The sequence below is a fragment of the Paenibacillus sp. QJM3NY_38 genome (assembly GCF_056173265.1).
The window spans coordinates 2,930,760-3,039,502 of record NZ_CM149665.1 but is presented as its reverse complement, the minus strand read 5'-3'; the positions used below and the strand labels follow the sequence as shown (position 1 = coordinate 3,039,502).

The window sequence follows — 108,743 nt, the reverse complement described above, 5'->3', positions numbered from 1 at the left end:
CTATCCTTATCTTCCAGCAAAGTTATACCCGTCCTGCCGCTCAGGTCCTCCCGATAGCCGGAGTGCCAGATGGAAGAGCCTCCACGTGATTCATATACCTGAACGAAGGAATCCAATGTAAACTGGATGCTGTTGCCCCTGCCATCATTCCAGGCATAAGGAATTTTTGGGGTCCATCTGTGCTCCACGAGCTCCTCCCCATACGCGTTGGTGAAGGTTTGTGAAACATACATATAAAACCCGTCATAATCCAGAACAACGATAGCAGGAATATACCACCACAGAGCAGACTGCGCAGCCGGATCATCCGCGATCCCCATATTGATGTACAGCGTCCGGGAAAAGGACTCCAGCGCTCGTTCTTTATCCGCACGCATAAATTTCAAAGAATCATATGCCGACTCTTTGTCCTGAGTCTCATTATCGTTCAGCATCATCCCGCCGTCTTGAACGGCTGTACGCAGAGCAGCCGAGTATTTCATTTCTACGTACCGGACATCCTCTAAACTCTCGGCACGCATGCCCAGAATAATAAACATGGGGAAAAACACGGCGGTAAATACGATGGCAAGATCAGTAATCTTCATTCAGTACCAAACCTCCGTATGGAAATGCGATTGCTGCTTTGCCACCTGAATTTGATCCGGTCAACGCATCGAACATGATCAATCCGGGTGTTCGATTCAGAGTACTGACACTTACCTGAAAGTGATCTCCGGCCGTTAGACGGTATCGGCGCCTTTCATCCTGTTTATCGACATTCGACTGCGGGAATAGATAACCCATAACATCTTCCTGATAATAAGCATCATATACGACGGAATAGCGGTTCAAGAACGTTCCAGGATCTGAAGGATCGGCATATTCCGGGTGGTATTTCTTATGATGATGTTCCATTTCCACATTGTAAATGTTCCCGGTGGCTGCCAGCTCTTGCAGGAAGTCATTGTACATGATCGGAGTAATATACCCCTTCGTACGAACACTGTCCACGAATTTGGTAACGGATTGATAAACAACGAGTCGTGACAGATCATCCTGTCTTCTGGCCATCTCGCCTGCGGGAACCAAGTACAGCAGAAGAAGGGCCAGAAAGGCAGCAAACCATTTCGAAACCGAGTTTGACATTGTTGTTACCTCACTTTTACAAACTGGATGCTCTCCACTTCTCCATCGATCCTCCGAACGTACTCCGCATCATAATGGGCTTCCATATCTATGATCGAAAGATCCAGTTCCTCCGGATTACTGCCTGATTGGAACAGCACGCCATCCACATACATATTGAAGCCGCCAGCTTGAACCTCTCGCAGCGTGAATAATACTTCGCTTCCCTTATAAATGAGCTTTCTGTTCTCGTTCGTCATCTCTACGGTGATCACACCCGCATGCTGCTCCTGAGTCATTCTGCCTACGGCTGATATACCGCCATCCACCATCGTCTGAATATGGAAGGCATACAGGGCTGCGCCAAGAAATAATGCCACCGCTGCTGCCAATTCAAGTGCGCTTATCGTTTGTCCACGCAAGGCAAGTCACCTATCCATTCATAACTATTGATCGAATTTAATGCCTCTGATTACGTTAGAATCATCCTTAACGATGGTTGCCTTAAATTTCCCGCTTGGATTGACGTACTCCGGGCTTTTCTCATCCATGACGAGTTCGATATTCCCTTGTCTTGAATCCGGATTGAGAATCGAACCGTCCTTCTCCAACACATTGCCGTACCATTGCCCTGCTTTATTTTTCCCTGTTGCTATAAAAACGCCAAATTGATCCTTATCCTTGTATTTGCGCAGTGCGTTTGTCACCTGAGAACCGCTGATGGTTGTTCCGTCATACACGGTAAATGCTGCCTGGGACAACTCTGTCTGAATATCCGAAAAATTGTTTTGAGCGGTTTTGGTTGCCTCCTGCGCCGAAATAAACAAAATAACAACAATGGTAATCAGTGCTATGGTCAGAAATATGCCTGCTGCAACCTTTAAAGCGGATGATGCATTATTCATTGAAATCTCCCTCATTCTTTCAATTATTTTTTGATCCTGTTGATCATGATTCCAGCTGACCAATCCACGTAATGTTATAATCGTTGAATTTGCTCATAATACGTTTCCATCTGGGAGAAACTCATGCCGATCAGCGGGATGACAAGATACATAAAGATCAACGCATACATCGGAGTAAAACCGATCATTCGCCCCCATGCGGCCTTCGTATCGATCATCGCTTCGTACTCCTGCTTGCGTCGCTCGAAACTGTATATCATTTCTCCATCGAGGTCATCAAAAACATCCTTGATCGGTACTTTATCTACCGCAAGCAGCAGCTTGTCCACCAGCCGCTGAAATTCAGGAAACCAGACGTCTTCCTTCAGCTCCAGCAATGCCAGTTGAGCGCCATGTTCGTAATGAAGCAAGCTTTTTTGAATGGGAATCTTAAAAATAACAGCAAACCGATTAAGCCATTCCAATATGGCCTCAACCGAGATGCGCTCCATTCCTCGCAGTATGGATATGACCGTCTGATATTGATAAATTTCATGCCTCATTTCCATATTGCGTACTTTCCGGTGAAAATGCAGCAGCCATAATGGCGCCGCATATGCAGCCACACCTGCCAGAAAGGATAGCAGCAGCTCCCACCATTTCAAATACTCGCTATCATAGCGCTGCAGTTTGGTCATAATTCGATCGGTTATGATCTCAACTTGTTCCTTGGTCAATGAAGTAGGATCTGCCTCACTAATCATCTGCTTGACCTGATCATCGGTCACATCCGGCGACATATGCAATTGTTCCATTAGCAGCCGATCGCGTTCAACCGTTTCCTCTGCCTGCCGACGCTCGATCTCATTCATCTGGCCGAACAGGGAATGATTCAAAGAAACGGGGACATACAGCAGATGATGTTTAGCCTGCACATGCAGACCTGCAGCCAGCGATAGCGACAGGAAGAAAGCCAGGAAGAAGAACGTCACCCTTCTGATATAGAGCCATTCGAACTTGATTCTCGCGTTGCTTTCCTTTAGTAAACGTATCTGCCTGTTATATTTCACCGTACCGGGTGTCGGAGCCATTACCTTCACAAGCCAACGCATAACAGGAATCCTGTACATTCTTTCTTCCAGGGTCATCTTCTGTACCTCTGCGCGGTAATCCGTTTCCCGATTTTGCTGGAGCTTCTGAAGCAATATGTAAGAGATTAGAATGATGACATAAATCGATATCTTGGTCATAAACCCGAGCTTGCTCATATAAAACTCATCCATCGACGGAAAACTGCTTCTGGCCCATCGTTCAATCGGTTTGGTGAAAAAGACCGGAGCCAACGCAATCACATTCAAGCCCTTCATTAAATAATCCAGCTTGTCTCTGCGCAATATTTCCAATTGGATTTCCTTGGTCAACCCGCTTAGGCCATGCAGATAGATAGAGCCTTGTTTTCTCGCATGATCACCAAACTCCATGACAAGATGTGAAATACCCGCAAACGCTTTAAGATATCGGTTCGGCGCTACCTCATAATACCTCTCCAGCTCGTCATCAGGATCGTTGGATACCAAGGCATTATAGATCCGATGACCATGCATAGAAATTTCATGCCCTGAAGTCTCCGCTCCCTCGTACAAAGCTTCCTCTACCATTCCATGCTGCTGATAGTGATGGCGGACGGAGGAGAACAATTCAACCGATTGAATAAGTATTTTTCGTTCCAGTCGGTTAATGAACATCTCAACAAGCATATTGTTAATAACCGCTGCTGCAAGAATAACAATGACAATAAACCCCAGGTCCGGATGACTCCAAATAAGGAGCATGGCGGTTAACCCGATCGTACCGGTAATCGCGAAGGCTAATCTCACGGTTTCAAACCGGAGTGAAATTTCGTCATAGGGATGCATGATCGCGATCCGCTGTCTGATCCGTTTAAGATAGGCTTTGATTATAGGAAGCTTCATTCCACACCTATAGGCCAATTGAAACCATTGCCGGTACATCCCGCGCAATGACCTTACCTCGCCCGCATCCACCTTTACGACAGCTACCTCACGATACCCTCGTCTTCTGTTCATCCACGACACGATACCGAATGTGATGGAAAACAGTGCCAAAGATATGATTAAAATCAGAATTAATACATCTTTAGAGGACACTTTGTTCCCCCCAACCCGAAGCCAGAAACACTCTGAATTCCTCGGCATCTTCCGGATGCATATGCTCCGTCATTTCGCGAACACTGCTTTCGGATAACTTGGCGGCAGCGATATAGCTACCGTCCCGGTATTCAATCACATTACGAGATACGAAATAACTTACTTCGTTCAATCTCCGCATATGTTCTGTACTTAACTGAAAATATTCCTCCATACTGTTCTTCCAGCGCTTTTCTGAAGTTCCCTCGAATGGTGGCAGGGATCCCTTCTCAACCGGGATGCACTCTGTAATACGTTCTATGTAACGGTTACCGTAAGCGTCTCTTCTTAGATGAATGTCAAAGTTGATCACGCTGACCACCTGCTGCTCCGCAATATGCTCTTGCCTGAAAACGCCGCTCTTGAGCAAGGAGTTGCGCAAGGATTGTACAAGGTCTTTGAATGTCTTGGCATGATGGGTAAACACGGTAAACAAACTTGCCACTTGAGACATCTGTATCATCCATGACGCTACCTCGTCACTGGCAACCTCACCAAGAATATTAACGGTACCGTCCGTCTTCTTCTGCAGATCCAGCCCGGCCTGCCCACTAATATGCTCGGTTTCCCTGAAGCTGAGAATATTTCTGCGGCTATAGATTTTCCTTAAATGCAGCTCAAAGGCCATCTCTTGCACCCGAAGGGTATAGGAGGCATAAATATGACCCACCATCGCCATGAGCAGCGTTGTTTTTCCGGAACCCTGCGCACCGGTGATTGCCGTAATCCGGCTGCCTTTCATTAAATACCTCAACAAACCGATCACCAATTCCGAACCGTTTCCCGTAATTAACTGATCTAGCGAAGCCTTGGGCAGATCAAACTTGCGGACAAAGAACGCCCAGGACTCGGCAAACGGGGGCCGAACCACAACGACCCTGGAGCCATCTTTCATCTCATTCACTTTATAACCGCTGGCTTCTGAAAGCTGCCCGGGATGATTGTATTTGTATATGTTTTGACATACTCTCTTCAGTTCCAGCATCGAACCAAACGATAAAAAAGCTAGATGCAGCGACACCCCTCGATAAAAAATCCAAACACTCTCGCAGCCTGTTGCTGGCGATTCGGTATTTGAAAAGCTTAGCCCCAAAAACTCATCTTGGGTGTGAAAGATATTCTGTCCGCTGTCATGGTTGACAGGAATGCCACTTACCCCGCCACTGATCCCGTCGATCCGTTGATCCCTGATTTCATCCACGACGGAAAAGCCTTTGTACTGCTGATAAATGCGCTGAACAACGATATCAAGCTTCTCCGGAAACAAGAGCGGTCGCTGCTCTGACTCATAGATATACGCAATATCCTCTGCGGTTACCGCATACACGCTGCCCTCTCCATAACCGGGAATCACGCGAGGCCCTGCAAGATCATACGTCTCAAGAAGTACGGATAAAGCATTCTCTCCGTGCCTCTGCTTATACAGGTATAAGATGATCTCGAATTGATCCTGGGCTGTTAACTCGGTCAAGTTTTCGAATGGAATGGCAGCATGAATGTTGGACTCGTTCAAACCCAGATCTCTGACCAGCAGCTGCTTTAAAAAATCCTTTACATATGCTTTATCCAGCACATCTCCGGATACGCAGCCCTTGAGGGCACTTCTCAATTCACTTCGCTTGTTCAGCCTTCGGCGATACTCCTCTTCGTGCAGTCCTAAATCAGACAACTGGCTGTGCGTCAGCTGATGGAGGCTTTCTTTAACAAACGCAGTCATGGCTTCAAGAGAATAGGGGTCGGATCCCTGCGAAATAGCAGCCGCCGGTTTTCGGGTATCCAAATAACGCAGATATACAAACAGCAGTACAAACAAAATAATGACGATGATCCATATCGTATTGAAGGAATTACCCAAGAGCATGCTGGCCTCCCGCTTTCGAACCACCGGAAGGAAGACCAAGTTGTTCAGCCGCGGCATCCGCCAAATTACGAACAGCATCATACAGTGAGCTCATCCGTTTCATGTCAGCGCCTCCCCGACTTCGCTGCATATAAGGCATAACGGAGCGCATATTCCATGCATCCGTCATGCCGGAACAATATGGAACACCAAGCACCGTCGTCTTGATGCCAAAGCGGCGCTTGATATTTTGTAGTGAACAATGGCTCTCCCGGTCATATTTGCCGACGATATACAGGCTTGCCTTGTCCCTCAGTTCAGGGGGCAGCCCCTCCTGTTCAAGCTTATTCTCCAGTACATGCAAATTTTGATTCAAACCAACCACAATGAAGTCGGCAGCTTGAAGTATCGCGCGATCTACCGCTCCCGGAACTCCATTACCTGCATCGGCCACCGTGACGTCGTAACTTCGCTTGGAGAACTCCATAACTCTGGTCATAAGTTCCGCCTGTTTTCTGTCCTCCGCACTGCTTGCAGTCTGTATATCATCAGCGGACATTGGTTTCGGTCCACATAAAAGATCCAGCCGATCAGACAGGAGCGGCAAAGTATAATTGCGTACATTCTCCGGGTTCAGCCTCCCGCTTGTACGAAGTCGTTCCAAGGCATCCATTCCGGTATCTTGAAATGCCGTCATATAATCAAACGATTCCCGCTTAAAGGAAAAAGCTTGTTCCACTCGCTCCCCTGCATGTCCACCATGGGCGAGCAGCACTTTGACCGGATATTCAATCGCCAATACGATAGGTAAACTCGAGGCCAGCATCGTACTGCCGCTGCCGCTTTTCAAGGGACTCCATACAGCAATCAGACTCATGCATGCCTCCGTCCTGCTTGCCGAAGTGCCCGGCGAATATGCCGCTGCTCCATTTCCGTTAACAGGCGGATAAGTTCGGTAAGCGATCGTTTATATTGTCTGGATAATGGCTTAATACCCAGTCTTCCTGCATGTTCATTTTTTATTTTCAAGGCGAAGAACAATTCATCCCACGGCATTTTCACGGGAGGACCCAGCCACTGAATCCGGCTGTCTTCCAGATAGCCTTCTATGTAGGACTCATCCATCAAATCTTCAATGACCTGAACATATACCCGATGAAAAGGAGGGAGCGGATCATCTGTTCTTGCGGCTCTTAGTTCATCAAGCAAAGCCGTACTCTTGCGCAGCCCGGTTACCTCGAACCCGCTAACCCAAACATGGGCATCTGCTGTATCCCACTGCATCTTGTCCAGGAATTCCGACTTCTCCACGTCCATGACGATATAGTCGTACTTCTTCTCGTCTGTTTCTTCCAGATAGTTCATGAGCGAGGTATAGTTCTCAAATCCGGTTGCCACGTCGAATCCGGCAAACTCCATAACCGGCAACTTCGGGTGCATCACGCCTATGCAATGTTTGTACTTCGCATCCATCGCACCATCCACGAGCAGTACCCTGTTGTCTCCATTGGCTAATATTTTGCACATGTAGAGGAGCATGTCGCTCTTATCACAGATGCCTGTAAATATCCATGTCTTCACTTTGATTACACTCCTTCAATCGCTCATCTGTTCTTAGGGCTTAGCTTTGTCTTTACTAAGGACTTGAGAATATCAACTCCGCTTCTTCTGATTCCTTATCACTGCCCGCCTCGGCTTCTGGCGGTCCGGATGACCCCAGAATCTGCTCCGCCTCTGAATCCCGCTCTTCACGGAGCGGAGTCTCTGTATTATCCTCGTCGTCAGGACGGATGTCAGCAGTATTCCGTTTTGTATCCGTTGAAGATTTCGTTTGGGAGCTTAAATTGGACGCAGGACTCCAGGAGTCTGGACTTCTTGCCCCACTAGCGAAGATGGAGTTGTGATGCATGTCGGATACCTGTGCCTGCTGATTCGGCTGAAGCTTGCTTAAATCCTCTTCCAGCGTGTTTCGCAGCGTAACCTCGAAGTGTTTCTCGGCTTTCTTCACAATATTCGGGTTGCTTCCAATCAGCTTCGTTACTTCAGCGTTCGGAGGATAATTAGGTATTGCTCTCTCTTGCAGCTCCGGCTCTACATAGGTGAGTGCATAGAGTGTGGCATTATGCAGATAAGCATCCACCAAAGCGCTGGAAAGCAATAAAATCTCCTGTTCGCTTAACGTTGTCCAGAACGCCGGATATTGAAGCCTGTCGATCTTCTTCTTGGATAAAATGATGTAATCCTGTCCGCTTGGAAACTGGACCCTTACATCGATCACGTCCCCTTGGCGTAAATCGCTTGGCAGATATACGGACTTCATCTCCCGATGACGAAGATCGGACGGTGTCGGCTCTTCTTCAAAGAGCATCGAGCGGGTAATCGGTGTTCCCTGCAGCAGCTCGATCTTGGCCCCCTTCCCGGCAATCTCTTCCTTGACCGAGAACAGATTGCCGGAAGAACCGTCATCAGGCAAACGCACCTCCTTAATATCTTTCGCATCGATGAAATGACCAGGCGGAATATCTTTTAACGGGACCCATGCAACCTTCATTGAATTGAGCTGCTGAAGCTGCGTCTCTTCAAGCTCCGTGATTCGCTGCTCGTATTTAGTACGCTCTATACTCTGCTGCTCTTTATAGCCGTGCACATAATACAGCATTGCGCCGGCACATACGGCAGCTGTTACGGCTGCGCCGGCTAGTCCAGCAAATATCAGTTTGCGGCTGCGCCTCCTGATAATCGGCATTGCTTCATCTCCTTCAGTTCATATGCAGTTAATTCTTTAGAAACCTGAATCTTCGCTTCCTTTCTGCCGGCGGCAAGTAGTCCTGAAATAACTGTGCAAATGCCTCCCGGCTGCTGTCAGGCAATTCAAACGGATCCAATTGCAGGGGCAAGGAATGAACTCTATTCGTTTCTAGCGTTCTTCTCATCTCTTGAATCGTTTCTTCCCCAGCAAGAGGCAGTGCGTAGATCCTGGCCGGCTGAGGATGTCTTGACAGCATCCGGGCCAGCGTTACCACATCATGCTGTCGCCACTCCGCTCCTGATCCGATAACGATAGGGAGATCGGCCCGAAGAAACTCCTCAAGCCGTTCGCTGTCCCGGTATGCTCCCAAATCCAACACCACCGCATCGTAACTGCCCCCGAGCAGCGAAATAACTTCCGTTCTGGCTGTTTGCCGCCAAAAGTGAATCCCGTTAATTTCGAACTTTCGGATAGACCCCAGCTTCCCGCCCTCGGCAATTTCCTGAATCCGGGTAAAGGCGGTGGATTTTGCGCTCATTTCTACGATCGCTACCTTCCCGTACCTTGAAGCCAGGTAATGCCCGAATGCGATACAGCTATGGGTTGTTCCTACACCGGATGATGCCCCCAATACGGCTGCCACAAGCGTCCCGGCTAGCGTGTTGGACTGAGCACTTGATATATTCGCAGTGATCGACTGATGCCTACTGAGCGCTGAACGAACTTCTGCCGCGGATTGATATCGATGCTCCGGAGCATATTGCAGCAGCTTTCGAATAACGGGCACAAGTGCTCTTGGTAAATCGCCACGGATATGTCGCTCCACGCCCGTTATCCATTCACTGAATTTACCGCCGGTTGAGAGATAAAGCAGAAGCGCTCCAAGCCCATACAGGTCCGATCTTGCATCGCTTTGCCTTCCTCCGTACTGCTCCGGCGCCGCAAATCCAACCGTGCCCAGCTTGACGGTATCCTCGCCACTCTCCTGTTTATAGCTTCTGGCGATTCCAAAATCGATGAGTCGAACCTCCAGCTGATCGGTCAGCATAATGTTTGATGGCTTTAAATCCCGGAATACAACCTGAGGTTCGTGATTATGGAGATACTCCAAAACATCCAGCAGTTGCTCCGTCAGTTCCATGATGAAGTCCGGATTCACATTCCCCCGATATCCCCGGAAGTACTTCTCCAATGTCATGCCCTGAATATAATCCATAACTAAATAGGTGTAGCCGCTAGCCTGAGCATGAAAAAAATCGACAATGCGCGGCAGCCGCGGGTGACTGAGTTTAATCAGAAGCTGTGCCTCGTCCTGAACGGTGCGCTGCATACCGGGTTCAGACAAACTCTCCTTCACTGCCCATTTCTTCCCGGGCAGCTTCAGATCCTCAGCCAGATATACACAACTCATGCCCCCTTCACCGATCACGCGGTCAATCACGTAACGCTCGCTCAACACTTCCCCATGTACCAATCTGCAAGGCTGATTCATCTCAACGCCCTCTCCCCTGACTTACAAGCACAACAAAAAAAGGAAAGCACTCCGCCACATCACTGAATCGTGATGAATAGCGGGATGCTTTCCCTATCGTTGTCGTTGGTTAATTTTGGAATCATTATAGAACAAAATACATTGACTTGTAAAGACTTTTTTAATACTTAATCATATATAGCGTAATCTCGTCCCGATTGTGGAACAGCTGCTTTGCTCCCTGAATCTGCATTCTGGACTCTTCAAACACCGACATGATCTCTTTCACCAGCGCCATCGGTTTCTTAGTCAGCAGCTTAACCGTAATGACAGCCGTGCCGCCCGTCTGAAGACTGTGCAGCAGCCCGGTTACCATTCTGGCCATTTGTTTAGGACTCCAGCTCATATCACACACCAACATGTCAAACTCAGAGTCTCTAAACGATACGTCCGCTGCATTCTTGTGAATCACGCGGAGGTTTTTGTGACCATCGAGTGATGGATGCATTTTCGCCGGATCAATGGCCGTAACTTGCAGGCCGCGCTCCAATAAAAAGGAGGTCCATCCGCCAGGCGCTGCTCCGATATCGACAGCCTTGCGAAAGGAATCAAACGGAATTCCGAACTGCTTCTCCGCCTCAAGGAGCTTGAATTTGGCTCTTGAGATTTGTCCCTCTTCCCGCTGAAAGCGGACGGCGCCTCCGTTCCAATCCGACAGGTTGTCCTCCGGCCGTGACACGCCAACATACCAGACACTGTCAGCAGCGAATAGTGAAATGATCCACTCCGGTGCCTGTACCGTGTATTCAAGTTCTAGCGCAGCCAAGCGATGCTGTAATTCATCCCGAAGGGCCGCGGGGTTTTCCTTCCACGAGCTGTTCTCCGTCTTTCGGATCTGGATGGATACACGGCTGCGGCCGATTTCCTCCCGCTTCATGACATGCTCAACGACAGCATGCAATGCATCGCCAGCGGTATCGGCTGTCACCTCCAGATGTACCGGAAACAAATGCCGCAGAAAAATAGGCGGGGAAGACGTAATCAGCCGCTTCGCCTCATCTTCGGAGCTGCCGACTGTCGCTAAAAACACCTCACCCGGTATCATCATCGTGCTCTTTATACTGCCAAACATCCGGCGCAGCTCTTCTTGGGCGTAAGGAGCAAACCCATGGTTTGCCGTACATACCCACTTGCTGTGAAAATCCCGGTGACTTTGATTCTGTTCCTCATGCTCTTGCATCACATTTAATTCATCCAAACGGATTAACCTCCAGAAATAACTTTGATCCAGGGACGTCCGCCATCCCATTCCAGCTGAGCGTCGATATCATAAGTTTGTTTGATAAGTTCATGGTTTAATACTTCTTCTTTTGTTCCCGCACCCGTTAAGCGGCCGTCTTTCATGAGCGCCACATGAGTAAATAAAGGGACAATCTCCTCGATATGATGCGTGACATACACAACCGTAATTTCGCGCTGCCTCAGCTTGTCAATCTCCTGCAGCATCTTCTCCCGTTCATACAAATCCAGGCCCGCACACGGTTCATCCATAATCAGAATCTTCGGATCGGCCATGAGGGAGCGTGCCAACATTACCTTTTTACGTTCACCCTGTGACAATATCCCGAGCGGCTGCTCCGCCAGATGGCCGAAATTCATTTCGTTCAGCAGGGCATGGGCCTGGTTCCTGGCCTCTTCCGGTATGTCCTGGTAGAAGCGCAGAAAGGCGTAAGCCCCTGTTGCCACAACCTCCCAGACGGGGTCGCTCAGCGTCAATTTCTCCAATAACGACTGGCTAATATAGCCGATCGATTTGCGGACCTCGCGAACGTCGCATTGTCCGTAAACATGGCCAAGGACCTCCACACGCCCGCTGGAAGGAAACATATATCCTGTCATCATTTCCAGCAGCGTCGTTTTGCCTGATCCGTTCCTGCCCAAGATGGCCCAGTTCTGACCCGGCTTCATCTCGATACTAACATCATCCAGAATCTGACGGCTCCCTCTGACGAGCGACAAATGCTGTAGCGAAATCATGGCTGCACACTCCTCACAAAACTCACGATATCCTGCACGGAACCCATCCGGTACAGCACCTCCGGTGCCGGGAGGGGACTCGACTGAATAGCCAGCAATGCAGGAACGCTGCGGATTTGATACCGTTCCACAATGTCCGGAAGAAAGTTCACATCGGCTTCGAGCAGCTGCACGTCCGGCACCACATGTTCTACAATGTTGATCATCTTACGCGCTGCGGCACATGTGCCGCAGAATGGCGTATGTAAAAATACGATGACAGGATCCGCTTTCGCATCCCGTTTCGTCAGACGCTCGTGCCATTCAAGCCTCTCCGTCAATTCACGCTGCGTTACCTCAATCATCTTGAACCCTGGGCGACTTCCCGCAGAACGGATTCCGGCATCGGACCATTGTGAACCCGGACACTTTCCGGCATATGCTCATAGAGCAGCTCATACATTTTTCTTCTGCCTGATGGGCTTGAGGTATGCAAATATATTTCTCGGGCCTGCAGTTTTTCCGCGATCATGGCTGCAACCACGTCTCCGCCGTTCATTTGGCCATGTCCCAATTCAAAGTCAAGGGACAGAACATCCACTTCACATTCACGGAGCATCAGCAAACACTCTTCCCCGCTTCGTGCCAGCGCAAATCCTTTCGGATTGGGGCGCCAGTCGTCTAAATACAGATGAATCATATTACTCTCTCCCTTAATCAGGACCAGGACAGCACCTTGGCGATGTCTTCCCGGTGCGTGCCGTCAGCCCCTTTTTCACTTTCCAGGACAAAAGCCTTGCCTGCAAGTTCCGGTGCCAGAACCAGACGTTTCAGAGCTTCTGTTCCTATCATACCTTGTCCGATGCGGGCGTGGCGATCTTTTCTTGAGCCGGCCCCATATTTCGAATCGTTCAAATGAACGGCAACGGCAGATTCCCAATAGCCCAGCGATTTGCCCCTGGCAAGGAGCTCATCCGTATTCGAAATGTCCCAACCTCCGGCGGCAAACAAGTGGCAGGTATCCAGGCAAAAGCCTATTTTCTCCGGATAATCAGCAAGCTGTCTGACCTTCACGCTCTCTTCAAGCGTCATCCCCATTGATCCATGATCCCCCGCCTGATTCTCGATCAGCAGCTTAGCCCTTCCCGTCCAGGAAGACAACACATCATTCATGCAGCGGATAATATTCTGATACCCTTCAAGGATATCCTGGCTCTTGAGATGCCCAAAATGAACCACGATACCCAGCGATCCGCAAGCCTCGGCAATCATGAGATCATTCTTCAGGGAATCTACCGTCAACTGGTAAAACGCTTCTCCCCGGGTTAAGCCAACCGCCATATTCGTCGGATATGGGGTGTGCGCGATCGAAACGAGTCCTTGTTCCTGACAAAACTCGGAGCAGGCGGCGGCATTGCGGACGTCCGGCATCTTTAAGTGAAGACTGCGCGGATTTTTCGGAAAATACTGATAGGCTAGTGAACCGATCCCGGCTGCATGCTGGGCTGCTGCGAGAAATCCGCCCCGTGTGCTGACATGGCTCCCAATTCGGACTTTAGACTTCATGCTGACAGTTCGGACAAAAGAACACTTTGCGCGAGGTATGCTCCATCTTTACGATCGGAGCACCGCAGCGAACACAAGGCTCTCCTTCGCGATCGTACACCTTGCACTCGTCGTTGTATGCCCCCGTCAGGGTATCCCCTTCCTGAAACGGCATTTCCATATATCCGCCGCCATCCGTCGCCTCGCGCATCACTTTAACGGTACTCTCGTATAACTGCTCTAAAGACTGCTCCGATAAATCCTGGATTTTGGACAGCGGGTGAATGCGGGCATCAAAGGCAATCTCATCCGCATAACAGTTGCCGATCCCCGCGACAACCTGCTGATTGACCAGCGTAGTTTTTAAAGCGCCCCGCCGTTTTCCAATCCGTTCGACAAAGCGCGCTTTGGTCATTCGCCGATCCAGAAGTTCAGGACCAAGCTCTTTAAGCGCATTTTCCGTCTCTCTGGCTGTCAGGAAATGCAAGTAACCCAGACGCAGTCCGATAAAATACAGCACCTGATCACCAAAGGTGATCTCGACCTGGGTCGACCTTGATGGACGCTCCTCATCTTTATGCCCTAAATACAAAATGCCGCCCAGCATCAGGTGAAGCAGCAGTCTGCCTCCGTTATGCAAATGGAATATGAGGTGCTTGCCTCTACGTTCCACAAAAATGACCTTGCTTCCCTTTAACACGGAAGTAAATTCGTCAACGGTCACATTCAGTGATTTTTCACGGTTCACGACGACATTCGTGATCGGCACATTCAAAATGCTCTGCGATAACAATCTTCGGTAATTTTCCATTTCCGGCAGTTCCGGCATCATTCATCTTCCCTTTCGTCAATCACAAAAGTTTATATGTACACTCTCACTCATCATGAACACAGCAGATCTTTCACTTCACTCAAATCCCGGCAGATAAAATCGGGTGTGACACCAGTGGCTTCCATATGGGCTTCCATATTGAGATCGGTCGTGATTCCGGTCATAACGAGCACCGTCTTACAGCCGGCATGCGCGCCAGCCGCGATATCCGTACGTATATTATCTCCGATTACATAAGTGTCCTCCGGAGCCAAACCAAGGCGATCCGAAGCAAATTTCATTAATATCGAGGACGGCTTTCCGATGACCGTCGGTTTCACTCCGGAAGCGGCTTCGATCGCAGCGCCCAGCGAACCTGCACCGGGCATCAAGCCGGTATCCGATGGAAGCTGCAAGTCCGGATTGGTCAATATCGACGCGGCTCCCTCCTGAATCCAGCGAACGGCACGGGTTAACTTCTCGTAATGGAACGAGCGGTCGATTCCTTGAATGACATATTCAGGGGACTGCTCCACGATGTTCAGACCTGCAGACAATAGCGCTTCACGAAGCCCCTCTTCGCCAAGCATCGCCACTCTGGCACCCGGCGACTCCTCAGCAATATATTTAGCAGCAGCCAGGGAGGAGGTGCATACTTCCTCCGGCAAGGCAGGTATTCCCATCTCCATCAGATGCGCGGCCACTTGCTCCGGTGTTCGTGATGAGTTATTCGTTACATACAGAAACGGAATCTGCATTTCCTTCAGCCGCTCGATGAGAAGGTCTGCTCCCTCAATCCGATAACGGCCATGATACAGCGTTCCATCCAGGTCAATCAGCAATCCTTTTGGTTTTGGTTTTTCCATGAATTGATAGCACCTTCTTTATTTCTTTCCTTCACGCCATAAATGATTCATTGATTAAAGTATTAGCGTTCTCGGCATCGCCGTGTCGTTACTCATCGTCATATATCAAAATAAATATGTATAACCATGGTTCATACTCTGTGCAGATGTTTGCTTACGTAGAAACCCCGGTTAGTATTATTGTAAAGAAGGCTACTTCCGGTTGCAAGGTTCGTGGACAGCTCTTCAGTCCGGCAGCTAAATAGTCGAAAGAGATCGAAGACTGTCCAAGGGTTAGTGATTATAAACCGCTTTGTCATTTCCTGCGCTTTCCCGGAAAATAATTCACTCAATCCCTCGATATTTCCCTGTAAATAGCAGCTGTTCCTGCTTATGATTTGCGCTGGATTGGGTACAAGCCAAAGTCCTCTGCCAAGCGTGTATTCTCAAAAATCTCCTGCGCTTCCTTGAGCAGCGGCTGCAAATGCTCTATATCCTTATACCGGGAGCTGAAATGGGTCAGGAATAACGATCTTGCTTCAGCCCGTTTCGCTGCTTCCGCCGCCTGTTTAGCCGTACTGTGATAGTATTCGTGCGCGAGCTCCGACAGATCCTCCATGAAAGTGGCTTCATGAACCAAAAGATCGGCTCCTTTGGCCAGAGTCTCCACGCCAGCGCATGGCCTTGTATCCCCGAGAATCGTGACCACTCTCCCTTTTTTCGGTGTCAGGAGCACATCTGAGGCATGAATCCATCGTCCGTCGCCGAGTTCCACGCTTTCCCCTCTTTTCAGCTTGCCATAAAGCGGTCCTGGCTTGAGTCCATAATCCGCCAACCGTTTCAAGTCCAGACTGCCGGGAAGATCCTTCTCCACGATACGGTATCCGTAACTCTCGGCCCTGTGATCCAGCTTTGCCGATTCCACGAGGAAGTGATCGTCTTCAAACAACACGCCCCCGGTATGCTCAATGACCTCCATCGTATAGGGTACGCGCGATTGGCTGATGCTCAGCGTAGTTTCAATGAAGAGCTTTAAACCTGGGGGACCATATATCGTCAGGGGTGAAGTTACCCCTTGGGCACCTCGACTGGACAGCAAACCTGGCAAACCGAACACATGATCACCATGCATATGGGTAATAAATACCTTCTCAAGCTTGGAGAGCTTGAGCGGGGATTTCAATATTTGATGCTGCGTGCCTTCTCCACAATCAAACAGCCACAGACTTCTTCGTTCTTCCAGCAAACGCAGTGCAATCGAGGTCACGTTACGCTGCAGCGTAGGAACCCCCGCATTTGTCCCTAAAAAATAGAGTTCCATCCCTCTTCTCCCCTTTCGGTTGTAAACCGGAGAAATCCCCCGAAACAATCGGAGGATTTCAAACCGGCTGTACCGGTATTCAAATGTTAAGCTTTATCCACGTTAAAATAATGAGCCTCCGGGTGGCTGAAGACCATAGCGGATACCGATGCCTCCGGTTCCATCATGAAACCTTCGGTAAGATGAACGCCGATATCCTCTGGCTGCATCAATTTAAATAACGGTTCCTGATCCTCCAGATCCGGACAGGCCGGATATCCGAAGGATACGCGAATGCCTTGGTATCTCGCACCCAAGCGCTGTTTCATTGTCATGTCTGCCGGATCGGGGTATCCCCACGTATCCCGCATCATATGGTGAATCCGCTCCGCCAGCCCTTCTGCCGTTTCCAGTGCGACCGATTGAAGTGCATGGGAGCGCAAATAGTCACCCTTGTCCTTCCATTCCCCGGACAATTTTCCGACGCCGTGACCGGCTGTAACGACAAGGAATCCAACGTAATCCATAACCCCGCTGTCTACGGATTTCAGGAAATCCGCCAAGCACAGGTACGGCTCAACCTGCTGTCTCGGAAACGTAAAGGTATGCAATACTTTTGTTGTATCTTTTGGATCGTATATGAGAATGTCATTTCCTCTAGACTGTGCCGGGAAGAAACGGTACATCGCATGAGCCTGTATGATCCCCGATTGAACGGCCTCTTCCAGAATCCCATCAACGGTTTCCTTAAGCGATACCGCCTTGGGATCCTTGGCTTTAAGCAGCTGTTCCACTGAACCTTTCAGACCTAAATGATGTCCTAACAGCATCTGCATGTTGATATATGGCAGAATATGCGAAATCGGATAATTTCGGAGCACATGCCGCTCCATATCCGGTGGTAAATATACAGGAGCGTCGGTCGAAATTTTGGAGCGCAGTCCTTCTGACAGCTTTGGCATTACTTTAACCACTTGCGGAGCCGCAGCATCGGCTTCCTGCTCTGCCTTAATCTCTTCCGCGATTCTCGTCCGCTGGACCGGATCGCTGAGCTGGTTGGCCAAGGCAAGACCATCCATTGCGTCCTTCGCGTAAAGCACCATGCCGTCATACTCGGGACGAATGCGGGTCTTCGTGAATTTTCGTGTAAGAGCCGCCCCGCCTACCATGATCGGAACGCTAATCCCCGCGTTCTTCAAATCCTGAGCGGTGGATACCATCTGTTGGGCTGACTTCACGAGCAATCCGGACAAGCCGATAGCATCAGGCTGCTCGCGGCGGTATGCCTCGATAATTTGCTCCGGTGGTACTTTTATACCCAAATTAATGATTTGGTAACCATTGTTGGATAAGATGATCTCCACCAGGTTTTTACCGATATCATGCACGTCCCCCTTCACGGTGGCAAGCATGATTTTCCCTTTGACAGACGACTCGTTTTTCTCCATAAAGGATTCGAGATAAGCCACGGAGGCTTTCATTACTTCGGCGCTTTGCAGCACCTCCGCGACAATCAGTTCGTTGTTGTTGAACAAACGTCCAACCTCGGTCATCCCGGCCATCAGAGGTCCATTAATGATTTCCAGCGCGCCGTATTTGGTTAATGCTTCATCTAGATCCGGAATGAGTCCTTCCTTGGAACCTTCCACCACATAGGATGCAAGTCGCTCCTCAAGCGTCAGGTTGGATACCTTAACCTTCTTCTCTACCTTCTTATCCCGGAATGCCGCGACAAAAGCCGCCAGCGTCTCATCATTGGTTCTGTAAATCAGATCCTCGGCTAGACGACGCTCTTCTTCAGGGATCGAGGCATAACGCTCCAGCTTCTCCGTATTCACGATTGCGTAATCCAATCCGGCCTTCGTACATTCGTACAGATATACAGAGTTCAAGACTTCACGACCCGCTTCCGGCAATCCAAAGGAAACGTTGCTGATACCGAGAATGGTATGCACTTTTGGCATGGCTTCTTTAATTATGCGGATGCCTTCAATCGTTTCCTTGGCTGATCCGATATACTGCTCGTCCCCCGTACCTACCGGGAATACAAGTGTGTCGAAAATAATGTCCTCTGGCGAGACCCCATATTTGTTCACCAACAGATCATATGAACGCTGGGCCACCTTGAGCTTGTCATCGCGATGGATTGCCTGACCGGACTCATCAATAGTTCCAACGACAACCGCGGCACCGTATTTATGCACCAACGGGATCACATGCTCAAATTTCTCTTCACCGTCTTCAAGGTTAATGGAGTTAATAATCGCTTTCCCTTGCGAATATTGCAGCGCCAAGTCAATGACTGCCGGATCCGTCGTATCGATCATAAGCGGCACTTTAACCTTTTTAACTACGAGCTCCAGGAACTTAATCATATCTTCCGATTCTTCACGATCCGGATCCTGTACGCACACATCAATGACATGCGCGCCATTCTTGACCTGTGCACGGGCGATCTCGGAGGCCTCCTCGTATTTACCTTCTACGATTAAACGCTTAAACTTTCTGGAACCCAGAACGTTCGTTCTCTCCCCTACCATGTACGGTCGATTTTCCTGCTCGATATATACCGGCTCGATACCGGATAATGCCGGCAAATGTCCACCATCCAGCGGTCGTGGGGAGAAGCCATCCATCGTTTGTTTTAATGCGCGAATGTGGTCGGGTGTTGTCCCACAGCATCCGCCGGCAATGTTAAGCCAGCCTTTTTCAGCAAAAGCACCCATCTTTTGAGCCAACGATTCAGGAGATTCATGGTACTGCCCATTCTCGTCCGGGAGACCCGCGTTAGGGTAACAGCTGATCGCGCTTCTGGACATTTCGGATAAGGAGCGAATATGGTCACGCATGAATTCCGGGCCCGTTGCACAGTTTAGGCCAATGGATACGGGATTCAGATGTTCTAATGAAATGTAGAAAGCTTCAATATTTTGTCCGGCCAACGTCGTGCCCATCGGCTCAATCGTTCCGGATATCATGATTGGGAGCGTGACTCCCGTTTTATCAAACGCTTGGCGGATCCCAATGCTCCCGGCTTTCACGTTTAATGTATCCTGCGATGTTTCAAGCAGAAGTGCATCAACGCCGCCTTCAATCAAGGCAACGGCTTGCTCCTCGTAGCTCTCAATCAATTCGGCAAAGGTCACACCGCCGGTAACCGAGAGCGTCTTCGTTGTCGGCCCCATCGCTCCGACCACATAACGCGGGCTGTCCGGCGTGGAATATTTTTCAACCGCTGCGCGGGCCAAGTGAGCCGCTTTCAGGTTAATTTCTCGGGCAAGTTCAGGTATATCGTATTCAGCAAGCACAACCGAGGTTGCGCCAAACGTATTGGTTTCAATCAGGTCGGCACCTGCTTCAAGATATTGTTCATGTATTTTCTGAATGACATCCGGCCGATGAATGACCAGCATTTCATTACAGCCATCAAGATCCGGACCGCCAAAATCTTCAGCTGAGAGGTCCTCCTGCTGGATCATTGTGCCCATGGCACCATCAAGAATTAATATTCGTTCTTTAAGTACTTCTTGTAAGCTAGGCTTGTTCAACTCATAAACCTCCCCCGAAAACGTTAAATCTTAGTGTATCAGAATATTTTTCAATAGAAAAGCCGAAATATTGCGTTGCAATGGGTACAAATCAACATTTGCAGATGACAAATGCTGTGAGGGGGGCTATAATACATATTAATCCAACGGGAGAAAGAGGGTTAAAGCTATGGCAGAGATTGTGATTCGCAACACGAACGAACGCATTACTGGGGAAGAGAATGTTCGGGAATTCCTGAATAACCAAGAGGTTGTTTACGAGCACTGGAATATGGAAAAACTCCCGGCAGCGCTTCAAGAAAATTTCAAGCTGAGTGATGACGATAAGAAGCGCATTTTGGACATCTTTGATGAAGAAATTCGTGACTTGGCTGCAAGACGCGGCTACAAAATCTGGGATGTCATCACACTATCCGAGTCCACGCCTAATATAGAGGACCTGCTGAAAAAATTCGAAGAGGTTCACACCCACTCGGAAGACGAAATCCGTGCGATTGTCGGCGGAAAAGGAATTTTCATTATTAAGGGCTCCGACGATGTCGGTTATTTTAATGTAGAGCTTGAGCCAGGCGATGTCATTTCCGTACCGGAAAACACACCTCACTTCTTCACATTGATGGAGAACAAGCAAATCATCGCCGTTCGTCTTTTCATTGAGGAGAACGGATGGGTAGCCACACCGGTAGAAGATCCTCAATTCCAATAAGCCCTAAGGTTCATGGAAGCTGATTGAACAGGAAAATGGAATAAGGCAGCGCATCAATCCGCTTACCGGGATCATGCGCTGCCTTATTTATTTGCAATGCGTTACTCTGTTACCTTCAGTTCCTTTAACGGCATGGAATGTTGTCCTCTCGCCGTGACATGTGAAACAATCCGATAGGTTCCTGCCTCATCGAAGGTTTTCTCCATTTTGTATACCCCGCCTTGATCATGCTTAACCGGGACCTTCGCCTGAACGCCGCCGCCTTCCAGCGTGACTTCAAATTCCACAGCGTTCGCATCTTCCACCGGACTTCCGGCTTGTGTCACCTTCGCTTCGATCAATACCTTCTCGCCAGCCTTAATGCTCTCCGGTGTCAGAGACAGCTCGACGATGATGGGTTCCGCCATCACATCGTCACTGGATTCTGCCTTGCTGTCATTGCATGCGGCAAGCGCAACCGCCATCAGCACCATAGCTGCAATTAGGGCCATCTTTTTTCGGGTCATGCTCTACACCTCTTTTACAAAATAGGGCTATGTATGGTTCAAACACGTAATGGTCATTTCCAAACCTCGTTAAATTTCCTATTCCATTATATCGCATTATTCTGTTACTTCTATCTCATGCAGCTTACAATTGTGTGACGTTTATCATAGCCAGGCTGCAAGGTTGTAGTCCGATCGTATAACTAACAAAAAAACAGCCGATAACCGCAGAATTCCGCAGTTATGGCTGTTCCTATGTACAATCGAATACCCAAATATAAGGGTGTAAGCTCTTTATTGCATAGTTTATAGGGATGCTATGATGGCATGCAGCTCCGATAAATGTTTGATCTCAAACTTCGGTTGAATGGAAGGATCATGAGGTCGGTTTACCCGATTGATCCAAACGGTATGCAGTCCAGCCGCATTTCCGCCTTTAATGTCTGTGGTCAGCTTATCTCCCACCATCACGGCCTGATCCGCCTCGACACCTAACAAATCGAGTGCATGCTGGAAGATGGAAACATCCGGCTTTCCTCTGCCAAAATCGCCCGAGATGATAATATGATCAAAATAAGGAACCAGTTCTGGAACACCGTCCAGCTTCTCCTGCTGCAGATCTGGACTTCCGTTCGTAAGAAGCAGCAGCTTTACATTCCCCTGCAGTTCCTTCAGAACTTCAAACGTTTCTTCATATACGTATGGTCTTGTTCTGCGTTCAGCAGCGAATTGTTCGGCCAACGTTTGGGCCAATGTTTCATTATCAACGCCCAGGCGCTGAAGTCCGCGCCGCCATGATTCCTTGCGGTATACGGGTGCCAGCTCCTGCAGCTGTCTGAATTCAGGCTGCGATCCAGCCGTAAAATTAGCCCACAAGCCTTCAAAAGGGTTAATTCCGATCATTTTGGTAAAAGCAAAGGTATCATAGGATTCATATAATGCTCTCGCTTCTTCCCGTACTGCGGCCAACAGTGCTTTGGCATCAACGCCGGTCTCGTACGCTCCGGCCTGGCAAGTCACTTCAAACGCTTCTTCCACACTACGTTCATCCCACAACAAGGTATCGTCCAAATCAAACAAAACCGCAGCTATCGGCATGTCTCTCCCACTCCTCATATACACTGTGATCTATTTTATTTGTTAATTATGCTCCACTGGAATTTGATGAGTCTTTGCGAACTCTTCCAATCTTTCGCCCATCGCTTTCGTATCATAAAGATTCATCATGCGCGAGAATACCCAGTTGCCTGCTTTTCCCTTGCCTTGGATCACAACAGAGCCCGAAGCCAATTTGATTTTCTCGATTTCCGATACAGCCAAACGACGTTCCCGATTGAACTTCATCGTGGATACGGAAGCACGCTCAATCTTCAAGTAAGGCTTGCGCAAGAAAATCATAAGCGCCAACAGAATATACAAGCTGACACCAACCCAATTCAACACGTCATTACTTCCGCCGGCTGCCTGTGACGTCGCCGTTCCGAGAAGCGCATACAAACCAGCCAATGCAACAAGCACTAATGGAAGTACATACTTACGTCCTTTAAACACGTCATGCTTATCATTAACGGCAGAGCCTTGGTACGAGGTCAGCCCCTGCTTCTTACGCTGCTTGTTGAGCTGTGACATATTTTTGTTGACTTTTCTTTCCCATGATCGTGACATATGGTTCCCCCTGAACTCAATTTCAAAATATTGCCAATCCATATAAACTTGGGGTAACCGTATTCGATTCCCACGAATACCGGCACCCCAAGTATTATAATTCTATCCTTCTATCTGGTCCCTGAATCCACTGTTGTAGATCCAGATGCCAGTTCATCGACTAATGCTTTAATCGCGGGCCGCCTTTTTGTTCATTTTCATCAACCCATTCGATCGATTCCAGCTGTTGTCTAAAGTTACTGCGAATATTGTTAAGGTATATTTCCCGAAGCTCAGCCCGTTCTTTGAGCTCATCCGCGGTCAATCCCTCACTCTTCTGTTTTCTTGCTAGTACATTGATGCGTTCAACCAAAGTATCGATGTCCATGACTTCTCCTCCAATTCCGATATCATGTATAACTTAAACATGTGAAAAAGAGCTTGTCAAGGCAACAGCGCCCTTGCAAACTCTTATTAAGAACAAATATGAACATATGATGCCCATAAATGGGTTCCTCATTGTTAAGAAATCAATACTCGTCTATTATAAACACGCTTACACTGCGTGAAATCACATCGTCAGGCAATACTACAAATATGAAGCGAGAAGTAGGGACATATATAAGGAAAGAGTTTCTGTTAGTGTCATCCCATTACCAGACTGGTAAAGACAACACCTCTCCGGCCTGTATATCCGGACCTTTCAATCCATTCATTCTTCGGATGCTATCCAGATATACTCGTGTATCCATATCTGCCGGTTTATGAAGGGAAGCAATCCGCCACAAACTATCACCATATTGAACAATAACCTGCTTCTCCCCTGTGGGCTTGTCCATCCCCCCAGCAAAAACAGAGTATGCCCCTGTCCAAAAAGAAGCTACGATCAACAGGATGAATAAAAGCTTTATAAAAGGAATGGATTCAATTCTGGACTTTAATTGATGGATCCAAGTCTCCGGGGACTTCATCGTTTGCACTGGAACGTTCTCATAAATGCTGCGGTATGTACTGTATTTCAACATGGAATCATCATCTCCCAAACAAGTGTTCTCTTATGGATCTATAATAACACGAACACTTGTTTGATTCAATACCTAAAAGAACATTTGTTCTATTTATATTTAGAACTTATGTTTGTACGAACGGAAGTTCTATGTTATAATTTTCCCAAACGTTACTAAATGGGGTTGATACGGCATGTCGAAAATATCCAGCCGCCAGCTGGCGATCTTAGAGTTTATCCGCAACGAAGTTCGTAGCAAGGGTTACCCGCCTTCTGTCCGGGAAATCGGAGAGGCTGTCGGACTAGCTTCCAGTTCAACGGTCCATGGACATCTTGACCGTTTGGAGAAGAAAGGCCTAATTCGCCGTGACCCTACGAAACCAAGAGCAATCGAGCTGCTTGGCCAAGAAGAGTCCGATAGCGCGAATCTGTTTACCCACACCATTGCCAGAGTGCCTGTTGTTGGTAAAGTCACTGCAGGTGTTCCTATTACAGCCATGGAGAACATTGAGGATTATTTCCCGCTCCCGCAGCATTATGTAGGCGACGATAAGGTGTTCATGTTGTCGGTTGTCGGTGACAGTATGATCGAAGCTGGCATTCACAGCGGTGACTATGTCATTGTGCGCCAGCAGCAAACTGCAGACAATGGCGACATTGTAGTAGCGATGACAGAGGAAGACGAAGCAACTGTAAAGACCTTCTATAAAGAGAAGGATCATGTACGATTGCAACCGGAGAATCCTACCTACGAGCCACTGCGCCTGAACCATGTTACTATTCTCGGTAAAGTAATCGGACTCTTCCGGGATGTCCACTAATCTCATAGATCTATGAATAAGAGGTTACCTCCCTTAATTGGATGGTAACCTCTTGCTTTTTCTATATAGATCACAAAAACTTGATCATAGCTAGTTTGTTTGCTCCATAATGCCTTGTTTAAGATCCAGCCGATACAGCCGTAAAGGTTTATAATCCGGCGAGCCTTCCCCACCCGGCCCCTCCGTGGACTGCAGAACAAGCTTATTGTCTTTCACCATGGGTGCAGTACCTGGTCTGTAATAGGAAGTATAGGACACCGTTAATTCATCTTGAAACCTGAGCTGCACAGCCTTGCCCGTATCATGCTCCACGGCGAATGCGTAGATCTGTATGGCATGACAGTCCTGATATTGCGGTGTAAGAATAAATACATCCGCATCCTGAAACGGCAATCGAACCATATGGACAGCTGCAGAAGTTGGCTGAATAAAAGTAAGATCATCCAGCGTGGTTACTTCATCCGTAACTTCATTATAGCTATATCGTACGATGTAGTTTCCGGTAAACGATTGGTCCGTTTCGATACCGAAGCAGCTAGGAGCTCCCAGTGTCGTGATTTTTTCGTTTTCCACAGCAACCACAATGAGCCTTCCCTGATCTGTAAAGCCTTGTGCCCGAATTATCTCCTCCTTATGTGTTGGTACATCCTCAGCTCTCTGTTGTTCCTCAACGTCAAAAGGCAGCTGTATGGCAAGTAACATAACCAGAAGCAGCAGCACGCCTATAAAGCCAACTTGTAGATACTTTCGGCGCTTAGGCTTGCCTTCGTCACGGATCACGGACATCTGGACGTTTTTTTTCATTTCAGCCGTAAATTTTTCAATTGGAAAAGGTCCCTTTGAAACCCGGGAATACCAGTCTGGTTTATCCTCATTCATCTCCATTCTCCTTTAACAGGTTCTGCACTTTTTTCCTTGCCCGATACAGTCTGGATTTTACGGTACCCGCCGCTAGGTTTAGGAACTCCGCAATCTGATTGATTGACATCTCATAGTAAAGGTCCAAGATGAGCACCTCCCTAAACTTCCTGGGTAAAGTCATAATCATGGCCCATATTTCATCCGTGTACTGCCCGTCCAGATACTCCAGTTCCGCGGACCGACTTGACGCATCGATGTGCAGTCTGTCCTTAAGGGTCACTTTCCGAAAGAAAAACGCCTTTTTGTACCGGAACGCGGTTTGTCGTGTGATCGTGAGCAGCCACGTTTTTAACGACGCCTGACCGCGAAATGTATGTATGCCAAAATAAGCTTTAATAAACACATCTTGAGCAATATCGTCTGCCAGTGCTTGCTGTTTGGTCAGAAAATAAGCGTAATTCCAGATATCATTTCCGTACAAGTTCATGATTTTATCCAGTGTCTGTGTGTCCATCACCGTCATCTGCTTCAAGTAATCCAGCTCCAACCGATTCACCTCATCTAATTAGAGTCATGGAAGTGAGCAAAGGTTCCCCTCTTCCGAAAAGAACAAAAAAAGAGAATCTCCCCTTATATAGAGGGTGATTCTGTAGTAGGTTGCATTCTATAAACGATTCTCCATAACCATGAGTCAAAATGATTACTTTTATTAAACTAGCGGAGCCTCATCCCAGTCCTGTTTAAATTGGGAACCAAATCTCCGGACAGATTCCTTGTCGGCCTTTAACTGAAAATCCTGCTCCGATCCGTAAAAACGCAACTGATAGATTCCTTCTTGTTCCATGGGTTCCCAGCTCAGCTGGTATAAATGTTTTTCAAATGACATAAATAAACCATCTAATTTAAAACCATTTAAGTACTCCAAGGGGAATTCAGCAGTTACCGAAATAAAATTCCGGATCGTCAAATTCGTCCACCCAAAATTCAAATCATAAATGATTCGGCTAGCCTCATAAAACTTAAAATTGATCTGGCATCCTTCATCCTCACTAGGAATACGAGATATAAAGGTGAACTCTGCTCGGGTCCCTTTCTCTTCATGGTCGTTTAGAATCGCCATTTACTGATCTCCTTTTGTTTCATCCACTACATTCATCCTGCCCCACTACTTTATATGACTTCAACTAAATCCCACAAGCCCTGTTTGGAAAGCAGCTACCCATTCTTAAATGGGGGCATTTCGGGGGTGAAACAAGAATAGCTATCATTCCACATCATCTGCCCAAAAACAAAAAACCCTCACGCCATACGGCGCAAGGGATTCCTCTATTAATACATCGTAATGTACTGATCGCGTTCCCATTGGTGAACTTGCGTGCGGTACATATCCCATTCGATCTCTTTCAGCTCATAGAAGTGAGCCAGCGCATGATCACCGAGTGCATCGGAGATGACTTCGCTGCGGATCAACTCGTTGAGCGCTTCTTTCAGGTTTGCAGGCAAGCTAGGGATGCCTTCCTCAATGCGCTCTTCTTCCGTCATCACGTAGATGTTACGGTCAATTGGAGAAGGGAGCGACAGCTCGCGCTTAACGCCGTCCAAGCCTGCTTTCAGCATGACAGCCAGAGCCAGATACGGGTTAGCCGCCGGATCCGGGTTACGCACTTCGATGCGCGTGCTGAGGCCACGGGATGCAGGGATACGAATCATCGGACTGCGGTTACTTGCAGACCATGCAACGTAGCAAGGTGCTTCGTAACCAGGCACGAGACGCTTGTACGAGTTAACCGTTGGGTTCGTGATCGCGGCAAACGCGCGTGCATGCTTAAGAATACCCGCCATATAGTGCCGAGCCGTTACGCTCAAGCCAAGCTCATCACTCTCGTCGACAAACGCGTTCTCTCCGCCTTTGAAGAGCGATTGGTTACAGTGCATACCGGAGCCGTTCACACCGAATAGCGGTTTCGGCATAAATGTTGCAATCAGTCCATGCTGACGAGCGATCGTCTTCACTACCAATTTAAACGTTTGAATCTGGTCAGCCGCTTTAACCGCATCTGCATATTTGAAGTCGATTTCGTGCTGGCCGGGAGCAACCTCATGGTGAGAAGCTTCGATTTCGAAACCCATCTCTTCCAGCGTCAGCACGATATCGCGGCGGCAGTTCTCGCCAAGATCCGTAGGCGCGAGGTCAAAGTATCCGCCTTGGTCATTGAGCTCCATGGTCGGGTTGCCTTTTTCATCGGTTTTGAACAGGAAGAATTCAGGCTCCGGACCGACATTCATGGAAGTGAAGCCCATCTCTTCAGCTTCTTTCAGCGCTCTCTTCAGAATGCCGCGCGGATCTCCTGCAAACTGAGTGCCGTCAGGCATGTAGACATCACAGATCAGACGCGCAACGCGATCCTCGGATACCCAAGGGAAGATCATGAAGGTATCCAGGTCCGGGTACAGGTACATATCGGATTCTTCGATCCGTACATAACCTTCGATGGACGAACCGTCGAACATCATTTTATTATCAAGCGCTTTAGGCAGCTGGCTTACAGGAATTTCAACGTTTTTAATCGTTCCAAGCAAATCTGTAAATTGCAAGCGGATAAATCGAACATTTTCTTCTTTGGCAATGCGTAGAATGTCCTCTCTGGTATAACTCACTTTATCCTCTCCTTTTTAAATAAAAACTAGATTGAATGAAGAATTACAGCATGGCAATCCTTATTTATTAAAAAACCGGGATAATTCCCCTTGAATCAATGAAACCTGACCCGGTCTTTTAGCGGTAATCAATTCCTGCTTCAGCAAACGTCGCAACTGGGATTCAGACATCTCACGGCGTCTGTTCTCGGTATCAGGAGTAATGACGGTAGCCTCTTCTGACTCCTTCGTGACAGGGTTCATTACTTGCTTAATGCCGGCGATATTAACACCTTTTTCAATCAAAGCCTTAATCTCTAGCAGTCGCTCCACATCATTGAAGGAAAACAGGCGTTGGTTGCCCGACGTACGGGCTGGGACAATTAAGTTATGCTGCTCATAATAGCGAATTTGTCTGGCAGATAGATCCGTAAGCTTCATAACTATGCCTATCGGAAATAACGCCATATTCCTCCGAATCTCATCACCCATATCTCATCAACCTTCCAAGTGGTCTATTCTGATCCTATTGTACATTTCCTGATCAACCACGTCAACCGCATGTAAGGATAACTCACAACAATTTACGATCTTTCATGCTTTGGAGGGCCATAAGCACACCATATTTAACATGGGAGTAGGTTAAGCCGCCTTGCATATAACCGATATAAGGTGATCGGATCGGCGCGTCCGCTGATAATTCGAGGCTTCCTCCCTGAATGAACGTACCTGCCGCCATGATTACGGGATGTTCATACCCAGGCATATCCCAAGGTTCAGGCACCACATGACTATCGACCGCCGCAGCCCGTTGAATCCCTTGAACAAAAGCGATTAGATGATCCGCTCCGGTAAACGATACCGCCTGGATCAAATCGGTTCGCTCATCCTGCCAGCCCGGCTTGGTTGTGAATCCCACCGCCTCAAACATCGCGGCAGCATAGATGCTGCCCTTAACCGCTTGTCCAACCGTGGATGGTGCCAGGAATAATCCCTGATAGATGCCTCGGGTCGTCCCCAGCATAGCCCCCACTTCTCGTCCGATGCCGGGAGCAGTCAGCCGATAGGCAGCCTTATCGACATAGGCTGCTTTACCGCATATGTAGCCGCCGGTTTCAGCAATGCCGCCGCCAGGGTTTTTGATAAGCGAGCCTGCCATCAGGTCAACGCCCACCTCCGTTGGCTCCAATCGCTCCGTGAACTCGCCGTAACAATTATCAACGAAAATGATCAAATCCTGACGTATAGACCTGATCCGGCTGACCATGTCACCAATCTGCGATACCGTGAACGAAGAACGCCAGTCATACCCTCGGGAACGCTGGATACCGATCACCTTAGTTGAAGTCGTGATGGCCCTCTCTACCCGCTCCCAATCAATCTCCCCTTGTTCGGTTAGCGCAACCTCCTGATAACCGATTCCGAAATCCCGAAGGGACCCGGTGCCGTCCCCGGGTTCGCCAATCACTTTATGGAGGGTGTCATAGGGACGGCCAGAAATATACAGCAGCTCATCTCCAGGCCTTAACACACCAAACAGTGCTGTTGAGATCGTATGGGTACCGGAAGCAAAATGCGGCCTTACCAGGGCAGATTCGGCTCCAAATACGTCCGCATAGACTTCATCCAGCACTTCACGGCCGCGATCATTGTATGCATACCCGGTGGAAGCCGCAAAATGAAAATCACTCACCTGAAACTTCTGGAAAGCATCAATCACCTTCCACTGATTAAAATCAACAATAGCGTCGATCTCCCGTATACGCTGACCGATTTTGGACTCAATCTCACTGCTCAATTCGAGTATATCTTGCGAAAATCTTGCCATGACTAACTGCTCTCTCCTCTTATACACATGATGTCTCACATCTTAACATATATTTTTGTTGCATAGAACTCATCCACGTCGAGCCGCCCTGAACACGCAATATAAGCCCCTGTACAGGGGCTTATATTGCATTTCCTACCTATGCCTAAGATCCATTCTGAACGTAATCATGAAGCAAATAACCCATTTTCTCATAATCCGCTTTATTGATCCGAACCTCATAGAGGATATCATTCTCATCAAAAGACTGCTCCAGCACGTCTCCGACACGGTATACAACCGAATTCAGATCCCCGCGGTCAGCCGGAATCCGGAACGTCACGTTCCCTCCGGACAGCTGGTCCTGAATCGCTTCGCGTACCGTTTCCAAATCCTGATCCTCATACGCGCTGATCTTTAATTGTCCATCTCCCGTCGGCAGCATTTCCAGCTGGCCCGGCTCACAAGCATCCTTTTTGTTAAACAGAACGATCTGCGGTTTATCCGCCGCCCCCAGATCCTGAAGGATGGATTGAACGACAGCCATCTGTTCGTCCCGCATAGGCGAAGAAGCATCTACCACATGAAGGATCAGATCGGCTTCGTTGGCTTCTTCCAGCGTCGCACGGAACGCCGCTACCAGATCATGAGGAAGGTTCTGTATAAATCCTACGGTATCCGTAAGGACGACTTCTTTGCCGCTCGGCAGCTCCAGCACGCGCGAAGTGGGATCCAGCGTAGCAAACAATTGATTTTCAATATATACGTCTGCTGCCGTTAAACGGTTCAACAATGTCGACTTCCCGGCATTGGTATAACCGACCAGAGCAACCTGCACGGCCCCGCTCTTCTTCCGGCGCTCCCGATGGAGCGTCCGGTGCCGGGTGACTTCATCCAGCTGCCGCTTCAGATCGCTGATTCTGTCCCGGATATGCCTGCGGTCGGTTTCAAGCTTGCTTTCGCCCGGTCCGCGTGTCCCGATCCCTGCTCCGAGCCTGGACAGATTCTTGCCATGTCCCGATAACCGCGGGAGCAAATAAGTAAGCTGCGCTAACTCCACCTGGATAATCCCCTCACGGGTCTTCGCCCGCTGAGCGAAAATATCCAGTATCAATTGAGTCCGGTCGATAATTTTTACATCGAGTGTCTCTTCCAAATTCCGAACTTGTGCTCCGGACAATTCCTGATCGAATATGGCCGTTGTTGCGCCCAAGCCATCAATTGCCATGCGCAGCTCTTCGACCTTTCCTTTGCCAATAAACCACTTGGAATCCGGAACTTCGCGATTCTGCGTAATGACATCCAGCACCTCCACTCCAGCGGTTTCAGCAAGCTGAACCAACTCCTGCAGCGAGTGTTCCGGGTTTATTCCCGAGCGTTTAACCGCATCCGTCACCAAACTGACCAAAACGGCTTTATCTTCGATCTCTGTCCGGGTATCATGCGTTATATTTGTCATATAGCCAACTCCTTCTACCATTACGTCTCCTAATTTAACTAACCGCTGCTGCCCGCAATAAACATTATGATCCAAAGAAAGCAGCGCTACCCCTTCATTATGTTCGAAGACAAGCTTAAAATCATTGTATTTTTCCGTTTAACTTAAAGTCCTCCGGCCGCAGGGTCATAAGCTCCAGCTTGCCGGGATTACCGGTTACGTACTGATTCAGCAGCCGAACCGATTGATTCCTTATCGATTTCTCGATGACATTCCGTACATAACGCGCATTACTAAAAGCGTGCAGCCCGTGATCCTTCTCCATCTGCAGGTGTTCCTTGAGCTTGTTCAGCGACTGCGGCATCAAGATATAATCCCTCTCCTTCGCCATCAGCTCCGAAATCTGGATCAATTGATCCAGATTATAATCCGGGAAGTCCATCTGGATCGGAAAACGGGAATACAGGCCGGGATTCGAATCCATAAAAAAATCAATCTCATCGCTGTAGCCTGCCAGAATAAGAATGAACTGGTTTTTATGATCCTCCATCGCCTTGACCAGCGATTACATTTTCATGTGTATTGTCAGACATCTTCTCGTGTTTCTTTTTAGAAAAATTCAGCTTAATCTCAATCTTTGTTCCTTCATTAAGTGTTACCCTTTCAATAAAGACTCTAGTTATTTTTCTCTTGTCCTCAATGGTTAGGTGTTTACTGTTTACAATGTGTTCATAAGATTGTAGTGTCTGCATAATTAAGTCAGCATTATCTTTTTCGCCAAGTGCAGCAGTAAGACCCTTTTCAATGAAGAGAAGTTCCTCTTTCAATCCCTCAATCTGCTTGTCTACTGCATGAACCTTATCTTCTACATCTTTTAATGCCTTGATTATCCCAGCAGCATACATTTCTGTATAGCGGTCACGTTCTCCTTCTTTGTCTTTTATCATTTTAAGAAGAGTCTTTTTCTTATCATATAGAATTTCACTATTTTGGGTATCGGCTTGCTTCTCAATTACTTTCTCAATAAACACTTTCGGGTTAGATAGAATACTTAGTACATACTTCCAAATATATTCATCAACAATATCAACCCTCCAATTCCTCCCCCTACAGAGTCGATTAGAATTACCTGTTCCAACTTCGAAAGATTTTTTAGCTTTTCTCTGGCATGTGTAATACTTTAGAATGCCTGTATTAGTCTTAGTCGTTACGCCCGATGATACCGCACCCCCACATCTACCACATCGAGCAATCCCTCTTAGCAAATAATCTTCTGACGGTCTTCCGGTTTTTTTAGTGTTTAGATCCTCTAATTTGGACAGAATCTGCTTATATATCCCCTCGGTAATAAAACTCGGAACATCAATTTGACGCCATTCCTTCCGAGGTTGGGGAACCTGTTTTTTCGTTCCGTCTGCATTTTTAACTACTTGAGTCTTGCCATGATAGTATGTACCTTTATACGTCTCATTCCTTAGAATTCTACTCACAGTTGCCTGATACCACTTTCCCCCTAAAGGAGCAGGGTAATTCATCAGAGACAGTTCTCTTGCTATTTGGGATACGCTGTAGTCCTTAACTAAAAGCATTTCGACCATTTTTAAATATACAGCTTTTTCATTCTCATTGACAACTAAGGTATCTTCCTCTGTATCAAATGTGTATCCATAAATTCGATTAATTCCAGGAATCTTTCCACTCTTAATCTTCGTAATTCTTCCTCTCTTAGTGTTTGCCAATATCTTGGCCTTATTGTATTCTGCGATTGATCCCTGGATGTTAAAGTTCAGCATTGATTCGGGATTAGACTTATCCAGATCAAACTCAACAAACCGCATGTCTTTACCCAAGCCCCATATCCGATTTGAAATTTGGCCCTGTAAATGGAGTAATCGGCTCATTCTGTCTGGATGTAAGAAGATAACATAATCACCTATACCATACTCTAACAAAAAACATACATAATTGATCATTGGGCGATTAGGGTTATCTCCAGATTCCCCATCCTCAATAAGTACAACTAATTCATCTTCACCAATACCATTTTTTTTAGCTAAAGCAACACAAAGCTCAATTTGTGAATCAATTGAGTATTTCTCAACCTGTCCATCACTTGAAACTCGCGCATAAACAATAGCCTTGATTTTAGTAATCAAGGCTTCAAGTTGTTCTTTATTAAATTTATCTGAACCTTTGAGAGTGTACATTTCTCTCTTCCTCCAGTTTTTATCTAGTTTAATTATATTTATATTATATATTAATTTCAGTGATTTTTGAATACTTTTTCAAGATGAACTCCATCCAATTGACAACTTCACCATCTATACTCCAATTACCTTCGTGCTCTTCATCTGCATAATGAGTTACTAATTCGAAGTTATTGGCTTCGCTCCGTGTCATTTCCTTTGTGATATATAAACCTCTCCTTTTAAATTAAATGCATTACTACTCTTCATATCTCTTAATTGCACTCAAAACAAAGTCTTTCAAATGATAATGCCATTTTACCCTCTTTTTAAAGCCCTTGATCTCTAGACCTATCTCTTCGCAAATTGCCAATGAAATACTACTTTTATGAAGATTTGTTTTTTGTTTCTTTATAACCTGAGCATTCATTGTTGTTTATTTCGTCTTGCACGTATCCTTCTGTTGCAGCCTTCAATATAGAACAATTACGTTTATAACGAGTACAGCCTTGACATTTATTTGTGAACTGCCTATAAGATTCCTCGTTATCAAATATTCCTATGTATTCAACTGGTGTAAAAGTAAGTTCAACTCTTGGGTTATTCTTATCGTATAAAATCCTTTGTGTTCTTGTGAGTATTCTACTATCGTTGTCATAGACAATCTTCTCTAGTGCATCATTGTTTAGTTTATATATATTGTTATCATCTCTTCCTTTTCTATTGAAGAAAATATTAGAGTCCATATATAAGTAGTGATCTTTAGTATATTCATAATCCCAGCTTTGTTGAGAAACTTGCTTACGTGCAGCTTCTACTATCTCACCTTTAACCTTCTCGCCTTCTTTACTTAAGATCCTTTTTCCACTTGGAACTCGTCTTCGGGCTTTTGCATCCCAAATATATTGATTTATGTATAAGTCATTTATAGAAACAGGCAATGGTAGAATAAGTTTAAGCAAATAATCTCTCCTTATATATGAATTGTTTTAGCCTGAACAGCTATTTTAATGCAATCAATATTATCGTGTACACACATTCCGTATATGTCCAAAACTTCCCCCAATGCTACATCTGACTCGGTTAAGGGTTCCTCACAGCCTGAGCATGAAGAATACTCTTGTGACTGTTGCTCTTGAGGATCTGGAAATCTAATGGCTAGATAAGGTGTTTGAAATCTATCAAAGCTGCTCATTAGCTTGTTCATTCTCCTCAAGTAATTGAAAGAGAATGGGGGAAACTATCTCTCTATATTCTTCATCGGTGATTGATCGCTCTAGCAGTTCCTCCACCTTCGGCTTACTTAATCTACTATCAACGCTCATTCAAATTCTCCTTATCGGTATACTTGATGTATCCAGTAATCCAATATTCTATTTGATCTGTTGGTTTGAATCCACCTGTTCCATCAGGTAATTGTTTATATTTCTTTTTAAAATCGGTGATTTTGATTAAGTCTCCCTTATTAATTTTCAAGGCAGTATCCTTTGTGTTGAAAGTTTTTCTATCCATTTTAAACTGTCTTTCTTCACCACGTTTAAGGGAGTAGAGTTTTAATTTTGGGCTATACTTTGTATCCAAGTCAGTCACTACACACCAGGCGCTATTTACTTCTGGATATAATGAGTTTGCATAACCTAGCACTTCATATTCAAACATTACCGTTTGATTAGGCATAAGTTCATAATTTACTTCAGAATTCCTTAGTTGCTGCTCAACTTGATTCAATTCCTCAATACGTTTAGCTTTAGTCTTATCTACATACGTCTTTTTGTATTGACTCTTTCCGCTAGAGAATTCATTGTAAATAGCAAGGAGTAAGCCATTATTTCCAAACATCGAGAAGAAGTTTAATCGGATAAGGATATCTAATTGACGAGAATTCACGGTTGTTTTTTGAGATATATCGACCAATAGATCGACAAACGTTTCATATGTATTCTTACTAAGTTCGAGGAGTTGGTCTGCAATTGCAGCATTGAGAAATTTTATTGATTCCAATCCTTTATAGATTGCATTTTCGCTTTCACTATACGAGTATGTGGCACTCGATTTACCAAATTTAATTGGTAGAATATCAATACCTATAGATTTGGCATATGATATAATCTGACCTGTTTTATCAATGTTGTCTCTATTGATATTCAGCATTACCGTTAAAAACGCTAAAGGATAATAATATCTAAGATAACCATTTCCATAACCGATGTGTGAATAAGGGTTAGAGTGATTATCAGAAAACCCATACCGCTGTGCATCATCAATTACTTGCAAGAAAGGTTCCAGTACTGATATTGAAGATTCTTCAGTTTCGTTATACTCAGCCATCATCTTTTCTACAAAACGCTTCCTAATTTCAGGTAGGAACTTTTCCGTTCCTTCCTTCTTAGACAGTCCCCGTCTTACGTTATCGCTCTCTGCCATTGAGAAGTCACAGAACTCTACCAAGAAGTTCATTATTTGCTCCTGATATACTAGATAGCCGATCGTATTTTTGAGAAAATTATTGAGCGCTCCGTGTCCATGATCTTTAAATATCCCGTTAGCAAGCGCTTGTCTGTATGAATCTCCAGATGGTCGAATTGCTCCATTTCCAATTGAAAACAACTCGATATAACTAAAGTTCGGATGCTGCTTCTTAATTTTACTTATTGTCTCCGGGCTCAATAAATCTTTTAGATATGCTCCTGCCGATTGTGACTCCCATTGAAATATTCCTAAACCAGACTCTCTAATAGATTCCCAAACCTTTTCATCATTTACATCCATATTGTCGGGCACAAGCCGTTCGATTCCAGCTAATTTACACGTTTCATTTATTATTTCAATATTATCAAGACCAAGAATATCAAGTTTTACATAGTTTAATCCATCCAGCTCTTTCATGTTTATCTGACTTACTGGGTATTTGCTTTCTTTTGTGAAGCAAAGACCGATATTATCTTCTAAGCTAATTGGAGATACTACATATCCAGATGGATGAGAGCCGATGCTCATAATGACTCCTTGAACTAGATCAACATACTTGAATAGCTCAGGATATTGTTCTCTATATCGACTATCAACAGCATCCTTCTTCTTCTCATCTTTAAAAACTGACTTTGCTATCTCATCGACTAAAGACAACTCCATGCTCAAGGCTCTACCAACTTCTCTGATGGCTCCCTTAAGAGCTATAGTGTTAAACGTTATAATTTCTGAGAAATGGATGCCCGGAATCGAAGCTACATAATCAATTACATCCTGTCTTTTGCTTGGAGGCCAATCAAGATCTATATCGGCCAATGAAATACGTTCGGGGTTGAGAAATCTAAAGAAGTTCAGTTTATGTTTAATGCTATCCATTTCAGTAATCTTCAATAGATAAGCAATTAGACTTCCATTTACTGATCCTCTTCCATACCCTTGGTAGATACCGTTTTTATGCGCCCAATCTACAACGTCTTTTTGAAGTAACATGTAGTCGATTGCACCGACTGTTTTATATGTATCAAACTCTTCACGAATTCTTTTGAAATACTCATTCCGCTTTTCTGTTGGGAAATTATTCACACCGCGTTCTTTAACTCCTATGTTGATCTTCTCTTTAAAAACCTTTTCCGAATCATCATGGAGTCTTGGATATTTAGCTTCTTTATTTAAAGTAAATACTTCCACCATATCTGCCATCACATTTGTATTGTATATAGCTTCTAAATAGGCACTTCTTGGAATTGCACTCTGATTCTCAAACATTTTTACTAGTTCAGGAAAAGTTTTGAATGTTAAATCAAATGAGTCTTCATCTCCATACGTTGCGCCTTTTGCTTTCATGAGTATCTTTCTAGCTTCTGCTTGATCCCTGTTTAAGCAATGAGTATCTGTCCCAGCAATTAAAGGAATACCAGTCTCTTTGGATAACTCATACAGGTGTTGATTGAATAATTTCTGCTCTGGATGCATGTGATACTGGATCTCGAAAAACATACGATGCTTATTACTCACAAAGAAATCCATGAACTTATTGAGCATTTGCTTGTTATCTTTTTTGATTGCTCTCCACAAAGGCGAAGCAAGGCAGGCTGAAGTCATAATAATATTGTCGGAGGTGCTAAACAGTTCATCAAAAGTTAGGCGTGGATTGTAATAGTAGTGACCGTCTTCTTTGTTATTTGAGGTTGATGTTAATTTGTTTAGCTCCTTAACCCCGTCCCAATTCTTTGCGATGAGCATATAATGATAATTATCTCTGATTAAACCACGCTCTCTATCGTTATGCTCAGTAAGATATACTTCATTAGCATGTATGTATTTTAATCCCTTAGATTCGACAGTCTTCTTTTTATTAACCCAGTTGAAGATATTGCCATGTTCCGAAAAGCATATAGCGCTCATTCCATTTTGTTCTGCAGCATCTATGTACTCTTCAAACTTAGTAATTGAATCCATAGACATTGAGGTCGTTGGATTGCTTGTATCGGAATGTAGATGGTATAGGACATAGTTATTATCTATTTATATCTACTCCTTTCTTGATAAAAGATTGGTTTCATTAAAAAATTCTCCAATGCTTTTTCCCTAAATGAATATATAAAAACTGGAACCCACAATCCGTAAACCATCTAAATTGAAACAACTTAGACTTGATAACAATTAAATCCCATCCTTGAAAATCTAACTGTCCTCCAAATTCTACATAATACTTTTGAAACAATTTCACACTCAGTTTTATCACCTCCTTTAATCAATTTTCTATATATGTATAAAGTAGGCAAAGCCTACTCTTTAATAAAGTCATCTAACTTCTCATCAAGATCATCATTGTCTGTTTTGATTTGACTTAAAGAAATATCTTCACTATATTCAGTCTGCATTTCTAGGGTAGAAGCATCTTGATTGCGAACTAGTAGTGGCTGTATTTCCTTATGTCCAAATAAGAATTGTCTCAATGCTGCTCTTAAAATGTCACTCTCGTCATGGTACGGTGGCAGTTCTTGCAATGCTTGCCTGATGTCATCATCCTTACCTGGTCTGAGCCTTGCGATAATTACTTTCTTCCCCATAGTCTCACCCCTATTTTTTCATATCCGTTTATTTGGGATATTTGATCAAATAAGAATTTATTGGGAAGATTGAGATTATCAAATATTTGGAATGCAGCACCTCCACCGATTAAATAGTAATCAAACTTGATGTTTAGTCCATCGATTTCGTTTTGAACCTGTATAGTCAATGATCTAAACGCTTTTTGGATTAACGGTCTGATGTCATATCCTTCATAGATTCCACTAATAACATAGGGATCGAGCTCATAAATGGCTGGAGCTTTACCTATCTTTTCAAGTAAAGATTTGCGCAATAACTTATAGGCTTTCTCAACTCCAAGAAAAACACTTACTGATTCTTTCATGATCTCTAACTTGTCTAAGCCCAATAAATTTAGTGTGTAGAATCCTAAATCAACAACAAGAACTCTTTTTCGAGCTACATCACGGCGACCAATCTTTCCTGATCTATCAAGAATATAATCCATCGCCACACCATAGCCCTGTGGAACAATCTTATATTTATTTATGTTTAGATTAATATTCTGGTATGCACCTTTTCCTTTCTTAATGGAATACACGTTTGAACTACTTATCGAATTTAACATTTGTTCCATATCACTTAATTGATTAAAGTAGAAGGATATTGGTAATCCAGTAACCATATTAAAAGGCTGGCTCTGATTCAGATATCCCAACCCAGTCTTTAGCAAAACTTCAGATGTCATAGCTTCGCTCTTATTGTCTTTCAATGTGAAATATTTGATTTCGCTGTGTCTTAGAGCAAGATTCCCAACGAATAACTCTTCATTGTAAAAGAAATCGTTTGGTTTAATGTTTTGTTCAAACAGTGGTTGTGCTTCACCTGAAATCGATGGCTGTATATATGTAATCCCTCCCTTTTTTGCTTTAGTATAACTAAATCCAAGATCAATAACGCTTAAGTCAACGTTTGACATGGTACAGCCTCCTAATCAATTGGTCACAGTTCGTCACAACTTATTGACGATGTAATACAATTTTACACACTAAGATTGTACCATGTTAAATTATATTTGTATATGTTTATTTAATAAGAATAGCTATTATATTGCGCTGTGTATTCCATAAATAACTGTTTATTTCCCATATCTAAAGCTAGGTCAATTAAGTGTTTTAGATCCACTTTTGATGGAAGTATTTCATTATCCAGGTCAACGGTTACCTTCAAATTCATGAGACCAATCATCTCATCAATTGTACTAGTCTTCAAAAGACTGCTGTCATCTTTGACACGGATGTCAATATGTATTGTTTGAGCATCAGGGTATTCATTTAAAATCAATCCTCTTACTGCTTCGACCGTTAAGAACCTGTTGAAGTATCCATCCTGAAATTTTACTATGTATTTCCAATCTCTTTTGATGGTGTCAAAGTACCATTCTCTATTGGACTTGTCATAGTCGATGAAGTCCCAATCTACATGCAAGTCGATATTTTTAGGAGTTTTTTTAAACTCTTTAGTAATTTGTTTATTCAGAATATTGAATAACTCTGTCTTACCAAGTACAGGCATTTTAATCACTTCTCCTCGCTTAATAATTTTCGCTGGTTCAAAACCTCTTCTTTTCTTTTGGTTAAGTCTTCAATTAATATTTCTTCTGGAATCAGGTTTCCAAATTCAACTTTTTCTTTAGTAAATATACTATCTATGCCTACATTGATTTGATTAATCATTCTGGATGGCATACCGTGGATGTGACCATGTACCGAGTACGTATTGGGTGTTAAACCAATCTCAATGGGATGGTGAAATAAAAACAGATGCTGTTTATCGATATTCTTAACAATCATATTCTCAACAGACTCAAAATAGTGAGACAGTTTCTTTACGACCTTTTGGTCATCATGATTACCTATTACAAGATGTATTTTACCTTTCAACTGTGAAAGGATTTTTTCCCACTTAGTAGCTCCACCAAAAACAAAGTCTCCAAGGTGATAGACCGTATCATTCTTACTTACAACATTATTCCATTTCTCAATTAATGCTGCATCCATTTCCTCAGTATCTTGATACGGTCTATTCTCATAACGAAGAATATTTTTATGGCAAAAGTGTGTGTCTGCAGTGTAGAATACAGTCATTTCTTTAATCCTTCCTTTCTTTATAAAATCTGGATTTCATTCTTCAAATAATATTTTTGTTGGCAAACAATCTTTCTAACCAATTTGTATTTAAATTAAACAAGGATTCCTTGGTTTCAATTAATGATTTCCAAACAATATTCTGTTCTACGTCCTCAATTTCTTTTATTAAATAATAGTTATAGTGCTGCATCATCCAGCCCCATGTATGATCTACAAATTTGCCTTCTTCATTTTGATTTATAAAATGTACTACAACACTCGTCTCATCCTCTTTATCAATAGCGACACATGAGAATACTTTAATAGCCTTACCTTCTCTTATCTTTTGGACTGCATTTAGGTGGCACCTATGTGTATAATTAATTTCACCCAATTTAAAATCCTCCGGATTAATTTTTCTAAAATGAGTTTTTACATAAGTTCCAATCCGCTTTTTAATTTTGTCTTTGATGCTAATATCATTCATTCCTTTCTTCATAAAATGGAGATTTCATCAGAATTTAAGCCTTAAAAATAAGAGCATTCACGAGTATTAGCGAGAATGAGAGAGGTTGGTTTTCATCTCTTATGTTCTTTGTCTGTGATCGGCTTAATATCGAGATACCAAAAACCAGGAAGAGCAACTAATGGTGTAACAAGCGGTAAAATTAATAAAAAGATTGTAAGTTCTCTTAATAGCCAATGATCTAATAAATATGCAAATCCAACACAAAGGGCAATAACTATATAACAATGTATCAACCTTAAAGTAACAAACTTCCTTAGCCCTCCGAAATGTTCATCCAGCTCATAAATCATTCGTTTAAACAAAATATCTTTCTCCCTCGTTATGAAAAATCGATAAAACAATCCTTGGGAAAGTATCCGATAGGCGTATCATAAACTCTTCGAGACGATTCAAAAGATTTGAGTACATGCAAAATGTCTCGGGCATCTCTGCTGCTTAGGTCTATAAATTTAACAACATTATAGTTTCCTTCAATGCACACAACTGTCCAGCTAGAATTGCCATAACGATTAGGATTAACATCAGCACCTACCGACACAACATTAGAAAGTGTATCGTGAAGAGTTGCAATTTTATTATCGTGCTTATTCAGTATTTGGGCATGTAATAAAGACTTTGTTTCGAAAGAAGATACCCGACCATTATTTTCATTTATGTATATTTTAAGTTTGCCCTCTAATTCGTTAATACCTAGAAACAACTGAAGCTTCTTTTTAATTTTTTTCTTAAGCTTATGTATCATTCTTCAATTTCTCCTCATTTCTTCTGTAAAGGTCGCCTTTCATTTGCTCACATTCCTGTCTTTCATTTTTTCTTCGTATGCCCATAAAGCATCAACAACTCCACGAAGATAAAAATTGCCATTGTCTTGCGTGAATGGTCCATAATCTTCCTTAAACTTGCATATTAACTTATCGATTATCTCTTGTTTTATAGTGATGTCCATCTTGACTCATCCTTTTCAAGTTTTAGTAAAATGCATCTTTTATTAAATTTTATCGTACTTGCGATGCCAACCGCATTTTGTACAGGTAGCAGAGATCCTTGTTTTAGCAGTTGTTCTATTATAGTCAGGGTGATATGTGGTAAACAGACATTCCTGTCGCTCCCATTCGTGCTTACAGAACCATGTCCGAATTGACCAAATTAACCATTTCATTTTTTCATTCTTCTCCCCTACCTACAAAATAAGTTTTATAACCTTCTTCATTTATTTCAAGACAATTCATCTGTCTTCCATAAGCACAAGCACCATCTATTCCAATCTTGTCTCCAAGTGGACTAAACCATATATCCGAGGAGGAGTGCAAATGAGCACATGGAGTATGGCCGAACACAGCAGTCTTTTCTTGACCTGTTAAATTGTTAAAGAACATATCCCTTATCCATAAAAAATCGTCTTCAGATTGCTTCTTCCAATCCTCATAAAAAGGATTAATTCCAGCATGTACAAATATATGCGTATCTGATTCATGATACAAAGACAAAGACTCTAGAAAATCAATGTGATGTCTATAATGTTTCAATATAAATTCTTTCGCCCTTAAGTATGTATCCCATTCAAACTGCTCTTCAAAAAAATCGAATCCACAATAACTTTCTATTGTTTGATAAGCTCCATTATTTAACCAATGACTGTCCAATCCTTCATCATTACCAAGGAGTGCTTTCACCATCATATCATCGTGATTGCCTTTAAGAACAACAACTCCCCACTCATCATGCAGCTTCTTCACATGCTCAACAACTTCTCTACTTTTTATTCCACGATCAACATAGTCACCCAATAAAATTAAATCATCATCTTGAGGCTGATAGTTGACTTTATTCAGCAACAGGTTAAATTCATCGTAACAACCATGAATATCACTGATCGCCAATGTTCTAATATCCATTCCTCCATTCTTGATGAAACAAGTGTTTTATCAAATTGTTTCTAAATGTACATCCCTTTTTCAAAACCTATAATAATACCTGCGTTCTGTAGTTTTGATAGTATATTGTTTACTTTGTTATATGTATTCCTAGCCTTACCTGAGATGCTTCCATTCAGAATTTGCTGCTGATAATCGTAAGGTTGAAGCCAATCCTCATCAAGAACATCAATAGTTTTTACTTCTAATGAATCAGCTGCTACAGATAAGTTGAACGATATATTACGATCAACCATTTCCATATAGTATAAAATTGGCTTATTGTAATTAGTGAATCCGTACTCCATGAGTGAATTTTTAGTTTGAGTTGGGTTAATCTTAATACGATTAGTAAACCCTTTACTTGTTAATTCTTCTTTGTTTGGTTTTTTAATTATAACGGTCATATAAGGACTCCCTTTGTGTATTTAGATAAAACAGGTATTTTATAGAGATTTTTTAAACTACATATGCATGTTCTTCAGCGATAATAAAACTATGTATTTCTGTATCCAGCTTTTCTAATAGACTCATAATATTCTTATACAGTTCTTTGACTTCACTTGATGACACGGTATGGTCTTCATTTATTAACGATGGTATCCATATTTTATCTAAGGATTGCTTAATCTCTTTTTTAGTAATCCCTACTTGGGATGCAACTTCTAAAAATTCCAATGCAACTTTTTCAAGTGGCTCTTTATCTACTAACAGTCTCTTATAAAGGGGTCTTTTAGTTTCCTTCTTTTCAATTTTAGGTAAAATAACCTTATATGTATTCCATTCCAATTCATCCAAAGTAAAAGATAACTCATCATCGTCCATGAATTGAATATTGTATTTTGGTCTATATTTTTTAATATAATAAACTTCATAAAAATCCATCTCAGTGTTATTTTTCACTCTAGTGTACTCAACTCTTAGTGTATCCTCATAGCATTTAAGTGGTAAGTGTCCTGTTTTAGTAAAATGCTCTCTATTGATTCGTCTATCTATATCCTTTGTTTTCCCAAGATATATAATATTATTATTATTATCTATAAATCTATATAAGTAAGACATAAATCCTCCTTTTTCTATAGAACTAGAATTTTATTAAGTTGTTTTAATCCAAATACTTCAGACCCCATGCCCACTCTTTTATTATTGAAATCAACTTATTGTATACTCTTTTCATGTTTCCTCCCCTGGAAGGTTGATATCCTCTCTAAAAATGTTCACTAAAGTATGATCCTTGCTCGTGCCCGCACTTTGTACAAATGATGTATATCCGATCTCCACGTAAATTCTGAAACTTGCTTACCTTCTTGAAATGTTGGTAATCGTGTTTGCAAAATAATCGCTTTATCCAGTTGATCATGCCTCTTCCTCCTCTAATACTGCCAGTAATGCGGCCTTACAACGTTGTTCAGGCGAGGCATGAACTAAATCAAATCCTGTATTTCCAACAATCAGAATTAGCTCTGTCATGTAGTAACCGATCATTAGGCCGCCGATCTCTTTTATTTTCTCTTCCACTTCCCATGCAGCTGAAATATTCTCAACGTAGATAGGCATTCTATATTCGTAACCTGTCTCTTTATGGGTTATGAAATGGCCGATCCAGTCAACACTTTTAACAGGTTGATCGAATATAAACTCGGAAACCCATTTGCTTTTTTGAGTTGATGATGCCTTATTCCATCTCTTCAACAGCTCTTCCCGTTTCATTTTTTTCCTCCAAATCAAAGTTAATCGGACCAGCATTCATTGATTTCACGATGTCGTCATCCTCTAATACTGCCGGTTTTGTTTCCTCCTTTGGGTAAAGGATAGATAGGATGTTGTTCATGTAATCGACCATCAGCGTTCCTGCAATCTCTTTTGAATCCCATTGAGGAAATTCCTTGATGCAGTGCTCCAATGATTCCTTCAATTTCTGCTCTTTGCGTTCTGCCTTATCTGCCCGTTCTTTCTCTGCTGCAGCTTGTGATTTCAGTTCATCAATCCAAGCACATATATCACAACGATGACGACCATGTTCTACGCAAATCTGATTTTCTTGCCATATGTCTCTACTCATTCCACTACCTCCAAACTGGAAAATGGCCAGTCTCCCAGGAAGTTCTCTAGTCTTGCGCTATAAGGCGCTGAACCACTGATATGGGTTACAATGTCTTCTTTACCAATACAAGATCTATTCAAAGCATCTGTAATTCGAACCTTATCTCCCGGCTTAATGGTGGGTACTCGATCAATTACGCAGTCACACGGCTCTTTTGCGATCTCTTTGATACGCGTTCCCTCGTCTACAACTCCGGTTTCGTACTCAAAATAGCCTTTGTAATCGCATTCTGAGCAACCTATTGTAGGTACTGGTGGGGTGTCAGATTTGTGTTTTGCTATGTCTAGAAGCTGCGCAAAGGCTCCACCCAAAACCACGGTTTGATTTGTCGGAAAGTTGCTGAGTTCGTGACGAATGACTTTCTCAAGGTCTTCTATTAGCTTTACTTGGTTATTCATATCCACCCTCCCGAACTTCTTTCAATTCGTCTTTGAGTGCATCAGCGCATTTAGCGCATAGATAAAAGCAACCGCTGCTTCCGTACCTAATTTCAATCGCATAATGCGAAAATCTAAGGCAGTTGTGACAATTACATTGACGTTCTTCTGTTACTCTCATTTCTTTCCCCCTTTTTTTTAACTTTTGAAAAAAACGGCTTTCATCAAGAAATATGCTTCAAAAAACCCTTATAAACATTGACTTTTTTAAACTACAATTTTGAGAAATTTACGATCATACGCACTTTTTACGTGTTCTTTGACATACCAGTAGTTTTTACGATCAATATATAGGTCTACGACACGATTTCCTTCAACCACAAAACAATTATGATAATAGTTGATGTATGTTCTTCCGTTCTCTGTTCTGGAAGTTCTTCCAGTATGTATGGCTCGCATAATCTTGTCATTAATCTCTCTAAATGATTCACATTTATTAGTGCTGGTTGGGCATTGAACCATATACCTTTCGATTACACTATTGTCAATTTTCAATCAGCCCACCTTCCTTCCAATTACATTAACTACCTTGCCAAAGCGAATAACTTTATAGGGTTTACTCGATAATTCTTCGTTTTTAACCAATTCATCATATGTATTTTCTGTAGCCTTAAATTCCGTACCTCTAAAACTATATGTATCTCCGATTACAAAACTTGTGCCCCTTGGCTCCTCGCCTTCCCAACAAATTGACAAAATCGTATTTGCAGCATGGCTTAATTTCATATGAATCATCCTCTCTAAAATGATTGAATTAGTAAGGTAAAATAGTTGAACAAAAAATGGCTGAAAATTGGCACAAAGATATTCCCTGTTTTCTTGTAGTAATACCCCCACACAAGACCAATAAAGAAGTGTCCCAGGAAAGCTGATAAATTAAAATGTAATGTTGCGAATATCAAAGCCGAAATAGTTAACGAATAATTGTTTTGTATATATTTGTTTAATTGATCTTGTATTACCTTTCTGCATATCAATTCCTCGAATACTGGACTGAAGAAGACCGCATATACGTAGATGATTGGTGTAGTTGTAGACATTTGATTAACAATCGGTGATTCTATGTATAGACTTGAAATGCTGGCTAAGATACAAAATCCAAAGAGTGAGATAATAAATGATTCTATAATTTTTGCTTGGATGCCAGGTTCTCTGGCTCTGTTCAGATCATCGCTAATCCATCGTTTACTATGTAGTAAGATAAAGTACATGATTACAGTAGGGACTAAACTTATTAGGACTTGTACTATTCACACTCACTTCCTCTCCAAATAAAAAAGCACATGATTAATTTCATGTACTTAGTGTAACACCTATATTTAGTTGTGTAAATAGTTTAATTATATTTATTTTATTAATTCTTTAATGATGAGATCATATGGGGTCTTATCTCCTTTGGGAATATAAGCTGCATTGGTTAAGAACCATTCGTCTGAATTAAATGCTGGAAAATAAGCATCGCCTACAAAAGTTGCGTCAATTTCAGTTATGTACATTTTATTCACATAAGGCAAAAATTGTGTGTATAACTCGCTGCCACCAATAATAATTACTTCCTCTTCAAGACTGTTGGCTAAATTTAGCACACCCTCAACACTAAAGAGCGTTAAACAGCTAAGTGCGGTATAGTTGTTATCTCTGGTTAGAATTACGTTATTACGTTGTGGTAAGGGTCTTCCTATCGATTCATACGTTTTTCTACCCATCACCACAGTTTTGTTAATAGTTGTGTTTTTGAAATGAGCCATGTCTGCAGGAACAGTCCAGGGCAGAGAGTATTCTGCCCCAATTAGACGATTCCGGTCGTATGCCACAATTATAGATAACGTCAAATAGCTACCTCCATTGAAATTTTTCCATGGTGGACATAATCAATCAATTTAAAATCTTCTATTGTAAAGTCATCAAAATTTTTAATTTCTGGGTTAACCCATAACTCGGGAGCTTCATATGGCTCTCTTTGTATTTGCTCTTGAAGAGGTTCGATATGTCGTTCATAAACATGTGTGTCATTAATATTAAAGGTAAGTGTACCTATTTCATATCCAGAGACTTGCGCAATCATGCGCTGTAGGACGTAATATTGAAAGATGTTGAATGGTTGTCCCAACGCAACATCGTTACTACGAACTCCGACAATTAAGTGAAGCTTACCTTCCTTGACTAGCCATTGATTATGCCAAACACAAGGATATAATGACATTTCATGAAGATCATCAATATTCCAGAGTGATATGACATGTCGGCGTGACGCTGGGTTATTTTTAGCTCATATATAAGATTATCCACTTGATTAGTAACACCTTGTGGTTTGGGAATTGGCTTGCCTAGTTGGTAACCATATGCTTTGCCAATTGTTCCATCTGTCCTCGTCCACTCTTCCCATATCTTCACGTTGTTTTCTTGAAGATATGCAACATCGCTTGTACGTTGCACATAAAACCACAACAATTCATGAATTGCTGTTTTCCAGGCCACACGTTTTGTGGTAAGAATCGGAACTTCATGATTATCAAATTTTAATTGCTTAGATATTATGCTTTTAGTATATGCAGACGAACCATCTGCCCATTTTGTGCGCACCTTTTGATCTTTATCCCATAATCCATTTTCAATTATATCCTCTACTAAACCTTTATAGATAATGTCATATCTACTCATTGTGAACTCCCCTAAAAATAATTATAGACAGTGATATTATACCACTGTCTTATTGAATTTCAGTTTTTAAATCGCTTCGAACTTAGTTCAACTTGTCTTTCAATTTCTTTTTCAATATGTTTTTCTGGTGCAAAATCATGTTCCCAGTTGTCAGGCTTAATAACCTTACCGACTTCATTATAGCGAGGCTTCCCGTCAGGGAAAATTTTCCCCATATTTGCCTGATGCACAATGTTAAAGATTTTATCGGGAACAACACCCATTTCAGTAAATCCTCCATTAGCAAAATAAAGGATATCAGTAAAGGCATCTACTTGACCGATTAGTTTGTTTTTAGGATATGCCTTAGTTAATTGTTTTTTATAAGACTTTTGTGCTCGATTGATGAGTTCATTATAAAATTCCTCGAAACGTTCATCATCACCAGCAGTGGCATGTAGCAGCTCAATGACTTCTTCTACAATATATGCAGCACGATTGATTACAAGTTTATCGCTCAAAGGAGTTGGTACATCAGGCGCAGGACAATTGAATGCTTTATGAAACTCTCTCACCTGTTCAAATTGAGTCTTAGGTGTCCGGTTCAAAATAGCATCAGCAGCAACCAACAAACACTTAGCAATCTCTGATGCTGATACAGCAGTATGGTTGGCAACTTTATTCAATGCAACTGCTACTTGTTTCAATTTCTTAGGTCTATACCCCTCAACTTGACCAACATTAAACCAGGCTGTAATACGCTGATCATTTTCACGAGAGAAATAAGTCAAAAGCAACTTATCTCCCTCAATTTGTTTGATGATAGCTTTCTTGTTAATGCCCTTGATGAAGCAAGGTTTATCGATTTCTGGATGAAATGGTTGTTTCATATGTATTTTGTCCCCCTAAAAGCCTTAATTAAAAGGCTTTTTTTATAATGTTTATTTTAATATATTATAAATATTATGCTTCGCAGGATGAGCAAAGTTTATCTTTACTAAATTGTTGAGCCGCATTAGTACTGTGTTGGTAGTAAAGTGTTTTAACTTTATTTTCCCATGCAAATAAATATAGTTCGTTGATTTCCTTGGCTGACATCTTTGGGTTAACTGTAATATTCAAAGATTGACTCTGATCTAAGAATAATTGTCGAGTTGAAGCCTGATCCAAAATGACATACTGGTCAATTTCACTAAATGTTTTGAAAACTTCTTTTTCATTTTGACTTAAGAAGTTGAGATGCTGCACCGAACCATCATTGTCTCGAATGCTATTCCATGTCTCTTTTGTATCTTTGTCATATGTTTTTAAAACTTCTTTTAAATATGGATTTTGAATTGTTACCTTAATTTTAGCAATGTCTTTAACGTAGCAATTAGACCATATTGGCTCAATACTTTGCGAAACTTGACCCAGAATAAATGCAGATGACGTAGTTGGCGCAATAGCCGTGAGCGTTGCGTTTCGTCTGCCGTAGCCTTTCAACACTTCCGGTTCCCCGTAAATTGTCGCCAATTCTCTCGATGCTTCATGAGCTTTCTTCTGAATGAAACTAAAAATATGAGAGTTCAATTTAGATGCTTCTAGGCTCTCAAATGGGATCATTTTTGATTGAAGGTAAGAGTGCCATCCCAATCCCCCAACACCTAACGCACGATTGGCCTTAGCAAAGTTATATGTCTTCTCCATAAAGTTAAACGCCAGGTTATCTTCTCTGTGCTCAGAGTCGCGCATCTTCTCTAGCTTTTCGATAAAGTCAGTCATTACGGCATCCAAGAAGAACACCATTGTTTCAACAGCATCTGTATTTTTCCATTCATCATAATGCAAAATATTCATTGAAGAGAGATTGCAAACAAACGACCAATCCTCATTACTTGGTAAAGCTATTTCACTGCAGAGATTACTTGCATAAATTTTTAGATTTTTATCCTTATAAACATCGACCGTATTTTTATTAACTGTATCTGAGAAGAAAATATATGGGTAGCCAATCTCAACACGCCGCTGAATAACTTTGGCCCACAGAGCACGTTTTTCGCTATCGCCAGAGATCATCTCTTTCATCCACTCATCTGAAACAATTACTCCGTGAGTCAATTCCTGAATGGGATCGCCTTCTGTACCAATCTTTAAAAATTCTTCGATATCGGGGTGGTCAATAGGTAGATACGGAGCAAATCTTCCACGTCTTGTACTTCCTTGGCTAACAATATCCATAGCGGATTCGAACAGTTTCATGAAATGAACAGCACCAGAGGATTCCCCATTGTTTTTAATTGGCGCTCCTCTATGTCGAAGTTCACCAAAATATCCAGAAGTTCCTCCACCAAACTTACTCATCATTCCAACCTCAGATGTGGTGTATAGAATGTCTCCCATATTGTCCGAGAGATAAGATCCGAAGCAGCTAATTGGAAGACCTTTGTCAATTCCAAAATTAGCCCATACAGGAGAAGACAGTGAGTAGTATCCCTTTTCCATATAGTCATAAAATTTATCGGCAAATCCTTCAATGTCGAGAATTTTTTCCGCTGTGTCTGCTATTGTGCAAATTCGCTGCTCTGCAGTAACTCCTTCTGTTAGATAACCTCTCGATAAAAAACTTTTGCTGTTTTCATTTAACCATTTCATTGTGTGAATGTCCTCCAATGCAACCTCTTTTATTTTCATTCCTAAATATGATTTTCTTTCTCCTGTAATAACACGTCTAATACTAGCCCTTATGTGACTTTTGCTAGAAGATCCAGATAACTTATTATTGTAAACATAGTCTACAAGACTTTGTATGGTATTGACTTCCGCCATCTTTTTGTTATCAAATATAACCTCGACAAAGAAATAGTTTCCATACAGAATCTTTAAGTCTTCTATACTATCCGGTAATCCTAGTACCCTGCACCAGTGCTTAACTCCATTGCCACTCATCCCATACTTCTTCCCTGCTTCTTTGAAATTAAGTGTGGCAACATCTTTGATCAATTGTTCTTTATTCATTTCAAGTATTTCAGCACTTCTATCTTTGAGTGGATACTCAATCCCCTCAATCTTCCAAGCTTTTCCGTTATTAACATTTCCAATTGCAGCAGGCGTACATCCATATTTTTCTGCTATTTCATATATATAAAGATCGCTTTTTAAGTCTCTTATTACTTCTGGTATTAAGTCGTAACTTAGAACAGAGCCATACCCCTTAACCCCATCTCCACCTAGTGTCATATTATAGCCACCACCGAGTGTCTTAAAGCACTTTATATAATATGTTTCTTTGCTGTCTAGCTCACTAGGTGGGCACTCTTCAATAACTTCGAACTCGAAATTCTCCTCACCGTACTTCTGGATCGCCTGACTAATTACGGAGTTTTCACGCCCAGAGGTGTGTTCAGTCCAACGTCTTTTTATGTTGCGAGATTGACCAATGTAGGATTTTCCATTTATTTTATTGGTTATTTTATATATGCCAGATATGTAATTACTCATTGCTAAAATAAATCATCGCCTGAAATGCTCTGTGTACGTTTACTGTAGTTAACTGATCGCTTTACAAAGAAGTCCACATGTTTTGTCGAAAGTAACTCTTCATTAAACCAATCGGTTTCTTCTACTAGTTTCTCATTAACTTCAAAGACAGGTTTATATCCAATACTTTTTAAGGAGTTATTGAGACGATTCTTAACAAATTCTTTGACGATTTCTTTTGGTAAAAAACTTAATTCGCCTGATTCGTAAATCCAATCAATGACCATTTCTTCGGAATTGTAAGCTTCAATACATGATTGTACCACTGTCTTCTCTAATTGCTCATTAAACCACTCAGGATTTTCTTTACGAATGATATTGATAAGTTCAATTCCAAACAACCCATGAACCTGCTCTTCTTTGGATGTAGCTTCAATTACATTGGACATTCCTTTGAATATGTTTTTATATTTATTAAAAGACATGATAATCAGGAATTGAGAAAATAGTGATACATGCTCAATAAACAATGAGAATAACAGGACTGAGAGAGCAAAGTCTTTCTCATTGCCTGTACGTGCCAAATGAGCTGCTTTAGTCAAATATTCTACACGATGATTTAGAGCAGGGATTTCCTTGATTTTTTCAAACTCCTCATTCAAACCCAGGATCTCAAGCAGATGCGAGTATGCATCGTGATGACGAACTTCACTCTCTGCAAATGTATGTCCTACAGCACCGACCTCTGGCTTCGGGAGACGGTGATATAAATCTCCCCAGAATGTCTTTACTGCAACTTCAACTTGTGCAATAGCGAGCATTACATTTTTGATTGCGTTTCTCTCACTGTCGCTTACGCTAGATTTAAAATCATGAATGTCTGAAGTGTAATTAAATTCAGTGTGCAGCCAGTAAGAATGTTGGATGGCTTCTTTATATTCAATAAGTTCAGGATATTCATATGGCTTCAAGTTCAAGCGATATTTAAAAATATCTGGTTTTCTTGCTTGCATTCGCTTTTCACGATAGATGATATATGCTTTAGCAGTAGTCTTGTATTCGGATTTCAGTAATACCGTCTCTACTAAATCCTGTACATTTTCAACAGTCAAACCATCATATGTATCATTTTTCATCAACTCTAATACATCTAGAGTCAATCTTTTTGCTTCTACTGCGTCAAACTCTCCTGTTTGAATTCCTGCTCTCTGAATGGCATTTGTAATTTTCTCAGTATTAAATTCAACTGTGGCTCCATTACGTTTAGTGATCAATTTCGGCAACCTAATTCATCATCCTTCTTTTATGTATTTTTATCTATTTAATTACTCTTACAGGTTATACATGAACTCATCATATGTATTACCGTAAGAGTAATTCACGATTCTGATTCCACTGGAATACTTATGAGTCAGATCTTCATTATATGTATTCTTGTAATAAGCGAGCTTAGTATCGATATTTGCTTTCTCATTAATGATGACTTCTGGCTTTTCGAAACCATCCATTTCAATTTTTACTGCAATGTAGTTAGCCCCAAACTCTTTGGCATCTTTAAAAATCTCGATCATTTCACTCATTGTCGGGTTAATATTCATATCGTCCTCCATCATTCCGTTATGCATTTATTTGCTTCTTCCACTTTCTTATCCCAAACTCTAACCAGGCATTACGCCAAGTCTGCTCATCAAGTACATCGTATTCCTTGAATACTTTTGTTCCTAGTTGCTTCTTTAGTGCAGATGTGACGTATCTATCATCATGCAACAATTCTTCTCTATCGGTGCCTACATCTTTCTCAAAACAATTCAGCAACACATCCAATAACTCATACTCAGTCCTCATTTATCAGCCTCCTTACACCACCATACTCTCCAACTTCATAGCCAGGAGGCAAGTCAACGATGTCCCATTGATTTAGAATGTTGTCTAAACGTTGACCCAAACCTTTACAAAAGCAGCCATCGACATCGTACCAATGAACACTTCCACCGAACATTGAATATTCAAGTGTCCCAAGTTGCCCTGTTGTCTTGTTTTTAAGAATTGTTGCGATACTCATCACCACCTTTATATTTATAGAACTTAATTATATTTATTCTATTGATTGGAGTCAAGCTCGTATTTGTTATTATTTATCAAGGACTCATTGTCATTATATTTTTCGTTAACATTTTTCATGTACTCGGTCAACTCGTTAATGTATTCTGTCTGCTTATTGATCAATGTTCTTGCATCAATAAATGCTTCAAACAACTCATCGTATGTTTTATTAGTTCTATGGGTATTAATCAATGTAGAGAGTAATATGACAAACAGTACGATGATGACTCCATACTTTCTCGCGTATCGCATTTAACCCCTCCTACTTTTCTCAATAAAAGGTACATTTCATCAGATTTCTAAAAAGTGTTTACTATAGAATGTATCAAGCCTATCAGAATCAATTTCTTTGATGATATGTCTATCGCCCTGATTATTCTTAGCACGAATCACTCTTTTGAATGTGTACATATCGCGCAAACTTGTTTTGTATCCTTTATACTCTTTGCCTTCACTAAAGGCCAATGTTCCATCGTTCAATACGACATTGTTAATACATAAAAGCTTGATAATTGCCACCTCAATTCTCTTAAATTTGATACTCGTCTTCTTCATCCTGAGAAACTAAAGACTCTAGGTGCTTATCCCAAATATCTATAACATTATCCCAATCACCATTTTTGTTGTGTTCAGTAAAACCGTTTCTTGTGCCTATCATGACGGAAATTGGAGACATTTTGCTTTCTCTAACTGCCATGATCATTGCTAGTTCCTCTTTGTTTAATTCATACATTTATTCGTACTCCTTCTTGTATAAAATGTGCATTTCTTCAATCTTGCTTATTCTCACCATAAAACTTATTCGGAACTTTGCTAGTTCTTTTTGTATATTCAAGCATATTCAAAACTCCCCATATCGTATTCACAAAAGGAATGAAAACTACTAGCACCAGGAACCAGTCAGGTTCCCATCTTTCATGCTTAAGCATCTTCTTATTGCCAACATAGCATAAAAGCGCTGATAGGAAATATCCAACTATTAAACAAATTACTAAGATCATATGTCTCCTTATTCTTTATAAAATTTGACTTTCATGCTTTAATTCTCACTGATTTTTTGTATTTTATAATCAGCCATATCATCAATTCTCTTGTGTGCCCATGCCCTCATGTTTTCTATTTCTTCGACATCATCTGATAAAATTATTCTTGCTATATTACCCATCAACATTTGCTTTTCATTTTCCATTGTTTATTCTCCTGTATTTTTATTGTAAAATGCTGCTATTATCAAACTACTTCAACAGTTCCTCAATTTCATCAATTTCTAATTCAACTTTCTTCTCATCGGATAGCAACTTATCTAGTTTCGCTTCCATTGATTTCAGTTTCTGTTCTTCATTTTTTCGATTAATGTAATCAAGTTTAGCTTGCAAGTCTTCAATCCATTCTGTCACCTTGTATCCACTAATAGTATATTCATCTAATAAGCCAAGATCCGTGGCAGAAATAGCATAGGCATTTAGTTTGATCAACATCTGAATTAATTGTTCTTTGGTTAATACCTGGATATTGTGTCTGACACCATCAAGTTCAATCGAACAGTTTGTAACTGGTGAGAATTTTTTAGACTTGCTAACCATTTTCTTTTTCTCTTCAATTTGTTCTTTCAACTTAAGAATTTTTTGATCGTTTTGATTTGCCATATTAATCTTCATCTCCGTTTTGATATAGTTTTCCATTCACTAGATATTTGTTTCTGAATCTAGGCTTATATCTTTCCCAAATGTCCTCAAGTGAACCAGAGAATAGAGCGACTTTCTTTTGTTCATATCCTCCCCACCTGCTAGGGACTTTTTGATTTTGTTTAATTTGATAAATCCCACTTTCTCTATCAGCACCGCAAACTTCAACATTTCCATTTTCATTATTATCAATATAAACAGAAGTTGAGTAATGCCAATAGTATTTGTCAATTTTCGCCTTAACCTTTTCGCAAAATCTATCTTTGGCGTAATAAACATATTCATCTTTACTACTGTCGTATGGCGAGTAGCATGATTTGTGCTCAAGCATCTCAAACATATCTGCATATCGCTCATGACACTCTCCATTAACACATTCAATGATTTTATCGCCCAATGATTTTAAATTGACAATGTGAAGATCAGGTTTCTTACGGTAGGTTGTGGTTTCTTGTGCGAAGTAATAATGCTTTCCTTTATTTACATTTTCGTAAGAGTTATTGTCACGATTCCATTTCGTTCCCCAATAATCGAATCTGCCCATATATATTAGTTCTTGGTTATCTTTGGTTTTGTAAGTTGCCCCAAGTACAAGTTCTTTTGACTTAATGTATTTTTTCTCATGTAAGATTTTATTGAATGAGTTGATTTCTTGATAATCAGGGGAGTCAGTTGGAATTAAAACAAGCTCTTTTCCATCCCATCCATATACAAACTCACCTTCAAGCCCTTTGCCTTTGATTGAGTTTGCGTTTTCCAGGATATACAGCAGATTCTCAATGGTGATTTCAAACTCAAATCCTCTTGGGTCATACACTCGCACATATGCCTGACGATGATTCCAGTCAGAAACATAGTCCCCTACCTTTTTATTTAGTACAAAGCCCGATAATGGCTCATTATCATAATCAATTGGTTCGATTTTTTCATCCCGCCAACCTTGCCATGATGCTTCTTTCCTCAGTTTATTCTTGTGATCGTAATAGATTACATAGGCAAGTTTTTTGGTATATGTATTTTCTCGATTTTGGAATCCCACTTTAATTTTCTGTGGGATGAATATATTGGACTTTATTTTTCATCATCCTTCCTAATGAAATACGCCTTTCATTGGGCATCTACCATTCTCCGGTTTCGTGATAATCGTCAATGCATGGCTGACAAAACACCTGATCCTCATCTTCTGATGTGTACGGAGCTTTTTGATTTACATCTCTTGTCTTCAAGCAGTGATCACAGATGAATTTACGTTCGTTTTTCTTTCTTGCTAAATACTCTTCTTTATGTTGTTCTATGTATTCCATCGTTTTCTTTAAACTCATCTCTCCACCTCCATTTCCTATGAAATCTCACATTTATTAAAATTACTCATCTGCATATAAAAACGATGCTGGCAATCGTGGTTCAACAATATTAAATAAATCCTCAATAAACTCATATGCATTTTCTATTACATGGTCACTTTGAGCAACATATTCGTCACATTTAATTCCGTTATCAATCATGAACTTAACTACTCTATCAAATAGCTGTTTTTCGAGATCCATTCTTACCTCAACCTTTCCCTATGACATACAATATTAGATTTCTAAAGAACTAATTGTCTCAATAACATCAATGTAGATTGCAATTTCTACATCAATATCTGCTACATCCTTGAATACAACACTAGAGTGTTTGGCTACATCCTTGTCTTCAAGGGTTGATAAAGTTAACTTTCTCTTTTCTTCCAATTCAGCTATTCGAGCTTCATACTTTTCGATGGCTTCGTATTTATCCATTAAGCACCTACTTCGTGAAGAAAGGTTTCAATTTCTAAAATTAGTGATTTAGTTTCTTCAATTGCATCTGCATTGAAACTCATGTCTCCCTCAATTGCATCAAGCCACTCCTGTAAATCTTCTTTTGCCTGTGTCAAAAGTCTAAATGTTTCTTTCATCTGATCAAGAATCCCCATATTCATAACTCCTCTTCTCGATAAAATATTTTGTATTTCAGTATCTGACAATTGGTTTCTTATATGTATCTTTTGTTTCTAGTACATAGTAACCACGATATTCTTCAGCAATCGCCCGCTGTTTCATGTTTTCGTAATAGTCGATCATCTCATTAATGTGTGCTCTTTGCTCACGTAGTTTCTGCAACTTCTCATTGATTTCGTTTTGAGATAGCAACATCTATCATTCCCTCCTTTCTTAATGAAACTAGTATTTCATCATCTTTATAACTGTCTTAAAATTTTGCTTTTCATATTACTGATTACCTTCCCGAGTCTTTGCTTATCTAATCTCGATTTCTGAAGTTCTATAGATATAGTATTACAGTCATCCAACAAGTCATTAAAAGCTTCTCTATTTTCCTCTAAAGATAATTCATATGATAGTAAATCACTCTCTGCTCTTATATGTTCTCTTTCAGACTCTTTAACTAACTCTCTGATCGACTCCGCAGCATCATACCCAAGTCTTTCTTGGATCAACTGTGCCAAGTCATAGTTATCAGATATTATTTCATTTCCACCTTCAGGAAGTCGAATTATCTTCATATATTTACCTCTTTAGTAATTTGTAATCATTAGTTCACCAAATTTACCTCTACCACTTGCGTCCTTAGACATACTGTACTGCACATCGACTTCATGAATATTGAAATCCTTCATTAAATCTCTGGTATATGTATTATCATTAATTGTAAGCAAAAATTTGCCTTTGACATTCTTTAGTTGTTGCCGTAGTTCTTCAAAATCGATATTCTTACCATCTTTGTAGCTACCGTTGTTTGTCTCATAATACGGGGGGTCAAAAAAGAAGAAAGAATCTGGTTTATCAAACTTGTTGATAATTTCGCTATAATTGAGATTCTCAATCCATACTGTTTTTAAGCGCTCATGAGCTTTCTTTAAAAGTTTTATAGCAGACTCATTTAAGTAAGGAGCATCACGATAATATGAATTAAATGATGTCATATCACCACCAAAACTATTTTTATTTATATAGTAAAATTTATAAGCCGCCATTACATCATTCATATTATTATCTTCACAGTTTTTCAGATACTCAAATTCATCTCTACTTACCAAATATGTATTGAACTTCTCGATGAAATCATTATAGTTATTCTTTAATACACTATAGAAATTGATTAAATTTTTATCGATATCATTAACAACTTCCACTTTGCTTTTATCTTTTCCAAATAACACCCATAGCCCTCCAGCAAAAGGCTCTATATAACAATGGTGTTCGGGAATCATTTTGATAATTTCTTTCCTCAAGTTTCTCTTGCCTCCACGCCATTTAATTGGACTATTCAATAATTAATATCTCCTTTCTTTATAAAACAGTTCTTTTATAGTGATTTATCTTAAATCAATAAACTTGCCCCACTCTTGAACATGCTCAAGTGCTTCAACATTATTATCTCCATATGCAATCAATACTGATGGAGCACCAGCATTAGCTCTAGCTTTTTCTCCATCTACATGATGGAAAAATAATCTCCCTCTGAAGAACAGTAGCGCATCCGCTTTCTCCCATACATGTTCAAAGAACATCTTGGTTTCTGTTCTAGCAAAAATTAAAGCAATCCCATTGCCATGCTTACTTAGTTTATCGAGCCATGTTGCTGCTTCTGTCCCATAGGGAGGGTTCATCCAAACCCTACCAAACCATTCTTGTTTGAGCCCATCATCTTCTATGGTGTAATGTTTCTTCGCCGTATTCCATGGCCTATAAATTGGTGAACATGGATCTAAATCGAATTCCCCTAGACTTTTAATAATGCTGGGTGGGGTCAGCCATTCATCTTTCATCATTCTGGCCGACTGATGTCCTCCCATTCCGGTAACTCTTCCAGTCAATATATCAATCCTTCACTATGTATTTTGATACACATTATCAATTCTCTTATTTGCTATTTCTATGTATTTTGATTCTGTTTCAAATCCAATAAATCTGCGATTATTCTTTAGTGCGGCTACAGCAGTAGTTCCAGATCCTATACAATTATCAAGAACAATGTCGCCTTCATTTGTGTATGTTTTTATTAAATATTCAAACAACGCAACAGGCTTTTGAGTTGGATGAAATGCTTCTTTTTGTTTATCGGTAGAAAAAACTTGGACGCTTCTTGGATAGCGTTCTGTGCTTCCTCCTCCACTAATTCCAGCTTTTGTCTTACCATAGTTACTACCGTCATCTTGATGTTTAGTGTAAGAGTGAACCGGAGAGTGACCTGTTGTCTTCTGAGGGTTATATACAGGCAAATTCTTATAGAACACTAAAATATTTTCATGTGCCTTCATTGGCATTTTCTTGGCATTTAGGTGTCCAGTTGCTGTTGTCTTCTCCCATATCCATTCATACCTAAGCATCTTCAAATTACTGCAACCAAGTATCTTATCAAACGGGGTTTGAGCAGTTAATACAATGGCTCCATTATCTTTGATAATTCTATTGTATTGCTTCCATAATGACTCTAAATTTATTACAGAATCCCATTTGTTCTGAGTTGTTCCATAGGGTAAGTCGCATAGTATCATATCTATTGACCTATCTGGTATTAGTTTCATACCTTCTAGGCAGTCCATTTGATAAATCTGATTAATGTTTAGTTTTATTCTTTATCACCACACTTGGATCTTGATAAAAACTCAATTTTATTATGATTCTTCATTCAAAAAATCCTTTATCCATAAGGGTTTTTCATCATCAACTTCTCCACTCAGAACCCTTTCAAATTCAACATCTTCATCACTGCCAACGGTTGGCCCAAAATATGTATTATTGTCTTCCATAATCAAAATGTGTTACATCCCTTATGATATTTCTTTCCTCTGTACTTGTATCGGGCAATAAACGTCTTAACAATGATCAGGGTTTCACTCACTTTCTCCAATACCAAAACTCCATACTTTGTTTTCCAGCACAATTTACCTTCAATTTTTGGAAGTGTTCGGATCTCTCGTTTGAGAGACCCAATATTAACTTTACTTTCTCCAACTCTTTGAAGAGCATGTTCGGTAAATTTAAATCTCATATGTATCACCGATGACCGAGCGTTGCTCTGCGATGTTTCGAGTGCTTAGTCAACACTTGCCCTTGCTTTCTTTGAGTTAGAACAGGGTATACATTTAGAAACTTAAGTCCATTTGCTTTAGCATACTCTTCAGCAGCGATCTCGGTATCAAGTCGTGTTTCTGCATTCTCAAATCCTTTTACAACATTGGTACCTTTTTCATTTGCTAGGATTGCGTAAAATTTATACATTTATCATTTCTCCTTAATTTGTATTGTTTATGTTTATTTAAATAACAACTTTGTAATCTTCAATGAACAGTTGATTAGTCTTAACTATCTTGAATCTGGGCTTATATACTTTCCATTCATTAACGTTTAGTGTACCAATTGCTTCAATCTCACTAAACACAGGGACATTATTATAAAAATCTTCATCTGTCTTGAACTTCATAAGATGAATTTTATCGCAGATAATTTTGACTGTGTTTTTCATTTTGCTCATCAACTTTTTGTCTTCAACAAACAAGCCCTTAATGCGAAAGTTACCTGATTCAAATTCTCTACCACTAACTCTATAGAAATTGGTTATCGAATTAATCAGTTTCTCATTTACGTCATCTATATCAAACTCAAGGTCATAATAAAGAGTGTCATCGGGTTCAAACTCCCACAACTGTTTATTCAATTCTCGCTTCAGTAATTCAAAGTTCTGCATTAATAATTGAATACCACCAGCAGAATCATGCCCTGCCGCATAAAGAACATTTTCACACTTCTGTAGTAACTCAAGCATAGAGAAGCCATCTAAGCCACGAAAACTTCCTGCCCAAACATCTTCGTTATCGCCTTGACCCAATACTATAGCTGGTTTGTTAAAAGTCTTGGACAACTCTTGTGCAACCAACCCATTCATCCCACGACCCAATGTCGGATCAAAAATCATTACAGCTTTATCTCTATTATTTACAATAGGCTTCCAGACCTCTAATGCTTCCGCTTGAATCTTTTTACGATATTCATTTGCTTCAACTAGTTGTTTGACTAATGAAGATGTAGTCGGGGATTCTTGATTAGACATAAGGAGATCTATAGCTAATTTAATATTATCTAATCTTGTTGCAGCTGTAATTGCTGGTGACACCCCATAAACAAAATCTGTTGAGGTTAAATTATTTATGTCCTTATTCATCGCTTCAAATAGCGCTTTTAAACCAAAGTGTTTCAAATTCACCAATGAGTGTCTGGCATAATACCTGTTCTCCATCTCTCTCATTGACATCATATCTGCCATTAGTGCGAACCCAGGTAGATCGCTGAAGTCTTCGGCATAGTTCGTATTCATGTAATCATCTAAGACCTGACATACCTTATAAACCAGCAATCCCCCACAGGCATTCTTATTTGGATATCTACAACCTTCCTGTTGAGGATTAACCAAAACAGCATATGGATTGTCAGTTGTAACGGTATGGTGATCGATTACCAAACATTCAATTCCCTTAGACGATAAGAGTTTCATTTCCTCAACATCATTGCTACTGCTATCTACTGCTATGTATAAGTCTGTGTCTTCAGGTATTTCATTGATGATATGCTGCGTACCATGTCCAGTGCTTCTCTCAACGTACTCTAATTCTACATTTTCGCTGAAGTTGAGCAGATATTTATAAAGAATAATTCCAGAAATCAATCCATCTGCATCACAATCGCCAAATACGAATATCTTCAGGTTGTTTTTGATTGCTCTAATGATTCGTTCTACCAGTGAATCCATATTTTTGAGTAGATATGGACTATGGATAGCCGTCTCATCTGGATCAAGGAATGCATCGATATCCTCAATTCCATTAATCTTGGCTAACTTCTCATGCAGCGTGTCATATTCGCTATACGGTATCTTAGGAATTCTTTGTTTCCATTGAGATATGTCCACTCACCACCTTGTATATTTTTATGAAATACGAATTTTATAATGATTTGGAAACTCAAACTTTTCATATGTATTAATGGACTTCATAAACTTGTGTGTCAAAGCCTTATTTTCTTTACCTGTTTTCTTATTGATAACTTGAATATTGGCTTTACGCATATTAATTGAGTCCTCCTAGTAAAAGTTGATGAAATCGAAGTTTTATCAGTTAGTAAAGTTTATGACTTTCAGTTTCTAACCTATATCCATACTTTATAAAGATCGGCTCTACTTTAGAAATAATTTCTTCTCTTATTTGTAAATTCTTTAGATCTTCTTCTAAGTTATAGTACCTTTCATATCTGTCATTAATCTCTTTTAGCTGTCCATAATATTTCTCTAAAGCCTTTTCCATTAGGCCAGTCAACTTTTTGAACTGGATGATGCTCAAGGCAAGTTCTTTTGCACAATAGTATAGCTTTTTAACTATATGGGTATTTCGTTTCTTGTGATAATTGATTATGTATCTCATGGGATTACTCTTAGCTGCTTTCATGTCAGATATTTTTTCTTTCACAAATTCTAGTTCTTCGTGCTTTTCGTTTTCTTGTCTCTTGTAATACTGTTCAATTTCTTCTTTCGTTCTCATATTTCGTTTACCATAGTAACGTTCAAAGATATTAAATTGCATCACTTCATTGTCATTGTGATAAACCGCAAATATTGAAGGATAACACATTCGGTCACGAACTTTAATCGAAATCTTTTCGTCTTGTAATGTTGATTTAAAAAACTCGTTTACAAGCGAACATAAGAAGGTTTGAAACTCGTGAACATTCATTTTTCTTTCTCCGTCTTCGTAAACGCTCATAATGTCAAACAAAACATCTTTACGGTTCAGAGTCTCTGAAGCCTTGTCGAATAAAAGTTCTGGGTTAAAAGTAGAATCTACGAGAAATTCTCTCTGCTTATTGAGTCTGATGATGTTTAAGTCTATTCGTTCAATAAAGTCTTTAAATTCCCTCACACTCAACCTCCTTTTCTTAATGAAAGTATGTTTTTATTCAAAGAAATCTCTCAAATCTGTAATAGCGCCTCTGCTACTATCTAGCAGTCCTTCAATTTCGTCTTTTATTTCATCGCTATCTGGAACACTTTCAAAAATTTCGTTCCAGTCATATAATTGAAGATCAATAATAAACTTTTCTAGTTTGTTAACTACTGCTTTTGCTTCACTAATATTCATCGGTGCTCTCCTTTTCTTTATAAAACTCTTCTTTTATCCGTATATACCTTCTACATTCCCTGTGATAAGAACATCACCGTTCTTAAGCCAACCAACAGCAAGAGTGGCTGGGCCATCAATAATTTTTCCCTTTCGATCAACCAGATTCAATTTAACCTTTTGACTCATTAACTCATCTAACAAACCCAGTTTTTTGTAAGTTTCGACTTCAGTCAATATATCTTCGTAAAGTTCCTTAAATGTAATTCCTTCGTTATTGTCTTTATTCGTCATAGCAATTTCGTAGGTTTGTACTTCACTCATTCAGCATCACTCCTTTTCTTAATCAAATTCAAATTTTATGAAAACACATTTTCAATATTTCCGGTAATGAGAACACCTTCACTTTCTAACCAGCCAACGGCAAGCGTGGCTGGACCTTCAACTACTATTCCATTTGCGTCAACCAAACTTAATCGAATAGTTTGATTCATTAATTCATCTAGCATACCTAGATTTTTATATGTATCAATCTCGGTTAGTATATCTTCATACAACTCTTTAAATGTAATTCCTTGATTATTGTTTTTATCCGTCAATATGATCTCATGGGTCTGCGTTTTACTCATATAGATTCATCTCTCCTTTTTAAAAGATAGAGAGGCGTTGGCTTTGTCTGATCAGTGATTGGCCTCTCATAAATATACGCTATGTATTATTTTTATTTATAAAGTGTTGTCTTACATAACATCAGCGCTGAATAATTTTCCTTGCCTATATCGTCTATGACATACATTTCACCATTTGAAAAGAATCCTTGTGCCGTATAATACCGCTTAATTTCGTATAGCTTACCCTCGGTTAAATTACACCCCCTGAACTTTACTTTATCTACCCTCAGAAATCTGGCTTCATCCTTGTCCTCCGTCTCTGTTAATGGTAAGTTATCTGTAAGTTGATCAGACAATCGACTCATCCCCTTCTATCTGATATTTTAATTATATTTATGTTATTGAATAATGTCAAGCGTAATTGTTTCAATATTTGGTGATTTGGTTAAATTATTTAATTCTGGATAAAAACTAGATTTTATTTAGGCTGGTACCTGTGCATCCCTACTTCATTTAGACGGTTCCATGCATCGATACCTCGATCTACTGGTGATTGCTTATCAGTAAACAAATCTTCATTATCATAAAGATAGTATGTCAGTCTGTTCTTCATGGGTTTGATTTGGTTTATGACAAAATCTCTGTCTTTGCCCTTATCCCATGCAAAAACATAGTCAATATCGATCCCTAACCCCTTAAGTATCATTACCTGTACAGGTGAAAGTCTGTCCCCCTCTATAGAAACAGAGTTTTTAATTCCCCAAGACCATAGTTGCATGCATGACTTTGCACCCTCTAATATGTATACCTTTTTTGATTTTTTTATATGTGGCAAAGCACGATGAAGATTAAACAGTTCAATGGTCTTGCTACATGGATAAATGTAGTTGTACTTTTTATCTTTGTTGATTTCAGGATCATTACCACAATAACGTCCTTTTATTCCTATTAGTTCTCCATTAACATTATGCACGGGGATAGTAACTCTTTGAGTTGGTATGTGATATCCTATGCCAAACTCTATTTGCGTTTTCACATCAATGCCCTCATTAACCCAACCTTCCCAAGGTCCTGCAATGAATTCATTAAGAATCTGTTGATCAAGAATCGGATTTTTAGTAATTTCATAATTCATGGGTCGCTGCTTTTGAACATCTCTCAGCCACCAATTCCAATCCTTTTTTGGTTTTTCTGTGATAAAATCATTGTTTGTATATTCATATCCTAATAAATTGCATATATGAGTTTTAATTTGATAAAGTTTACTTCTAACTTCATCAAAACTCCTGCAGTCATACAAAATATAACCCACTAGACTATATATGTCTCCACTAATACCTTCACCGACCAATTCTGTATGCAATGTTGGTGTATGGTATATTTGTATTCCCCTATTGTTCTTAGAGCCTGGTAGACGAGCTGTCACCAAATCGTCTCCAATACGTCCAGTGTTGAACTTGATATTATCACAATCTAATCCCTCTAATAGTAAACCAATTGTTCCCTCGTTATATATACGCTCTTTTAGTTGCTTTAGTGAGTCGGACATTTGCCTCCTCTCCTTTAGTAATTGCGATCATCGTACACAGTTGTATATCCTACTTCATACCATGTATTAATCCCAAAATATGGCTTCAACACAAGAACTTTTTGTCCTGTTTTATTGTCAGCTCCTCGCCTGTTCTTGGCGTAAAACAACAAATAATATTGGAATCCTTTCTCTTTTTTCATTGGTTTGTCGATATAGTCTCCTGCAAACTCATCCCATTGATTAACCAAAAGTTCATGCTTTCCACCTTCATACTCATCGTCCCACATAAATCTGCCTAAAATAAGAACAGATGCTTCATTCTTGATTTTTTTTGCATCACCAAGAGCATATTCATTAAGAAATCTCATCTTCAGTGCAGAATCTGCCAACTGCACGTTTACCCAAACAGCCAGATTAAGGCCGCCGCCATTCGGTCGTGCTAACTTATAAATCTCCTTCATGTCCTCTACGAACCGTTCCCATCTAGCCATACTAGCATCGCCTTCAGATGGTTTTCCGGTATCGATGATTATCCTACGTATTCCTCTCGCAGCATAATGCTTAACTAGTTTCTTCACATCATCCATTATGTAATTTTCCATAAAAACAAATGTGATAAGTTTTTCATCGCCATCGCTGAGATTCTTAACCCATTGGGCAGCTTTACGCAATTTCGCTTTTTCTTCGTCTGAAAAATTGCCCTCATTTAACTTCTGTCTGTCAACATACTCTTTTGTTCCAACGCCCATAGCTGTTACAATCAATGCCTTTTTAAATTCTGAAATACTTTGCTCATTTGCAATAACAAGCAACTTTTCTTTATGTTGAATACATGACATGATAACTTTGTTGACAGTAAGGCTCGTTTTACCAGAACCTCCGAAACCACCATACATGTATACATGACCAAAATCCCAACCTGTAGTAATTTTGGTCATTCTCTTACTTTCGTAAAAAGGTAAACCAACAGCAGGATTTTCATCCCATTCTTGAATTTCATCTTCAAGTCCTTCTAACAAATAGTGTTCGTCATATTTGTTGTCTCCATCAAGACCGAGTTGGAGTATCTTATCATTCCAATATGTATGCAACTGCTCTTTGGTCATCTTTTTATAATCATACTTACCGTCTTGGGTGATCACTCTGTCACCGAAATAACCGATCAGTTTAACAATTAAGTTATATTTTTTCACCTCGCTATAGTAAGCTTCTAGGTTATCAGCCTTATCTTTAACTTCTTCTTGAAGTTCACGGATTGTTTCGTAACCACCATATTTTTCATATGTATCAACTGTATTTGTGTCCCTTACTATCTGTGAAACTGATATATCATCAAATACTTTTATACCTTTTTCACTCAATTTTCTGCCTAGTGTAAAATAATAACCATATACTGGATTCATAAAAGACTTATAGTTGATCTTTTCCTCAGAAAAAAAGTTATAGTTATCTGGATTGCTCCAAAACAGACCTGTTAGACATCCTTCGGATATGATGATTTCTTTACTTAGTTTGTTTTTCCAATCCGTCACGTAACCCCTCCTTATAGAAACTCCGAAATATCCGTACTGCTACTTTGCTTTTTATAATATATTTCTATATTTTTATTTAATTGTGGATTTTCTCGATTTGAAGCAATCTCTTTTTGCTGGCGCATCTTTAGTTTTCTTCTTTCATTTGCCTCATTTAGTTTATTAGTCATAATAGTCATGCAATAGTTAATTGCCTTCTCATCGTTGCTATTATCCAGTTTATTTGTAATACACCACTTAATGCTGTCTTCAGCCAATTTATAAGCGTCAAGCATCAAAGCAAAATCAGGGCCACTCTTCCACTGTCGCACCTTTTTACCGTCTTTAAAAGTAAATCCTGCTCGTAGATCCTGCAGTCTCGTTATATTACCTGTAGGCAAAACAATAATATCGTGCAACTTGAGCAAGTATTGGAATAAGGCATCCCACTGTTCATTCTCAATTCTTTTCCTTTCCTTTTCCTTCAGGAACTTAGGATGACAGTATTCCTTATGATAAAATCTCTTGTTCTCTAAAATCATATCCTCTCTGCTGCCATACTGTGTGCAGATCGGACATTTGACTGGTCTTTGTTTGGCCAGCTTTATCACCTCCTAAATAATAAAACGCTCAAATACAGGTAGTCGTAACATCCCACTCTTGTAATATCCTCGATGCTTGATTTCACATCTTATAATTGGTTCCAGGTAAACCATATCTTTAGTCTCTTTGGTTTTTAATTGTTGGAACACCTTAAATCCTGCTTTCCGCTCATGAGGTTTAACTCCCAGTTCCATAATTCCTAATGGTCTTTGGCCATCTGACAACAGCCACCCAAACTCACTCTTTCGATATCCAACTATATAAATCTCTCTCATGTCATAGGCAATCACTTTTAACCATTTAGATGACCGTTTATCTATCTCATACTTTGACTGTGCATCTTTCATTACAATTCCTTCAAGTCCTTGGCTCTTTACCAAATCAAAATATTGTGTTCCTCTTCCCAGCAAATACTTAGACTTGGCCGCATACTGACTATCTGAAAAAGAGGTTTCCAAAGCCTCTTTACGATTGATAAGAGGTAAATTCTGCATATCTTTATTTTTATATTTAATAATATCGAATGCGCAGAACATAGCTTTGTGCTTGCTCTTTTTGGACTTAAATCTCTCCATCATGGCTTCAAAGTCAGGCTTACCGTCAACTCCTGGAACAATTAGTTCGCCATCGAGTATAGTTCCTGGAGGCACATCTATGTTATCAACCAGCTCTGGAAAGTTGGCTGTTATCTCATTATTATGTCGAGTATACAATCTAACTTTGTCAATATTGCTAACGATCAACCTAATACCGTCCAATTTTAGTTCGGTTATGTAGTTGTCATTCATCGAATGGCTTGTTATCTGCAGCATACTCTAGCAGCATTGGGGAAATAAACACTGTCGTCACCTACCTTAATAGGTAGTTTATCAAAGTAGGTTAACGATGTTTAGCGGTAAGTTATGTATTTAATATCGAATCTAATATTTCGACTTTGTAATTCATCATCTTCTCTAACTGATTTAAATCGCTTATAGAATACACTTTATTATCAATTGTATTATATCTATTGCCAATCTTATATGTATATTCTCCAGTTTCTTTTTGAGCAATTGGTGATCCATCTTGCCTGTAGAACCCTGCAACGTTTCTGAACTTATCAATCTTTATATCTTCAACATCACATTTCATCAGATGGCTCTTTATTAGCATCAACATTGAATCAATATAGCCTTCTTTTTGTTGCTCTGTGTATTTACTCATCACATCCCTCCTTTGTCTCAAAGAGTTCAAATATGTCAACTTTCTCTCTGGTTCCATCGTTCCTCACCATAAAGACCCCTGGGTCTTCAGTGTTCAACTCACATTCAACCCCACAAGCACGTGAAATAGCCAGTATTTCTTTAATTGAGTAATCCATGTATTCCTCCTTATAAAAATGGTGGTTAACAACCTGTTGAAGTCATTATACCACCATTTATCTTATTTGTATATGTTTATTTTATTAACTAAGAGAAAATGCATCTCTTACGCAAAATGTTCCAGCACTAGCGTAATCGCGATAAGATGCACTCTCCTTAATGCTCATGTTCGGCATCTTTATTATATACCGAGTTTATTTGTATTTCCAGCTTTACGAAATAACTAAATGTTTTTTATCTGTGACAAGCTGAACTCCATCAATCTTTGCGCCGTTTTTAACAGCTGCCAAGATACTTTTGGAATCAATCTTTGGATCTTGAGCGATTTTATATGTATCAGGAATCAGTTTAGGATCAATTACATTTAGAGATGGATTGCTCTTTTGTAGACGAACCTTAAATAGACCTGCATTTACACTGCTTTTGCCACTAGATTCAATCATTGTCTTCATGTAATTCTTTAGCCCATCGTGTTGATTTTGTAGCGCTTTGCGCTTCTTAGCTAAACGATCTTCTTCATCCTTAAGTGCTTTAATATCAGCGCTCATATTCTTAAGGATTTTCACAGTGTTTTCACACTTATTCTCAATTAGATCATCAATCGCTTCTAAGTTATCAATAAGCGCCTGGATATCTTCTTCAGTCATGTCTTCCTCAAGCATTTCATTCGCATAATCATTAAACTTTCTATATTTATCAGTGAGCTCATAAAGTTTCATTTAATCATTCCCCTTTATTTTGTTATCATTATACTTACTTTTTAAATCCATTTTGTGTTTCTTTGTTCGTACACGATCAGTCACTGCTATAAATTCATTCTCAAACTCATCTTTAAGCGTCATGGTTTCAATGATACCTTTATAGATAAAATTCCTGATATTTTTAATCATGTATTGTCCTCATTTTTTAATAAAAGTCCTCATTTATTTAGAAAATCCATTTCCAATTAAACTGAACAATACAGAATCATCTAGCACAACTCCGCAGGTTGCAGAATCTAATTGAATTTTGGTGTGAAGATTAGCCAACTCAATTGCCTGGGCAACATCCCCACAATACAAACCATATCTATTTACAAGCTTTATATGCTCTGTGTTAGCAAAATTATAATTGTCTGACTTCTCATTAAAGATCATATAGAAATCTATCTTTGCTTTTTCTAGTTCGTAGATAGCGTTCATTTATAGTCCTTTCTTGGTGGAACTTAAAATTGAATTATAGTATAAGGCATTATTGATTTGATCAGTTTTCTTCCACTCATCAAATACTTTTTGAGATTGACTAGAAGTACTTCCATTGAAGTATTGCGGAACAATCTTAAATGTCTTCACGAAATCAATAACGCATTCTTCGCAAATATCGAACATCCATTTTTGTTCTTCATATTGACTTCCTTCCTTGAAGTGTATCGCAAAATCATAGGCAAAGGTTTCCCAAATATAGTGATCAACCTGTTCTGGCTCTTTTGTTATTCCGCATTTATTACAGGTTGTGGAGACATGAATTAACTTCGTCTCGGTAATCTTCTCTTCTTTATAATTCTTCATATATTTCCTTTCTTAATCAAATTTCTATTTTATGTTGACTGTCAAATCGAAAGAATTTGGTTTGAGTAATTCGATGTTTGAATTATTGTCATCGTCAATATATAGAACCAGATCGTACTCATTGGTTCCTGGTTCCAGTGGGACATCCGACCAACGATTTCCATCAGACAGACCTACAAGATAGTGTCCTCCATTCACGAATGAAACAATATACGGATACTCACCAATTAAAACCATGTCTCCACATTGAACTGTCTTCACATAATTCGCTCCACTGGTTCGTTCAATTTTTACCACCTATAACGCCCCCTTATCTTACAATGTACTATCTATTTCATACGAATTCAGCATTCTCAACGAATTGCTTAAGTCTTCTAGTATCCTGTCATTCTCGTCTTCATCTAGCCAAGACAGGCAAACATTATTTTCCGACACATCAATATACTCAATTTGATATGTGTTAATGTATCTAGGCAACTCTAATTCTGGGTTCTGAATCTTAACTTCTTTTCCTATGTATTCTTTGATTGCTTTGTTTGTTTCAGCATAAATTTTTCTGGTACTCACTAACAATTGCTTGAATTCATGAGCGTCTGTCACCTTACTACTCCCTTCTTGATAAAATTACAATTTTATAGTCTTTCAAAATAAGCATATGTTTCTATGTCATCTAGCATAGCCTTGTTAATTACATCTCTAAGATCATTTGTTTCAACTGTTTTGAATCCTCTGTTTTCCATCTGTTCCAAGACATCAACTAAAAATTTTGCCATATTTGCAGTACCCAATTTGTAAGCTTTCATTACTGAAGTATCCAAGATAATCTCTTTGAACATTTTATCTAAAGGCTTTTCATTTTTATTGATTTGCATTTTCTCAATCTCACTTTCTCGATAAAATCACGAATTGATTAAAAGTTTTTGCCTAAAATTCCTCCATAAATATCAAGAACGAGAGTCGGTGCTTTGCTACTTATATTTTTATCGATAACCTTCCTATCTACTTTTGTCCCCTCATCAAACAAGCGGCTCTTAATTACTTGATAATAAAAACATCTTCCATCATCTTGTTGTTGATAAATCTCTTCCGCTTTCTCATACAGTTCGCCCACTTTATCTACCTCTTCTTTATTTCTATTTAATATTTTTATTGTATGCACTTGTTGAATGACCAAGGAGGCCAATACAAGAACAGAACCAGAAAAAGCGGTGACAGCAGCGAAAAGATAGTTTTCCTGAAGTGCAAAAGAAATTGATATTGTTGTAGATATACACCCCAACAAGAAGAATAATTGATATACTATTCTCATTTCACCCTCCTCTTTTCAAAGAAATTCTCATTTTATTTAAATATGTATTTTTACTTATTAAGCCTTGCATTAGCCAACCTCTCCGCTGCAGCCTTTCTCTGTTCGTCTGTCCATTGTCTTGGCTTGCTCTTCGCCCTAAATGAAACTTGATTGCGCTCCACGCGATAATACATATTGCCTTCGCCATCTGTCTTATAAGGCTCAAATCCTGCTCGTTTCATTCTGGTTTGCTCTTTACTGGAACTGCAAAAAATATGATACATATTCGACTTTTCATCGAAAACTAGAACAGCTTCCCGTTCTGCTGGTGTTAAACTCATGCTATCTATCCCCCTAATTTTCAAAAGTTAAAACATCATTATTTTTAGTGTTTAAAATATGAAACGGTAGTGCTACTCCAGTGCTGAAGTTCGTTGCAGCTCTAAGAGCCATAATTATTCTTTGAATCGGATCATCGATATTCTGAGTGCTATGTAAAGCAAACTCTTCTCCACATCCACATACACTATATGAATCATAGGCTTCGCCAACCTGATAATCGGAGTCAATAGAGAATAACTTATCTTTATATGCCACTAAAAATTCTCCTCCGCTTTTCTCACCGTTATTATTCCTGTTGAATCCTCCATTTTCAAATAACTCAATCAGTTTTGGGATAAAATGTGTGACCATGTATTCATGATCGATTTTCTCTTTATCTCTGGGGTCGAATAATCCTGTACCGTACATTAACAATTGTCCCATGCGATATGAAGATGTAAAGCCAGCAATAGCATTATTTATATCTTTTAAGTGGAATACTTTTTTATCTTTTCTGCTAATGCCCAAGTATCCGTTGGAGCCCAAAGAATCTCCGCCAATATATGTCACGCCATCATGGACTAAACCTACTATACAAGTCAATAAGTTTCCTCCTATTCCGAAAAAGTTTCATTTTATCAATCTTGATACTCTTCAAGCAATTCTATTGCGAATTCCAAATCATAGATCTGATGTTTTAGCCTTGTAATTGTTTTTCCCATTGTACTGTCAAGGTTTTGTTCATAATGTTTAATTTCAAGCTCTTTGTCTCGTAGTTCATGTTTCAATATTCGAAGTGCATATTCTCCACTCATGTATTATCTCTCCTTTATTTTACTATTTTATTTATATTCACTTATCAATCAACAAGTGACCAGGTCATTATTTTTCCTCCATAACTTCCAATTGCATAAACAGGATCTTCCCATTCAAAATACTTGTTAATCTTATCTTCAGTTAAAAAATAGCATGACTTCTTAGTGACGGTAGTATATCCGAATCCTCTTCCATAAATATTTTTTTCTGTGCTATCTTCCAAAGAATATTTATGTCCTTTTAGGAATTGATGTTCCATTCCAAAGTTATCTTCGAGGATAACACTTTGCTTACACTTATACATTAAATTCTCCTTCCTTTCTTGTTAAAATGCTGATTTATTCAAACTCTTTATTCAAATCTCTTGTTCCTAGTCCATTTACAGGTTTCCACATCATTCGCTCAATGATCTTTCTATTTGAAAATCCTAAACTCTTTAGCTTTGCAGCGTAACTTAATATCTCTATGCAATCATCATGACTGATTGGATAATGGACGATAATCCCTGCATATTCATCAGCTTCACCATCGAAAAACACTTCATTTGCATCGGCAACTAGCCTATTCATTTTCTTCATCCTCAATCAATTCCCAGTCTCCTTATCTTCTTTAAGTGAATCAAAATCAAATTCACTCAATATTTTCAACAATCTTTCAACCTTCGGTGCTCTCCAGACTGTCATTGCATATGTATGTGCCTTACTTGTATAGTGGTAGTGATTTAATTTTAAATGTGTCTTCGCTTCTTCTTTCGTTAAAAACATTGTGTTTGGAACAATGAACTCTTCTTCTTTAACAAAAACTGAATCAAAATATCCGTCATCATTCATGTTGTCTATTATGTATTGCCAGAGGTATTCAAAGTCACCCTCACTCAAATACCAACTTAACTCATCGTCAATTTCTTCCTCGTAATATTCCTCAATGAACTCTTTTAGATCATTAAAACTCTCGAATTTCACATGATCCCCATCGTTATGAAAATACTCATACTCACCACTATCATAATCTTCATGACCAGGAACCCTTCTGTAATCCATAATCACCCAAAATCGTGGTGAAGCTTGACAGTCACTTACTTGAGTGTTTAGTTCTGTTTGTAGTTCCTTTAGGAACTGGATATCATCATTCATTAAGTGCTCCTTTCTTGGTAAATGATCGATTTGATCAATACTGTACATAGACATCCTTATTGTTACCGAAGTCTTTCCACGCTTCCAGAAAACTCATATAAGAATCAATTACTCGCTTCGCTTCCTCTAACCCACAACCTTTATAATTTCTAAAACAAAGAACTGCTTTTGCTCGTGATTCACCCTGATGGATCAAGCGCCTAACTTCTGAATGGAGTTCTTTTTCCCACTTTGAACTCTCTTTAATAAAGTCATCTATATTTGCTTTTCTTGAAAAAATCATGTTCTAATAAACCTCTTCTCTAAATCAAGATCGATTTTATAAACTTATTCAATAGGATCGTATCTATATGAGGGTACTCTCTTTAATACCTCTGCATTAAAGTTGTCATAGCCCTGAGACCAGAATTTCATAACATAATCGCCTTCAAAAACAATCATACAGCCGTCATCGGTCAGGACAATTTCCTTAAACTTTCTGCTCTCCAATGTCTTGCTGTATAGTTCTAATTCTTCATTTGATAGCAAGTTAACTCCTCTCCTTTTCTCTAAGAAATATCAGTTTGATCAAAACCTAATTTTTTTCTTTATTTTGTCCTGTAGTGATTTATAATTTTTCTCCCTTTTAAGTACATGAACAATATGATAAGTTAATACACTGAGATAGATGATTAAAAGTATTGGTTGCCACACACTAATCCACCCTTCTGGATAAAGATTAAAATAAAAATGAAAAATATGGTTTACAAACACAATATATCGGGTTAAATTATATAGTGTTACACAACATATAGTGAATCGAGGTGATTGATATGGCTAAAAAGATCAAAATTAATCTCAGTGGTTCTAAGTCTCAGATTAAAAACCAACTTCGTAGAGCAGAACGTGAGATCACTAAAGATATCGAGAAACAAATTCAGCGTCAACTCAGCAAACTTAAGTAAGACTCCTTCATAACCTATTTTTTCTCCTCCAGGTGCTGGATAACATCTGGAGGAACCTTTATTTTTGACCTACCTTATTTTTACCTAATACTAAGAATTCTTCTTGCTTTAGGCTTTGTTCTCAACTGCATGGTTTCACCTTTTTTGTTTGGAAGCAGCTGGGCTTTAATATTCAAGTACCAATTACTTGATCGAGGCATAAACAAAGGATACTGATCAAAATCCTGACTCTGTACCCGTTCAAGCTCCAAGGGAAAGCTATTCATCTTATGTACAAATAACTCATGTTTGCCTTTAACTTCTTTACTAATCAACCCTTTTACATGCATTACATACGTATTGTCCTTATTTCTCTTGACATTCAGCTCATCAAATATGTTAGCTGCCCTCCTTTAATATTACCTTTTCTAATTGCTTATTTTTATAATATTCAGTTCCACTGACTTCACGCTCAGTTGCCTTTCCACATCTTAAACATCTACTTAGATTCTCTGACTCAAAAATTTCCTCGCCACATCTTTTGCATGACTCTTGATGTGTTAGTCCTTCAGTCGCCAAATGCACCAGTCCCCACTTCACAATAGGTTGCCTTCATACGTTTTCCATGGGCTAATGCATCATCGAAATCCTCTACAGTCTCGATTCGTTTTCCATAATAGATAATTTCTTCTGGAGGGCTAGGATAACTATCACAGGAATAGACGTAGACATCTACAGATCCTTTCCAAGCGATGTACTCATATCCCATCCCTCCCAACCAAAAAGCGTTAATTCGGTCGCTCCATTCTCCCATACAAATCCCTTCTTTCTTTATAAAATCCTAATTTCATCTCAATTATTTCAACTATCTAAATATTGTTTCGCTTCTTCGTATGTATCGAACATGCTTCCTGAATCCTGAACAATCGATTCGCCTTCTTGATTCAAATATTCAAAATCTACATCTAATACGTTGTATTGCTTCATTAGTCTGACCAATTTCTCGCGGCGAATCTGATGATCATCAGCGATCAACTTTCCTCTAAAGTACAAACCTTCCCAATCATCCAGTGAAACTACAATAAACTTATTTTCCATAATAAAATTTATCCCTCCATATTTATATTTTTTCTTTGAAATACAGGTTTTACAGAGACTCAAGACGTTCAATAAGCTCCTGAACCTTGAGTCCAAATTCTTTCCTTGATTCCTTCGCTGCTTCGATAACATGGTTAATATCAGATTTGCGATCAAGCACTCGTCTCACCATCTCATCTATTTCAGTCTCGCATATGTATTTGATAGTCTTATATCTATTCAATATAATATTGCTCCATCTTATCCTCTACCATCTCTTTAAAGTCATTGAGTTTATCACGGATCTCCTGGAGTTCACTGTAATTAACATCGTCTTCTTCAAAATACACAATCAAATCAATGAATCTGTCATAGTTAAAATTCACTTAGATCACTTCCAATCTAATAATATTTCTCGTATCTCATCCCAATTATCTACTCTATAAAAACGCTCTTCATCAAGGTTGTGTGGAGCTGTGTAGAGAATTCTAGTTCCTTGGAACGTCTCCAGGTTTTTTGGCTTGTCATCGATTAGATATTCGGCCTTCACAATGCTCTTATCTCTTGTGAATACAAATTTCTCTTCATCAAGGAATGGAAAGTGTTTTTTCAGCCACTTATACTTAGGGACAACATTATTCGGATTAAAAGGTGCTGTCACTATGTAAACGTCATATGTATAACTGAGTTCTCTTAATACTTCTTGGCTACTCTCCATTACTGGAAGGTTAAGAAATAAATCAGGATCGTCCATATATGTATATATCTTTGTACCGCATTCAGGCTTGCATAGATGGTGCCAGTTCCAACAATCCACCTGTTCAGGTGTTAAAGTGTCGTTATAATCGTTGTTGTATCGCCTTACCCATTCCGACAAAAGGTCAGCAATAACATTATCTTGGTCAACCGCCAAACGTTTTTTCGCCATTCAATCCTCCCTCTTTCAATTTTTGGAGTTCAACAAGTGCAAGATTTCCATAACCAACGAGGTCTTGTAAGGTGTCTTCTATCGACTCATCGACTTGAGCTTCTTTACCTTTAATTAGATTTTCCAGTCTTCGCATCTTGTCATCCATTCTGATCAATGCCGACATAATCCCATACTTTTCAAATTGAAGACTAAATGAATTACCATAATCATGATTCTTTCTCTTCAGTAGATTTTTAACGTTGTCACATACTTCTTCAATATATTGTTCTTGTGTTTTCATTTACCATCACCCATTTTAATTATTTTTACTCGTACTTGCTTTTTTCTCCCAAACTCAAGAGCCCTGTCTAAGTCCTCAATGAACACATCGATCTTCTGGCCCTTAATTGCAGATCCTGTATCTTCAACCGTTCTATAACCCACATTCTCTATGTATACCTGTGTTCCAATAGGGAGCACTCTTGTGTCAGCAGCAATAGTTCGCCCTTCTTGAGTTTTCTTTCCCGATGCTGTAATCGAGTAACCCTTGTCTCCAGGACGCTTTCCTGTTGATTCTGGGCCATTTGTATATGCAGTTAAGGTAAAGTACATCCATTCTTCTTCTTGCCTAGTATTTGTTTTGTCTTCTTCTTTAATAATCGTTAGATTATCAATAACTTCCCGACTTTGATTACTGTTTTTTATTGTAGCGATTGTCGCATTGTCATCTATTTCAATCGGTTGATACAATACCATTGATATAATTAACAATAAAGAATTTATAGCGATCATTTTTCATCCCTCAATCTAAATAACCATTTTTAATATTTACATTTCTACAGTACATTCTTGCTTCTTCTTCTGTTAGAAATGATTTGTAATATTTTTTCCTCATTTTTCCATCAGAGTCTCTATATCGTTTTTCAGTCCTCCATTTTTTACTTTTTTTATCTAAATAGTAATTCATCTTCTTAATTGGATTTTCTTTTTCACGCTTATATTTTCTCCACTCGTCTTCGCTCATCGGTGTGCAGTCATTTAATGACGCGAACTCCCCATGCTCAAGTAGTGCGTAAAAATTATAAGCATTGGCTGCCGCTTCTTCATTGCTGAATGATCCTATATGGTATTGTTTCTTTGATTCTTTCCTGCTAATGTATGCGTGCCAATTGCTTCCTGACTTTTTTACACCCTTATACTTAGATGTCGTTTTTCTTTTTGGTGATTTAGTAATATTCTGAGCGTTTTCTTGTTCATTACATAGTCTCAAATTACTTTTCCTGTTATTCGATGGGTCTCTATCTTTGTGATCAACATAAAATTCATCGGGTGCTTGAATGAGATATCTATGTAAGTTTATTCTATTTGATCCACTTCCAGTGTGAGCATAACCATTTTTATTAATAACCCAAAAATACGATAAGCACTTTTCTACGTCTTCTACGTCAATATATATTTTTCTGCCTAACTTAGACTCTATGATTGCATACTCATCAAAAATCATATATTTGTTATAGCCAAGCCAATTTTTACTATGAATTAAAAATTTAATCATTTTGATTTCTTGCTTCCCATCTTCGACCTCCTGATATGTATACATATAGTGGTTCAGTCTGTTCCAAACCACTATATGTTGTATATGTTTAATTATATTTATTTATAAAAACTGTCTTTCATCAAAACTTATGTATTACACTTGCAACCCCTCAATAAACTTGAGGACTTCAGTCAACTTAAGGGTATCATCTGATTTGCGATAGTCTAACTCGCCTAACAACTCAAGGAATTTGGGGCCGATCAAATCTTTCCGTTGATTATAATCGAATCGCTGCATAGCAGTTGCAATCTTAGATTTCAACTCATCTGGTGATACTTGTTTCTCTTTGGATTCCTCGATACGTTCAGCAACTTCTTTTGCTTGTTCATTGCGTTCAACTTCTTGTTCTACCCTCAACTCTTCAATGCTCTTAGTTGTCTTTTTGAGTTGACCTTTAACTGCATCTTCAAATACTTTTAGGAAGTTTTTGGCACTGTACTCAACAGGGTCTTCAGGAAGGTCAGTGTATCGTCCACCAGCGATTGAAATATATTCTGTTGGTCTGAACACCATCACTGTACGTGTTTCATGGAAGTTGTGACCCTTCTCTTTACCTGTCTTGGTTTTGATATTCTCAGATACTTCATTTCCAGCCTTATCGGTAACAACAACTTCATTGAATAGGCAGCAAATCAAGCTTGCCTGAGACTCAAAAATTTTACGTCCAGTTTGATGCATCATAAGTTCAACTGAGTTGTATTTCATTCCGTTATAAAGTGTTGTTTCCTTCTCTTTGGTCCAGGCAAGCCCCATGATTCCATACTTTACAGCCTTCAAAGAATCGATGGGCTTTTTCATTTCATCATAAAGTGCTGTATATCCATTCTCTGCTCCTTTGGATACCTCGGTAAGCTCTTGGAGTGAAGCAATCTGTCTAACTCCATATTTCTTTGCTCTATCTTTAAGGAGCCATGCAGTGGCAGCATCAATGCATCGATCTACAGTATCAAAACCAATAAGTTTAACTTTCTTTCCTTCTTTAGCCTCTTGAACTAGTCCAGGAACAACTTCTTTCTTAAAAAATTCCCATTGTTTCCATGCCTCTTCATCAGATCCTTCTTCAAAAATTGGGAGAACATTTTCTTCTAGTTCCCAAGTCTCGAAGCCAGGTTCCCATGCCAACAACAAAGTTTCTTCCTTTGGATTTTCATAATGAAGCTCCGTTACTTCCTTCCACAATCTCGTTTTACCCGTTTTGTAAGTACCCGCCACAAGGCTGGTAATGGAATGCAGTTCAACTTTCGGGGTGTTTCCTCTGACTTTGTTTCTCCAATTTTTCATTAATTCATATCGCTCCCTAAATATATTTATGTTAAGGTCTACACTATAACGTGCAGACCACTAAGATATAGCTTATCAAGCATTATGCAAACGGATCAAATTCATCTACAGCAAAGGGATCTGAAGTGTTGTTAAATGGATCATCATTGGACTCAAATGGATTTGTAGTCGTAACTGCTGCTGTTTTTCTAAACTCTTCTTCTGTGAGCAATTCCCGCATCAAACTTCCTTGAACATAACCAATGATTTCGAGCCCTTTCTTATCTCCGCTTGTTACACGTTCTTTGCGTGTTACCTTTACGGACTCATCGACATCGCTAAATGGGTCATCAGAAGCCAATTCCTCAACCACATCTACATAAGTAAATGTTGCACGGTTATTGTCTTGTCCTGTTACTTCAATGAAATCATATGTATTCAGTGAGGCAAATGCATCGGCCATGGATTTCTTGCCTTCTGGAACCTCTTTTTGGTAAACAATTAACTCAACGTCTTTTGGTTCAGAACGCTCCTTACCGTAGTCCAGGAAGGTAGCATTTACTTTTGTATCTCCGCTCTCTTCCTGGTATGTGCTGCGAATACCAATCTGCATTGTAAAGTAGTTTACTTCACGGAAGTTTGTATCGTTGAAATCCGTAATGTAGTCAAACTCTTCTCCAGCATGTTTAACTGTCTGAGTTGTACCATCATCATTTACAATAAGCCCATCTCTGATCGGACGAACAGAACTGATTATACGTTTCATAAATACTTTCTCTTCGCCATCTTCTGGACTAAAAGTGTCAAATTGATATTGACCTCTAACCTCAACCCAGTCTCCTTCTTTAATCATCTGACCGAGACGTTCGGCTTTATCCCAATCCGTTTCAATTGCATGATATGTATCATCAGGGAACTTAGTTTTATCGTTTCGATCTGCCCAAGCTACTTTAGCTGCTTTTTTATGCTTGCTGCTATATGGGTATGCATACTGCATCTCCATGCCTGCCAGTTCCAAGCGAAGTCGATTGCTTAACGCTGTTTCAATTTCGAACTGCAGAACTCTGCGTTGCTTTCCTGTTGACGTTGGTTTTTGGAAGTAGATAGGCTGCTTTTCCCAGCTCCCCGAATCTTTATCCTTCTTACTTACCTGTCCGACTTGGCCAATGAATCTAAAAGAGCTTTTGAACTCCTTGCCACTATGAGTCTTGTTTACCTTGATTTTATAATCTGCCATATGTATATTTATCTCCCTTATAATTAGTTTATTGTAGTTATATTCTATGTGACTGATCAGTTATAAGGGAGGGCTTCTCAACTTATCCTGTATTCTCATCACCACCTTTAAAGAGTTCAAATTTATATGTCATCGTGCATTGCACGTTGTTTTAGCTAGGTGGGCCTTGTAGGACTCGAACCTACGACCACCGAGTTATGAGCTCGACACTCTAACCAACTGAGTTAAAGGCCCAATTTCTTGATGTAACTATTATTTGATTAAGATGCATATTCAGAATACCATCGCAATTACTTATTGTCAATAATTTGTTTATTTTTATTTTTTAATTCTGTTTCAAGCCGAATTCACCACTAAGTCCAGCTTGTTTGCCTCCCCCCTAAATTAGACGAACAAAATTCATAAACCTAATATCTGGCTTTTGTTTGCTATGAATCTCATAAATACGAACTGGGTCGTCCATGATTTCCAGCTTTGATAACTTGGCTGAGTTCAGCGGTTCCTGAAAAAGCCTTTCTAATGCCCTTTCTTTTGCCACCAGAAATTCTTGAACAAACTCATCTATATTAGAATACCGAGTATTCATAATCTTCTCTCTTCGTTTATCATACACATACTTGTTAATTTCCTTTCCTGTTAATCCAATGCAATCACGTAGAAGTTTTTTGTAGTCCGTTTGAAATAAAAAGTTAATCATCGCAATCAACTCTATAGCAGTGTTCTCAATGTCCAACAGTCGCTTAAGGTTGTCATCCATATCACAGTCTCCTTATCCCCATCTTGTCGTTTTCAACCAGCTGCATGACTAACAGCTAAAATGATTACATGCCATATCACAATCTATTGTAAATTCATTGTATTCCTGCTTACAGAATTAGACAATAGAATTACATTCCCCCCGAATTATTGTTGACTATCAAGATAATTTGGTAATATTATCTTTTTCATGTCGATAACTGTCGTTTTATGATATTTGAGAACGTTTGTTCGCTTATTGAGACTATTATACGACCATCATTGCTAAAAGACAAGGAAATAAAAGGATATAAGGGTCACTCTTAGTTGTGATTGGACATTTTTTTTAGATACTCCTTAACACAATTGATCTTTGATCGAGCAATTGTTATATATTCCTTGCATTTCACCAAGAATATATCCCTGTTATCGAAGTCTACGACTACTTCTTTTTTAAAATTAACCATTCTGCCTCTATCTGTCACCATAAATCCATGTTCCTTGGAGATTAAGTCTATGATTTGATCATTAGTTGTACAATGAACAAATTGACCTCTTTCAGTATAATATACTGTTCTTATTTCCCCCTTAATTCTTTCTGGCATTGAACCGATAATATCCTCGCAATTTAACCATTCAGCCTTATCAGATATGTTCTTTCCTTCTCTGCTCACTACAATTATGTATTTCAATTTTGAATCACCTCAATTATTTTGTAATTCTGCACCCACATAAGAGAGGCACAGAATTACATTGTAATTTATTTTTGTTTAATTACTTTTTAAGACTTTTAGGAGCAGTTGGATTGTAAATCAAGAACCAGCTTGCAGGAGTTGCCACAGCAGTTGCAAGAGCCGTACAAAATGCTCCAAATAGAATCATTCCCTTTTTCATTCCTTCTCACCTCCTTTCAAAGGACGGATGAGCAGAAGAGATTGTGCAAAAACAGCAGTAATTGCAATCGCATCGTTTATGTATATATTTATTATTATAATACCACAGGACGCAAGTTTCAGCAGTATATCATACTTTTCTGGAATAAGTGTTTGCATCCTGATATTAGATGGTGCATATACCATGACCATTAAAAGAGAAACTATCCCCATTATCATTTTGTAATCTGTTAACATATGACCGATCTCACTAATAGAGATAATTAAAGCAACTGAGGTTAATATACATAGCTCTGGGGTCTTGATGTGATATCCACCAGAAAACATTCTTAGCAAAGAGAAACTTCCCAGACTGATCAGAACATTCATTAAATTTTCTGATACAACCCCGTAAAGAATAATTACGATGATTGGCAATACATTGGTTATTATGAATTTTAGAGAATACTCTACAATATCTAACTCTGGAAGCTCAGTCGGATATTTTCTTTTCATTCTACTGCTTATGTTAAATACGAATTTATTAATCAACCTGAAACTCCCTTCTAAAAGATATAGTTAGTAAGGCTATTAGGCAAACAAGCCATATAGAGAACCCAAAAATCAGAGAACTGTATTTTAGTGTAATTCCGAAAATAAAGAGTATTGAAGTTGCTGTAGTCAAGATGATTATATTGCTTTTCGTCATTTTAAAACTCAATGTGGTTGCATATGGAATGAAGGTAAACCATAGGCTTAGTCTTCTCAATATGACGCTAATTACGATTAAGACGGTGCTGCTGATAATTTGATAAGTTATACTAAGACTAGCACTATCCTTAATCTCGACTAAATTAATTCCCGTGATCATTTCTGAACACTTTATCAATCCCCATTGGACTATCATACAAACAATATATCCAGATACCATCATTAAAATTGTGTGTGGTAAGGATACTCGGAAAAAGAGTATTAGGAAAATGATTAGAATAATTAAGTTGATCAACGGTGTAAATTGTGCTGCAACTTGATGATCAGAAAGCAAGTATGTTCCTAGTGATACTATTGAAATAGTTATGATCAATTCTTTAACGTAATCACCGAGACTTATTCTAAAAAGTCCAAATGTAATAATGAAAAATGCTAATCCTTCAAGACATGATGCAAGTATGTATAACAAAGCGTCAAACATGTTATCCCTCCGTCTTTAAAGTAAAAATAATTAACTTATGTACATAATATATCATCGTCAATTCTTAATGTCAACAAAAAAAGAATAAGTTTTTAACTTATTCTTCCTCTGGGTAAACTTCTTTTATTTTACTTATGTTAAGGAACTCTTTTCTGAGCCGCGTAGTGTGGTAATCCTGTTTGTTTTTTAGTTTTGAAATATTGAAATGCGCACATATAGCATCGATTTCAAGCTTCTCAAGTTTTTTGCTTTTATTGTATAGGTTCTTGGCCATGTACAGCATTCCTGAGTTTCTTATATTGATTCCAATTAAATAAGGTTGGTGATTCCAATCCGCTACTTTCTTTAGCCTTCTGAAGATTAAATGGTAATCTGCTCTTCCTGAATCCCTAGTATTCAACATAACATTCTTAAATACATATTCATTGTCAGCAAGATTTGCAGTTGGAGCTTTAATGTTTTCGCTTGGATGCCCATTATTTTTATAGTATATAGTTTCATTAGAAGCTTTGATCAGCATCTTAATTAACTCATCTGATACCTTTATTTTTCTTTCTTCTATTTCATTTTCGCCTACTTCATTTTTAAGGGTTACAATACCTGATTCCTCATCAATATCGCTGCGAGTTAAGTTTAAGATCTCAGAATATCTCTTTCCCATTACTCCTTCAAATATACACTGAACTATCGCTGAGTCCTGGAAATTTACAAGACTTCCAGTTATATCATCTATCTCTTCTTTACTGAAAATGGTTTTATTTGATCTGTCTATAAACTTTGAATAGAAGTCATCCCCAATGATCGCATCCATTGGGTTTAAGTTATTTGCTCTTAAATCCTGTTCAATTGCCCATCTAATATAGGACTGAATAATAGAAGCAGAAGCAGTAACTGAACTTAATGTTCCAGGTTTAAGGTAATGAATTAATCGTTCTATCTCATAGATATTGAAATCATATAAATCTTTTTCGAACTGTTCCTCAAGGGCTTTTGCTCTATTCAAAACTCTTTCATAAGCTGCGCGTGTATTTTTATTTAGATTACTCAAAAACATCTCTTTTTGGTCTTTATTATAAAGACCTTGCTCATATATTTGATTTGACATTTTCTTGACTTCACCCTCTTTTTACTTAAAATAGTCGAGCAGTCTATTGCGATTTCTTTTGTTGTTTATTCCTTTACGATCTTCAAGTATTTCGATTAATTTAGAATCCTTAAAGTTGATACTCTCTACATAATCCCTTATTTCTTTCAAAGGTCTGTTTTCTTCTTTAAAGTTCTTAGCGATTTGAACATATCCAGCAAACATTAATGGGTGATTAATGTAAGTGTGTCTGAAGTTATTTGGATCTTCTAAAAATTCTTCAACAAAAGAACCAACTAAATAGTTAAAGAAATCAACAAGATATTCTGAAACTTCTTTAGCTTCTAGTTTCGTTGTAGGTGCAAAAGTTTCATCAATTGCATAAGACAGAATATCAAAAGTAGTAAGTTGTCCAGCAATTTCACTTATTCTAGATGAGGAGGCAATTTTTCCTTTTAAGTCAGATTTTAATTGCAAATCTCTTACCACTATATCTGAATGTTTTTCAGATTTCAATTCCCTAATTCGCTCTGGTTTCACCACATTTACTGTGTTAATTTGACCAAAATACTTCTTAGCAGTGTCTGTATCATAAGATCGAATTGAAAGTATTAACTCTAACTCTAAATTAGGGTTCACTGATATTGCTCTCACTGCAGCTTGAAGACGATGAAACCCATCGAGAATAGAAATGGTGGCCCCTTCATTTATAATTAAGGTTCTTGTTTTTGGATCATAATCTAAAGGCTCAACTTCTTCAGAATATACATTCAATGTAATCATGTCAGCCAAATAAGTCTCGTTTAGCATATGTGATGCAATGTCTTCAACGCTCTTTTTGTTTACATCAGGAACAGGAACAACTCCATCTTTAGTTCTTCTATATTTAGCACTTCTTTGAGTTTCGTAGTCATAAGTGATTAGTTGAGAGTGAAACATTTTAACCAAGAAAGATATTTTAACTTTAGTTATATAATTTTCTAAATCAATCATTGTGACTTCTTTAAATTTTAAAGGTAAAAAAATACTTTCTAATTGATCATCCTCATATTCTTTAGATTTTTTAATTTCATTGTCAGTAAAATACTCATGAGGAGAAATTGAATTTTCTGAAGTTTCGTTATGTAAAGCTATTGCCAGTAAACAAAGCAGTTTCAAATCTAGTGTGTCTAAAGAGATCTTACCAAGTGCTATCTCGTTAAATGTTCCTGCAGCTACTCCAAATGAAACCAAGTTCTTATTAATACTCTCAATTGTTTTTCTTTTATGTTTTATTTGTTCAATTACTTTTAGCAAATTATCTTCAAGAATTCCTCTGTCTTTTTTCATATCTTTTTTAAACACCCCTCAATTCCCACTAAGTATTAAGAACTATTATCAATTATACACTAAAATAAACAAAAAAATAACTATAGACATACTTATCCCATTGATATTGGATAAAAATATGTATAGTTATTTCACAATTTCGACTCATATTTAATTAATTCAATAATACACCAAAACACTTATATTGTAAATCACATATTTTTATTTTATTAATCTTTCTTTTTAAGGGTTAATAACTATTTTCGTAAATCAAGTCTGGTTATTGTTTTTCCTGTGGCTGAATCGTATATTCGGTATCCTTTAACCATAAAGTTGCGTAGTGTATCAAGGTCATTCGATGTCATTGATAAGTCCTTCCAAACCTCAAGTTTTTGTTTGGGATCGCAGCATACAAATTTCTGAAGTCTATATCTTTGCTGTAAAATTTTGAACACTGTCCTTTATTTGTTTTGTATTTCACATAATCTTTTGATAGTATAAAAATGACAAATACACCTTACCGCTAAATAAGGAGTGTATTTGCCATTTGTCGTGACACGTTTGGCGTATCACTTATGTATAAGTATAGTTTGATACATATTACGTGTCAACCCTTTTCAATAAATTGGAGGAATTGTTTATTATGTATGTGGTTGACATTAAACTAAAAGAAATCCTACTTGAAGCTAATTTATCAGAAAGGGAGTTAGCTAGAAGAACTGGGATCAGACAGGCGACTATAAATAGTATGTGTAATAATGAGGTCAAACTGGTTTCTCTAAAAAATATTGCTGCTATTTGTGAAGTTCTTGAAATAGATATTGATGATCTATTAATTCTACGTAAATAATACATAAACACACAAAGGAGACCTTATTGTAATTTACTAAGGTCTCCTACAGTAATAAATAAACCATTGATATAACCTCCGATTTATTTATAATAATTTGTTTCGGCTGTGTACTTTCTTTAGCATGCTCATATTAGCTAGTTAAACCAAGTTGAATTCTGCAAGCACGTTCAATCAACCAGTCCATGCTGCTAGGTATCTCAGCTACTTTAAACATTAAATTGGATTTACTTATGTTTGTAATTTGTTCAATTAAGAGAATACTATCGTCTTCAAGTCCAATTTCAGAAGCTTTTAGGCTAATATGAGTAGGCAATTTCTTCTTAGTTTTACTCGTGGTTAATGGCGCAATAGTAACTGTTGGAGAATATTTATTTCCTACATCATTTTGCAAAATGCAGATTGGTCGAACACCTCCTTGTACACTCCCTTGCCTTTGTCCCAGATCAGCAACCCAAACCTCTAATCTTTTCACATCTACTTTTGGTTTATTCATCATTGCAACGCTCATAATATGTAACACTCTCCCGATCTTCTAATTTTATATCAAATTGATTATGTTTATTCATATTCTAATAGTATTATAACCAAAAATAATTAATATAACAACGGGAACTAATGTTCTATTATAAAAAGTCAAGAACATTTGGTTGCCTCCCAATTTTTAGGCAATAAGAATAAATGTTTAGCTAAGTGGATAGACATATGAATAGACCATCATATGGAGGTATTTTATGAAGAGAAAAGATGAATGGAGTTACGAAGAAGACCTATTATTGGCGCAAACGATCCTGGAACACATAGAAACTAACAGTACACAGTTAAAGGCGTTTGAGGAGGTTGCAGAGCGTCTTAGACGCACTCCAGCAGCCTGCGGCTTCCGCTGGAATAGTGCCGTTAGAAAAGACTATACAGAGCAAATCAAAGAGGCTAAATCAAAACGAAAATCAGCTAAAAATGATGCTACAGAGGATGTCGTTGCCAAAGCATCAGCGTTAGTTGTTGAAGCAAATAATCATGAGCACCAAAGAGTTGATTCGGTAACCCCGTTTGATCCGATAATCGACACTCTTACTTCCCTAAAACAAGAATACCTAACAATGAAAGCAACGATAGACGAACTATCTAAACAGGTCACCGAATTAACAAATCGACTTGAGAATGTATCATCTCCATCTACATTCTCCCCTACAGAAAATATGCACAATTTAATGCAGATAATTAGAAGAGCTGAACAGTTAGGCCTCTTCGAAAAATACATGTCAAAAGATAAAGAACCCAAAGAAAAACCTGCCGGATAGGGCAGGTTCTTTTAATGAAATCTATATTTTATAATAATCTAATTATCTTTATCATTTGACCATTCATCCTGGTTATAAACCATGTGCTCCATAAAGGCCATATTTTGATAATAGGCGATCTCCCAGCAATACTTTGCATTAATCTTTAGACACATTGCCATCTCAGTTAACTCTTCGTCTGTGAGCTGTCTTAATTGATTTATCGTATACAATTCAGCCATTCTCTGATGTACTGGCAATACCATTTGTGTGTTATTCATTATTATCACTCCTCAACCTTGTTAATAAAGTATATGCACAATCAATTGTGAAATTGCCTGTCCTATTGTGAACTTCAAATTATTCTTGTCGCTGCCAAATGTCTTCTACGGTCCATCTCCTGGCAATCCCTTTGAGTTCTGCTTGCTGATTAAAGTAATCAACTATCATATACGCTGTCTGTAAATTGGGTAGTGTCTTCCCTTTAATGAGATTGGTAACAGTGTTTCTATGTACTCCCCACATTGTAGATAATTCTTCGTTGGTGGTTTCAATGCCCATATCAATTAATGTGGACGATATATAACATTTAATTTGCATAAAAAATCCCTCCCATGTTCAAGTTCTTCATGGAAGGGATTTTATCCTTTGATGAATAAATTCTTTGTTTGTCGATTGGTGTATCGTTTTGATTAGTTGCCTGAATAAACATTCTTGGTAATTGGATAATAATATATTTCAATTTCATTGCTGATGAATCCTCTTCTTTGAGCAGCCAGAAGGGTTTTGTACATATTCTCACGTCCAACTGGATTGTCAGTATGAAGATAAATTTTATCTGCTTTCAACCCATGTTCACAGAAGTACTTTACTAAGTCATATCCATTAGGTAATTCATTTCCTTCAACGTCTTCGCCTAAGTCATGATCAAGCGTCAGAATACCAACATCTTGAGTCTCAAGAATATGTATTGCTTCATAATATGTACGAGCTACAACAAAACCTTCAGGACAGTCCCGAAGGTCGTCTACATACAAATTTATTTTCTTCATCCATTATCACTTTCCTTATCGGCCTTGCATCTCATTTGTTTTGCTCTTTTTCGATATCTTCAATTGCTTTCTTAGCGATATGATAACAATGTGGATTCCCATGAACACTTAGTCTAAAGCCCTCCTCAATCTCCTTAAGGGCTTCCAACGCAATTTTCAGCGATTGTTCCATCTGGAACACCTCCCCAAATAAATTGATGAAACATGCCTTTATTGACTTGTCTCAAGAACTTTCACTTTGGATTCACGATCCATTCCTGAGAATATTCAATCATTTTTAAGACATCATCAATTGATTTTCGTTTTTCTCTCCATGATGGCATGGGCGTATCCATTATATCTTGTAAATAAATAAAGCCCTTATGGAACATTGCTAACCTTAGTTCGTCACCGGATTTATTGTGAATTTCTTGTAATTCTTTAAATTCGGTACGAAACCATGAAGCATGCTGATTTTCTGGCATTTTAGAAACCTCCCCTGATAAAACAGTCATTTTATTGTATTTCTTCAATAACGATTTGTCCGTCTAAAACCGTATTGTCCTGAATTGTCACAGTGACATCCAATAATGGATGGAGTTTATTTACAATGTTTTTCAATGCTTCTACTTCAATTGGATGAAAATTGGCATATAAAAATAGATGCTTGTAATTTTTCTCCATTACTTCGTTAAAAATTTCAATCAAATCTGCCTCTAATTCTAGTATGTCAGTTTTAGTGCTTTCTCTTCGCTCATACGAATACGAGGTCTTGTCAGCGCTGAGCACCATGTGAACATTTTGGTCATATTGGATAAGGATACTATTAGGAGTTGAATTATAAAGCATTGCTAAATAAACCGATTTTCTTGCTTTTCCTTTTAATAAAGTGAGCATAAATTTATGACCTCTTTTCGTATAAAATAAACCTTTCATCATATTGCCTTTTCTGTGAATATCTCATTTTCATAATACTCTGCAGCACGGATTAACTCAATCCATATTCCATCATGATCACAGACCCATAAACGCCCGTTATATAACCTGCCGGATCTATACATAGTACATGCATCCTCTTGTTCTGTTATAGACTTCTACGAGTGATTTTGTGGCTTTGGTGAGTTGATATACACGATCCATTAGAATATAAATCAGTGCATTATCACTGCGACCTTGTTGCTCGATGGTTTCAATAATTTTATGATTTACAACGATTTCATACGTATTCATCGGTATCACTCCATTATATTTATTAGATTGCTTTTTTACTCATTAACATCTCTTTGATATACTGTAAAATGTCTTTACCGATTATTGTACGAACTGTATCGTGATAGAATTGTTTTGCGTTTCCGTTAAGATCAGCTAAAGCGACCCCGCATTTCGTGTCATTATCTGTAATTATTGTATTAACAACATGACCATCTCGGATATCAAAGACAAAGGTTAAGTCTCGCCAAGTGTTAACCTCATCTAAATAAGTATTAATTTCCTCGTCTGACATCACCCTTACCGATCCTCTTAATTTTTGAAACACAAAATCTCTTTCAATGAATCTGCAACGTTTCAATGACATAACTTATCACCTCAACCGACATTTTTATACTTCATTTTAGTTGCTTGTCCACCTCTAATATGGCAAACACTCGCGTTATATTCTAAGTGGGCCTTAACCTTCCAATACAGTTCTGGATTGACGATACGAAGACGTTCTGCGACATCCTTATGTATAGTGCTCTTGGGTGTATTGAGTTGCTTGGCAGCATCTCTGACTGTTAATTTGTTGTCCAGGATAAACTGTGCTGTGTTAAGAACTCTCGCTTTAATACGTTGGTTATATTTGATGTTGTCTAGTTTCATTTTAATAATTCTCCTTTTACTACGTTTTATTATATTTACTTTATTAAAACAACTGTTTAGTATCTGATAAAATTCGTCTTTTATTCAGACTTACTTGCCAGTTCATTTAGTAATTGCTCGGCTTCGAATTTCGCTCCAAATCCATTTTCATACTCATAATTAGAGATATTCTCAATTGCCTCCATAGCTGCTGAAATTCCAGTTTTCTTTTCTGGAAGCCTGTTTTGCATTATTTTAATGGCACGATTTCGCAGTTCTTCTGCGGGTGTGCTTGGAGTACAAGAAACAAATACTTTGCATTCAACAATATCATCATAAAATAAGGTTACCCACCGTCCATACATAAGCATATCCCCCCCTCGAATTAGTTATTTTGATAAAATATTTCTGCCTCTTCTTCGGAATACTCATCCATTGCTTCATACATTCCACGCTCAAGTTTTCGGACGAGTTCATCATCAAGTTTAAACCACTTTTTAGCGACGATCATCATATATCCAATTGCTGCTCCATTATTCATTTACCCCATCTCCCTTTCTTTCCGATAATTTTACCGTGGCAAATCTCTTGAAAAAATCGAACCTCTTTTGGGCGCTTTTACCTCTTCTGCTGTGATCCCTTCACCAATTACAGTCAATCTGCCTTCATCGAGCCATTGTCCTTCGCGTGGTTTTCCGTCACCATCGACCGGAGGTTCAACCCAATACTGATTACAGTTGTGAAGATTTTCGATTACCACTAAAGCTTTACCGCGAAAACCGGATACTTTATCTTCGACCTCCTTTCCCAGTGAGATCGAAAAAATGTCGTCATATACGTCATTGCTATGTACTGCATTTTTATCATCCAAAATCACAATTCTAGATTCATCAAAAAATTCTGTTCTCTTTGGCGATCCATCAGATGAAAGTTCTTGAGGAGCTAGGCCATATTGAGCACAACCGAACAAATGAGCATTTCGCGCAATAATAACACCTTCAAATCCAGATACACTATCTTTTGCAACTACATTCATTGGATATTTAAATTTGTTTTCCATGTTATCTATCTCCCTTATAATTTGATTATTATATTTACTTCTAACGAAAGACTTATTTCATCAACTTACAATTGAATAGTCATAACTCCAAACGTAATATAATTCAAAAGCTTCACTCCAACAACAATCAGATTCAGGTACTTCAATCTCTATTTCATTTCCCCAATACTTTTCTTTGTATGCAACAAATTCATCATAGTTCTCCATGTGTAGAACACTGAAATCAGGAACAAATAATCTAATTTTTTCTTGTGTAATAATTCATCTAACTCCTCTACCTTCATGATGAAATATTCATTCTATTGACTGTTTAATTTCCCATTCAACTTCCCAAAATGATCGCATTTTTCTTACAAGATTAAGGTTTATTGCTTTACCTTCTCTTTCATATTCGTTTGCAAGTTGCTTAATTTTATTGTTAATAAATATGTTTTTATTTGACTTACCGGTCATTCACTTCACCTCTGTTTGCCACCATATCATTATTTATGATACTTAAAAACTAGTTTCCAATAAACAATTACTGAGATTAGGATAATGAATAAAATAAATTGAACCAATTAATCACTCCTTAATTCCTTATCAAAGGATCATTTGATTAAGAAACTTCAGCTCTTGCGATAATCTCTTGAAGTTCTGTTTCTGAATCTGCATAACCGAAAACAGTAAATCCTGCTTCTATGTAACTTGAAACATCGTCTTGATTGCAAATTACAATATCGTTTGCGTCAGTCATTACGTATCTAGTCTGATTAATATCTGGTTCTTTGTAGTTTGCATATAGAGAAATTTTGCTTTTTAATTGATTATCAAGAACAACCGCTTTAATTAATTTGTTGCGTAATTTCATTCCTCCATCTCCCTTTATGAAAATATAGTTTCATCGAATTACACTGCTACAATGTCAATCTTCTTCTTATGTATGATTACAATATCTCCATCCTCTTCGCACATCTGCTTAAACATCAGCATTTGATCTTCTTTGGGAAACGAATATGTATTCAACACAAGCTTTCCTAATACCTTTTCAAACACCGTTACTTTGTACATTGATTATCACCTCGAATTATTTGTTAATGAAATTATACCACAACATTATTACTTTGTATATATTTATTTTAATAATGTTTATATTACAAGCGCCATTCCAGCAAAGGAACGGCGCTTTTCATCTTACTTAATTCTAACTACTTCCACAGCATCATCCATATCTTCTACATGCATGTAATACTTAGAACCCTCTTTATAGATAATTACCTCTGGTCTGTAGGAATATGAATAGTCATAGTTATAATCGACTTGTTTCCAAATTTGGCCGTTAGTCAACTCATAGAGGTTGCCTTCATCATAGCCATCAAAATCATCCTCGATCTGAGATTCTATCACATCGTATCCAGGTACAACAGGTTGAGGAATTACGGGTTCAGGCATCGCTTTGTTAATTTTCTTGTTTAACGTTAAATTGTTGACGAATACATCAACAAATCCCTCTGAGAAAGGAGCAACTTCATACGGATCAAATCTAATTACTATACCGTTCGCATAGAAGTAAAAATTAGAGTTTACATTTAGAGGAACTTCATAAATATTCTCTTCGAAAATTGCCCTTCCTTTTTTGGATTTTGCCAAAAGATCATTCGTAACAGCATTGAACAAGTTATACACCTTATCTTCTGTATTAACTATGTCTCCCAGCTTAATTCGCTTTCCTGTATTTAAGTCATAATTATATGTGGTGCTAAAATACAGGCCGTGTACACCCCCTGTGTAACTGGAGTCAATATGCACAATGGATATCTTCCCATTATCATTGTACATCGTTTTTACAGTCGTTTTATAATAATAATTTTTACTATCTTTCTTGTTCTCAGAATTCAATCTTGCTGCATTCACCGCATGGGTTTTCAACGTCTTATTTATCTTAGTTGTTATCGCTTTATTTCCACCGCTGATTTGAATATATTGTTGCCCCTTATAATTATGTACAGCTGTCTTAACCTTAGTTGCTGCTTCCACAGAATTAAGTGGAACACACAAACTAGCAATCAAAATGGAAATCAAACTAACTAAAATTAAACTCTTCCTCATGTACTCGCCTCCAAAGTATTTGGTCAACAGGTACATTATACCATCTTTTTAGTTAATTGATTTTAGACAAAAAAAATAAAAAGGGAAACAAGTTCTCTTTTTATTGATTGAGGCCCTATTCTTTTTTGGCTAAAACATCATTACACATATCAACACAATCATTACAGATTGCTACATTTGGCCCAAGGATCAACTCTTTGACTTCACTCTGTTTTGCTGTACAAAAAGAGCAGTAAAGTTCTTTGCCAGGATAGAATAAGAACTTAAGTTCATCATATCTCTTAGCCTTCTCGACTATCTCATGAAGTGTTTTAGTAGGAAGATCCACAATTCATCCTCTTTTCATAAATAATGAGACTGTCATTGAAACTTTATGTTCAGTAACTCTTCAAACTCATAAATGCAATTTTTTCTTATATTGCTGAATTTAGAAATCTCTCTAAGAGATAAAGCCCTGATTTCTGATTCATACTTTATATTGTTTGTCTTGAGTACGTTATAAGTTCTTACGCTAAGCCCTAGTTCCTCGATTGTTTTCATTATGTACTCCTGTCGGAACATGATAATTCAATCCTATCATAACCCCCTTCCTTGATAACTACTTTTAAATTCATTAATTTTCTTAATTGAATCCATATACATGTTCATATACTTTGGGCTTACTCCGAGCGATCCTAATAGTGCTGCCATATCATGTTGCTGACTATTATCTTTGAGATTTAGATTCAGTTCTCTAAATAACTCTTCATAATCATTATTCATTATGTTTTACCTCCTCATGAAATAACTGATTTATTGAAATCTTGTGCGATTACTCATTAACCTGTCTTTAATTTCATCATACTTGAAATCAACATTTAACATCCCTGCAATAGCCCTCTCTACACTCACGACTTTTCTTAAATCATCTGTACTAAATGCGTCTCTTAGTAATTCATTCTTTTCTATACCATACATATCTTTAAGTGATTTGGCGTCTGTATCCCAAAGAACTTTATAAACTAAATTCGTGAAGTTAGCATATTTAAATTTGTCGTCCATGCTTGAAGTAGCAATATAGAACTCTTGAATTGAATCTGTTAACAGCCTACGTTCACGCTTCGAAATTTCGCGTTCAACAGCCCATTGTCTAACTTCGTCTGGTGCTAGTTCTTCAACATTCAGCAGATAGTTACGGATTGATTTAGCTACTTCTGATTGAGTAAGAAGCATCCCAATTCGCAACAAACCACGACGAGTAATAAGGGTTAAGCTTCTTGTGTTAGAGCTGATAATTTCGCTTCCGTCAGGCTGACGGTCACGAAACTCTTTAAGAGTTTTCCCTTTTAATAGCCTTACTTCTCCATATTCATTAAATTCTTCACGATTTCTCCTAATAATAGACTCAACTGCATCTCCACCAACTTCATAATAAGAAGCAGCCATTTGAATTGTCAGTTCTGTTGAATGGGGAATTAGTGGAACAATTTTCACTTTATCCATGACGGTGTCTTTGAACACATACTCATCGCGCATCGTTCTGCTTTCAATTAAAATCAATTCATTTCCGCTGAACTCCATAGAAACCTGTTTTGTCATTTTTTATTCTCCTTATATTAATATTTATTTTAGATAAAATCCTGTTTTTATCGCACTTCCTGATACTGCGCTAGGCAGAGTTCATAAACTTCTGTGAGTGAATTTACTGTTAAGTCAATCTTAATAATGATTGGGTTTGTTGTTTTGAATAATGGCTTGTTGTTTGCCATTACTACAGCGCATTTATGCGAAGAGTTATACAATTTGGCATTAGTAAACGTAGGTGTAAACGTGAGTTTATTCCTGATTATATTTTTTACATAGCCTTTTTCTGTTTTGATAACATATATGTTCATATAATTCATCCCTTCAATTGTTATAAAATCGTTGTTTTATCATTTCTTCCTTGTAGACAACAGCAGATTATATGTAATGGTCAAATATACAAAAATCAATCCTGTTAATATGCCTACAAACTTCCATTTAATATCTAAGGGCGAAAAAGCAAATCCAAACGCTACAAGTCCGTATAAAACAATCACAATAGACATTAACTTATTCATTATTCAGGCTCCTTAAAAACATGATCATAATGTCCTTTAACTTTTTCTAAATGTAAGTATGAATAAATCTCAGCAATGATGTCTTTCAGTTCTTTCTTTTGGCGTAAAACGTAATTCCGGTATAACTCCTCATTTAACAAGTCTTCACGAACCAGGCCAGATAGCATTTCAATTTTCGCAGTAATATCTGCAATTTCATTACCCATAGCTTTTACTTTATTTCTAGCGTAACCAGTAAAATGTAACTCTTTTTCTATTAGTTCCAATTGTTCTCTATCCATTTTTAAACTCTCCTTATTATGTATTATTTTTATCCTAATACTGATCTAATAATAAAATATCCCCATGAACCAATACACAACGAATAAAGAATCACGTTCTCAAAAGTTAGGTGTTTTTTTATTTTCACTTGTATCCTCCTCCCTGATCTAATTTGACGCTGCTGTTATATGAATTTGTAATAACTATTTCTGCCTCGCTGTTATATGAAAAAATCGAGCAATAAAAATGCTTGGCTGTTATATGAGATTTTCAAATTCAAATCATGATGAAAGTAACCTTTCATTTAGAAAAAATTGTATCGTGTGGGCTTGCTGTGGCCGAATTTTTCGCTGCTCTATCCCCTGATCGCTGCTATGGGTTCTAGATCGTCATACGGATGGGATTCTTTCCATCGTCTCATAAAGTCTGCCTCGTTGCTAATGTACGGTACAACCTCATACTTACGATGTGGTGCAGGACTCCAAGACTTAATACCATGTGTTAGATACTGCTTTCCGTTTGTATCCTGCATCAACGCGCCCTCCCAATGTTCAGTTTTGATCCAGTTAATTAGTTTATATTGCATGTTGTCACCTCCACTTGAGATTAAGTATTTTATAATCATTGTTGCTTGTATCATGCGAATAGTTGATTTCGAATGATTTGTTTTTAAATGTCTTATTCAGCCACTTCAAAGACTCTTTACTATACTTCTTGTCGCTGATGTAGATTACCCATTGTCCACCGTCCTGTTCAGGCTTAGAGAGCCCATAATACACTTTAGCGTTATGATCATAGATAACTTCTTGTATGCTTGAGATGGCTGTTTGAATTGGCTGATCGGGCTTTGAAGCTTGAACGTGATTGACGTTAGTTGATAGTAGGAGAATGATAGCCAGTGTAAGAACTTTAATAATTTTATCCATGTTATTTACACCTCATTATTTTTATTTAATTTCCTAGTTCAATACATGAGAAACATTTCTTACTGTCTGCTATTGCTTGACCCTTATCGTTGACCGTGTATGTAATTGCTGATAGCTGATTACAAGTGTAACACTTCCCATAACCCTCAATTTGGGTTTGCTGCTGAGCTAGATGGTCTTCAGTGTGATAGGCAAGTCCCATATGTATTTACCTCCTTTATGAAATAAGCATTTCATCATAATGAGGAGAAAGTCTTTTGCATGGTATTCTCTCTCCTCATTCTATTCATTTAGGACGCAGTTCTATAAGGCAATACCAACGCTGTGTTATTTACCATGAACGGTGAAACGGCTCCTGTAAGTTTTAACACGACTTCCGGACTATCGGCCTTTTGAACAGCTTCTAATATGTATTCTAGATTTGCGTTTATTGCAATATCCTCCCCTGTTATAGTAGTGTCTAATTCTGTGACAAGAGAATTCTTCTCAGCTTCACCAAAAAGCAAAACCTTGCCGTTGATGATATTTAATTTTACAAGTTTTGTCTTTGACGTAGCTACATCTTTCATTATCTTCAATTCTTCAATAAATTCGGTTTTATTTAGTTTGATTTCTGTCGTAAAGTTCTGAGGAATAATCCTGTCTACGTTTGGATAAGTACCCTCCATCAATCGTACTTCCATTTCAACATTATCGAATAACACTTGCATATATCTTCCTTCTTTATCTACAGTGAAAACAAAATAATCTTTATACGTCTTATCTGTAAAGGTAGGTATTAGGTTTATAGCATAAGCAGGTATAACCATGTCTTCAGCGTAATTATTGACTTCAATCGTATTTAAGGCCATTCTATGACGATCTGTAGAAACAACGTTATTCCCTCTTATTAAAACTCCTTGAAGTACTGGAGTAGCTTCTGAAGTGCTGCAAGCATACGTTACATCCAATAAGTTTTTTATGTTGGTGTTATTAAGTTTGAATGCTTCTCTATTGTAAGTATGATTCGGTTTTCTGGGATACGCCGAAACATCTAAACTTTCATAGTTGACTTTTCTTTTTCCACTAACAATTGATTCTTCTGTAATACACATTTGATAATCAGTTAATTTAGAAATCAATTTTACTGTTTCACGCGGCAGGATGGCCGAACCTGGTTCTAATATTTCAAAATCCTTTAGTTTAACACAAATTGTTAGTGACACGTCCGTTGATGTAAGGACCACATTTTCTTTAACTACTTCAAATTTAATGCTGTCTAAAATCTTTAAAGATGGATTTTTAGGTGCAACTTTTAAAAGGTTTTTAAATGCTGTTTGTACTTCTTTTGTATTAACGATAATTTTCATTTCATATTACCACCTTAAAATGTATTTTTACTTAATTAGGAGGAAACAAGAATTTGATTAAGAATTTATTTTATAAATAGCAATCTCAATATAATTTTTATCGTCTAATTTAGGCATTACTAATGCACTCAAACTATCTGTTTTATTTACGGCAGTTACAAAATGCATAATATCTGAAGCACTATTGGTTGACTTCAATGTAATAATTAATTCATCTTTCATTATTTAGAATGAAATCACTCTTTTATCGAATTACCATTGTTCAATAGATAGTACCTCGTAAACCATATCTTCATGGTCATCGACTGGTTTCTCGTTAACTCTTATCATTCCATCTCGAATATCTATGGTGCAATTTTCGGTTAGTATTTGATGGCTTTCAACTTCAAAACTCAATCCAGTTTCCTTTAATGCTTTTTCAATTGATTTCAACACTTTCTTCATTTGCTTTCAGCTCCCTATAAAATGAGTATTTGATTGGCTCCGCTCTCAGTTATACTTTGACTTCAAAACTCCTTGAACCTGTTTTAGATATTCTGTATATTGTTTCGCCGTTTGAAATAACATGAACATACTTTACAGCCCCATATATTACATTGCAGAAGGCTTCCCTGTTGTAAATTTCTTTAGTTCTATGTATTGCATTCCGAACGATGTCCTTTTTATATACTTCTGAACTCAATTCTTCTTTGAGGACTGCCCCTGATTCCTTAGTAATTTTTATATAGACCATTTCTAACCGCCTCCTGTGTATTAACTTTATAATTCAATTATACACAAGAGGCTATCATAGTCAATAATTTGTATATATTTATTTTATTGATTTAGTGATTAATATGAACAATTGGATTAACTCCAACAGTGTTCAGAGCATCAATCATAAACTGTTTATCAAACGATCTATATTTAGACTGTTTAACTGTTACGTGTTCGTCTTCCTTGATTGTGTCATTCGTTAGCTTATCGGTATCAATATTCAACCAACCGTCAAAGACCATCAGTGATTCATTAGGGAGTATCATGTTGTAATAGGAAGATCTCTTTCTCTTTGGCTTGTGAACAATCTTAAGAGATTCTTTATACTGAGCGTATGGTTTCACCTCCAGACGGTCAATAACTGTGTTCATAACCACAGGCCAACCAAAGTCATTGAACTTTATGATGGTTACTTTACGACCTTCTGTGAGCTGCTCAACTGCTTCTGTGAACTCGCTGGATTGTGTAACAGTATAACCATACTCACGAAGGAACGAAGCCATTACCGTGTACCCGTCATCCTCTGCAAACTTGATGAGCTCATCTGTTAGCTCGATCCCCTCAGTTTTCAGTTCTTTATGAAAGTCTTGTTTTACCTGGAGTTGTTCGCCTTGGTTCATGTGATGATACGCAACATAACGAACTGCTGTGATGCATTCAGCCAACATATCAGAAAGATGATCAATCTTTTGAATCGTGTTCATTTCGTTAAAGTTCATCATTTTATAAAACTCCTTTGTATGTATAATTATAATATATATTGTTTATTTTTATTTTATTAAATCAATGAATAACTATAACTTATAACTTCCCAGTTTGAGGACTGATACTTGTTTACTTGATCTTCGATTGATAAATTATGTTTGTCTTGAAAGGTAACAGTTTCCCTTACGCCAGTATTTAAACACTGGAACTGATATTTTGCCTTCATGATTTCAACTCCCTTGTTTTGTTGTTCTTCTTATCTAATATTATACGCTCGAAATAGATAATTGTAAAGTGTTTGTTTATATTTGCCTATAAAGATTTTGTATTTTCCTTATTGTCAAGGTACAATACAAACCGTTTCGCATCGTCTAGTTTGCTTGTTGTCTTAAGGTTTGTATCGATTTCTTTCCCGTTCTTAAATACCCGATAACATCCCCATGTTTTGGCAATGGTAAAACCGTTATAGTTGTATGTTCTAACCTTCTGTTTGAGTCCCATATAGTCAATCTGTTTAGTTTCTGTGGAAAATTCTGCATTTCCCTCTAGGTTGTTTGTAACGCTGTTTAAATCTGCTTCATAGGCTCTTTGTTCCTCTCTCCCAATCTCATTTTTAAATTTATTTAAACGCTGCTCATAGTCTTTCATCAACTCTGCTGACTTATTAAGCATGTTTGCATATTGTTCTTGTTTTTTATTGTAACGTCTTACGTTAATACCGCCTCTTCCAGTGACAGCCCATGAAGGGTTGTTGGCGCGATGATTCAGTATTTTAAGATACATTTCATAATAACGCTTCTTAAATGATTGAAGATACTTTTTAACGTTATACTGAATCCGCTCATTATCGGTCAATGTTAGCACCTCTAATGCTTCGCTTTGAATCTGTTCAAATGTAACCCTGCAATCCCTTTTATAATCAACTTGGAACATAGAAGCACTATGCAGACGGTTCTGCAACTCATCAGATACCGTGTATTGATCTAAATCATTAATCTCGATTTCAGGAAAAGTTATAGGCTCATTGATTTCTTCTTTGGTGTCTGGAGTGGCTTCAAATCCATTTACATTTAAGCTATTAGCAATGGCTAAAGTCTTCTCAGACTGTTTAGCGTACCAGAACCCGCGCTTCGACCATCTGAAACCGTTAGCCTTGAGTTGATCACGGATTTCAACAGATGGAATATCGGAAAAGTATAATTCAATCCCATTCATTTCATCATTGAGTTTAACCGTAACGGCATTTTCATTTTGTTCAGATCGAGTTTCCATAGCTACAGGCTCATTAATTTCAGTTTGTGCTTCTTGTTGCTCCTCTTCCTTATTGTCCTCTGTTGTTTGTACTTTCTCATACTCTGCAATGTACTTCATGCTGTTTGTTGCTTTCATATCTTCAGCCATTTCAATAACAAAGTTCAAAACTTCTTCATTAACTTTATAATATTTAGCAGTGCTGACTACATTATCGGCCATATGAGGGTATGCACGATGTTTCTTCAATTCAAGATACCAGATCTTTTTATCATTGAAGTAATCGACCAAATCAAAAGCGCTAACCTCAGCAACTTCTAAACCAGATCCACAAGTAACCATCTCTTGAAAGTACTCATCATAATAAGAAACAGAAGTTTGTTTTTTGATGTAGCTCTCAGCTCCTCGTTTAGTCTTGGAGAAGCGCTCAATCTGATTAGATGCTGGAGACCAAACAACAAACACCTTATCACGAAAAGTATTTTCGGCTGCTTCTTTGGCATAAGATACGTTTGTATTGATAAGATTTAATACTGTTTGATTTGTCATTTGGATAACCACCTTTAAATATGTATTGTTTTATTCCTTACTTAAATTATAGCAAAACGCAATCAATTTGTATAGTCCTTTGTATATATTTATTTTATTATTTTTTGTTTATCTTTTAATGAAAAATACCATCTCATTTCAGACGGTATTTTTAGAACTACTATTTATAATCTTCTTCTCTAATTGTACCAGCGTTATTCTTAATCCATTTCTTTGCGGCCGCTAAAGTTTTAAATGATTCTGACTGCCCTTTGAAATTGTCAATTGCTTTTGAATTCCATCCTATCGGTTCAATGTCCCATATGTGTTTAGATTCCCCGTTATAGATGACAAATCCCATATATTCATAAACGCCATCAAATTTATTGTTTTGCATTGCTATCATCTCCTGGTCTAATCTATTTTTTATTATATATTGCCTCATACTTGATAGAACCAAAAATATTTTGCTTTTGAATTAATGTAAATGTTCCGTTCGGATCTCCAAACTTCTCATCTTTAATTAATGTAAATTCAGGACTGAAAGGTGTTTTAATCACTTTGCCCTGATAATTAATCTTCATGTAATTAATTGTACCTTTTCCTATATCGCTAATCGATAACGTTTCTTCCTTCACATTTTGAAATGTTCCAAAGTGAAGGCCTACCATACCAAGGATAATCAGGATACCAATAATAATCATTGTCTTTTTCATTTTATTCACTCCAATTATGTATTTTAGTTTATAGTGCTAGGAAACCCTAGCACATAGTTAGTTCGTTTCCATTCTGATCAAATACCCTATAACCTGCAGCGGACAATTCAAGGATTTCAGCCATTTGTTTCATGACTCCACCTTTTTTCTTTTTGACTTTACCGTCAATTGCTACTTCATAACCCTTGAGACTCGTTTTCATGATCACTTTTTTCATCTCAACCACTCCATTTTCTTGTTTATTTTTACTTAATGAACAAAGCACCATACACATATTGGTTCTTTAATTGTTGCTTACGTTGCCATTGACTCTTCATTACTGCAAGTTTGGATTGACTCATATGTTCTCACCTCGTTCATTAACTTTATATATCTTATTATACTTATTTCTAAACTTAAGTCAAGCATTAACTTTACTTTTGAGCAAACAATTTATGAAAATAACCGCTATACAAGCGGCTATACAATGTAATATTTATCTCCTCGTTTATCTATTTTTCTAAATCTGAACAACTTATCAACGGGTTCATTTACTGATTTGGAGATCTTAATCATGGTTTGTGCATCTAAGTTGCCATCAGATAGGATCTGGTTAACCCGTTGTTTAGTTACGTTTAACATATTTCCAAGCTGTTCCTGGGTTATTCCCTTACTTTTAATTATCTCTTTAGCAGCATTCTCAAACCCTTCATTCCGAAAAGTAGCAAGTTGCTGATCAATGTATTTACTTGCTTGAGGACTTAGAAAAACTTCTCCACATTGACTACATTTAATCGCTGGGATATTCTCAATTACAAGGATTTTGCCATTCTCCTCATGTTCCATTGTATCCATAATATCCGATAAATTTTTAGATCCACATTCTACACATTTAGTTGGTGATTTGCTCATTTCTAACTCTCCTTTTTGATGTAATGAACTTGCGGTGATTGATCACCGCCTATCCATTACCGTTATAATTATGATTGCTTGTTCTTCGTCAAACTTTAAAGCCAGCCTGTGATTATGTACACCGCCCTCTATCTTGTAGGAAGTTATACCGTCTTCATTTTCGGTATCCGTTCTTAAAACCCGTTTCGGATTAGTCAGTATATCCTTGATGTCAGAGGTCGTTATGTTTCGCTCGTTCATGCGTTCCCTTGCATGCTTCCTTAGATAGTAACTGTCTTCCTCACCTAACTTTTTGATTAAGGATAATACTTCATCGTTATTCATATGGTATCACCTCACTTTGTATAAGTCAAGTATACACTTTACTTTAGATGATGTCAATATATTATAATGATTTGTTTATTTTTATTTTATAATCTTCTAAGAACTTTTTAAATGCTGATTCAGCCTTGCAATGCTTTATAAATGATTCATACTGTTCTATCTGTTGTTTAATTCGTTCATTCTCTTTTTCTGTTTCAGTTGCTTTCTTTAAACGTGAATCATTAACCATAAATTCAATCTGTCCAGATGTTCCATTTTCTATGATCGTTTCCCCTTTGTATCGTATCTCTGTCCATAGTTGCAAGTTGTGATACCCTAACTGTTGATATAGGTTAAAACGCTCCAAGGCAGATTGAAGGTTGTTAAACTCATATTTGTGTATATTCGAATAATACCTAGTATCCTGTTCAGGATCGGCCATAGTTGTTTCAAGCGTATATACTAATTCTAGATGTTTACCTATTCCAAACTTAGATACACCGTCTTTATATGTTGCATATGGCTGTTTAAATGGCTTGATTTCTGTTTCTGTTGGAGTTCCGAATAGTTGGAGATCCATTTTTAATGAGCCATTCTGAGAGGCCGTAGGATGAGTTACAACCTCGATATACTCTGGATCAAAGTCCGATTCATTGCAATAATTGACGGCTTCTTCATAGGTAGGAAAAGAACGATTATAAGCTGTATATGTATTGTTGTTAGCTTGTTGCTCTGGTTGTTCTTCTGCCGTAGATTGCTCTTCTTTGGTCTCCTCTTCAGTTTTAGCATGACGTTCTTCAGCTTCTCTAAGAACTCTTTTCTCTTCTTGTTTGGCCGCTTTCTTTGCATTCTCAACCATTCTAGTATCCCAGGACAGACGCTCATCAATTTTAAACAGTGCGTTCAATAATGGCTTGAAACCCTTGTATTCTTTTCTTTCATCAAAGTTGTGGGTTAACTTGATGTAACCGTACTTGCTGTAGAAGTTATATCTTGCCACTTCTTCACGTCCTGCATAGTCACCGTCAACTTCAGCTGTAAAAATAACAATCCATGGCTGAGACCCATTCTCGATCCAGATTCTTTCCATTTGTTTAGTTCTCATTTTGTATCGCTCCCTTTTGATTTATTGTATAAGTCAATTATACGCTTTACTTTTAGATATGTCAATGTTTATTAATAATTTGTTTATAGTTACTTTATAACTAGTACAAAACAAATAACCGCGTAAACTACACGGTTAAGGGTTTAATGATGCAGATGGTCGCCCTCGACCAGATGCGTGAGATAAGAAAAGGAACGCTTTAGCGTGACGTTCGTTCGAGGCTCTTTGAGTGCTGCAAGCACTCCATATAGGTGATGTGAATATATACTCTAATTTATGTATAAATTATTTCTACTCTTTTATTAAGACCTTTGTTCAAAATTGCTTATAAAATATAGCTTATTTTTAGGTTTTGGAATATAAAATATTCCAATGTATACATTTTTGTTTATATTTATTCATTTAACCATTGTTTTAGTAGTTCTCTCATTCTCTTTGATGGAATATAAATATATATTTCTTTATCATCTCTAATAGCACTTCTCCAGATCCATTGTAAGAGTTCACTTGTTGCCCATGCGTCTTGATTGATGTTTATTCCTCTATCCCTAAAGAAACCTTCAATGATTGGGTTTAAATATCTGTTTACTGTATAAGCTAAATATATTCTATCTCTGTATTGATTCGTTGCTCTAATATTAGAAGGAATAAAAGAACGTTGATATCCTGGTGCGCTTATCTTGCTTTGATAATCTTTAAATGTTGTCCATATGATTTGATTAGACTTTGCTTTCATCTTATGTTTGAAGTAATTTGATACATTGTTCTTTAGTCTGGTAAGTGATTGGTTCCTCTTCTCATACCATGATTTGGATAGTGTATAATCACCATTACCTATATCATTTAACGTGCCATCATAAATATGTATTTTGGTTTGAAGATCATTGCGTATTTCCTTATCATTATTTGTTCCCTTTGATAGTTCATAACTATTCCCATTTTTATTTACTGTCCAATATTCATACTCAACCTGATGAAGATCATAATAATATTTCTGAATCTGTCCATGGAATTGGTAAGTTAATATATAGACATCTTTAAATGATTTGAATATAGAATGAGGAAATGACCAGATAAGTATTGTGTCACGGTAATAGATAAGGTTCCTGTTTAGTGCCATGTTCTTTATATCATTAAATTTACCATCATACTCTAAAGCCTTTGGGTTATCTATATTCCAGCATACATAACCTTCATCATCAATGTATAAAAGTTGATTATCAAACAATAAATCTTTATCTGATTTCTTAATGGGTAAATGCTCAACAATGTCCATAACTTCATCTAGGATTAATATATAGTTGCCCGATTGAATGAGTTCCTTTGTTTCCTCGTTAGATTGCCTAAAGAGTGCGTGAGTTGATACAATGTTGTGACCATTAGCTAATAGCTCATGAAATGAATCCTGTTTCTTTGTAAAGTTACCATATGAATCATAATTCTTTGGATCGATAAAACGCTTATGAGGAGATGACTGTTTAATACGTTCAACCTCTTCTAGGTATGGTGTAATGAATATGTATTTATGTTTCATGTCTTTGTTGATCATTTCAATTGCTGCAGATGTCTTACCAGATCCCATAATGGAATCAACTATTTTTATTTTCATTAAATTCCTCCTTATTAAACACCAACCATATGAACAAACACCACAGCAGATCATAGGAGAGCAAAAAGGGATCTTTATAATCCCTTTTTGCTCATTAAAAATTCTAGTAATTCAACTTGTGTTAACTCTTTAATGGTTCCGTTCGCTACATATGTATTAATGTCTTTGAGAGATGATTTCCAGGTACAACCTTTTGAAAACTCGCTGCATCCATAAAACTTGCCATACTTTCCCCTACGTTCTACAATGCCGCCATTTTTGCATTCTGGGCATAAACACTGATTAAGATTGATCATTTTTTATACCTCCATCTTGTTCGAATCGTTACACTCATTATAACACGTTTATTACATTATGTATATATTTATTTTTATAAAAAACGTGAGTTGTTATTTTTATTTATTTGTTAATCGGCCATTTTTACTTCGGACAGCGGAAACGCCTTAGCGTTTCAGATGGCTCGTCTTGTAAGTAGCCGCTGGTTTTGCGGCTTTGCAAGACGAATAGTGCGAAGCACAATTTTTTGTTAATGGAAATCAGTAAAAAACCATTATAAACAAAGGGAATTCTTTAAAAAAGTTGGCTAAAACACCCTTATTATATATATTTATATTATTCGGCGATTCTAGCCAACTTTTAATACTCTAATGTGCATTTTTCCCTTTATTTAATTGGATATTTTCAATGTCTTCCTTTATGTTTTTTGCATTTTGATCAATCAATGTTTTTACCAACTTTTTATTATTCTTTATATATGTAAGCTGAGATCTGTAATTATTCTCTTTTCCTTTTTTAGCCTTATCATGTCTGATCTTGCCATTCTCAATTAGTTTAGATTTTATATTGTTATTTACGTTTAAAAATCTACTCATTCTCTCTTCATCTGTAAGTATATAGTTATCAACTTCTTGTATATCTTGTAACGCGTTTAATGCATGTTCTTCGTTAAAAATTATCTTGTAAGAATGATAGTAAAAGTAAATATTGTGGTTGTCAAAAGCAATGGCTTGTACTTTGCTTTTAAAGGTATCCCACAACCCCCTTTTAACAACCTCCTGTTTATCATGACATTTCAATTCGTCCATTACATCGCGTTCTGCTGCTAGAATAATCTGAACTTCTTCCTTC

At 38.8% G+C, this 108,743-nt stretch carries 159 protein-coding genes, 1 tRNA gene and 3 pseudogenes (2 of these 163 cut by a window edge); 5 read left to right on the top strand and 158 right to left on the bottom strand.

Going from position 1 to position 108,743, the window contains the following annotated elements; genetic code table 11:
• From AC0VZ8_RS14140 to metH, 19 genes are all read right to left on the bottom strand, one after another.
• Positions 1-587, bottom strand: the 5' portion of a protein-coding gene (locus AC0VZ8_RS14140; RefSeq protein WP_475487276.1) for a hypothetical protein. Its footprint begins 409 nt before the window's first position; 587 of the gene's 996 nt are visible here — the first part of the coding sequence; it begins with the start codon at positions 585-587; the stop codon falls past the left edge of the window.
• Complete coding sequence (locus tag AC0VZ8_RS14135; RefSeq protein ID WP_475487275.1) at positions 574-1,128, bottom strand: hypothetical protein; 555 nt, start codon at positions 1,126-1,128, stop codon at positions 574-576. Before AC0VZ8_RS14135 ends, AC0VZ8_RS14140 begins: the two co-directional genes overlap by 14 nt.
• Positions 1,129-1,133: 5 nt before the next feature.
• Entirely contained in the window at positions 1,134-1,529 is a 396-nt protein-coding gene (locus AC0VZ8_RS14130; RefSeq protein WP_260069496.1) for a hypothetical protein, read from the bottom strand.
• A gap of 24 nt (positions 1,530-1,553) precedes the next feature.
• The gene (locus AC0VZ8_RS14125; RefSeq protein WP_071218212.1) at positions 1,554-2,012 is read right to left on the bottom strand and encodes an ABC transporter permease; all 459 of its coding nucleotides are present in this window, start codon (positions 2,010-2,012) and stop codon (positions 1,554-1,556) included.
• 74 nt (positions 2,013-2,086) lie between these two features.
• Complete coding sequence (locus tag AC0VZ8_RS14120; RefSeq protein WP_475487274.1) at positions 2,087-4,159, bottom strand: hypothetical protein; 2,073 nt, start codon at positions 4,157-4,159, stop codon at positions 2,087-2,089.
• Positions 4,149-6,059: a pilus assembly protein CpaF gene (locus AC0VZ8_RS14115; protein ID WP_475487683.1), complete on the bottom strand. Its 1,911-nt coding sequence runs from the start codon at positions 6,057-6,059 to the stop codon at positions 4,149-4,151. The genes AC0VZ8_RS14120 and AC0VZ8_RS14115 overlap by 11 nt, the downstream gene beginning before the upstream one ends.
• Entirely contained in the window at positions 6,046-6,915 is an 870-nt protein-coding gene (locus tag AC0VZ8_RS14110) for a CpaE/TadZ family protein (protein ID WP_475487273.1), read from the bottom strand. Before AC0VZ8_RS14110 ends, AC0VZ8_RS14115 begins: the two co-directional genes overlap by 14 nt.
• Positions 6,912-7,619: a hypothetical protein gene (locus AC0VZ8_RS14105; RefSeq protein ID WP_475487272.1), complete on the bottom strand. Its 708-nt coding sequence runs from the start codon at positions 7,617-7,619 to the stop codon at positions 6,912-6,914. Before AC0VZ8_RS14105 ends, AC0VZ8_RS14110 begins: the two co-directional genes overlap by 4 nt.
• Positions 7,620-7,674: 55 nt before the next feature.
• The gene (locus AC0VZ8_RS14100; RefSeq protein ID WP_475487271.1) at positions 7,675-8,784 is read right to left on the bottom strand and encodes an SAF domain-containing protein; all 1,110 of its coding nucleotides are present in this window, start codon (positions 8,782-8,784) and stop codon (positions 7,675-7,677) included.
• Between the two features lie 28 nt (positions 8,785-8,812).
• Positions 8,813-10,279 (bottom strand): serine/threonine protein kinase, encoded by a 1,467-nt coding sequence (locus AC0VZ8_RS14095; protein WP_475487270.1) that lies wholly within the window; start codon positions 10,277-10,279, stop codon positions 8,813-8,815.
• A gap of 160 nt (positions 10,280-10,439) precedes the next feature.
• Positions 10,440-11,516 carry an SAM-dependent methyltransferase gene (locus AC0VZ8_RS14090; protein WP_260069490.1) on the bottom strand — a complete coding sequence of 359 codons (1,077 nt, stop codon included), beginning with the start codon at positions 11,514-11,516 and terminating at the stop codon, positions 10,440-10,442.
• A 5-nt stretch (positions 11,517-11,521) separates the two neighbouring features.
• Complete coding sequence (locus AC0VZ8_RS14085) at positions 11,522-12,295, bottom strand: ABC transporter ATP-binding protein (protein ID WP_216531087.1); 774 nt, start codon at positions 12,293-12,295, stop codon at positions 11,522-11,524.
• The gene (locus tag AC0VZ8_RS14080; RefSeq protein ID WP_260069489.1) at positions 12,292-12,639 is read right to left on the bottom strand and encodes a thioredoxin family protein; all 348 of its coding nucleotides are present in this window, start codon (positions 12,637-12,639) and stop codon (positions 12,292-12,294) included. The genes AC0VZ8_RS14085 and AC0VZ8_RS14080 overlap by 4 nt, the downstream gene beginning before the upstream one ends.
• The gene (locus AC0VZ8_RS14075; RefSeq protein WP_071218221.1) at positions 12,636-12,974 is read right to left on the bottom strand and encodes a cyclic-phosphate processing receiver domain-containing protein; all 339 of its coding nucleotides are present in this window, start codon (positions 12,972-12,974) and stop codon (positions 12,636-12,638) included. The genes AC0VZ8_RS14080 and AC0VZ8_RS14075 overlap by 4 nt, the downstream gene beginning before the upstream one ends.
• A 17-nt stretch (positions 12,975-12,991) precedes the next feature.
• Positions 12,992-13,840, bottom strand: coding sequence for a deoxyribonuclease IV (locus AC0VZ8_RS14070; RefSeq protein WP_475487269.1), 849 nt, complete (start codon positions 13,838-13,840; stop codon positions 12,992-12,994).
• Positions 13,830-14,648, bottom strand: coding sequence for a DNA-formamidopyrimidine glycosylase (mutM, locus tag AC0VZ8_RS14065; protein WP_071218223.1), 819 nt, complete (start codon positions 14,646-14,648; stop codon positions 13,830-13,832). The genes AC0VZ8_RS14070 and mutM overlap by 11 nt, the downstream gene beginning before the upstream one ends.
• A gap of 53 nt (positions 14,649-14,701) precedes the next feature.
• The gene (locus AC0VZ8_RS14060; RefSeq protein ID WP_475487268.1) at positions 14,702-15,496 is read right to left on the bottom strand and encodes a TIGR01457 family HAD-type hydrolase; all 795 of its coding nucleotides are present in this window, start codon (positions 15,494-15,496) and stop codon (positions 14,702-14,704) included.
• A gap of 370 nt (positions 15,497-15,866) precedes the next feature.
• Positions 15,867-16,796, bottom strand: a complete 930-nt coding sequence (gene rnz / locus AC0VZ8_RS14055) for a ribonuclease Z (RefSeq protein WP_260069486.1) — start codon at positions 16,794-16,796, stop codon at positions 15,867-15,869.
• Between the two features lie 86 nt (positions 16,797-16,882).
• Complete coding sequence (metH, locus tag AC0VZ8_RS14050; protein ID WP_475487267.1) at positions 16,883-20,323, bottom strand: methionine synthase; 3,441 nt, start codon at positions 20,321-20,323, stop codon at positions 16,883-16,885.
• A gap of 169 nt (positions 20,324-20,492) precedes the next feature.
• Here metH and AC0VZ8_RS14045 point away from each other — a divergent pair, with 169 nt between their 5' ends.
• Positions 20,493-21,029 carry a cupin domain-containing protein gene (locus tag AC0VZ8_RS14045; RefSeq protein ID WP_071218227.1) on the top strand — a complete coding sequence of 179 codons (537 nt, stop codon included), beginning with the start codon at positions 20,493-20,495 and terminating at the stop codon, positions 21,027-21,029.
• A 101-nt stretch (positions 21,030-21,130) separates the two neighbouring features.
• Here AC0VZ8_RS14045 and AC0VZ8_RS14040 read toward each other — a convergent pair whose 3' ends face one another.
• From AC0VZ8_RS14040 to AC0VZ8_RS14020, 5 genes are all read right to left on the bottom strand, one after another.
• Entirely contained in the window at positions 21,131-21,535 is a 405-nt protein-coding gene (locus tag AC0VZ8_RS14040; RefSeq protein WP_475487266.1) for a FixH family protein, read from the bottom strand.
• Between the two features lie 285 nt (positions 21,536-21,820).
• Complete coding sequence (locus AC0VZ8_RS14035) at positions 21,821-22,612, bottom strand: HAD family hydrolase (protein ID WP_475487265.1); 792 nt, start codon at positions 22,610-22,612, stop codon at positions 21,821-21,823.
• 42 nt (positions 22,613-22,654) lie between these two features.
• The gene (locus tag AC0VZ8_RS14030) at positions 22,655-23,179 is read right to left on the bottom strand and encodes a hypothetical protein (RefSeq protein ID WP_475487264.1); all 525 of its coding nucleotides are present in this window, start codon (positions 23,177-23,179) and stop codon (positions 22,655-22,657) included.
• A gap of 160 nt (positions 23,180-23,339) precedes the next feature.
• Complete coding sequence (locus tag AC0VZ8_RS14025) at positions 23,340-23,546, bottom strand: DUF896 domain-containing protein (protein WP_071218231.1); 207 nt, start codon at positions 23,544-23,546, stop codon at positions 23,340-23,342.
• Positions 23,547-23,811: 265 nt separating this feature from the next.
• A complete protein-coding gene (locus AC0VZ8_RS14020; RefSeq protein ID WP_071218418.1) occupies positions 23,812-24,183 on the bottom strand; it encodes a LysM peptidoglycan-binding domain-containing protein in 372 nt (123 codons plus the stop codon).
• Positions 24,184-24,358: 175 nt separating this feature from the next.
• On the opposite strand from AC0VZ8_RS14020, the gene lexA reads away from it, so the two are divergent.
• Positions 24,359-24,985: a transcriptional repressor LexA gene (lexA, locus tag AC0VZ8_RS14015; protein ID WP_006209658.1), complete on the top strand. Its 627-nt coding sequence runs from the start codon at positions 24,359-24,361 to the stop codon at positions 24,983-24,985.
• A gap of 90 nt (positions 24,986-25,075) precedes the next feature.
• On the opposite strand, the gene AC0VZ8_RS14010 is transcribed toward lexA, so the two are convergent.
• The 82 genes and pseudogenes from AC0VZ8_RS14010 to AC0VZ8_RS13605 form a co-directional block, all read right to left on the bottom strand.
• Positions 25,076-25,864 carry a hypothetical protein gene (locus AC0VZ8_RS14010; protein ID WP_475487263.1) on the bottom strand — a complete coding sequence of 263 codons (789 nt, stop codon included), beginning with the start codon at positions 25,862-25,864 and terminating at the stop codon, positions 25,076-25,078.
• Complete coding sequence (locus AC0VZ8_RS14005) at positions 25,857-26,393, bottom strand: RNA polymerase sigma factor (RefSeq protein ID WP_475487262.1); 537 nt, start codon at positions 26,391-26,393, stop codon at positions 25,857-25,859. The genes AC0VZ8_RS14010 and AC0VZ8_RS14005 overlap by 8 nt, the downstream gene beginning before the upstream one ends.
• Before the next feature lie 162 nt (positions 26,394-26,555).
• On the bottom strand, positions 26,556-26,966 hold the full coding sequence (locus AC0VZ8_RS14000) for a hypothetical protein (protein ID WP_475487261.1): 411 nt from the start codon (positions 26,964-26,966) through the stop codon (positions 26,556-26,558).
• 209 nt (positions 26,967-27,175) lie between these two features.
• The gene (glnA, locus tag AC0VZ8_RS13995) at positions 27,176-28,504 is read right to left on the bottom strand and encodes a type I glutamate--ammonia ligase (RefSeq protein WP_475487260.1); all 1,329 of its coding nucleotides are present in this window, start codon (positions 28,502-28,504) and stop codon (positions 27,176-27,178) included.
• 60 nt (positions 28,505-28,564) lie between these two features.
• A complete protein-coding gene (locus AC0VZ8_RS13990; RefSeq protein WP_006209652.1) occupies positions 28,565-28,975 on the bottom strand; it encodes a MerR family transcriptional regulator in 411 nt (136 codons plus the stop codon).
• An 82-nt stretch (positions 28,976-29,057) separates the two neighbouring features.
• Complete coding sequence (locus AC0VZ8_RS13985; protein ID WP_475487259.1) at positions 29,058-30,311, bottom strand: methionine gamma-lyase family protein; 1,254 nt, start codon at positions 30,309-30,311, stop codon at positions 29,058-29,060.
• 145 nt (positions 30,312-30,456) lie between these two features.
• Complete coding sequence (hflX, locus tag AC0VZ8_RS13980) at positions 30,457-31,749, bottom strand: GTPase HflX (protein ID WP_194542050.1); 1,293 nt, start codon at positions 31,747-31,749, stop codon at positions 30,457-30,459.
• 121 nt (positions 31,750-31,870) lie between these two features.
• Positions 31,871-32,293 (bottom strand): annotated as a pseudogene (locus tag AC0VZ8_RS13975) (AAA family ATPase); the annotation flags it as partial.
• Entirely contained in the window at positions 32,265-33,935 is a 1,671-nt protein-coding gene (locus tag AC0VZ8_RS13970) for a recombinase family protein (protein WP_475487258.1), read from the bottom strand. The gene AC0VZ8_RS13970 and the pseudogene AC0VZ8_RS13975, both read right to left, overlap by 29 nt.
• A gap of 365 nt (positions 33,936-34,300) precedes the next feature.
• A complete protein-coding gene (locus tag AC0VZ8_RS13965) occupies positions 34,301-34,876 on the bottom strand; it encodes a RusA family crossover junction endodeoxyribonuclease (protein WP_475487257.1) in 576 nt (191 codons plus the stop codon).
• A gap of 11 nt (positions 34,877-34,887) precedes the next feature.
• Positions 34,888-35,109: a hypothetical protein gene (locus tag AC0VZ8_RS13960; RefSeq protein ID WP_475487256.1), complete on the bottom strand. Its 222-nt coding sequence runs from the start codon at positions 35,107-35,109 to the stop codon at positions 34,888-34,890.
• A complete protein-coding gene (locus tag AC0VZ8_RS13955; RefSeq protein ID WP_475487255.1) occupies positions 35,096-35,239 on the bottom strand; it encodes a hypothetical protein in 144 nt (47 codons plus the stop codon). The genes AC0VZ8_RS13960 and AC0VZ8_RS13955 overlap by 14 nt, the downstream gene beginning before the upstream one ends.
• A complete protein-coding gene (gene dnaE, locus AC0VZ8_RS13950) occupies positions 35,229-38,342 on the bottom strand; it encodes a DNA polymerase III subunit alpha (RefSeq protein ID WP_475487254.1) in 3,114 nt (1,037 codons plus the stop codon). Before dnaE ends, AC0VZ8_RS13955 begins: the two co-directional genes overlap by 11 nt.
• A 329-nt stretch (positions 38,343-38,671) precedes the next feature.
• Positions 38,672-38,956, bottom strand: coding sequence for a hypothetical protein (locus AC0VZ8_RS13945; protein ID WP_475487253.1), 285 nt, complete (start codon positions 38,954-38,956; stop codon positions 38,672-38,674).
• The gene (locus AC0VZ8_RS13940; RefSeq protein WP_475487252.1) at positions 38,941-39,897 is read right to left on the bottom strand and encodes a ParM/StbA family protein; all 957 of its coding nucleotides are present in this window, start codon (positions 39,895-39,897) and stop codon (positions 38,941-38,943) included. Before AC0VZ8_RS13940 ends, AC0VZ8_RS13945 begins: the two co-directional genes overlap by 16 nt.
• A gap of 110 nt (positions 39,898-40,007) precedes the next feature.
• The gene (locus AC0VZ8_RS13935) at positions 40,008-40,493 is read right to left on the bottom strand and encodes an IDEAL domain-containing protein (protein ID WP_475487251.1); all 486 of its coding nucleotides are present in this window, start codon (positions 40,491-40,493) and stop codon (positions 40,008-40,010) included.
• Between the two features lie 5 nt (positions 40,494-40,498).
• Positions 40,499-41,065, bottom strand: a complete 567-nt coding sequence (locus AC0VZ8_RS13930) for a metallophosphoesterase (protein WP_475487250.1) — start codon at positions 41,063-41,065, stop codon at positions 40,499-40,501.
• Between the two features lie 43 nt (positions 41,066-41,108).
• Positions 41,109-41,546: a hypothetical protein gene (locus tag AC0VZ8_RS13925; protein ID WP_475487249.1), complete on the bottom strand. Its 438-nt coding sequence runs from the start codon at positions 41,544-41,546 to the stop codon at positions 41,109-41,111.
• 80 nt (positions 41,547-41,626) lie between these two features.
• Positions 41,627-41,878 (bottom strand): hypothetical protein, encoded by a 252-nt coding sequence (locus AC0VZ8_RS13920; protein WP_475487248.1) that lies wholly within the window; start codon positions 41,876-41,878, stop codon positions 41,627-41,629.
• Between the two features lie 17 nt (positions 41,879-41,895).
• Positions 41,896-42,318 carry a hypothetical protein gene (locus AC0VZ8_RS13915; protein ID WP_475487247.1) on the bottom strand — a complete coding sequence of 141 codons (423 nt, stop codon included), beginning with the start codon at positions 42,316-42,318 and terminating at the stop codon, positions 41,896-41,898.
• 39 nt (positions 42,319-42,357) lie between these two features.
• The gene (locus AC0VZ8_RS13910) at positions 42,358-42,522 is read right to left on the bottom strand and encodes a hypothetical protein (protein WP_475487246.1); all 165 of its coding nucleotides are present in this window, start codon (positions 42,520-42,522) and stop codon (positions 42,358-42,360) included.
• A gap of 217 nt (positions 42,523-42,739) precedes the next feature.
• The gene (locus AC0VZ8_RS13905) at positions 42,740-43,471 is read right to left on the bottom strand and encodes a metallophosphoesterase family protein (protein ID WP_475487245.1); all 732 of its coding nucleotides are present in this window, start codon (positions 43,469-43,471) and stop codon (positions 42,740-42,742) included.
• 41 nt (positions 43,472-43,512) lie between these two features.
• Positions 43,513-43,896, bottom strand: coding sequence for a hypothetical protein (locus AC0VZ8_RS13900; protein WP_475487244.1), 384 nt, complete (start codon positions 43,894-43,896; stop codon positions 43,513-43,515).
• A gap of 52 nt (positions 43,897-43,948) precedes the next feature.
• A complete protein-coding gene (locus AC0VZ8_RS13895; RefSeq protein WP_475487243.1) occupies positions 43,949-44,551 on the bottom strand; it encodes a GIY-YIG nuclease family protein in 603 nt (200 codons plus the stop codon).
• Between the two features lie 294 nt (positions 44,552-44,845).
• Positions 44,846-45,199 (bottom strand): BC1872 family protein, encoded by a 354-nt coding sequence (locus tag AC0VZ8_RS13890; protein ID WP_475487242.1) that lies wholly within the window; start codon positions 45,197-45,199, stop codon positions 44,846-44,848.
• Complete coding sequence (locus AC0VZ8_RS13885; protein ID WP_475487241.1) at positions 45,165-45,551, bottom strand: hypothetical protein; 387 nt, start codon at positions 45,549-45,551, stop codon at positions 45,165-45,167. Before AC0VZ8_RS13885 ends, AC0VZ8_RS13890 begins: the two co-directional genes overlap by 35 nt.
• Positions 45,548-45,991 carry a hypothetical protein gene (locus AC0VZ8_RS13880; RefSeq protein WP_475487240.1) on the bottom strand — a complete coding sequence of 148 codons (444 nt, stop codon included), beginning with the start codon at positions 45,989-45,991 and terminating at the stop codon, positions 45,548-45,550. The genes AC0VZ8_RS13885 and AC0VZ8_RS13880 overlap by 4 nt, the downstream gene beginning before the upstream one ends.
• A 534-nt stretch (positions 45,992-46,525) precedes the next feature.
• A complete protein-coding gene (locus AC0VZ8_RS13875) occupies positions 46,526-46,756 on the bottom strand; it encodes a hypothetical protein (RefSeq protein ID WP_475487239.1) in 231 nt (76 codons plus the stop codon).
• 14 nt (positions 46,757-46,770) lie between these two features.
• On the bottom strand, positions 46,771-47,070 hold the full coding sequence (locus tag AC0VZ8_RS13870; RefSeq protein ID WP_475487238.1) for a lysostaphin resistance A-like protein: 300 nt from the start codon (positions 47,068-47,070) through the stop codon (positions 46,771-46,773).
• Positions 47,071-47,376: 306 nt separating this feature from the next.
• Positions 47,377-47,862: a dihydrofolate reductase gene (locus AC0VZ8_RS13865; RefSeq protein WP_475487237.1), complete on the bottom strand. Its 486-nt coding sequence runs from the start codon at positions 47,860-47,862 to the stop codon at positions 47,377-47,379.
• Positions 47,859-48,691, bottom strand: a pseudogene (gene thyA, locus AC0VZ8_RS13860) (thymidylate synthase). The gene AC0VZ8_RS13865 and the pseudogene thyA overlap by 4 nt, the downstream one beginning before the upstream one ends.
• A 59-nt stretch (positions 48,692-48,750) precedes the next feature.
• Positions 48,751-49,560, bottom strand: a complete 810-nt coding sequence (locus AC0VZ8_RS13855; protein ID WP_475487236.1) for a pyrophosphohydrolase domain-containing protein — start codon at positions 49,558-49,560, stop codon at positions 48,751-48,753.
• Between the two features lie 73 nt (positions 49,561-49,633).
• Positions 49,634-52,150 carry a ribonucleoside-diphosphate reductase subunit alpha gene (locus tag AC0VZ8_RS13850; protein ID WP_475487235.1) on the bottom strand — a complete coding sequence of 839 codons (2,517 nt, stop codon included), beginning with the start codon at positions 52,148-52,150 and terminating at the stop codon, positions 49,634-49,636.
• A gap of 2 nt (positions 52,151-52,152) precedes the next feature.
• Complete coding sequence (locus tag AC0VZ8_RS13845; protein ID WP_475487234.1) at positions 52,153-53,412, bottom strand: ribonucleotide-diphosphate reductase subunit beta; 1,260 nt, start codon at positions 53,410-53,412, stop codon at positions 52,153-52,155.
• Positions 53,413-53,460: 48 nt separating this feature from the next.
• The gene (locus AC0VZ8_RS13840; RefSeq protein ID WP_475487233.1) at positions 53,461-53,727 is read right to left on the bottom strand and encodes a hypothetical protein; all 267 of its coding nucleotides are present in this window, start codon (positions 53,725-53,727) and stop codon (positions 53,461-53,463) included.
• Positions 53,728-53,746: 19 nt separating this feature from the next.
• Positions 53,747-53,974 (bottom strand): hypothetical protein, encoded by a 228-nt coding sequence (locus AC0VZ8_RS13835; protein ID WP_475487232.1) that lies wholly within the window; start codon positions 53,972-53,974, stop codon positions 53,747-53,749.
• Positions 53,964-54,191: a hypothetical protein gene (locus tag AC0VZ8_RS13830; RefSeq protein ID WP_475487231.1), complete on the bottom strand. Its 228-nt coding sequence runs from the start codon at positions 54,189-54,191 to the stop codon at positions 53,964-53,966. Before AC0VZ8_RS13830 ends, AC0VZ8_RS13835 begins: the two co-directional genes overlap by 11 nt.
• Before the next feature lie 332 nt (positions 54,192-54,523).
• Complete coding sequence (locus tag AC0VZ8_RS13825) at positions 54,524-54,751, bottom strand: hypothetical protein (RefSeq protein ID WP_475487230.1); 228 nt, start codon at positions 54,749-54,751, stop codon at positions 54,524-54,526.
• Between the two features lie 10 nt (positions 54,752-54,761).
• Positions 54,762-54,965 carry a hypothetical protein gene (locus AC0VZ8_RS13820; protein WP_475487229.1) on the bottom strand — a complete coding sequence of 68 codons (204 nt, stop codon included), beginning with the start codon at positions 54,963-54,965 and terminating at the stop codon, positions 54,762-54,764.
• Between the two features lie 306 nt (positions 54,966-55,271).
• Entirely contained in the window at positions 55,272-55,421 is a 150-nt protein-coding gene (locus tag AC0VZ8_RS13815; RefSeq protein WP_475487228.1) for a hypothetical protein, read from the bottom strand.
• A gap of 46 nt (positions 55,422-55,467) precedes the next feature.
• Positions 55,468-55,878: a hypothetical protein gene (locus AC0VZ8_RS13810; protein ID WP_475487227.1), complete on the bottom strand. Its 411-nt coding sequence runs from the start codon at positions 55,876-55,878 to the stop codon at positions 55,468-55,470.
• Between the two features lies 1 nt (position 55,879).
• Positions 55,880-56,956: a hypothetical protein gene (locus AC0VZ8_RS13805; RefSeq protein ID WP_475487226.1), complete on the bottom strand. Its 1,077-nt coding sequence runs from the start codon at positions 56,954-56,956 to the stop codon at positions 55,880-55,882.
• A 79-nt stretch (positions 56,957-57,035) separates the two neighbouring features.
• Positions 57,036-57,239, bottom strand: coding sequence for a hypothetical protein (locus AC0VZ8_RS13800; protein ID WP_475487225.1), 204 nt, complete (start codon positions 57,237-57,239; stop codon positions 57,036-57,038).
• 42 nt (positions 57,240-57,281) lie between these two features.
• Complete coding sequence (locus tag AC0VZ8_RS13795; RefSeq protein ID WP_475487224.1) at positions 57,282-57,464, bottom strand: hypothetical protein; 183 nt, start codon at positions 57,462-57,464, stop codon at positions 57,282-57,284.
• A 33-nt stretch (positions 57,465-57,497) separates the two neighbouring features.
• On the bottom strand, positions 57,498-57,698 hold the full coding sequence (locus AC0VZ8_RS13790; RefSeq protein WP_475487223.1) for a hypothetical protein: 201 nt from the start codon (positions 57,696-57,698) through the stop codon (positions 57,498-57,500).
• On the bottom strand, positions 57,698-57,874 hold the full coding sequence (locus tag AC0VZ8_RS13785) for a hypothetical protein (protein WP_475487222.1): 177 nt from the start codon (positions 57,872-57,874) through the stop codon (positions 57,698-57,700). Before AC0VZ8_RS13785 ends, AC0VZ8_RS13790 begins: the two co-directional genes overlap by 1 nt.
• Before the next feature lie 37 nt (positions 57,875-57,911).
• Positions 57,912-58,094 (bottom strand): hypothetical protein, encoded by a 183-nt coding sequence (locus AC0VZ8_RS13780; protein ID WP_475487221.1) that lies wholly within the window; start codon positions 58,092-58,094, stop codon positions 57,912-57,914.
• 44 nt (positions 58,095-58,138) lie between these two features.
• Positions 58,139-58,462, bottom strand: coding sequence for a hypothetical protein (locus AC0VZ8_RS13775; RefSeq protein ID WP_475487220.1), 324 nt, complete (start codon positions 58,460-58,462; stop codon positions 58,139-58,141).
• A gap of 12 nt (positions 58,463-58,474) precedes the next feature.
• Positions 58,475-59,230: a DNA adenine methylase gene (locus AC0VZ8_RS13770; RefSeq protein ID WP_475487219.1), complete on the bottom strand. Its 756-nt coding sequence runs from the start codon at positions 59,228-59,230 to the stop codon at positions 58,475-58,477.
• 45 nt (positions 59,231-59,275) lie between these two features.
• Positions 59,276-59,755, bottom strand: coding sequence for a DNA N-6-adenine-methyltransferase (locus AC0VZ8_RS13765; RefSeq protein ID WP_475487218.1), 480 nt, complete (start codon positions 59,753-59,755; stop codon positions 59,276-59,278).
• A gap of 36 nt (positions 59,756-59,791) precedes the next feature.
• Positions 59,792-60,487, bottom strand: coding sequence for a DNA-methyltransferase (locus tag AC0VZ8_RS13760; protein ID WP_475487217.1), 696 nt, complete (start codon positions 60,485-60,487; stop codon positions 59,792-59,794).
• Between the two features lie 90 nt (positions 60,488-60,577).
• Positions 60,578-60,718 carry a hypothetical protein gene (locus tag AC0VZ8_RS13755; RefSeq protein WP_431785913.1) on the bottom strand — a complete coding sequence of 47 codons (141 nt, stop codon included), beginning with the start codon at positions 60,716-60,718 and terminating at the stop codon, positions 60,578-60,580.
• Positions 60,719-60,959: 241 nt separating this feature from the next.
• On the bottom strand, positions 60,960-61,184 hold the full coding sequence (locus AC0VZ8_RS13750) for a hypothetical protein (protein ID WP_431785912.1): 225 nt from the start codon (positions 61,182-61,184) through the stop codon (positions 60,960-60,962).
• A 37-nt stretch (positions 61,185-61,221) separates the two neighbouring features.
• Positions 61,222-62,868, bottom strand: coding sequence for a DHH family phosphoesterase (locus tag AC0VZ8_RS13745; protein ID WP_431785911.1), 1,647 nt, complete (start codon positions 62,866-62,868; stop codon positions 61,222-61,224).
• Between the two features lie 18 nt (positions 62,869-62,886).
• On the bottom strand, positions 62,887-63,024 hold the full coding sequence (locus AC0VZ8_RS13740; RefSeq protein WP_431785910.1) for a hypothetical protein: 138 nt from the start codon (positions 63,022-63,024) through the stop codon (positions 62,887-62,889).
• 49 nt (positions 63,025-63,073) lie between these two features.
• Positions 63,074-63,871, bottom strand: a complete 798-nt coding sequence (locus AC0VZ8_RS13735) for a hypothetical protein (RefSeq protein ID WP_475487216.1) — start codon at positions 63,869-63,871, stop codon at positions 63,074-63,076.
• 33 nt (positions 63,872-63,904) lie between these two features.
• Positions 63,905-64,090 carry a hypothetical protein gene (locus tag AC0VZ8_RS13730; protein WP_475487215.1) on the bottom strand — a complete coding sequence of 62 codons (186 nt, stop codon included), beginning with the start codon at positions 64,088-64,090 and terminating at the stop codon, positions 63,905-63,907.
• A 33-nt stretch (positions 64,091-64,123) separates the two neighbouring features.
• On the bottom strand, positions 64,124-64,393 hold the full coding sequence (locus tag AC0VZ8_RS13725) for a hypothetical protein (RefSeq protein ID WP_475487214.1): 270 nt from the start codon (positions 64,391-64,393) through the stop codon (positions 64,124-64,126).
• A gap of 35 nt (positions 64,394-64,428) precedes the next feature.
• On the bottom strand, positions 64,429-64,698 hold the full coding sequence (locus AC0VZ8_RS13720) for a hypothetical protein (protein ID WP_431785906.1): 270 nt from the start codon (positions 64,696-64,698) through the stop codon (positions 64,429-64,431).
• Positions 64,699-64,790: 92 nt separating this feature from the next.
• On the bottom strand, positions 64,791-65,036 hold the full coding sequence (locus tag AC0VZ8_RS13715; protein WP_431785905.1) for a hypothetical protein: 246 nt from the start codon (positions 65,034-65,036) through the stop codon (positions 64,791-64,793).
• Positions 65,037-65,158: 122 nt separating this feature from the next.
• A complete protein-coding gene (locus AC0VZ8_RS13710) occupies positions 65,159-66,229 on the bottom strand; it encodes a DNA primase (RefSeq protein WP_475487213.1) in 1,071 nt (356 codons plus the stop codon).
• A gap of 14 nt (positions 66,230-66,243) precedes the next feature.
• A complete protein-coding gene (locus tag AC0VZ8_RS13705) occupies positions 66,244-67,743 on the bottom strand; it encodes a replicative DNA helicase (protein WP_475487212.1) in 1,500 nt (499 codons plus the stop codon).
• Between the two features lie 11 nt (positions 67,744-67,754).
• Complete coding sequence (locus AC0VZ8_RS13700) at positions 67,755-68,264, bottom strand: hypothetical protein (RefSeq protein ID WP_475487211.1); 510 nt, start codon at positions 68,262-68,264, stop codon at positions 67,755-67,757.
• Between the two features lie 72 nt (positions 68,265-68,336).
• Positions 68,337-69,165: pseudogene (locus AC0VZ8_RS13695) on the bottom strand (ATP-dependent DNA ligase).
• A 60-nt stretch (positions 69,166-69,225) separates the two neighbouring features.
• A complete protein-coding gene (locus tag AC0VZ8_RS13690) occupies positions 69,226-69,528 on the bottom strand; it encodes a hypothetical protein (RefSeq protein ID WP_475487210.1) in 303 nt (100 codons plus the stop codon).
• Positions 69,521-69,685 (bottom strand): hypothetical protein, encoded by a 165-nt coding sequence (locus AC0VZ8_RS13685; RefSeq protein ID WP_475487209.1) that lies wholly within the window; start codon positions 69,683-69,685, stop codon positions 69,521-69,523. Before AC0VZ8_RS13685 ends, AC0VZ8_RS13690 begins: the two co-directional genes overlap by 8 nt.
• Positions 69,686-69,898: 213 nt before the next feature.
• Entirely contained in the window at positions 69,899-70,405 is a 507-nt protein-coding gene (locus AC0VZ8_RS13680) for a siphovirus Gp157 family protein (RefSeq protein WP_431785873.1), read from the bottom strand.
• Positions 70,406-70,576: a hypothetical protein gene (locus tag AC0VZ8_RS13675; RefSeq protein WP_475487208.1), complete on the bottom strand. Its 171-nt coding sequence runs from the start codon at positions 70,574-70,576 to the stop codon at positions 70,406-70,408. It abuts the gene before it with no gap.
• A 33-nt stretch (positions 70,577-70,609) separates the two neighbouring features.
• Entirely contained in the window at positions 70,610-70,867 is a 258-nt protein-coding gene (locus tag AC0VZ8_RS13670) for a hypothetical protein (RefSeq protein WP_475487207.1), read from the bottom strand.
• Entirely contained in the window at positions 70,868-71,233 is a 366-nt protein-coding gene (locus AC0VZ8_RS13665; RefSeq protein WP_475487206.1) for a hypothetical protein, read from the bottom strand.
• Positions 71,234-71,257: 24 nt separating this feature from the next.
• The gene (locus AC0VZ8_RS13660; RefSeq protein ID WP_475487205.1) at positions 71,258-71,530 is read right to left on the bottom strand and encodes a hypothetical protein; all 273 of its coding nucleotides are present in this window, start codon (positions 71,528-71,530) and stop codon (positions 71,258-71,260) included.
• A gap of 18 nt (positions 71,531-71,548) precedes the next feature.
• Positions 71,549-71,833 (bottom strand): hypothetical protein, encoded by a 285-nt coding sequence (locus AC0VZ8_RS13655; RefSeq protein ID WP_475487204.1) that lies wholly within the window; start codon positions 71,831-71,833, stop codon positions 71,549-71,551.
• Between the two features lie 32 nt (positions 71,834-71,865).
• Entirely contained in the window at positions 71,866-72,105 is a 240-nt protein-coding gene (locus AC0VZ8_RS13650; RefSeq protein WP_475487203.1) for a hypothetical protein, read from the bottom strand.
• 38 nt (positions 72,106-72,143) lie between these two features.
• Positions 72,144-72,542 (bottom strand): hypothetical protein, encoded by a 399-nt coding sequence (locus AC0VZ8_RS13645; protein ID WP_475487202.1) that lies wholly within the window; start codon positions 72,540-72,542, stop codon positions 72,144-72,146.
• A gap of 50 nt (positions 72,543-72,592) precedes the next feature.
• The gene (locus AC0VZ8_RS13640; RefSeq protein WP_475487201.1) at positions 72,593-72,862 is read right to left on the bottom strand and encodes a hypothetical protein; all 270 of its coding nucleotides are present in this window, start codon (positions 72,860-72,862) and stop codon (positions 72,593-72,595) included.
• 13 nt (positions 72,863-72,875) lie between these two features.
• Positions 72,876-73,445, bottom strand: a complete 570-nt coding sequence (locus tag AC0VZ8_RS13635) for a hypothetical protein (RefSeq protein ID WP_475487200.1) — start codon at positions 73,443-73,445, stop codon at positions 72,876-72,878.
• 35 nt (positions 73,446-73,480) lie between these two features.
• Complete coding sequence (locus tag AC0VZ8_RS13630; RefSeq protein WP_475487199.1) at positions 73,481-73,657, bottom strand: hypothetical protein; 177 nt, start codon at positions 73,655-73,657, stop codon at positions 73,481-73,483.
• 44 nt (positions 73,658-73,701) lie between these two features.
• A complete protein-coding gene (locus AC0VZ8_RS13625) occupies positions 73,702-73,962 on the bottom strand; it encodes a hypothetical protein (protein ID WP_475487198.1) in 261 nt (86 codons plus the stop codon).
• A 34-nt stretch (positions 73,963-73,996) separates the two neighbouring features.
• Positions 73,997-74,236 (bottom strand): hypothetical protein, encoded by a 240-nt coding sequence (locus AC0VZ8_RS13620; RefSeq protein WP_475487197.1) that lies wholly within the window; start codon positions 74,234-74,236, stop codon positions 73,997-73,999.
• Between the two features lie 6 nt (positions 74,237-74,242).
• Positions 74,243-74,791, bottom strand: coding sequence for a hypothetical protein (locus AC0VZ8_RS13615; RefSeq protein ID WP_475487196.1), 549 nt, complete (start codon positions 74,789-74,791; stop codon positions 74,243-74,245).
• Between the two features lie 34 nt (positions 74,792-74,825).
• A complete protein-coding gene (locus tag AC0VZ8_RS13610) occupies positions 74,826-75,074 on the bottom strand; it encodes a hypothetical protein (protein WP_475487195.1) in 249 nt (82 codons plus the stop codon).
• Positions 75,075-75,118: 44 nt separating this feature from the next.
• Complete coding sequence (locus AC0VZ8_RS13605) at positions 75,119-75,319, bottom strand: hypothetical protein (RefSeq protein WP_475487194.1); 201 nt, start codon at positions 75,317-75,319, stop codon at positions 75,119-75,121.
• Between the two features lie 284 nt (positions 75,320-75,603).
• On the opposite strand from AC0VZ8_RS13605, the gene AC0VZ8_RS13600 reads away from it, so the two are divergent.
• A complete protein-coding gene (locus tag AC0VZ8_RS13600; RefSeq protein ID WP_431785858.1) occupies positions 75,604-75,735 on the top strand; it encodes a hypothetical protein in 132 nt (43 codons plus the stop codon).
• Positions 75,736-76,282: 547 nt separating this feature from the next.
• Here AC0VZ8_RS13600 and AC0VZ8_RS13595 read toward each other — a convergent pair.
• The 15 genes from AC0VZ8_RS13595 to AC0VZ8_RS13525 form a co-directional block, all read right to left on the bottom strand.
• A complete protein-coding gene (locus AC0VZ8_RS13595) occupies positions 76,283-76,528 on the bottom strand; it encodes a hypothetical protein (RefSeq protein WP_475487193.1) in 246 nt (81 codons plus the stop codon).
• Positions 76,529-76,575: 47 nt separating this feature from the next.
• The gene (locus AC0VZ8_RS13590) at positions 76,576-76,812 is read right to left on the bottom strand and encodes a hypothetical protein (RefSeq protein WP_475487192.1); all 237 of its coding nucleotides are present in this window, start codon (positions 76,810-76,812) and stop codon (positions 76,576-76,578) included.
• A gap of 370 nt (positions 76,813-77,182) precedes the next feature.
• Positions 77,183-77,719 carry a 5' nucleotidase, NT5C type gene (locus AC0VZ8_RS13585; protein WP_475487191.1) on the bottom strand — a complete coding sequence of 179 codons (537 nt, stop codon included), beginning with the start codon at positions 77,717-77,719 and terminating at the stop codon, positions 77,183-77,185.
• Positions 77,694-78,002, bottom strand: a complete 309-nt coding sequence (locus AC0VZ8_RS13580) for a DUF1599 domain-containing protein (protein ID WP_475487190.1) — start codon at positions 78,000-78,002, stop codon at positions 77,694-77,696. Before AC0VZ8_RS13580 ends, AC0VZ8_RS13585 begins: the two co-directional genes overlap by 26 nt.
• The gene (locus tag AC0VZ8_RS13575) at positions 77,999-78,493 is read right to left on the bottom strand and encodes a 3D domain-containing protein (protein ID WP_475487189.1); all 495 of its coding nucleotides are present in this window, start codon (positions 78,491-78,493) and stop codon (positions 77,999-78,001) included. The genes AC0VZ8_RS13580 and AC0VZ8_RS13575 overlap by 4 nt, the downstream gene beginning before the upstream one ends.
• A 10-nt stretch (positions 78,494-78,503) precedes the next feature.
• Positions 78,504-79,256, bottom strand: a complete 753-nt coding sequence (locus tag AC0VZ8_RS13570) for an HNH endonuclease (protein WP_475487188.1) — start codon at positions 79,254-79,256, stop codon at positions 78,504-78,506.
• A 135-nt stretch (positions 79,257-79,391) separates the two neighbouring features.
• Positions 79,392-80,579, bottom strand: coding sequence for an AAA family ATPase (locus AC0VZ8_RS13565; protein ID WP_475487187.1), 1,188 nt, complete (start codon positions 80,577-80,579; stop codon positions 79,392-79,394).
• A gap of 82 nt (positions 80,580-80,661) precedes the next feature.
• Entirely contained in the window at positions 80,662-81,795 is a 1,134-nt protein-coding gene (locus tag AC0VZ8_RS13560; RefSeq protein ID WP_475487186.1) for a hypothetical protein, read from the bottom strand.
• A 160-nt stretch (positions 81,796-81,955) separates the two neighbouring features.
• Positions 81,956-82,029, bottom strand: a tRNA-Ile gene (locus AC0VZ8_RS13555).
• Between the two features lie 145 nt (positions 82,030-82,174).
• Positions 82,175-82,552, bottom strand: coding sequence for a hypothetical protein (locus AC0VZ8_RS13550; RefSeq protein WP_431785848.1), 378 nt, complete (start codon positions 82,550-82,552; stop codon positions 82,175-82,177).
• 301 nt (positions 82,553-82,853) lie between these two features.
• Positions 82,854-83,222: a hypothetical protein gene (locus tag AC0VZ8_RS13545; protein WP_475487185.1), complete on the bottom strand. Its 369-nt coding sequence runs from the start codon at positions 83,220-83,222 to the stop codon at positions 82,854-82,856.
• An 82-nt stretch (positions 83,223-83,304) separates the two neighbouring features.
• Positions 83,305-83,424: an AgrD family cyclic lactone autoinducer peptide gene (locus tag AC0VZ8_RS13540; protein ID WP_431785846.1), complete on the bottom strand. Its 120-nt coding sequence runs from the start codon at positions 83,422-83,424 to the stop codon at positions 83,305-83,307.
• Positions 83,421-83,954, bottom strand: coding sequence for an accessory gene regulator B family protein (locus tag AC0VZ8_RS13535; protein ID WP_475487184.1), 534 nt, complete (start codon positions 83,952-83,954; stop codon positions 83,421-83,423). The genes AC0VZ8_RS13540 and AC0VZ8_RS13535 overlap by 4 nt, the downstream gene beginning before the upstream one ends.
• A gap of 737 nt (positions 83,955-84,691) precedes the next feature.
• On the bottom strand, positions 84,692-85,699 hold the full coding sequence (locus AC0VZ8_RS13530) for a tyrosine-type recombinase/integrase (protein WP_475487183.1): 1,008 nt from the start codon (positions 85,697-85,699) through the stop codon (positions 84,692-84,694).
• Positions 85,700-85,720: 21 nt separating this feature from the next.
• On the bottom strand, positions 85,721-87,022 hold the full coding sequence (locus tag AC0VZ8_RS13525; protein ID WP_475487182.1) for a DNA sulfur modification protein DndB: 1,302 nt from the start codon (positions 87,020-87,022) through the stop codon (positions 85,721-85,723).
• A 607-nt stretch (positions 87,023-87,629) separates the two neighbouring features.
• Here AC0VZ8_RS13525 and AC0VZ8_RS13520 point away from each other — a divergent pair.
• Positions 87,630-87,836: a helix-turn-helix domain-containing protein gene (locus AC0VZ8_RS13520; RefSeq protein ID WP_431785842.1), complete on the top strand. Its 207-nt coding sequence runs from the start codon at positions 87,630-87,632 to the stop codon at positions 87,834-87,836.
• A gap of 133 nt (positions 87,837-87,969) precedes the next feature.
• Here AC0VZ8_RS13520 and AC0VZ8_RS13515 read toward each other — a convergent pair whose 3' ends face one another.
• A complete protein-coding gene (locus AC0VZ8_RS13515; RefSeq protein ID WP_475487181.1) occupies positions 87,970-88,347 on the bottom strand; it encodes a type II toxin-antitoxin system PemK/MazF family toxin in 378 nt (125 codons plus the stop codon).
• A gap of 223 nt (positions 88,348-88,570) precedes the next feature.
• On the opposite strand from AC0VZ8_RS13515, the gene AC0VZ8_RS13510 reads away from it, so the two are divergent.
• Positions 88,571-89,137: a hypothetical protein gene (locus AC0VZ8_RS13510; protein WP_475487180.1), complete on the top strand. Its 567-nt coding sequence runs from the start codon at positions 88,571-88,573 to the stop codon at positions 89,135-89,137.
• Positions 89,138-89,175: 38 nt separating this feature from the next.
• Here AC0VZ8_RS13510 and AC0VZ8_RS13505 read toward each other — a convergent pair whose 3' ends face one another.
• From AC0VZ8_RS13505 to AC0VZ8_RS13330, 36 genes are all read right to left on the bottom strand, one after another.
• Positions 89,176-89,397, bottom strand: coding sequence for a DUF7667 family protein (locus tag AC0VZ8_RS13505; RefSeq protein ID WP_475487179.1), 222 nt, complete (start codon positions 89,395-89,397; stop codon positions 89,176-89,178).
• Between the two features lie 79 nt (positions 89,398-89,476).
• The gene (locus AC0VZ8_RS13500; protein WP_475487178.1) at positions 89,477-89,716 is read right to left on the bottom strand and encodes a helix-turn-helix domain-containing protein; all 240 of its coding nucleotides are present in this window, start codon (positions 89,714-89,716) and stop codon (positions 89,477-89,479) included.
• A 92-nt stretch (positions 89,717-89,808) separates the two neighbouring features.
• A complete protein-coding gene (locus tag AC0VZ8_RS13495) occupies positions 89,809-90,168 on the bottom strand; it encodes a cyclic-phosphate processing receiver domain-containing protein (protein WP_475487177.1) in 360 nt (119 codons plus the stop codon).
• Positions 90,169-90,199: 31 nt separating this feature from the next.
• On the bottom strand, positions 90,200-90,340 hold the full coding sequence (locus AC0VZ8_RS13490) for a hypothetical protein (RefSeq protein ID WP_475487176.1): 141 nt from the start codon (positions 90,338-90,340) through the stop codon (positions 90,200-90,202).
• A gap of 61 nt (positions 90,341-90,401) precedes the next feature.
• Positions 90,402-90,632 carry a hypothetical protein gene (locus AC0VZ8_RS13485; protein WP_475487175.1) on the bottom strand — a complete coding sequence of 77 codons (231 nt, stop codon included), beginning with the start codon at positions 90,630-90,632 and terminating at the stop codon, positions 90,402-90,404.
• Positions 90,633-90,663: 31 nt separating this feature from the next.
• Complete coding sequence (locus AC0VZ8_RS13480) at positions 90,664-91,044, bottom strand: hypothetical protein (protein ID WP_475487174.1); 381 nt, start codon at positions 91,042-91,044, stop codon at positions 90,664-90,666.
• 355 nt (positions 91,045-91,399) lie between these two features.
• Positions 91,400-91,723, bottom strand: a complete 324-nt coding sequence (locus tag AC0VZ8_RS13475) for a hypothetical protein (protein WP_475487173.1) — start codon at positions 91,721-91,723, stop codon at positions 91,400-91,402.
• 11 nt (positions 91,724-91,734) lie between these two features.
• Positions 91,735-92,007 carry a sporulation transcriptional regulator SpoIIID gene (locus AC0VZ8_RS13470; RefSeq protein WP_475487172.1) on the bottom strand — a complete coding sequence of 91 codons (273 nt, stop codon included), beginning with the start codon at positions 92,005-92,007 and terminating at the stop codon, positions 91,735-91,737.
• A gap of 80 nt (positions 92,008-92,087) precedes the next feature.
• On the bottom strand, positions 92,088-92,351 hold the full coding sequence (locus AC0VZ8_RS13465; RefSeq protein ID WP_475487171.1) for a hypothetical protein: 264 nt from the start codon (positions 92,349-92,351) through the stop codon (positions 92,088-92,090).
• A gap of 20 nt (positions 92,352-92,371) precedes the next feature.
• Positions 92,372-92,527: a hypothetical protein gene (locus AC0VZ8_RS13460; protein ID WP_475487170.1), complete on the bottom strand. Its 156-nt coding sequence runs from the start codon at positions 92,525-92,527 to the stop codon at positions 92,372-92,374.
• Positions 92,528-92,557: 30 nt separating this feature from the next.
• The gene (locus tag AC0VZ8_RS13455; protein ID WP_475487169.1) at positions 92,558-93,046 is read right to left on the bottom strand and encodes a hypothetical protein; all 489 of its coding nucleotides are present in this window, start codon (positions 93,044-93,046) and stop codon (positions 92,558-92,560) included.
• 294 nt (positions 93,047-93,340) lie between these two features.
• Positions 93,341-93,499 (bottom strand): hypothetical protein, encoded by a 159-nt coding sequence (locus tag AC0VZ8_RS13450; protein WP_475487168.1) that lies wholly within the window; start codon positions 93,497-93,499, stop codon positions 93,341-93,343.
• 145 nt (positions 93,500-93,644) lie between these two features.
• Positions 93,645-93,896, bottom strand: coding sequence for a hypothetical protein (locus AC0VZ8_RS13445; RefSeq protein WP_475487167.1), 252 nt, complete (start codon positions 93,894-93,896; stop codon positions 93,645-93,647).
• Positions 93,897-93,934: 38 nt separating this feature from the next.
• On the bottom strand, positions 93,935-94,096 hold the full coding sequence (locus AC0VZ8_RS13440) for a hypothetical protein (protein WP_475487166.1): 162 nt from the start codon (positions 94,094-94,096) through the stop codon (positions 93,935-93,937).
• 123 nt (positions 94,097-94,219) lie between these two features.
• Positions 94,220-95,134, bottom strand: a complete 915-nt coding sequence (locus AC0VZ8_RS13435; protein WP_475487165.1) for a DUF3298 and DUF4163 domain-containing protein — start codon at positions 95,132-95,134, stop codon at positions 94,220-94,222.
• A 115-nt stretch (positions 95,135-95,249) separates the two neighbouring features.
• Entirely contained in the window at positions 95,250-95,462 is a 213-nt protein-coding gene (locus AC0VZ8_RS13430) for a ClpX C4-type zinc finger protein (protein ID WP_475487164.1), read from the bottom strand.
• 32 nt (positions 95,463-95,494) lie between these two features.
• Positions 95,495-95,674: a DNA-directed RNA polymerase subunit alpha C-terminal domain-containing protein gene (locus AC0VZ8_RS13425; RefSeq protein WP_475487163.1), complete on the bottom strand. Its 180-nt coding sequence runs from the start codon at positions 95,672-95,674 to the stop codon at positions 95,495-95,497.
• A gap of 36 nt (positions 95,675-95,710) precedes the next feature.
• On the bottom strand, positions 95,711-95,896 hold the full coding sequence (locus AC0VZ8_RS13420; RefSeq protein WP_475487162.1) for a hypothetical protein: 186 nt from the start codon (positions 95,894-95,896) through the stop codon (positions 95,711-95,713).
• A gap of 30 nt (positions 95,897-95,926) precedes the next feature.
• Positions 95,927-96,712, bottom strand: a complete 786-nt coding sequence (locus AC0VZ8_RS13415) for a hypothetical protein (protein WP_475487161.1) — start codon at positions 96,710-96,712, stop codon at positions 95,927-95,929.
• 335 nt (positions 96,713-97,047) lie between these two features.
• Positions 97,048-97,215: a hypothetical protein gene (locus AC0VZ8_RS13410; protein ID WP_475487160.1), complete on the bottom strand. Its 168-nt coding sequence runs from the start codon at positions 97,213-97,215 to the stop codon at positions 97,048-97,050.
• Positions 97,215-97,496, bottom strand: coding sequence for a hypothetical protein (locus tag AC0VZ8_RS13405; RefSeq protein WP_475487159.1), 282 nt, complete (start codon positions 97,494-97,496; stop codon positions 97,215-97,217). Before AC0VZ8_RS13405 ends, AC0VZ8_RS13410 begins: the two co-directional genes overlap by 1 nt.
• 570 nt (positions 97,497-98,066) lie before the next feature.
• Positions 98,067-98,402 (bottom strand): hypothetical protein, encoded by a 336-nt coding sequence (locus AC0VZ8_RS13400; RefSeq protein ID WP_475487158.1) that lies wholly within the window; start codon positions 98,400-98,402, stop codon positions 98,067-98,069.
• A gap of 290 nt (positions 98,403-98,692) precedes the next feature.
• Positions 98,693-99,751, bottom strand: coding sequence for a DNA polymerase III subunit beta (gene dnaN, locus AC0VZ8_RS13395; protein ID WP_475487157.1), 1,059 nt, complete (start codon positions 99,749-99,751; stop codon positions 98,693-98,695).
• Positions 99,752-100,003: 252 nt separating this feature from the next.
• Positions 100,004-100,195, bottom strand: a complete 192-nt coding sequence (locus tag AC0VZ8_RS13390; protein WP_475487156.1) for a hypothetical protein — start codon at positions 100,193-100,195, stop codon at positions 100,004-100,006.
• Between the two features lie 49 nt (positions 100,196-100,244).
• Complete coding sequence (locus AC0VZ8_RS13385) at positions 100,245-100,484, bottom strand: hypothetical protein (protein WP_475487155.1); 240 nt, start codon at positions 100,482-100,484, stop codon at positions 100,245-100,247.
• Between the two features lie 91 nt (positions 100,485-100,575).
• Positions 100,576-101,229, bottom strand: a complete 654-nt coding sequence (locus tag AC0VZ8_RS13380; RefSeq protein WP_475487154.1) for a hypothetical protein — start codon at positions 101,227-101,229, stop codon at positions 100,576-100,578.
• 295 nt (positions 101,230-101,524) lie between these two features.
• Complete coding sequence (locus AC0VZ8_RS13375) at positions 101,525-103,012, bottom strand: hypothetical protein (protein ID WP_475487153.1); 1,488 nt, start codon at positions 103,010-103,012, stop codon at positions 101,525-101,527.
• A 160-nt stretch (positions 103,013-103,172) separates the two neighbouring features.
• The gene (locus AC0VZ8_RS13370; protein WP_475487152.1) at positions 103,173-103,388 is read right to left on the bottom strand and encodes a hypothetical protein; all 216 of its coding nucleotides are present in this window, start codon (positions 103,386-103,388) and stop codon (positions 103,173-103,175) included.
• Positions 103,389-103,410: 22 nt separating this feature from the next.
• Positions 103,411-103,707 carry a hypothetical protein gene (locus tag AC0VZ8_RS13365; RefSeq protein WP_475487151.1) on the bottom strand — a complete coding sequence of 99 codons (297 nt, stop codon included), beginning with the start codon at positions 103,705-103,707 and terminating at the stop codon, positions 103,411-103,413.
• A gap of 46 nt (positions 103,708-103,753) precedes the next feature.
• A complete protein-coding gene (locus tag AC0VZ8_RS13360) occupies positions 103,754-103,924 on the bottom strand; it encodes a hypothetical protein (RefSeq protein ID WP_475487150.1) in 171 nt (56 codons plus the stop codon).
• Positions 103,925-104,166: 242 nt separating this feature from the next.
• Positions 104,167-104,598, bottom strand: coding sequence for a YgiT-type zinc finger protein (locus AC0VZ8_RS13355; protein ID WP_475487149.1), 432 nt, complete (start codon positions 104,596-104,598; stop codon positions 104,167-104,169).
• A 42-nt stretch (positions 104,599-104,640) separates the two neighbouring features.
• Positions 104,641-104,922 carry a DUF4258 domain-containing protein gene (locus AC0VZ8_RS13350; protein ID WP_475487148.1) on the bottom strand — a complete coding sequence of 94 codons (282 nt, stop codon included), beginning with the start codon at positions 104,920-104,922 and terminating at the stop codon, positions 104,641-104,643.
• A 61-nt stretch (positions 104,923-104,983) separates the two neighbouring features.
• A complete protein-coding gene (locus AC0VZ8_RS13345) occupies positions 104,984-106,006 on the bottom strand; it encodes a hypothetical protein (RefSeq protein ID WP_475487147.1) in 1,023 nt (340 codons plus the stop codon).
• 394 nt (positions 106,007-106,400) lie between these two features.
• Complete coding sequence (locus AC0VZ8_RS13340) at positions 106,401-107,615, bottom strand: hypothetical protein (RefSeq protein ID WP_475487146.1); 1,215 nt, start codon at positions 107,613-107,615, stop codon at positions 106,401-106,403.
• A gap of 74 nt (positions 107,616-107,689) precedes the next feature.
• Positions 107,690-107,911, bottom strand: a complete 222-nt coding sequence (locus tag AC0VZ8_RS13335) for a topoisomerase DNA-binding C4 zinc finger domain-containing protein (RefSeq protein ID WP_475487145.1) — start codon at positions 107,909-107,911, stop codon at positions 107,690-107,692.
• A gap of 348 nt (positions 107,912-108,259) precedes the next feature.
• On the bottom strand, positions 108,260-108,743 hold the 3' portion of the coding sequence (locus AC0VZ8_RS13330; RefSeq protein WP_475487144.1) for a hypothetical protein. Its footprint extends 470 nt past the window's final position; only the last 484 of its 954 coding nucleotides appear in the window; its start codon lies beyond the right edge, outside the window; its stop codon occupies positions 108,260-108,262.

What these genes read in the sequence shown, in the direction of transcription:
- AC0VZ8_RS14070 (WP_475487269.1), bottom strand. Translation starts at nt 13,840, where the DNA reads ATGAAGTCTAAAGTCCGAATTGGGAGCCATGTCAGCACACGGGGCGGA.
- AC0VZ8_RS13570 (WP_475487188.1), bottom strand. Translation starts at nt 79,256, where the DNA reads ATGATTAAATTTTTAATTCATAGTAAAAATTGGCTTGGCTATAACAAA.
- AC0VZ8_RS13790 (WP_475487223.1), bottom strand. Translation starts at nt 57,698, where the DNA reads ATGGATAAATACGAAGCCATCGAAAAGTATGAAGCTCGAATAGCTGAA.
- AC0VZ8_RS13880 (WP_475487240.1), bottom strand. Translation starts at nt 45,991, where the DNA reads ATGAATAACCAAGTAAAGCTAATAGAAGACCTTGAGAAAGTCATTCGT.
- AC0VZ8_RS13370 (WP_475487152.1), bottom strand. Translation starts at nt 103,388, where the DNA reads ATGCAAAACAATAAATTTGATGGCGTTTATGAATATATGGGATTTGTC.
- AC0VZ8_RS13415 (WP_475487161.1), bottom strand. Translation starts at nt 96,712, where the DNA reads ATGACAAAACAGGTTTCTATGGAGTTCAGCGGAAATGAATTGATTTTA.
- AC0VZ8_RS14085 (WP_216531087.1), bottom strand. Translation starts at nt 12,295, where the DNA reads ATGATTTCGCTACAGCATTTGTCGCTCGTCAGAGGGAGCCGTCAGATT.
- AC0VZ8_RS14135 (WP_475487275.1), bottom strand. Translation starts at nt 1,128, where the DNA reads ATGTCAAACTCGGTTTCGAAATGGTTTGCTGCCTTTCTGGCCCTTCTT.
- AC0VZ8_RS13665 (WP_475487206.1), bottom strand. Translation starts at nt 71,233, where the DNA reads ATGAAGAATTATAAAGAAGAGAAGATTACCGAGACGAAGTTAATTCAT.
- AC0VZ8_RS13630 (WP_475487199.1), bottom strand. Translation starts at nt 73,657, where the DNA reads ATGAGTGGAGAATATGCACTTCGAATATTGAAACATGAACTACGAGAC.
- AC0VZ8_RS13375 (WP_475487153.1), bottom strand. Translation starts at nt 103,012, where the DNA reads ATGACAAATCAAACAGTATTAAATCTTATCAATACAAACGTATCTTAT.
- AC0VZ8_RS13495 (WP_475487177.1), bottom strand. Translation starts at nt 90,168, where the DNA reads ATGAAGAAAATAAATTTGTATGTAGACGACCTTCGGGACTGTCCTGAA.
- AC0VZ8_RS13500 (WP_475487178.1), bottom strand. Translation starts at nt 89,716, where the DNA reads ATGCAAATTAAATGTTATATATCGTCCACATTAATTGATATGGGCATT.
- AC0VZ8_RS13520 (WP_431785842.1), top strand. Translation starts at nt 87,630, where the DNA reads ATGTATGTGGTTGACATTAAACTAAAAGAAATCCTACTTGAAGCTAAT.
- AC0VZ8_RS13450 (WP_475487168.1), bottom strand. Translation starts at nt 93,499, where the DNA reads ATGACCGGTAAGTCAAATAAAAACATATTTATTAACAATAAAATTAAG.
- AC0VZ8_RS13900 (WP_475487244.1), bottom strand. Translation starts at nt 43,896, where the DNA reads ATGACCGTTATAATTAAAAAACCAAACAAAGAAGAATTAACAAGTAAA.
- AC0VZ8_RS13875 (WP_475487239.1), bottom strand. Translation starts at nt 46,756, where the DNA reads ATGAAATTAAGCCATGCTGCAAATACGATTTTGTCAATTTGTTGGGAA.
- AC0VZ8_RS13730 (WP_475487215.1), bottom strand. Translation starts at nt 64,090, where the DNA reads ATGAATATTAGTGAAGCAAAAGCAGTAGTTAACAAACTAGAAAAGTTT.
- AC0VZ8_RS13910 (WP_475487246.1), bottom strand. Translation starts at nt 42,522, where the DNA reads ATGGACATCACTATAAAACAAGAGATAATCGATAAGTTAATATGCAAG.
- AC0VZ8_RS13700 (WP_475487211.1), bottom strand. Translation starts at nt 68,264, where the DNA reads ATGATTTTAGAGAACAAGAGATTTTATCATAAGGAATACTGTCATCCT.
- AC0VZ8_RS13340 (WP_475487146.1), bottom strand. Translation starts at nt 107,615, where the DNA reads ATGAAAATAAAAATAGTTGATTCCATTATGGGATCTGGTAAGACATCT.
- AC0VZ8_RS13915 (WP_475487247.1), bottom strand. Translation starts at nt 42,318, where the DNA reads ATGATACATAAGCTTAAGAAAAAAATTAAAAAGAAGCTTCAGTTGTTT.
- AC0VZ8_RS13335 (WP_475487145.1), bottom strand. Translation starts at nt 107,911, where the DNA reads ATGATCAATCTTAATCAGTGTTTATGCCCAGAATGCAAAAATGGCGGC.
- AC0VZ8_RS13485 (WP_475487175.1), bottom strand. Translation starts at nt 90,632, where the DNA reads ATGCCAGAAAATCAGCATGCTTCATGGTTTCGTACCGAATTTAAAGAA.
- AC0VZ8_RS13560 (WP_475487186.1), bottom strand. Translation starts at nt 81,795, where the DNA reads ATGGCAGATTATAAAATCAAGGTAAACAAGACTCATAGTGGCAAGGAG.
- AC0VZ8_RS13410 (WP_475487160.1), bottom strand. Translation starts at nt 97,215, where the DNA reads ATGAATAAGTTAATGTCTATTGTGATTGTTTTATACGGACTTGTAGCG.
- AC0VZ8_RS13765 (WP_475487218.1), bottom strand. Translation starts at nt 59,755, where the DNA reads ATGGGAGGACATCAGTCGGCCAGAATGATGAAAGATGAATGGCTGACC.
- AC0VZ8_RS13855 (WP_475487236.1), bottom strand. Translation starts at nt 49,560, where the DNA reads ATGAAACAACCATTTCATCCAGAAATCGATAAACCTTGCTTCATCAAG.
- AC0VZ8_RS14095 (WP_475487270.1), bottom strand. Translation starts at nt 10,279, where the DNA reads ATGAATCAGCCTTGCAGATTGGTACATGGGGAAGTGTTGAGCGAGCGT.
- AC0VZ8_RS13645 (WP_475487202.1), bottom strand. Translation starts at nt 72,542, where the DNA reads ATGAGAATAGTATATCAATTATTCTTCTTGTTGGGGTGTATATCTACA.
- AC0VZ8_RS13840 (WP_475487233.1), bottom strand. Translation starts at nt 53,727, where the DNA reads ATGAATATTAACCCGACAATGAGTGAAATGATCGAGATTTTTAAAGAT.
- AC0VZ8_RS14060 (WP_475487268.1), bottom strand. Translation starts at nt 15,496, where the DNA reads ATGGAAAAACCAAAACCAAAAGGATTGCTGATTGACCTGGATGGAACG.
- AC0VZ8_RS13940 (WP_475487252.1), bottom strand. Translation starts at nt 39,897, where the DNA reads ATGTCAAACGTTGACTTAAGCGTTATTGATCTTGGATTTAGTTATACT.
- AC0VZ8_RS13925 (WP_475487249.1), bottom strand. Translation starts at nt 41,546, where the DNA reads ATGAAGAAAGGAATGAATGATATTAGCATCAAAGACAAAATTAAAAAG.
- AC0VZ8_RS13460 (WP_475487170.1), bottom strand. Translation starts at nt 92,527, where the DNA reads ATGAATAATGGAGCAGCAATTGGATATATGATGATCGTCGCTAAAAAG.
- AC0VZ8_RS13585 (WP_475487191.1), bottom strand. Translation starts at nt 77,719, where the DNA reads ATGGCGAAAAAACGTTTGGCGGTTGACCAAGATAATGTTATTGCTGAC.
- AC0VZ8_RS14020 (WP_071218418.1), bottom strand. Translation starts at nt 24,183, where the DNA reads ATGTTGAAATACAGTACATACCGCAGCATTTATGAGAACGTTCCAGTG.
- hflX (WP_194542050.1), bottom strand. Translation starts at nt 31,749, where the DNA reads ATGACAAATATAACGCATGATACCCGGACAGAGATCGAAGATAAAGCC.
- AC0VZ8_RS14045 (WP_071218227.1), top strand. Translation starts at nt 20,493, where the DNA reads ATGGCAGAGATTGTGATTCGCAACACGAACGAACGCATTACTGGGGAA.
- AC0VZ8_RS13810 (WP_475487227.1), bottom strand. Translation starts at nt 55,878, where the DNA reads ATGGCAAATCAAAACGATCAAAAAATTCTTAAGTTGAAAGAACAAATT.
- AC0VZ8_RS13550 (WP_431785848.1), bottom strand. Translation starts at nt 82,552, where the DNA reads ATGGATGACAACCTTAAGCGACTGTTGGACATTGAGAACACTGCTATA.
- AC0VZ8_RS14030 (WP_475487264.1), bottom strand. Translation starts at nt 23,179, where the DNA reads ATGTCACGATCATGGGAAAGAAAAGTCAACAAAAATATGTCACAGCTC.
- AC0VZ8_RS13530 (WP_475487183.1), bottom strand. Translation starts at nt 85,699, where the DNA reads ATGTCAAATCAAATATATGAGCAAGGTCTTTATAATAAAGACCAAAAA.
- AC0VZ8_RS14035 (WP_475487265.1), bottom strand. Translation starts at nt 22,612, where the DNA reads ATGCCGATAGCTGCGGTTTTGTTTGATTTGGACGATACCTTGTTGTGG.
- AC0VZ8_RS13870 (WP_475487238.1), bottom strand. Translation starts at nt 47,070, where the DNA reads ATGTCTACAACTACACCAATCATCTACGTATATGCGGTCTTCTTCAGT.
- rnz (WP_260069486.1), bottom strand. Translation starts at nt 16,796, where the DNA reads ATGGAACTCTATTTTTTAGGGACAAATGCGGGGGTTCCTACGCTGCAG.
- AC0VZ8_RS13350 (WP_475487148.1), bottom strand. Translation starts at nt 104,922, where the DNA reads ATGAATAACGATGAAGTATTATCCTTAATCAAAAAGTTAGGTGAGGAA.
- lexA (WP_006209658.1), top strand. Translation starts at nt 24,359, where the DNA reads ATGTCGAAAATATCCAGCCGCCAGCTGGCGATCTTAGAGTTTATCCGC.
- AC0VZ8_RS13990 (WP_006209652.1), bottom strand. Translation starts at nt 28,975, where the DNA reads ATGGGTGATGAGATTCGGAGGAATATGGCGTTATTTCCGATAGGCATA.
- AC0VZ8_RS14075 (WP_071218221.1), bottom strand. Translation starts at nt 12,974, where the DNA reads ATGATTCATCTGTATTTAGACGACTGGCGCCCCAATCCGAAAGGATTT.
- AC0VZ8_RS14040 (WP_475487266.1), bottom strand. Translation starts at nt 21,535, where the DNA reads ATGACCCGAAAAAAGATGGCCCTAATTGCAGCTATGGTGCTGATGGCG.
- AC0VZ8_RS13515 (WP_475487181.1), bottom strand. Translation starts at nt 88,347, where the DNA reads ATGAGCGTTGCAATGATGAATAAACCAAAAGTAGATGTGAAAAGATTA.
- dnaE (WP_475487254.1), bottom strand. Translation starts at nt 38,342, where the DNA reads ATGGATTCAATTACTAAGTTTGAAGAGTACATAGATGCTGCAGAACAA.
- AC0VZ8_RS13820 (WP_475487229.1), bottom strand. Translation starts at nt 54,965, where the DNA reads ATGTATGAATTAAACAAAGAGGAACTAGCAATGATCATGGCAGTTAGA.
- AC0VZ8_RS13970 (WP_475487258.1), bottom strand. Translation starts at nt 33,935, where the DNA reads ATGTACACTCTCAAAGGTTCAGATAAATTTAATAAAGAACAACTTGAA.
- AC0VZ8_RS13960 (WP_475487256.1), bottom strand. Translation starts at nt 35,109, where the DNA reads ATGAGCAGCTTTGATAGATTTCAAACACCTTATCTAGCCATTAGATTT.
- AC0VZ8_RS13365 (WP_475487151.1), bottom strand. Translation starts at nt 103,707, where the DNA reads ATGAAAAAGACAATGATTATTATTGGTATCCTGATTATCCTTGGTATG.
- AC0VZ8_RS13780 (WP_475487221.1), bottom strand. Translation starts at nt 58,094, where the DNA reads ATGTTGCTATCTCAAAACGAAATCAATGAGAAGTTGCAGAAACTACGT.
- AC0VZ8_RS14025 (WP_071218231.1), bottom strand. Translation starts at nt 23,546, where the DNA reads ATGGACATCGATACTTTGGTTGAACGCATCAATGTACTAGCAAGAAAA.
- AC0VZ8_RS13690 (WP_475487210.1), bottom strand. Translation starts at nt 69,528, where the DNA reads ATGAGTAAATACACAGAGCAACAAAAAGAAGGCTATATTGATTCAATG.
- AC0VZ8_RS13720 (WP_431785906.1), bottom strand. Translation starts at nt 64,698, where the DNA reads ATGAGTAAAACGCAGACCCATGAGATCATATTGACGGATAAAAACAAT.
- AC0VZ8_RS13985 (WP_475487259.1), bottom strand. Translation starts at nt 30,311, where the DNA reads ATGGCAAGATTTTCGCAAGATATACTCGAATTGAGCAGTGAGATTGAG.
- AC0VZ8_RS13725 (WP_475487214.1), bottom strand. Translation starts at nt 64,393, where the DNA reads ATGAGTGAAGTACAAACCTACGAAATTGCTATGACGAATAAAGACAAT.
- AC0VZ8_RS13890 (WP_475487242.1), bottom strand. Translation starts at nt 45,199, where the DNA reads ATGAAACGGGAAGAGCTGTTGAAGAGATGGAATAAGGCATCATCAACT.
- AC0VZ8_RS13935 (WP_475487251.1), bottom strand. Translation starts at nt 40,493, where the DNA reads ATGCCTGTACTTGGTAAGACAGAGTTATTCAATATTCTGAATAAACAA.
- AC0VZ8_RS13815 (WP_475487228.1), bottom strand. Translation starts at nt 55,421, where the DNA reads ATGGAAAATGAAAAGCAAATGTTGATGGGTAATATAGCAAGAATAATT.
- AC0VZ8_RS14010 (WP_475487263.1), bottom strand. Translation starts at nt 25,864, where the DNA reads ATGAATGAGGATAAACCAGACTGGTATTCCCGGGTTTCAAAGGGACCT.
- AC0VZ8_RS13930 (WP_475487250.1), bottom strand. Translation starts at nt 41,065, where the DNA reads ATGACTGTATTCTACACTGCAGACACACACTTTTGCCATAAAAATATT.
- AC0VZ8_RS13575 (WP_475487189.1), bottom strand. Translation starts at nt 78,493, where the DNA reads ATGATCGCTATAAATTCTTTATTGTTAATTATATCAATGGTATTGTAT.
- AC0VZ8_RS13455 (WP_475487169.1), bottom strand. Translation starts at nt 93,046, where the DNA reads ATGGAAAACAAATTTAAATATCCAATGAATGTAGTTGCAAAAGATAGT.
- AC0VZ8_RS13685 (WP_475487209.1), bottom strand. Translation starts at nt 69,685, where the DNA reads ATGGATTACTCAATTAAAGAAATACTGGCTATTTCACGTGCTTGTGGG.
- AC0VZ8_RS13850 (WP_475487235.1), bottom strand. Translation starts at nt 52,150, where the DNA reads ATGAGTAATTACATATCTGGCATATATAAAATAACCAATAAAATAAAT.
- AC0VZ8_RS13760 (WP_475487217.1), bottom strand. Translation starts at nt 60,487, where the DNA reads ATGAAACTAATACCAGATAGGTCAATAGATATGATACTATGCGACTTA.
- mutM (WP_071218223.1), bottom strand. Translation starts at nt 14,648, where the DNA reads ATGCCGGAACTGCCGGAAATGGAAAATTACCGAAGATTGTTATCGCAG.
- AC0VZ8_RS13440 (WP_475487166.1), bottom strand. Translation starts at nt 94,096, where the DNA reads ATGTACAAAGTAACGGTGTTTGAAAAGGTATTAGGAAAGCTTGTGTTG.
- AC0VZ8_RS13490 (WP_475487176.1), bottom strand. Translation starts at nt 90,340, where the DNA reads ATGGAACAATCGCTGAAAATTGCGTTGGAAGCCCTTAAGGAGATTGAG.
- AC0VZ8_RS13580 (WP_475487190.1), bottom strand. Translation starts at nt 78,002, where the DNA reads ATGAAAACACAAGAACAATATATTGAAGAAGTATGTGACAACGTTAAA.
- AC0VZ8_RS13885 (WP_475487241.1), bottom strand. Translation starts at nt 45,551, where the DNA reads ATGAGTAGAGACATATGGCAAGAAAATCAGATTTGCGTAGAACATGGT.
- AC0VZ8_RS13750 (WP_431785912.1), bottom strand. Translation starts at nt 61,184, where the DNA reads ATGTATAAATTTTACGCAATCCTAGCAAATGAAAAAGGTACCAATGTT.
- AC0VZ8_RS13620 (WP_475487197.1), bottom strand. Translation starts at nt 74,236, where the DNA reads ATGAAGAAAATGAATAGGCTAGTTGCCGATGCAAATGAAGTGTTTTTC.
- AC0VZ8_RS14100 (WP_475487271.1), bottom strand. Translation starts at nt 8,784, where the DNA reads ATGCCGATTATCAGGAGGCGCAGCCGCAAACTGATATTTGCTGGACTA.
- AC0VZ8_RS13835 (WP_475487232.1), bottom strand. Translation starts at nt 53,974, where the DNA reads ATGAGGACTGAGTATGAGTTATTGGATGTGTTGCTGAATTGTTTTGAG.
- AC0VZ8_RS13540 (WP_431785846.1), bottom strand. Translation starts at nt 83,424, where the DNA reads ATGAAAAAGGGAATGATTCTATTTGGAGCATTTTGTACGGCTCTTGCA.
- AC0VZ8_RS13905 (WP_475487245.1), bottom strand. Translation starts at nt 43,471, where the DNA reads ATGGATATTAGAACATTGGCGATCAGTGATATTCATGGTTGTTACGAT.
- AC0VZ8_RS13425 (WP_475487163.1), bottom strand. Translation starts at nt 95,674, where the DNA reads ATGAAAACAATCGAGGAACTAGGGCTTAGCGTAAGAACTTATAACGTA.
- AC0VZ8_RS13650 (WP_475487203.1), bottom strand. Translation starts at nt 72,105, where the DNA reads ATGCAAATCAATAAAAATGAAAAGCCTTTAGATAAAATGTTCAAAGAG.
- AC0VZ8_RS13405 (WP_475487159.1), bottom strand. Translation starts at nt 97,496, where the DNA reads ATGGATAGAGAACAATTGGAACTAATAGAAAAAGAGTTACATTTTACT.
- dnaN (WP_475487157.1), bottom strand. Translation starts at nt 99,751, where the DNA reads ATGAAAATTATCGTTAATACAAAAGAAGTACAAACAGCATTTAAAAAC.
- AC0VZ8_RS13710 (WP_475487213.1), bottom strand. Translation starts at nt 66,229, where the DNA reads ATGTCCGACTCACTAAAGCAACTAAAAGAGCGTATATATAACGAGGGA.
- AC0VZ8_RS14080 (WP_260069489.1), bottom strand. Translation starts at nt 12,639, where the DNA reads ATGATTGAGGTAACGCAGCGTGAATTGACGGAGAGGCTTGAATGGCAC.
- AC0VZ8_RS13465 (WP_475487171.1), bottom strand. Translation starts at nt 92,351, where the DNA reads ATGTATGGACGGTGGGTAACCTTATTTTATGATGATATTGTTGAATGC.
- AC0VZ8_RS13435 (WP_475487165.1), bottom strand. Translation starts at nt 95,134, where the DNA reads ATGAGGAAGAGTTTAATTTTAGTTAGTTTGATTTCCATTTTGATTGCT.
- AC0VZ8_RS13800 (WP_475487225.1), bottom strand. Translation starts at nt 57,239, where the DNA reads ATGAGTTTAAAGAAAACGATGGAATACATAGAACAACATAAAGAAGAG.
- AC0VZ8_RS13595 (WP_475487193.1), bottom strand. Translation starts at nt 76,528, where the DNA reads ATGGGAGAATGGAGCGACCGAATTAACGCTTTTTGGTTGGGAGGGATG.
- AC0VZ8_RS13445 (WP_475487167.1), bottom strand. Translation starts at nt 93,896, where the DNA reads ATGAAATTACGCAACAAATTAATTAAAGCGGTTGTTCTTGATAATCAA.
- AC0VZ8_RS13785 (WP_475487222.1), bottom strand. Translation starts at nt 57,874, where the DNA reads ATGGGGATTCTTGATCAGATGAAAGAAACATTTAGACTTTTGACACAG.
- AC0VZ8_RS13390 (WP_475487156.1), bottom strand. Translation starts at nt 100,195, where the DNA reads ATGAAGAAAGTGTTGAAATCAATTGAAAAAGCATTAAAGGAAACTGGA.
- AC0VZ8_RS13380 (WP_475487154.1), bottom strand. Translation starts at nt 101,229, where the DNA reads ATGATGAACTTTAACGAAATGAACACGATTCAAAAGATTGATCATCTT.
- AC0VZ8_RS13470 (WP_475487172.1), bottom strand. Translation starts at nt 92,007, where the DNA reads ATGAAACTAGACAACATCAAATATAACCAACGTATTAAAGCGAGAGTT.
- AC0VZ8_RS13420 (WP_475487162.1), bottom strand. Translation starts at nt 95,896, where the DNA reads ATGAATAATGATTATGAAGAGTTATTTAGAGAACTGAATCTAAATCTC.
- AC0VZ8_RS13600 (WP_431785858.1), top strand. Translation starts at nt 75,604, where the DNA reads ATGGCTAAAAAGATCAAAATTAATCTCAGTGGTTCTAAGTCTCAGATT.
- AC0VZ8_RS13675 (WP_475487208.1), bottom strand. Translation starts at nt 70,576, where the DNA reads ATGATTAAAAATATCAGGAATTTTATCTATAAAGGTATCATTGAAACC.
- AC0VZ8_RS13505 (WP_475487179.1), bottom strand. Translation starts at nt 89,397, where the DNA reads ATGAATAACACACAAATGGTATTGCCAGTACATCAGAGAATGGCTGAA.
- AC0VZ8_RS13590 (WP_475487192.1), bottom strand. Translation starts at nt 76,812, where the DNA reads ATGGAAAATAAGTTTATTGTAGTTTCACTGGATGATTGGGAAGGTTTG.
- AC0VZ8_RS13385 (WP_475487155.1), bottom strand. Translation starts at nt 100,484, where the DNA reads ATGGTCTATATAAAAATTACTAAGGAATCAGGGGCAGTCCTCAAAGAA.
- AC0VZ8_RS13615 (WP_475487196.1), bottom strand. Translation starts at nt 74,791, where the DNA reads ATGAATGATGATATCCAGTTCCTAAAGGAACTACAAACAGAACTAAAC.
- AC0VZ8_RS13955 (WP_475487255.1), bottom strand. Translation starts at nt 35,239, where the DNA reads ATGAGCGTTGATAGTAGATTAAGTAAGCCGAAGGTGGAGGAACTGCTA.
- AC0VZ8_RS13610 (WP_475487195.1), bottom strand. Translation starts at nt 75,074, where the DNA reads ATGATTTTTTCAAGAAAAGCAAATATAGATGACTTTATTAAAGAGAGT.
- AC0VZ8_RS13345 (WP_475487147.1), bottom strand. Translation starts at nt 106,006, where the DNA reads ATGAGAACTAAACAAATGGAAAGAATCTGGATCGAGAATGGGTCTCAG.
- AC0VZ8_RS13680 (WP_431785873.1), bottom strand. Translation starts at nt 70,405, where the DNA reads ATGAAACTTTATGAGCTCACTGATAAATATAGAAAGTTTAATGATTAT.
- AC0VZ8_RS13625 (WP_475487198.1), bottom strand. Translation starts at nt 73,962, where the DNA reads ATGTATAAGTGTAAGCAAAGTGTTATCCTCGAAGATAACTTTGGAATG.
- AC0VZ8_RS13945 (WP_475487253.1), bottom strand. Translation starts at nt 38,956, where the DNA reads ATGGGGAAGAAAGTAATTATCGCAAGGCTCAGACCAGGTAAGGATGAT.
- AC0VZ8_RS13740 (WP_431785910.1), bottom strand. Translation starts at nt 63,024, where the DNA reads ATGCGTAAAGCCAATATTCAAGTTATCAATAAGAAAACAGGTAAAGAA.
- AC0VZ8_RS13475 (WP_475487173.1), bottom strand. Translation starts at nt 91,723, where the DNA reads ATGTCATTGAAACGTTGCAGATTCATTGAAAGAGATTTTGTGTTTCAA.
- AC0VZ8_RS13510 (WP_475487180.1), top strand. Translation starts at nt 88,571, where the DNA reads ATGAAGAGAAAAGATGAATGGAGTTACGAAGAAGACCTATTATTGGCG.
- AC0VZ8_RS14125 (WP_071218212.1), bottom strand. Translation starts at nt 2,012, where the DNA reads ATGAATAATGCATCATCCGCTTTAAAGGTTGCAGCAGGCATATTTCTG.
- AC0VZ8_RS14110 (WP_475487273.1), bottom strand. Translation starts at nt 6,915, where the DNA reads ATGAGTCTGATTGCTGTATGGAGTCCCTTGAAAAGCGGCAGCGGCAGT.
- AC0VZ8_RS14000 (WP_475487261.1), bottom strand. Translation starts at nt 26,966, where the DNA reads ATGGCGATTCTAAACGACCATGAAGAGAAAGGGACCCGAGCAGAGTTC.
- AC0VZ8_RS14115 (WP_475487683.1), bottom strand. Translation starts at nt 6,059, where the DNA reads ATGCTCTTGGGTAATTCCTTCAATACGATATGGATCATCGTCATTATT.
- AC0VZ8_RS13670 (WP_475487207.1), bottom strand. Translation starts at nt 70,867, where the DNA reads ATGAACGCTATCTACGAACTAGAAAAAGCAAAGATAGATTTCTATATG.
- AC0VZ8_RS13640 (WP_475487201.1), bottom strand. Translation starts at nt 72,862, where the DNA reads ATGAGTTTAACACCAGCAGAACGGGAAGCTGTTCTAGTTTTCGATGAA.
- AC0VZ8_RS13895 (WP_475487243.1), bottom strand. Translation starts at nt 44,551, where the DNA reads ATGTCTTACTTATATAGATTTATAGATAATAATAATAATATTATATAT.
- AC0VZ8_RS13355 (WP_475487149.1), bottom strand. Translation starts at nt 104,598, where the DNA reads ATGAGCAAATCACCAACTAAATGTGTAGAATGTGGATCTAAAAATTTA.
- AC0VZ8_RS13360 (WP_475487150.1), bottom strand. Translation starts at nt 103,924, where the DNA reads ATGAAAAAAGTGATCATGAAAACGAGTCTCAAGGGTTATGAAGTAGCA.
- AC0VZ8_RS13795 (WP_475487224.1), bottom strand. Translation starts at nt 57,464, where the DNA reads ATGGATCTCGAAAAACAGCTATTTGATAGAGTAGTTAAGTTCATGATT.
- AC0VZ8_RS13565 (WP_475487187.1), bottom strand. Translation starts at nt 80,579, where the DNA reads ATGAAAAATTGGAGAAACAAAGTCAGAGGAAACACCCCGAAAGTTGAA.
- AC0VZ8_RS13830 (WP_475487231.1), bottom strand. Translation starts at nt 54,191, where the DNA reads ATGAGTATCGCAACAATTCTTAAAAACAAGACAACAGGGCAACTTGGG.
- AC0VZ8_RS13775 (WP_475487220.1), bottom strand. Translation starts at nt 58,462, where the DNA reads ATGAAGATAATTCGACTTCCTGAAGGTGGAAATGAAATAATATCTGAT.
- AC0VZ8_RS13480 (WP_475487174.1), bottom strand. Translation starts at nt 91,044, where the DNA reads ATGCTCACTTTATTAAAAGGAAAAGCAAGAAAATCGGTTTATTTAGCA.
- AC0VZ8_RS13400 (WP_475487158.1), bottom strand. Translation starts at nt 98,402, where the DNA reads ATGGATAAAATTATTAAAGTTCTTACACTGGCTATCATTCTCCTACTA.